We start from the raw sequence: 113,777 nt of genomic DNA, 5'->3' as shown, positions 1-113,777 counted from the left end.
ACTCGGCCAATTGATTTCACGGAACCAAACTCCAGAAGAAGCTGTTGAACAGCTGTCTGGCCAAGCAGCGCTGATGAAAAAAGTTCTTTCGCTGCCCATCCATTACCGGGAAGCGATTCTTCTCTATTATTACCAAGAGTTCACAACAAAGGAAATCAGCCAATTGCTCGGCTGTTCCGAAAACACGGTAAAAACACGGCTGCGAAGAGCAAAGAATTTACTGAAAGATAAGATGGATGCACGAGAATGGGAGGGTCTTCTGGATGAATAAGTTTAAGCGGGATATGGATAAATTTATCGGAGAAAGTCCCCGTTTTTCTGAACCAATGAAAGATAAAATCCTTTTGAAAATTAACGGCGAAAACACATCGGAAAAATCAGTGCGAAATGGTTTCAATACACTGAAAGCACCTGCTATTTTCATCATTTTATTAGCATTTATCGGATCTTTCCTTGCATTTACCCTTACACAAAATGAAAGCGAGTTGCAGCCGGCATCATCTGACCAAAGGGCTGTGCCGATTACAAACTTTTCCGATCAAACTGAGAACTGGAAAGTGACCTATACCCAAAAAGATCTGGGCGACGGAGTCCGTTCAGCGTTTATGACGGTTGAATTCATCGGAAAAGGGCTGCAGCCGGATGAAGTCAATTATGATTTCACCTATAAAAAGAATCAGGAGTCTTTCGGAGGATCATTAATCTTGAATAAGGAAGTAAATGAGACAATGGTTGATTTTGGGGAATGTTCAAGATGTATCCTTTATAAAGGGTATGATGAAATTCCAGGGGAAATCGAGTGGGATGGGCAGAAGGAATATGTGGTTTTGGAAAAAAGCACGGAGTCCAAGTGGAGTGAAAGCCCGTTATTTGAAACGAATGGCTATACGTTGATTGGGGAAGAAGGGCGCGCAGGTTTTATATACGGCGAGGAGGCTCGCTTTTCTGTAAACAGTCCGCAAAAGTACATGTGGCATTTCTGGGGAAGCGACGTTGAACTCACAGGAAACTTCAAAGTTCTCGGAAAACATGAAAACAGCAGTGAAGAAATCACGGTCGTGCCAGTAGAGAAGACACTTCCTAACCCGAATAATGGAGCGGATCACCATATTCCGACGATTATGGAATTGCCTGAAAAAGGCATGTGGCAGTTAAAAGCGATGATCAATGAAAAAGTGATTGGCATAGTTTATGTAAAAGCTCACGAAAAATAGCAAACTTATAAAGAGGAGAGCCATCAGAAAATTTCTGATGGCACTCCTTTTTTATTTTTGATACATTAAGCTGATTTGATGTGCAATGTATTCAGAACTGTAAAAAGTGCCTTCTTTGATCCACCACATGATGATTCCGAGAAGGGAGGCTGCCAACAAATCGATGGAAACAAGGTTTTCCTGATTGGTCGCCCCCCGTATGCCTCTTCTATTTTGGACGAAATCCTTCAATAGCTCATGCAGTTTGATTTTGAATTGCGGGCCTTCAAATAAAACAGCAAATAGTTTTCGATGCTGGTAAAAATAATCGAGGAAGCCAAGCAATTTTTCTTCGTCTTTCATGGATTCAATTTCAAGAAATGGAGTAAGTTTTTGCGACAAGTCGTCAAAGATTTCCAGGACTAAATGCCGCAGTAAATCGTTGATGTCCAAGTAATGCAAATAGAAAGTTGCACGGTTCAGTTCAGCTTTGTCGGCAATTTTCTGGACGGTTAATGAAGTGATATCGGGATTTTCGCCTAATAATGAAACGACCGCTCTTTTCAACTCTCTCTTTGACCGGAGTGCGCGAGGATCAGTTTTTTTAGATGGATTCATGCCAAGCTCCTTTGTCTATTATTTTCGTTTTCCGCGACAATATGACGGAAAATGTTGCTTTATTGACGAATCGAGAAAAATTGTTAATAGGAATGATTATTTAAAGTTGTTATTATGTATTTTATTGACATTGTGTCGAAAAAGCAATGGAGAAAGGAAAAGAAAATGGCTAAAAATATAAATACAAAGGTTTTATTGACCGTAATGATTTTAGGGTGCTTTCTTTCAACGCTGAATCAGACGCTTTTAAATGTAGCGCTTAGCAGCTTGATGGATGTGTTTTCTGTTGAAGCGACGACTGTGCAATGGATATCAACAGGTTTCATGCTCGTGAACGGAGTGCTGATTCCGATCACCGCTTATTTGATGAAAGGTTTTTCCACACGGCAATTGTTTATCAGTTCAATGTTATTTTTACTGATCGGATCGATTCTTTGTGCAATTGCACCGAGCTTTTCAATCCTGCTTGCAGGACGGATGATCCAGGCGGTAGGTGCAGGAATCATCATGCCGCTGATGATGAGTGTCGTTATGTTCATTTTCCCAATCGAAAAACGGGGAAGCGCCATGGGGATTATTGGACTGGCGATTATTTTCGCGCCGGCCATCGCGCCCACACTTGCCGGATTTGTAATTGAATACTTCTCTTGGCGTTGGCTATTTATCGGCTTGATCCCTTTTGTGGTCATCATTATTTTGTTGGCGCTTAAGTATTTGGTGAATGTCACAGAAACTGAAAAAGCGAAATTGGACGTGCCAAGCGTCATTTTGTCGACGATCGGGTTTGGACTCATACTTTACGGAGTCAGCGGTGCCGGAAAAAATGGATGGGAAGATCCGTTTGTCTTGAGCCAGATTGTTGCGGGTGTGGTGATTACCGTCATTTTTTGTTTGCGCCAAATCAAATCGGAAGATCCGCTCTTGAATTTGCGTGTTTTTAAAAACACGACCTTCACGATGACGTCGCTTATCAATGTGCTGGTGACCATGATGCTTTATGCAGATATGACGCTTTTGCCGATTTATCTTCAAGATGGCCGAAGTTTTACAGCGTTTGATGCAGGGCTGCTCCTTTTGCCGGGAGCTTTAGTCAATGCGTTACTTTCGCCGATTACCGGCAAGCTTTTTGATCGCTTCGGTGCAAAACCGCTGTTTATCATCGGTCTGCTTTTCATCATACCTTCGATGTGGGTGATTACGGATCTATCGGCAGATACGAGTTATCTTTTCTTGATGATTCGCACGGTGTTCTTGCGGATTGGCTTAAGTTTCATCACCATGCCGCTGAACACAGCAGGATTGAATGCATTGCCGATAGCGCTCATTACGCATGGAACAGCTGTGAATAATACGGTGCGCCAAATTGCTGGTTCCATTGGAACCGCTGTAGTGATTACCGTATTCAGTACGCAATCGGCAGGCTATGCAAGTGAACTGGCAGTGAATATGGCGGATTCGACGGCTGCCGCAATCCAAAAGATGGCTGTTGCCTACGGAACGAGTGATGCTTATTACTTTATGATGATATTGGCTGTCATCGCTTTTATCATTACGTTATTTACGCCGACGAAGAAGAAAATAGTTTAATAAGCTAAAGGCGCATAAGTTGTTGGCACTTATGCGCCTTTTCCTTTAAACTGTAAAATAGATTGATTTTTAGCACAATAACGATTTATTCGTTACTACACCAAGAAGGAAGGTCAGTAAGATGAAAGTTGCAGTGATTGTTGGAAGTGTCCGGAAAGAATCGTTCAACCGGAAATTAGCGGAATTTGTGAAAAACCGGTATGCCGACCGTTTTGAAATCGAAATCTTGGATCTTAGCGTATTGCCATTATATAACCAAGATATTGAAAACGACATGCCGCCGGAAATTATCGGATTTAAAAAGAAAGTGAAAGAAGCGGATTCCGTCTTGTGGGTGACGCCTGAATACAATGCCACCATTCCAGGCGTTCTAGGTAACGCAATCGACTGGCTATCCCGCGTGGATAAAGTCATGATCGGCAAACCTTCCTGGATCATGGGCGCATCCATGGGCAATTTAGGTACAGTGAAAGCGCAAATGCATTTGCGTGATATTTTATTTGCGGCAGGCCTTCAATCGCCGGTTTTGATCGGCAATGATGTTTACATCGGCGCGGTCCATACAAAAATGGATGCAGAAGGCAACATCACCGATGAAGCTACAGTCGCTTATTTGGATACGGTCGTTACTAATTTTGAAAAATGGATGGAAAGATTTTAAGCAGTAAAATGAATCTTGACTGAAAACCGCTGTGCCGACTAGGCCAGCGGTTTTTTATGGCAATAAAATTGGACTGTTTAGCTTTGCCGGGCAAGGGAACAAATGATAGTGGAAGCAAAAATGAAATTTACCATGGAAGGATGAGAGGAATGCAGCCATTAAAAGCGCTATTTTTAAATTGCTCGTTAAAAAGTTCAGACGAAACATCCAACACGGAAGGATTCATGAATGATGTTCAAGTGCATTACAACAGCCTTGGCGTAGAATCGGAAATCGTTCGCTTAGCCGATTATCGCATTGCATTTGGTGTACAGGAGGATATGGGCGGGGACGATCAATGGCCGGAAATTCTTAAAAAGGTCAAGGAAGCAGACATTTTAATCATCGGTACACCGATTTGGCTCGGCGAAAAAAGTTCACTGGCAACAGTTGCTATCGAACGCTTATACGGCAGCAGCAGTGTGACCAATGACAAAGGACAGGCCATTTTCTACAACAAAGTAGGAGGGGCGGTAATTACCGGAAATGAAGATGGTGCAAAGCATTCAGCCGCCTCACTTCTGTATGGATTGTCGCATATCGGTTTTTTGATCCCTCCTAACGTAGACGCGTATTGGGTAGGAGAAGCGGGTCCAGGGGCTTCCTATATTGAAGCCGGACGGGAAAATGAGTTTACGAAATCGACGATTGAACGCTTAGCTTATAATACGTACCATTTAGCAGGGCTATTGAAAAACAACCCCATCCCTGCAGAAGGAAATACTTTGGGGTGAGTCCAACTGCTAAATATATAAATGAAAAAACCAGTGAGGAAATTTATCCTTACTGGTTTTTTCGTCGTATCTAAATTTTCGCTTTTGTGTCTAGCGCCTCTGGAGATTTCCAGACAAACGTAAGTGCGATTCCAATGGCCAAAACGACAGTTGCGAAATAGAAGGGGTAATTCAAATCGATATCAAAAAGAATACCGCCGATGATCGGCCCGATAATATTGCCGATGCTCGTAAACATCGAGTTCATCCCGCCGACAAATCCTTGCTCATTCCCCGCAATCCGCGAAAGGTAAGTTGTAACTGCCGGACGCATCAAATCGAAACCGGTGAAGACCGTCATGGTCACTAAAAGGATCGCCCAATAGCTTGTGACATAAGTCAATACAAGCACGAGTATAGTAGAGACAATCAAACTATAGCGGATCAAACTGATTTCACCAATCCACCGGGTCAAACGGTCAAACAGTCCGACTTGCACGATGACACCGACAATTGCGCCTAAGGAAATGACAATGGCAATATCTTTTGCGGTAAAGGCAAATTTATGGTCAACGAATAAAGCGAATAGCGACTCAAACGAAGCAAGGCCGAAAGAAGAAATTAAGATGACCATGAACGCGATGAAATACATTGGGGCAAAGATTCTTCCAAAGCCGCTTTTTTGAATCGGCTGATCATCGTATTCGTCATTTCGAGCCGGTTCTTTTAATGTGATGAGCGATAAAATGGTCGCGAAAAGACCAAACCCAGCTGCAAAGAAGAATGGAAGGCGTGTGCTGATTTCAGCTAAAAATCCGCCGATGCCCGGTCCGATGATAAAACCGGTAGAAATGGCTGCCGACATATAGCCTAATGCTTTCGGTCGGGTGTTGCTTGTGGTGATATCTGCGATAAAAGCGGTAACTGCAGGCATGATGAATGCAGCACTAATGCCGCCGAGAATCCGTGAAGCGAACAGAACTTCAACGGTTTCACCAATCCCGAATAGAAATTCCGAAACACTGAAAATGAGCAAGCCGATAATGATCATTGGCTTCCGGCCGAATTTGTCTACCCATTTCCCGGCAATTGGCGACATGATCAATTGAGCGAGGGCAAATGCAGAAACCATATAGCCAACTACCGTCCCGGAAATATTCAATTCATTCATAATGGTCGGCGTAACAGGAATGACGAGGCCGATTCCTAAAAACGCAATAAATAAGTTTAATAATAAAGTGGCTAAAACAAGTTTGTTGGTTTTCACGTAAAATTCTCCTTTAAATGGCCATGCAAGTTAAAAAGTCCGTTTAGTAAGTTGGTCTAAAGCGCAAGTCCGCGCCAAAAGATAGGCCAGATCGCTTCAAACCGTTTTTCATATTGTTCTTGGCCGCTGTAAACCAGTTCCGTCATCGTGCCTTCAGCTATCGTCAGGAAAGCCAAAGCCGCTTTACCGTAATCATCTTCATACAGGACTTTTTGATGCCGTTCACGTTCTCTCAGCAAACGGGTGAGATGGCGATGCAAGTCATCTAAAAAAGGATCAAACAGCTGGCCAACTTCCTTTTCTAATTTCAATGGCGGGAAATAGGCGGTCCGTATGATAAATTTCATTTGAACATTTTCATCTGTCTCTTTCGCAAACCAGTGGAAGTATCCGGATAAGACTTTCTCCAATGGCTGTTGGCGGGAAAGATTAAAATAAGAAGCCATTTGTGTTTTTTGAGATTCCATTGAATAGTGCAATGCAGACATAAACAAATCGTCTTTGTTTTTATAATGGGCATAGATGGAAGGCTTTTTAATGCCGACTTCTTCAGCGATTTTGCTGAGTGAAGCCCCTTCATAGCCTTCTTCTGCAAAATGTTTCAATGCAGTTTCGAGTAAAAGAGTTGCTTTCAAAATTTCACCTTCCTAACGGTCGTTAGGAAATAATCTCATGAAATTAAGTTAATGTCAAATGCCGGGAGGATTTCCAACGGAACCGAGATGCAGAGTAATCAAAGGTCTGAATAAAAAAACGGATGAAGAAAGGGCTGCTTTCTCCATCCGTTCGATTTGTTTAATTGTTGCCGCCTCTTTATTTGCGCTGGATGTCACTCCATGTGTTGATCTCTTTCCATGGAAGGTCAGAGAAAATAGCGATTAAATCGCTGCCAGACCACTGCGCAACTGCTAGAATACTGCCAAAAAATAATAACGCGGATATTCCGACAATCAGATTCGCTTCCACAGCGATTCTGAATTCACTTTTTTCATTCATCTGATAGGCCCCTTATGCGCCTCGTTTCTTCTATTAAAAAGCAACGAGGCGACGTTGTTTTTAATAAATGGATTTTAAGGTCAGAGGGCCTTAGGCGAGATAATTGGATTGGTGGTGGATTACATTAATGAATCCGAAAAACGCAGCGTTCCTGAAAACTGGAACCTCTGGTTTTAGAAGAGAGGGTTCAGCTCGATCGTGAAAAGGAGTTGGCAAAGCGGCTATAGGCGCTTGCTTTTCCCATTTTTGGACGAGCATCACTGTTGAAGGGCTGAGGGCGTCCACTTTGGTGACTATCTTCATTGAAGAAATAATCGGTTCTTCATCGAAAGCTTGAGAAGGCAGTTGGTTTGTTTCTTGAATCGGGTTAGCGAATAGGAAAAAACACAACAAAATCATTATTTCTACGATAGCCACTTTTTTCATTTTCTCAACTCCTTTCGCTTCTTATCATATTCAATTGGGGTCCATGAAACAAGAGTGAAATTTAGAAAAAGGGCTAAGTATAAAATAGGAATATATGGTAAGCTAGTGATAACTAACTTAAAATCAATCTGCAAGGAGCCGAATGGCCTATTTTTGCCTTTCGCTCCTTGAAAGTTTCCCCTATAGAACGGAGTAATGACGATGGCAAAAGAAACGACCGGGAACTCTAAAATTTTCGAAATCACAAAAATCATTAATAAAAAACTTGAACTGAATGAAGTTTTGGATTATGTGACTTCTGCTATATCAGAAGAAATTATCCAATGCGATGCTGTTGGGATATTCCTTCCGGTAGGGGACGGCACTTTTAGAGGCAGCGCAGGCAAACCGGATTTTATGAATGGGATGTCGATTTATTCTTTGGTAATCGACCCGGAAACGGATCTTTTAGCAAAAGAATTGATACAAACTAAAAAAACCATCTATATCGAAGATGCCATGCATGATCCCCGGCCAAATCCTCAAGTATGCGAAGCGCTGCAAATTAAATCGCTTTTGGCATTGCCGATCGTCTACAAAGAGGAAATGCTCGGAATGGTCCAGTTGTTTTACTTTAATCACATCCAAATGGACGAATCCGAACTTCAAAGCGCCGAAGCGTATGTGAATATGGCCGCTATTGCCATTCAAAACGCTAAGAACTTGGAACAAAAAGAAAAAGTCGTCAGTGAGAAACAACTCTTATTGGATGCAAACCGAGAACTTTCGGCTTGTTCTTCTATTGAAGATTGTTTAACGATCAGCTTTTCCTATGTACGCAAAATTTGGGGGAGCCGAAATGCGGCTTTGCATACAAAAGACATGAGTAAAAAATCAGGAATTGCCATCAAGAAAATAAGTGAAAATGCCCTTTGGCCAATCGAGGATTGGACATCGGGCATGAATGATAAAACGGGCCAGGTCTTCGAAGAAACATTGGGTGAAGTGTTCCGCAATAAAGAAATGGCGATTATTCCGCTGGATGGAAAGCGGAGGGTCCTTCTGTTTCCGATGATTTCCAGAGGAAAAGTTTTGGGTGTCCTTACGGTTGAATCGTTTTTCGAGAAGACAATTTCCATGAACAACCCGGACATCCAATTGGTTCAATCGATACTTGACGCCACTGCCATAAATTTTGATAATTTATTGCAGATGGAGCAGTTAGAGGAATTAGTAGATGAACGGACTAAAGAGTTGGCCAATGCCAACGAACGGGTCACAGATGTAATTGAAAGCATTACCGATGGTTTTTTTGCGGTCAATAAAGAATGGAAATTTATCTATATTAACAAGCACCAGCCATTGCCAAAAGGAATGGAACCAAATGACCTCATTGGCAAATCGATTTGGGATACATTCCCAGAACTAGCCAGCACGTCAATGTTTGAACAATTCCATAAAGCCATGTTTGACAGAATACCGGTTCATTTTGAGTTGTCTTCAGATTCAGGCATTTTCTGGCAGGAAATGGTGGCATACCCATACGATGAGGGAATCTGCTGTTTGTCCAAAAATATAACAGAAAAAAAGAATTTCGAGAAAGAATTGAAGCGCTTAGCTAATTTGGAGCTAATCGGCCATATGGCTGCAGGGATCAGCCATGAAATCCGTAATCCCATGACCACTGTAAGAGGGTTTCTTCAATTATTGACGATGGAAGACTTGGGAGAGCATAAAAAATACTTCAAGTTGATGATCGATGAACTGGACCGAGCCAATTCGATCATCACAAAATTCCTTGCCATGGGGAATATCAATAAATCCGATTTGAAAAAATCCGATCTGAACGCATTGATTTACGATGTGGCACCGCTATTGGAAATCGATACGATCAACCAAAACAAATTGATCGATATCCAAACGTCTCAGATTCCTGAGCTTTTCCTGAACCAGGATGAGATCAAACAATTGCTAATCAATCTTTGCCGCAACGGCTTAGAAGCGATGGAAGCTGGCCAGACCCTTTCGATTTCCACGTATATGAAAGAAGACGGGGACGTTGTGTTGGAAGTGCGGGATCAAGGAACTGGAATTGAAAAAGACATTCTTGAAAAACTCGGTACGCCGTTCTATACGACAAAAGACAATGGCACAGGGCTAGGGCTTGGCGTATCTTATGGCATCGCAGCAAGGCACAACGCTAAAATCGAAATTGAGACCAGTCCTGAAGGAACAGTGTTCTATACCTTGTTCAAACCGATGATCTAAGTCCAGATATGAAAGAAGCTGCTATTTAAATGCAGTTTCTTTTTTATTAGGCTGTTTCTTGCAATATTGTAAGGATAGCGTCATCTAGAACAAACGCAACTTTTGAATTCCCCTCGTATACTAAAGTTAATAAAGGAGTTGCTTACAAAAGACGCGCTGAAGTTCAGCCAAGGAAAAAGTGAGCAGCATGTCCTTAATAAGAGAGGGGTAATTAGTATGAAAAAAATGGCATTGATGGGTGCATCAGCAATTCTAGCAGGAGCTTTGCTTTCCGGATGCGGATGGTTTGAAAAAGCGAACGGGCTGATCGTATATGGAGATGGGCCGAATATCGACGAAGTTTTAAAACTGGAGCAAGCGGCAGCGGATGACAAAAAAGAAGAAATCAAAATGGTCAGCGACGACCAATATCAAATTAAGTTAGCGGAAGACAACGGCGAAAAAGTCATGGTATTGAGTGAGAAAACAGCTCAAGCGCTTATTGACAAAGAGTTGTTAAGAGAAGTGATCCAAGGAGACAAGACGGAAGCAGTAGAAAGCGTGTCAGATTTGTCGAAAGGTGAAGCGGTTCTTTACGCGAAAGAAAAACAAGAAAATGTAGCCGTTGGCGGCAAAGAGTTGAAAGTGGAATATGGCGGCAACTCCATCATCGGAAACGGCAGAGCATATGTGGATAAATTCCTAATTGTTGACGATGCGGATTGGAATGAGATGGACGGAAAAGAAAAAATCATGGCGGTCCTGGAATATGATAATGATCCAAGTGTTCGAATGATGCAGTATGACGTAGAAGGCAACCAGCTCGTTCGAATTGAAGGGTGATAAAACGGGTCTTGCCCCTTTACTGGGGTGGGCCTTTTTTCGTTGTCGTTGCTTGTCGCTTCGAGTTTCCAGTAGAATGTAAGAAAGAAAGGGCGTGTATGGGGGGATGGATATGAAAGTATATATTGTAGAAGATGATCCGGCAATCTTCCAAGCGCTGCAGGAAGGATTGCAAAAATGGGGGCTTGAAGCCGTCGGGCCAGAGAATTTCCAGGAAATTTTAACAGGGTTTATCGAACAAAAACCGCATTTGGTCATCATGGACATTCAATTGCCGGTATACGATGGATTCCATTGGTGCCGTGAAATCCGCGCGGTTTCAAAAGTGCCGATCATTTTCCTTTCGTCACGCGACCATCCGATGGATATGGTCATGGCGATGCAGATGGGGGCAGATGATTATGTACAGAAGCCGTTCCATTCGGACGTCTTGATCGCCAAAATTCAAGCTACATTGCGGCGCGTCTATTCATATGGCGAAGAGGTATCCGATGTAAAAGAATGGAACGGCGCTGTCATCGATTTAAAACGCGGGCTTATCCGACGGGACGAAAAGGAAGTTGAACTGACGAAAAACGAATTCTTTATCTTGAGTGTGTTAGTAGATGCAAAAGACGAAATCGTTTCACGGGATGAATTGATCCGAAAACTGTGGGATGACGAACGTTTTGTAAACGACAATACCTTAACAGTGAATGTCACAAGACTCCGGCAAAAACTCGCGGAACTCGATTTAGGCGATGCCATCATCACGAAAAAAGGGCTCGGCTATGTGGCCGTCACTTTCTAGAAAAGAGGGGTTCGATGATCTTACGTTTTTTGCGCGACCGCTTAAGCTGGATCTTATTCATTATCCTTGCATTAAGTGCCATCGACTTGTTGTTATGGCTAGATCCGGGAGTTGATGTTGAGGCTTCCTCAGTTATTTATATGAATGCTTTATTGCTCATTTCTCTCGTTTGTTTCATCGTCTGGCGCTACTTTAAAGAAACCGCTTATCTGAAAGAACTCGCCTCGTTGGGTGAATCGAGCGGAATGGATTGGGTTGAAGGATTACCCGATGCTTCTTTTAAACAGGATGAAATCGTCAACGATCTTTTAATTGAAAAAGGCATGCTTTTTTCAACCCAGCTGCAGGAAATCCGGAAAAGCAGCATGATCCAAGGCGACTATACAGCGGCTTGGGTGCATGAAGCCAAAGCACCGCTAACAGCCATGAAATTGATCATTGATTCGAATCGAAGCTTGCCAGCTGTAAAGCGAATCGAAGCGGAATGGCTGCGCATCTATTTACTGATTGACCAGCAATTATACATAAGCCGGCTGCCCACGCTTGAAAGTGATTATTCCTTGGAAGAAGTCGAATTGAAAGAATTGGTTTCAGCTGAAATCCGGGAATTGATGTCGTGGTGCCTGGAAAAAAACTTAGCGGTGGATATGGGTGGCTTGGATAAAAAAGTGATTACGGATAAGAAATGGAGCCGTTTTGCACTGCGGCAAGTTCTGTCGAATGCAGTCAAGTACAGCCCGGACGGCGGAACGATTGCGATTTCCACACGAACTGAAGAAACAGGGCATACTGTTTTAGTGGTGGAAGACCAAGGTGCGGGAATAGCACCGCACGATTTGCCGAGGATATTCGATAAAGGATTTACAGGTTCGACTGGGCGAATTCAGAATGCAGCCACTGGCCTCGGTTTGTATTTGGCGAAATTGGTGGCAGATAAAATCGGCATCCAGCTGCACGCAGAATCTGAGTTGGCAAAAGGAACGAGGATGGAATTGGCATTTTCCATCAAAAACGAATTCGATCATATCCGTAAGTGACGGCATTGTCACATTGGGCTTCCTGTTTGTCATGTAAATCAAACGACCGGGTGCAGCGCACAAGGTACGATAGGGATATAAGAAAACAGGGAGGCAAAAACAATGTTCACAAAAATAAAAGATGCGATCAAAACCAATAAAAAAACAGATACCCAATCCGTTCTTCAAGCCCATAATGTACGAAAGTCATTCGGCTCTAAAGGAAATGTCCAGCAAGTGCTAAAAGGCATCGACTTGCGCGTAGAAAAAGGGGAGTTTGTCGGCATCATGGGACCTTCCGGTGCCGGAAAGACGACGCTTCTGAATGTGCTTGCAACGATTGACCGGGCAACTGAAGGGACGATTACAATCAGCGGATCGGACATCTCAAAAATGAAAGATGCCCAATTGTCGGCATTCCGCCGCGACCGCCTCGGATTCATATTCCAGGATTACAATCTTCTGGACACATTGACAGTGAAAGAGAATATTTTACTTCCCGTTTCACTTGGCAAAGTGAGAAAAAAATTGGCAGAAGCGGAATTCCGCTCAATCGCTGATATCCTCGGCATCACGGAACTAGCAAACAAATACCCGCATGAAATTTCCGGCGGGCAAAAGCAGCGGACGTCAGCTGCCCGGGCGCTCATCAATCAGCCGTCAATGGTCTTTGCGGATGAACCGACAGGAGCGCTCGATTCAAAAGCTGCGTCATCCTTGCTTGGTACATTGGCAGACGTCAACGAGAAGCAAGAAGTGACCATCATGATGGTTACGCATGATCCGCTCGCATCCAGCTACTGCAGCCGTGTGGTCTTCCTGAAGGACGGCAATATTTATTCCGAGTTGTACAAAGGCAATAAAACAAGACAGGCTTTTTTCCAGGAAATCTTGAACGTACAGGCTGTACTCGGGGGTGACAGCGTTGACGCTCTTTGATTTAGCCATCCGCAGCATGCGGAAAAACATCAAGCATTATTACCTTTATTTCTTTGCATTGATCTTGAGTGTGGTTTTGTATTTCGTGTTTGCCACGCTGCAATATGACCAGGCCATTGTTGAACAAGGAAACAAGATGATCAGCTCTGCCTTCTTGGCTGCCGGAATCTTGCTGATCTTCATCGCTGGAATTTTCATCGTTTATGCAAACTCGATTTTCTTGAAGAGAAGAAGCCGGGAGATCGGGCTTTATCAACTGATCGGATTGAAAAAAAGAACGGTCACCCGTCTATTGATCGTTGAAAATACATTGCTTGGAATCGGGGCTTTAATAGTAGGGATCGTAATCGGGATGCTTGTCTCGCGTGTTTTCCTGCTCCTTTTGTTAAAACTGATCGGTTTTGAAACAACGATCAGCGTGTCATTTTCAATTGAAGCGGTATTGCAGACAATTGCAGTCTTTATCGGGATCTTTGCTTTAACGACGATCCAGATGATCCGGACGGTTTACCGCAACACCTTGCTGTCGCTTTTTAACACAGAAAAAGCGGGGGAACATCCAAAAAAACCAAAAACCAGTTCTGCAGCTGTATTGGCAGTGGCCGGGATTCTTTTGATTGGATTTGGCTACTGGCTCTCTGAAAGAATGTTCGATGCCAATTTCTTCTTGAATATTTCCGGTGTTTTAATCTCGACTATTGCCGGCACTTACTTGATCTTCCGTGTCACGCTCAGCTGGCTATTATACAAAATCAGAAGCCGCAAAGAAGGGCATCTTGGATTGAACAATAGTTTATCGATCGCGCCCTTGATGCATCGCTTAAAAGGTAATGCCAATTCATTGACGATCATTACCATCTTGTCAGCTATGACGCTGTCGATGATCGCCGGCGCTTATTCTTTCTACTATTCAACTGAACAGGAAGCACAAGCAAAAATGCCTTTTGACTTCATATTTGAAAATGAGGAAGCTTTTGCTTCTGAAATAAGTGCGGAAATGAAAGAAAAAGGCATCGATTTCCAGCAAGGCATTGTGGAAATTTTGGTGACGGAAGGGCAACTTGAAGAAGGGGCTTTAGCTGTTCCAAGTGATCCGCTCTATATCGCCGTTGCAAGTGATGAGCAGCTTCAAAAAGCAGGAATTGAGATTGAAGCGCCGGGAACAAACAGTGCGAGCCTCCACTCGACATCTTCACTATCGATGTTCATGGATAATGAACGCTTGCCTGTGGATCTATACTTGCAGGATGTAAAAGAACCGATTGAAATTGAAGCTTTCGGTGAAGGGAATGTCATCAACTGGGAAACGTTTTACACCCAAGTTGTGGTGAATCCAAAGAAATATGAACAGCTGAAAACCGATTTAGCAGCAAAAGGTTCTGCCGAAATTCGTCGAATTGACGGATTCCATATTTTAAATGATGAAGATTTGGAAGAGGCATCAGCGCTTTATCACCAGCCCAAATACAACGGGAAAAATCCGCGCCAAGATTATTATTCGACGGTGAAAGAAGGGATGGAATCAAACGGATTGATGATTTTCATCGCCGGATTCCTAGGACTCGTGTTCTTGGTTTCAACCGGAAGCATCCTGTATTTCAAGCAAATGACCGAAGCGGAACAAGAAAAACAAAGCTATTCCACTCTGCGCCAGCTTGGATTTTCGGTGAATGAGATCATGCAAGGCATTATCCGCAAGCAGATTTTCGTTTTTGGCTTGCCGCTAGTGATCAGTTTGGTGCATTCATTCTTTGCGCTAAAAGCTTTATCTTACTTTTTCCAGACGAATATCATGGTTTCAGCAGCAACCGTCATGATCTTATTCGCCATCATCTACCTGTTATTTGCTTTTTTGACAGTAGGCTATTACCGCAAGACAGTAAAACTGGCTTTGAGATAATCTTATTTTGAGCGAAAGAGCATCCTTTACTGGATGTTCTTTTTATTTTTGAAAAAGGATGAAAACAATAGTTAAAAGATGCTCTTAGCTATTTTTAAACTTAATGCTTGACCATCAAAAAATGCCATGTTATGATTATCTCGAATTAAAGATAATTTAATGACATGGCAATTTTAATGCAAGGTTTTATTTTTTTAAGCATATATCTCGAATTCGAGATAATTATAATACAGAGGAGAGTTTTCATATGAACGAATTAAAAGGGATGCACCACGTTACGGCTATTACGAGCAGTGCTGAGAAAAACTATGAGTTTTTCACTTATGTACTTGGGATGCGATTGGTCAAAAAAACAGTCAATCAAGATGATATCCAAACCTACCATTTATTCTTTGCGGATGATAAAGGATCTGCCGGAACAGATATGACATTTTTCGACTTCCCGGGAATTCCAAAAGGGACGCATGGCACCAATGAAATTTACAAAACCGCTTTCCGAGTGCCGACAGATGAAGCCTTGGAATATTGGGTGAAGCGTTTCGAAAAATACGAAGTGAAGCACAAAGGCATTAAAGAAGTATTCGGCAAAAAAACTTTATCTTTCGTAGATTTTGACGACCAGCAGTACATGCTGGTATCAGACGAAGGGAATGTGGGAGTGGCTTCCGGAACGCCTTGGCAGAATGGACCTGTGCCTCTAGAGTTCGCCATTACGGGACTTGGGCCCATTCACATCCGCATTACAGAATTCGATTATTTCAAAGAAGTTCTGGAAAAAGCGATGTTGATGCGCGAAATCGCGAAAGAAGGATCGCTTCATTTATTTGAAGTTGGTGAAGGGGGCAACGGGGCACAAGTGATTGTTGAACACAATACCTTGTTGCCGCGCGGCCAGCAAGGATTCGGTACCGTACACCACGCAGCATTCCGTGTAGCGGATACAAATGTTTTGAAAGAATGGATCGACCGGATGCAGCAGCTTGGCTTTAGTACATCCGGCTATGTGGACCGCTTCTTCTTTGAATCGCTGTATGCTCGTGTTGCACAAGGCATTTTATTTGAATGGGCAACAGACGGCCCAGGATTTATGGGAGATGAACCATATGAAACGGTAGGCGAGAAATTATCCTTGCCTCCATTCTTGGAGCCGAAACGCGACGAAATCGAAGCGATGGTTCGCCCGATTGATACTGTCAGAAGCACAAAAACGATTGAAAAAGAATACCTGTAAGGAGAATCACTTATATGAGCTTTCTATCTAAACTATTTGGAAACAAACAACAGGAGGAAACGAAAATGACTAAACTAAACATCGGCATCATCCTAGGATCGACAAGAGAAGGGCGTTTAAGCCCACAAGTAGGGAACTGGGTCAAAGAATTGGCAGATCAACGCGGTGATGCAACTTATACATTGATTGATATTGCTGACTACAAATTGCCATTGCTTGGTGAAAATGGCGGAGACGCCTCTGGAGCTGCTGCATGGTCTGAAGCAGTTGGGGCACAAGACGGATTCGTCTTTATCGTACAGGAATACAACCATTCCATTAGTGCGTCCTTGAAAAACGCATTGGATTATCTGCGTCCGGAATGGAATAACAAAGCGGCTGGAATCGTTTCCTACGGTTCAGTAGGTGGTGCTCGCGCAACTGAACATCTTCGCGGCATTTTAGGCGAATTGATGGTTGCGGACGTTCGTGTCCACCCGGCTCTTTCATTGTTCACTGATTTCGTGAACGGCGCTGAGTTCAAACCGGCACCTGTACAAGCTGACTCGGTGAACCAAATGCTGGATCAAGTAATTCCTTGGTCGACAGCTTTGAAAACCATTCGTTAATAACAACAAAAGCTGTCCCGTATAGCCACATTATGTGGCTAGCGGGGCAGCTTTTTTATTTTCGAATAGGATCTATTATTTTTCCTGCCTCGTCTTGTTTCTCCGATTTAAAACGTATTGGACCATTGCTAGTTTTGCAGCGCGCAATTTGCGTTCAAACAGGTCTGTCTCAGATTCCGGTTTGGCAAGGTAATCTTCATTGTATTTGATTTCATAGTAAAGGATTTCATCCACTTCTCTTACTGCAAAGCGTTTAGATTGTTCCACTTTCGCTTCAATAATCCCCGCCTCGTATTCTGCTGGATCCCGGCTTTCTATTTCCGAAAGGAGCACATGAATTGCTTTAAGATTTGGATTCTCATATTCCTGCAACCGATCGAGTCGCGTATATAATTTCTTATTGCTGAATCTTTTAACACGGCATTTGCAATATCTCATTTTTAATAAGCTCCTCCAATTTCCAAGCAAAATTGCATGTCAATTAAACAGATCATTTGCCTCCGTATTTTCCTTCTCGGATCACTTTTCGAAACTTATCCTCATCTTGGACAGCTATGGCTTCTTCCGTGGAAATGCCAGGTATGGAATAATAACTTGTACCTTTTTCAAATTTATTGGAGAAGTTTCCAGTATAAGAGCCCTCTTGATCTGAATAAATAGCAAGCTCTCCAATCTTCTCGCCTACTTCTTCAACAGATTCATCGCTGACCTTATACATATCTTCATTCCATACAACAAAAGAATACACCCAGTCTGCAGAAGAGTTATTGGTGCAGCCTGTCTCCAAAATGAGTAGACACAAAATCATAAATACAGGTACGCTTTTCTCCATTAAACCACCTTCTCAAAGAAAATTTTGTCATCGGATTTTATAACCGCTTTGATTCTTAATAATGAAGATTGAATACATTGCAATTCAATAGTGAGTATTAAGAAAAGTTTAAGTTTTTGATTAATGTATTGGGTATAATTGGTACAATGATTATATCATTCAACCGCCAATAGAAAAGAGGGCACTGAAAATGGAAATCTCCTTGCATTTATTAAACAGAATCGACGCGGAACCATTGCTTGAATTTGAAGCAGAAAATCGGGCTTTTTTTGAAAAATCGGTACCAAGCCGGGGACATGCCTACTATACTCTTAGAGGCTTTTCAGAAAGCTTGCAAAAATTATTAGTGGAACAAGAAAAAGGCTTTTCCAGTTTTTATTTAATAAAAAATGAGGCTGGAAAAGTTCTGGGAAGAATTAACTTAGTGGATATTGATAAAGTAAATAGCATTGCAGAAATTGGATTTAGAATAGGCGAAGACTCTATCGGAAAAGGAGTCGGCCATCAAGCGTTAACCCTATTGATACAATCCGATTTGCCTGTAAAGAAAATCAGTGGAAAGACGACAACTGTCAATAAGGCGTCGATGAAACTATTAGAAAAGAATGGTTTCAAACAAACTGGTATTGGTGAAGAAGAGTTCGAGTTGAATGGTGAAAAAATGCGCTTTGTTCATTATTTATGGTGCTGATTAATACCGAAGAGAATCAATAAGTTAGGACCTAATAAAAAGAATTGCGGGAAGGATGGTTTGCATGACTTCAAATGCTCTTTTATTTGCCGGAATAGCGGGTGTTCTGTCTTTAATCTTAATCGTTTCGAACACACCGATGAGTGCACTTATTGTGACCAATGTGCTATTAGGTCTGATTGCAGGTCAGTTTACAGGCAAAACGCAACGAAAAAACTAATTCAATTAGGAACCCGAGTGGAACTGACAAGAGAAATCATGTAAGAATCCTATAGCTTGCAAGGTTTAGTTTTTCAATTTCAATTAAATACAATCGATTATTTTCAGGAGGCAGTTATGAACTATATACAAGAAATGCGGCAGTTAATCGGTTCTCGCATGCTGATGACAATAGGCTGCGGGATCATTCTCGAAGAAAATGGCCAAATTTTGCTGCAGCACCGAAAAGACAAAGACGTTTGGGGAATTCCGGGAGGAGTCATGGAACCGGGAGAAACTTTCGAGGAAACAGCGTTCCGTGAAACCTTCGAAGAAACGGGTTTGAAGGTGGAAAACTTAAAACTGTTCGGCCTTTATTCGGGTGAACAGGGTTTTGCTGAATATGGAAATGGCGATCAAATCTTTAGTGTGCAAATCATTTTTCATGCTACAGATTTTAAAGGGGAGCTAATCCAAGAAGCAGAAGAAAGCCGGGAACATCGGTTCTTTTCTCCAGATGAACTTCCGCATTTGAATGCCCATCAAGCGAGGTTTATTTTGGATTGGGTCCATCAATCAAAACTGCCCATTATAAAGTGAATGCAATAGCAAAATGCTGAACGAAGGGAATGCCGTGATGGACTTGAATGGAGCTGATTTTTAAAAAAACGACTCATACTAAAAAATTCTTAACCCCAACAGTTCTCCAATCTTGTGGGAAAGTTTGCCTTTCCAGGGAAGCACTCACAGCCAAAATCCAAAGCTAAAGAAGATAAACGCCAGAACTGGGGTTTTATCTCCTGAAATCAATAGCGAATAGCCCTTTAAATTATTTGTATAAGCCGATTGTTTCTTCTAAAAAATGAAGGTATTTCTCGACGAAAGTCTGCGGCTTGAGAATTTTCAATTTGTTTCCAAACCCTGCTAGAAACTGGTAGGCAAAATGATTTTCAGGCAATTCAATTTCCACCAGATAGCAATCAGCCGATATTTCCGTGACTAAGCTTTGCCCGTATCTTTCGATAAACTGATCGCGGATGGCTGCTTCAATTAGGAGCTCTACTTGTACTTTCTTAAGTGATTCACGTTGCATCAATGTCGTTTGTCCTCTATTTTCAAGCCTCGGCTTAAACAATCCTTCCTTTTTCATTTCAATCATTCGCGTAAGTTTAAACGTTCGATAATCGCTGCGCTCGGTGCAATATGCAGAGAGATACCAATCCATCTCATTTAAGTGAAGGCGATAAGGTTCCACTAAGCGAACCGTTCTTTTCCCAAGTTGATCGATATAATCAAATTTAATGAGCCAAGATTTTTCAATCGCTTCTTTGATAAACGAGAGATTTTCCTTAAGTTCACTTCGACCTGTCCAATTATAGAATGTCAGGTCGAGGTTTGCGGATAGATTAGCATTAGCCATCGCCTTAATTTTTTGAATGGTCACTTGAATTTCGGGATCCGTGATGAGTTGGTCATAGCCGTCCAGAGAGACAAGGATGTTCTCCAAATCCTGGCTGTTCAGCAAACGTTTGTCAAACTTGTATTCGTTCATCAATCCATAGCCGCCATCAGGCCCGTATTCAGCATAGACGGGTATATTAGCATAGCTCAAGCTTTCCATATCGCGTTGAATCGTTCGCTTAGATACATTAAATAAGCGGCTGAGTTCAGAAGCGGAGACAATTTCTTTTTGCAATAAAATCATGACGATTGAAATGAGCCGTTCAATTTTTTTCATCATTACCTACTATATACGACATATAGCTGTCGCCTATAACCAATTATACTGTGAATAGAAAAGGGAGGTAGGAAATATGGAAACAATCGCTTATTTACAATTCGAAGGCAAGGCAGAAGAAGCATTATCTTTTTACGAAAAAGCGCTGGCAGCAAAAGTGAAGAAAGTTCGGTTCAGTGCACTTGGTCCGAATCCGAATTTACCATTGACGGAAGAAGAACAAAATATGATTATGGAAGCAAGCGTCGAATTTTTCGGCAATACCTTAATGCTCTCCGATGTTCCGCCAAGTATGCAAGGTGTGACTGGTCCGCTATTGAAAGGAAACGCAATTTTAATAAGCTTAATTGACGGATCTCCGGATGAGAACCGCTCCATCTTTCAAGCGCTATCAGAAAAAGGCACTGTAATTATGCCATTGTCCACTACTCCATGGTCTGACAGTTTCGGCATGCTGGTTGACCGTTTTGGAGTGATGTGGAAATTCAACGGTGAGGCAAGCAAATTCTTAGATGGTTTTGTATAAAGGCTTTTGAAAATCAATAAAGTAAATATTCGTATAAAAGAAACGGCTTTTCTTAAGCTGTTTCTTTTTTTGTTCTAAATAGAGGAAAAACCGATTCGTAAATGAATTCAATTGGATTGCTGATAGCTACTCTAATTTTTTTGATGAGGAAATACTTAGAAAGGGCTGGATTAAATGATAATAAATGGTAAAATTAAATGGATAATTTCAAAAATTCGATTATATATTCTGGGATATTTAACCGGCATTTGAGTTTAAATGAAGTGCAATTAATTTTGAGAAGAGGAGAAACGGTATTGGGAATACTACTTGAAATCATTTTAGTGTTGCTGATTTTTTCTACTGCGATTTTTATGCATGAGATGGGACATGCCATTGCCACAATCTTGTTGAATAAAAAAGCAAAGGCAGAAATTTTTATGGGTTCATCAAGCAAAGAGAAGAAGTTAAAATTGAAGCTTGGGAGAATTACCTGTTATCTGACTGTAGCGCTAAACGGATTCTGCAGACAATCAAATTGGCAAGAACTTCCGCTTGCGTCATTTAAACAAAGGTCCTTCTTCCTTTTAGGCGGACCAGTAGCTTCACTAATAGGTTTTGTCCTACTATATATGGCTTCAACCTATTTTCCAGGTGTAGCTGGCAATATTCTTATTAATCTTGCAGGCGCTAGCTTTTTTCTGTTCGCTACGCCTTTAATTCCATTTAATTACCCCCGTTTTTTAGGCGGTGGACCGAGTGACGGATTGCAGCTCATGAACTTGATCAAAGAAAATCGGAAACAACGCAACCCCGTTTCTTAATCGATTGGATTAAATAAGCTTTACATTCAATTCCGCAGCGGAAGAGTATTGCGGCTTTCGTATCGCATTCACAAGTGAGGGGTGGCAATATGGAATTCCTGATTCAAGCAGGGTTATTTTTAAACCCAATTTTAGCTATCGTTTTTTGCCTGAATTTAGTAGCAATCATTAAAAAAGCAAAGAAAGATAAGTATGTAGATACCTCTGCGAACACGTTTTGGATGACGCTTTCGGCTGTCTATATTACATTTAGTATAACTTGGATGTTTGCATTATAATTTGCTTACAGAATAATTTTTATACAGTCTATGTGGTTTAACTTTAAAGTATTGAAAAAAATCATCCAACCGATGGAAGAACAAAAAGGAAGCTTGCGTAGAACAAGCTTCCTTTTTGAATGCTTCCAATATTTCTGTCAGAATGAAGATTATTATTTCAAGAACTCTTCGGTAGATGTTCTTTCGGCATACATCCCTTGGAGTGCGCCGATAAACGCATAGTGTACCTGTTCAGCTGGCACCACTTTATCTTGATACATCAACTCACGGGTCGCACAGGCATATTCGATCAAAGTCGTTTCGTAGCCCAGATCAACGGCAGCGCGCACCGTTGCATCGATGCACATATGCGTCATCATGCCGACAATCACAAGTTTAGTTATCCCTTTTTCTTTTAATCGGCTTTCCAAATCCGTCTGGAGGAAACTATTCGCGAAATGTTTCGTAATAATGCTTTCGTTTTCCAAAGGCTGTAAAATTTCGTGGATTTCTGCGCCTTTGGTATCTGGAAGGAAGAAGCCCATTGCGGGATTGCTTGCCAGATGCTGAACATGAAAAATATTCTCTTTTTGGTTTGTTCTAAACCATTCCAAAACTTTCGCCGCATTGGCAGCTGCGTTTTCCGCGTTGTGCAGTTCCATCTTTCCATTCGGAAAATAATCATTTTGTATATCGACAACGATCAATGCTGTGCTCATTTTTCCACCTCATTCATAATTTGGGGTACACTTGAATGATATACACGTTCCACTGAATTATCGAGTGGCTGATGAAGCACTTTTTCACTAAATCATTTCATCATGAAAGGAATTGAATATGGAGCTTAATGCGATTGATTTTCAAATCCGCCGCTTGCTATCTGAAAACTCACGTATTCAGTGGAAAGAGCTGGGGGAACAGATCCACATGACCGGCCAGGCTGTCGGGAACCGCATAAAAAAGATGGAGGACAGCGGTGTTATAAAAGCTTATTCGCTTGTGGTAGATGAATTGAAGCTTGGCCTACCCTATACCGCCTTTGTCATCATTTATATGAAAACAGTCGGCCACGGAAAGTTCATTGACTTTCTCAACGAACGGCTGGAAGTTATTGAAGCACACCGGGTTTCCGGAGAAAGCTGCTACCATTTGACGATAAAAGTACGCTCCCAAGAACAATTGAACCTATTTTTAAATGCTACGCTCAGCTACGGGAATTATGCATTGTATCTTTCCATAAATGAAGTCAAGAAACGCCAATCCGGATTGAATGCGATATAAAGCTGTTAATGGTGATAAAGCAATTTTTCTCATATGCTAGTCAGCTACTGGAAATAGTTCAACAAAGGAGTAAATGGATGAATCAAAACAATGAGATTTCAGCAGAAGAAAAAGAGAAGGTTTTAACGAATTATTTCAAAGGTGATTTCACTAACCGTATTGAAGTTTTTCCAAGCAAGGAGAAAAAGAAGCTGATTCTATTGGAGTTTATTGCTGCGCAGTTCGAGCCTAATCGAAAGTACTCGGAAAATGAAATGAATGAGATTTTAAAGAAGGTGTACCACGATTATGTATCAATCCGAAGGTATTTGATCGAATACGGATTTTTGGATCGGAACAAAGACGGCTCTTCCTACTGGCTGAAAGAATAACGCATCGATACTTCAAAATGGTGAAGTATCAGTTTCTCAGTCTTATTAAAAACAATTCTTCTTTAATAGAAAAAAAGAGGCTTAAATACGTAAAACCTTCAAGACGATATCTTTTGGATACTGTCCTGAAGGTTTTTTTAGTTAAACGCCTTTACCATTTAAGCCAATTCTTTGTTTTTATGATAGGAACGTTTCAAAGAAATATAGTTGATGAAAAACAGGAACATCCCTGCTAATAGTGGAACCGCTAAGATGTTTAGCCATTCACTGAGGCTGCTAGGGAATCCACTTAAAAACGAATAGCCGAAGATAAAGATGACGACAAAACCGGCTGTTTTAATGACAATGACTTTCCGTTCTTTCTTGTACTCCCGTTCCGTTGCGATAGCGGTGAATTCAATTCCGGACAGGACATATCTGCCTAAAACATAAACTGCGAATAATGCGATATGGAGGAATAAGATCGTTTCCGTATCAAAATTGATAAATCGACTGCAAATGAGCGAAACAATAAGGGCTAAGAAAAGAAGGATCGCTCCTTCTGCGAAAAAGTGCAAAATCTTTTTCTCCTTATATTCGTCTTCCGGCAATAAAAAGGATATCCACGTTTTCATGATCAATCGACCTCCCAAAATAATTCGTCCAGTGTTTTCCCCAGCTCTTTCGATATCGCTATGCAAAGATGAAGGCTGGGATTGTAATCCCCTTTCTCAATTAATCCAATGGTTTGCCTCGTTGCACCGACCCGCTTAGCCAGCTGCTCTTGAGTAATTGCCAATTCCATCCGTGTATACTTCACTCTGTTTTTCATCTCTTCACCTGCACTTTGCAATATATATCTTACATATGTAATTTATATATTACATTATTTTATTGAAATGTCAACTTTATCGTTGTATTTAGAGGTAAATAGGACATGATCAGTAAATCTGAGAAGGGAAGACTAAGTAGTTTTGCCAGAAAGATAGTTTAGTTGGAATATTAGATCTTGGTTTTATTTGGTATATTTAATAAGTGAAAAAACGCAATCCAGCGACTATAAGGGGGAACAAAATGGAGATAAAGAAACCGAATGATATTCTAATGGAAACGATCCTATCGCTCTCACCTCAAGCCATATACGATGGCACGATGGGAGAGGTCATGCCCACTGATGAGAAAATCCAACTGCTTGTGCAGCCGTTGTTGGATAAGGGAGGCTTTTACTTAGCGGCGGCAGAAGGAGAACAGCTTTTGGGGTGGATTCTCTTGGGGACAAGTAAGGACCCATTCACTGAAATAAGAAATGGTTTTATCTATGAATTATTTGTGTTAAAGGAATTCAGAGGGAAAGGATATTCCAAATCCTTAATGGAGGCAGCTTTCACCTATTTTCAACAAGAAGGCTATACGGAAGTGCGCCTTAGTGCGAAAGCCGATAATCCAGCGGTGAAACTATATGAAAATCTGGGATTCAAAACGAGAACTGTTTCCATGTGCTTGAAACTATAGATGAAGCTACTCACCTATTAATATAGAAACCAAGAAAGAGGAGATTATAATGGAAATTTGGGATTTAGTAGATGAGCAGAGAAAACCGATAGGTAAATTACATACAAGGGGAAAAGCACAGCAGTCAGGAGAATATCATGTGGTCGTGGAAATTTTAACTGTGAACGCGGATGGCCGAATTCTCTTGACTCAAAGGGATGCGGCAAAAACGCACCCGCTCCTTTGGGAAACGACGGGAGGCTCCGTGACCGCAGGTGAATCGAGCATACAAGGAGCTGTGCGTGAACTCGCAGAAGAGACAGGGCTTGTTGCGGAGGAAGAGGAGCTGCAGCTACTTGGGGAAATGAAATACGGTAATCATTTTTTGGATAGCTACGTATGGAAAAGAAAGGCAGCGATTCAACCTGAAGACCTAATCTTGCAGCCCGGTGAAGTTTGCGGCGCAAAACTGGTGACTTTGGCAGAGTTTGAAGAAATGGTTCAACAAGGGCTTGTCGTATCAAGGATCTGGGACCGGTTCCAGGTGAATCGGCACCAGATTATGCCATACTTGCGCCAACAGAATTCGGAAGGGGTGATTTAATGAAACTCAAAGGAAAAACAGCGATCGTGACTGGTGCGAGCCGACTCGATGGAATCGGTGCAGCCATCTGCCTGGAACTTGCCAGAAATGGCTGCGATCTGTTTTTTACTTATTGGACAGCTTATGATCAGGAAATGCCTTGGGGAATCGAAGCGAATGAGCCGCAGATGCTGCTAGAGGAACTGAAAAAAATCGGGGTAAAAGCGAAAGCGCTGGAGTTGGATCTAGCGCAGCCCGATGCGGCGGCCGTTTTAATGGAGACAATTGTTCGTGAAATGGGTTCTCCGGATATTTTAATCAACAATGCCGCTTACTCAACTACCGGCCATTTTACCGAGTTGACTGCTGAAGTATGGGACCGCCATTACGCAGTGAATATTCGGGGGACGGCACTTTTATGCAGTCAATTCGCTAAGTCTTTTAAGAAAAAAACAGGCGGGCGCATCATCAATCTTAGTTCCGGCCAGTTTCAAGGGGCAATGCCAGGTGAACTGGCCTATGCCACGACAAAAGGAGCGATAGATGCCATGACCATTACGTTGGCGGCGGAAACAGCAGCTCTTGGCATCACAGTCAATGCTATCAATCCAGGACCGACGGACACGGGCTGGATGGACGAAAACTTGAAAGAGCACTTAAAAGAGCGGTTTCCTTTTGGCAGACTCGGCAAACCTCATGATGCGGCCAAATTGGTCCAGTTTCTCGCAAGTCCCGATGCGGAATGGATTACAGGACAGATCATTCATTCGGAAGGCGGATTTATCCGGTAAACCGACACAAAACGCCTGCTGGCACTCCAGCAGGCGTTTTGTTGTTTAGCCGACATTATTCGGATAACTGTTTAAAGGATGGTCCGGCAAATCCAGCTCATCCAAAATGCGCGTGATATGCTTTTCCATCCGCTCTTTAGCAAGAACCGAATTCCGGATGGAAATGGCTTCAAATAATTCCGCATGTTCGATAAAAGTATCTTCATAGCGGTCTACATCCATAAACCGGTGAGTACGGGTCGCACGGATGGAATCTTCCATTTTTTCCGCTAAAGACTGAACGAGATTGATCAATAGCGGGTTATGGGAAGCTTCGACAATCCGCTGATGAAAATGCAAATCCGCTTTGATTCCTTTTTCTGCATCGTACAGTGAGCTCTTCATCTCATCGAGTGCTTGTTTAATTTTGGCTAAATCAGCCGGAACTGCTCGGACAGAAGCAAGCGATATGGCTTCGATTTCGAGCGCGCGCCGAAGCTCGAGCATATCCACAACGAGATGGCTTTCCGCTTCCACGATGGAGTCGGAAAGCAGCTGGCTGACTTTTTCGACTTCGCTCGTATTGATATAGCTTCCACCGCCTTGGCGAATAATGATCGCACCGGTCAATTCAAGCTGCTGCAGCGCTTCACGGACAGAAGAGCGGCTTACGCCGAACCGGCTCGCAAGTTCACGTTCTGACGGCAATTTTGAACCAGGCTGCAAGTCGCCTTTCAAAAAGAATTCTTCAATTTTTTCCGCAATAATCTGCGAAGTTTTTTTCTTTCCAGAAACCATTCGTTTCCTCCTCTTATTGAACCTTTAGTTCTTCCACCTTATCAACTTCTAAAATATTAATCAATAAATTAAAATAATCATTGAAAAATTCTGATTAATCGGTATAATAAATTTTATTGGTCGGACCAATTGCAACGAATATATTTTTACAGATAAGTAAGGGGTTGAGCGGTAATGCTAATTCAAGAAATTGAACAGGTCATGGATGCTTTACATACGAAGTTAAGAGAAGATCAAATCACCATTAATGAAACCGTCCGGGAATTGCACGGAAGGGATGAATCTTACCACCAGCAGAAATTGCCGGATATCGTTGTGTTTCCGGAAACGACTGAAGACGTCGTAAACATAATGGGAATTTCAAAAAATCTGCAAGTCCCAATCGTTCCTTTTGGACTCGGTTCAAGCTTGGAAGGGCATGTGATTCCAGATAATGGCGGCATTACAATCGATTTTTCAGGGATGAATCAGGTTTTGGAAGTACTCGAAAATGATTTTTTAGTGAAAGTTCAACCGGGGGTAACGCGTACCCAGCTAAATAAAGAATTAAAGAAATACGGATTGTTCTTCCCGGTAGATCCTGGAGCGGACGCAACACTTGGCGGAATGGCAGCAACAAATGCCAGTGGGACGACTTCCGTCAAGTACGGCGTTATGCGTGACCAAGTTCGGGATTTGGAAGTCGTTTTGGCTGATGGTACCGTCATCCATACCGGCAACAAAGCGGCTAAGTCTTCATCTGGTCTGCATTTAAACGGTTTGTTTATCGGATCGGAAGGCACGCTTGGCTGCTTTACGGAATTGACATTGAAAGTCTACGGAATTCCAGAGCATGTGTCGGCTGCTCGTGCATCTTTTCCAACGGTCAAAGACGCGGTAGAAGCAGTCGTCTCGATTTTACAGGCAGGAATTCCAATTGCGAGAGTGGAACTGGTCGATGAAGTCTCGGTTCGGCAAGTAAATCTGTTCAGTGAAACGGATTATGCCGAAAAGCCGACCTTATTCCTCGAGTTCCATGGCAATGAAGCAGGGTTAAAACAAGATATCGCGTTTATGAACGAAATTGTCGAGGGTCACCATTGCGAAAGCATCGAGTTTGAAACGGACAATGCAGGCCGCAACCGGCTATGGGAAGCACGCCATAATTTGGCTTACGCCTTTATCCACGGGAATCCAGGGAAAAAGATGATGGTGACGGATGTATGTCTTCCCATTTCGGAACTGGCAGGCGCAGTAGCCGATGCCCGCGAGAAAGTATTTGCGCTCGGGATGGTCGGCGGCATTGTCGGGCACGTCGGGGACGGGAATTTCCATGTCTTGTTGATGATGGATATGAATGATCCAGCTGAAGTGGCAAAAGCGCAATTGCTGAACGAACAAATCGTTTTGTATGCTTTAGAGCGCGGCGGCACATGCACCGGCGAACACGGGGTTGGCATCGGCAAACAAAAATACCAGCAGCAAGAACACGGGGCTGCACTGCTCGTTATGGAACGCATCAAAATTGCCTTGGACCCGGACAACCGGTTAAATCCAAATAAACTAATCAAGCAAGAAACGAGAGGAGCGGTCCAATGAAAGTTTTAGAATCCATCAGTAATTTTGCCGGGAAATATTTTGCGGTTTGGGTTATCCTAATCGCCCTGATCGCGTTTTTACTCCCAGATCCGTTTCTTCCGCTCGGGGCATACATCACCATATTGCTTGGAATTGTCATGTTCGGTATGGGGTTAACGTTGAAGCCGGTCGATTTTAAAATTGTCTTGACCCGGCCGCTTCCCGTTATCATTGGCGTTGCCGCCCAGTTCATCATTATGCCGCTCGCTGCCTTTGCGATTGCGAAAGTGTTAAACCTTCCACCCGAACTTGCGGCAGGATTAGTGCTCCTCGGCTGTGTTCCTGGTGGGACCGCTTCAAACGTAATGGTATATTTAGCAAAAGGAAATCTGGCGTTGTCCGTTGCGATGACTTCACTTTCTACTTTGCTTGCACCGATCATGACACCGCTATTGCTGCTGCTTCTAGCAGGGCAATGGCTGCCTGTTGATCCGGTTTCGATGTTCATGTCCATTATTCAAGTAATCATCATCCCGATTGCTTTAGGTTTCATGGTTCAGCGTTTCTTGCCAAAAGCAGTTGAAAAAAGCATCACCATCGTTCCACTGATTTCTGTACTGGCGATTCTAATTATCGTTTCTGCAGTGACGGCTGCCAATGCTGGGAATGTCGTCAGTTCAGGAGCCGTCGTCTTTTTTGCCGTATTCCTTCATAACGGCTTCGGATTGCTTTTAGGGTATTTGACCGCTTTGGCACTAGGGTTGAACGAAACCGACCGACGTGCCATTTCATTGGAAGTTGGTATGCAAAATTCCGGACTCGGCGTTGCTTTAGCTACAGCGCATTTCAGTCCACTTGCAGCACTTCCAAGCGTCTGGGGTGCGATTTGGCATAATATTTCCGGTCCGATTCTTGCAACCATCTGGTCGAAGAAACCGGCAGCTGCCATTGAAGCAGATCGAGTAAAGAATCTTCAAACTGCACCAAAAGCAACTCTTGAAAAATAAGATCCCTAGCGCTTATCTTGACATCTGGCCAAGCCAGAATTCAAGATAAGCTTTTTTTATGAATGCAGCCCTATATTCCGGGAAAACAAAAATAAGAATGAAAGATTTGAGCAAAAGGAGGCGGACCTTGATGAAACAGATCTTGATGCTCGACAGTTTGCCGCTTATAAATTTCGAAGGCGGTGCAGGCAATAAAAACGCTGGAAACCAAACGCTCTACAATACGCTAAAAGGCTTTAGCGACCAAGGCTACCATGTAACGGTGCTGACGTTTGCTGATGTCCCGAAACAAAGTATCCCTTTTCCAAATGTCCTGGTGAAGCGGTCACGGTATTATGCCGTATTTGAAGCCTTGAAACAGCTAAATTTAGTAAAAGACCATGCGGAAGCGGAACGGACAGAAGCGACGTTTTTTGCGAAGTTCTGGAATCGCATGGCTTACCGGGAAGGGTTGGAACTCGCAGCTGAACTGGAGCCGGATCTTATGTATGGTTATGAAATCTACAGTACCCGTGCCGCTAAAAAGCTGGCAGATCAATTAGAAGTTCCTTGCGTCACCCGTTTCCAAGGAACCGAGCTCGGACTTCTGCTGGACAGCCCGAAATTTGATGAAGCCCATGATTACGTTAAAGGAACTGCAGTTGATGCGGATTTGATCATCATGGCGAACGACGGAACGGACGGCGATAAAGTATTGGAACGATTGGGAATCGATCAAAATAAAGTCCGTTTTTGGCCGAATGGTCTGGCTGATAAAGAAAAATACTTGAACTATCAGCGGGATGAGCATTACGCAATGAACATGCATTTGCCTGAAGACGCCTTTGTCATCTGTACCGCCAATCGTTTTGTTGATTGGAAACGGCTGGACCGCATTGTAAAAATGATGGGCTATTTAGAAGAACTTAAGCCAACCGCTCATTTAATAGCGATTGGAGACGGGCCTGAAAAAAGCCGGTTAATGGAGATGGCCGACTCAAAAGGGGTGAAGAATATCCTTTTCCTGGACGCAATGGATCATGAAAAAACCATAGACCACATAGGAAATGCCGATCTCTATATCACGTTGAATGAAAGCGGGAATCTGGGAAACTCGATACTGGAATCCCTGGCTCTTGGGACGGCTGTCTGCACGTTAAAAAATGAAAGTGTCTGTAAAGTGTTGGAGGATAGTTTTAATGCGATTTTATTCAATGAAATGGATGAAAAGTTCATTGCGGAGCGTTTGGCTGAATGGATGGACCACGAAGAAATGCTTCGAGGATTAGCGGCAAATGGTCGGCGTTATGCGAAAGAAAAACTGCTTTCCTGGCCAGAACGCATGCAGCTCGAAATCCATGAAATCGAAAAGCTTTTCGATTAAACTTTTACGGCCATTGCATGTGGATACTATAATAGAAGAAAGGGGGACGATAAGATGCCTTTAGAAATTGTGAGAAATGACATCACAAAAATGCATGTAGATGCCATTGTCAATGCAGCCAATAGAGAACTTCGAATGGGCGGCGGCGTGTGCGGTGCGATATTTAACGCTGCGGGGGCTGCCCAGTTGCAAAAAGCCTGCAACAAAATCGGCTATTGCCCGGTCGGTGGAGCTGTCGGTACAGAGGCCTTCGACTTAGATGCTGCATACATCATCCACACGGTAGGGCCGGTTTGGCACGGAGGAAAGCAAAATGAAGAAGGCCATCTCCGGTCTTGCTACGCAAATTCGCTGGAACTTGCCCATTCCTTAAATTGTGAATCGATCGCTTTTCCGTTAATTTCTTCCGGCATCTACGGCTACCCAAAAGAACAGGCTCTGCAAGTCGCCATTTCGGAAATCCATCGTTTCTTAATGAAGCCGGACCATGAAATACTCGTTTTTCTTGTCGTCTTTGATCAAGCATCGTTCGGTTTCAGCGGAAAACTGTCTCAATCGATCCGCAATTACATCGACGAAAATTACGTAGAACACCAGCAGCTAAAATACGCTCGAAGCCGCCGTGTTTTAGAAGAAGTATCCTACTCAACCGAAGAACGGTCTACTGCTGTCCATCAAACAGTTGAGGGATTAGAAGAGGCCCTAAGCCGAATAAAAGAAACTTTTTCGGACAAACTTCTTCAATTCATTGACGAAAAAGGAATGACGGATGCACAAGCTTATAAAAAAGCCAATATCGATCGGCGATTATTTTCAAAGATCCGAAACTCGCCAGGGTATACACCGCTTAAGAAAACCGTTTTTGCATTTGCTATTGCCTTAGAACTGGACCTCGAGGAAACTGCAGAACTATTAGGAACGGCCGGGTACGCTTTGTCCCATAGCCATAAATTGGACGTCATCATTGAATATTTCATAATCCAAAAAATATACAACATCCATGAAATCAACGAAGCTTTATTTGCCTTTGACCAGCCTTTGCTTGGTGCATAATTGTCGCTTCAAAAGCGACCAAACGATTTCCGCAAACGGTTACTCTTTAGGTATCACCTGTGAAGAACAGGCAGACTAAGGAGGAGACCGATATGAAAAAAGGAAGTACGGAAATCGTTTTTATTCTCGATAAAAGCGGTTCAATGGCAGGGCTTGAAAAAGACACAATTGGGGGCTTTAATGCTTTAATTGAAAAGCAGAAAAAAGAAGCGGGAGACGCAAAAATAACCGCCATTCTCTTTAACCACCAGTATGAGTTGCTGCATGACCGCATTGCAATCTCGGGGATTGCCCCATTAACGGAAAAAGAGTATGAAGTCGGCGGCACGACCGCTTTACTAGATGCTGTCGGTTCAGCCATCCAAAAGCTGTTAAATGTTCAAAAACGGACAAGCCAGGAAGAACAAGCGGAAAAAGTCATGTTTGTGATCACGACAGACGGCATGGAAAATGCCAGCTGTGAATACGACTACACAAAAATAAGAAAAATGCTCTCTTTCCAAAAAGAGAAGTTCGGATGGGAATTTATCTTCCTCGGTGCCAACATCGACGCAGTCGCGACCGCCAAAAACTTCGGAATCAGTGAAGACCGAGCCGTAAATTACCACGCGGATGATAAAGGGACAGAACTGAATTACCGCGTATTGAACGAAACCGTCAGCTCGTTCCGACAAGGAAGAAAACTGGACCAAAACTGGAAGAAAGACATCGAAGCTGACTTTAGCGAGCGCAGCAAACGGTAAATTCAAGGTAAATTGTCCGTAAACGTATGTTTCACAAACTGAACGTTCGTAATGTGTTTTGACACGTTTACGAACGTTTTTTTAGTCGTTTTCAAGCATTTTTAAAGCGTTCGTAAAAGTGTACTTTTACGAACGGTTTTTTAAATTACATATAAACTTATAAAACCTCATTTTTAAATTTTCTAATTATTGGTAATATAATCATATACATATTTGTCTAAGATAGACGATGAAAGCAGTCCGTATGAAAGAAATTAAATAGAAAGTAGGCAGAATTATATGAGGGCTAAAACAATCGTGAAGAATTTTGGTTTTGAAACAGAAGATGAACCAGTTAGCATCTATCCGTTTTCGCCAGTTTACCGGATGATACGACCTGAAGGCGACTTTATAGTCAAAAAAACGCAGCACCCAATCGAGAAAGCAAATCGTCTCATGAGATATACAAAAACATTAAACGAACAAGGTGTAGATGTGGTCATTCCGTCAAAGATTCAAGCAGAAAATCCAAGGACTTTCGGTGAAGAAACCTACGTCGTTTATCCTTTTGTTCAAGGAGTGCCTTATACGGGAAAGGAGTGGGAGATCAAAGAAGCGGGAAGGTTACTTGGGCGAATTCATGCATTATCTCCAACTGATAATGAATACGAATTGGATATATACGATGTATTTGATTTCACAGGAGAGGAAGTTAAAGAGAGCTTCCAGCGCATTGAACAGAATGCAGCTCCACACGGCATTAAAATGAATCCGATATTAGAAGTCCGTCTTCTGCAAGCGGTTCGTCAACAAGAGGAACTGAAGCAAGCTGGCTTGATTTCCGTCGCAACACCGCACGATTTCAAAGCGAATAACTTAATTTATACTCCCCAGCCTTATTTGATTGATCCGGATAATGCTGGATGGATTCCCCGAATATTTGATTTGGCACTCGTCCTTTTGCTGTTTCATAATGAACTTGCCTCTGCTCCAGACCGAACGTTTACAAAACAGCAATGGCATCTGTTTCTATCTGGATATGGGGAATCCGTGGACTTATCGCTTGAGGAGAAAATAAATTGGCCGAAAGCACTGGAACATGTTTTCCTTGATGAAGTCATGTGGCTGATGGCGGATGTAGAAGAAGATTGGCAGAATCAAGCGCAACGCTCTTTATTTGATAGCCTTACTCAATTGTTCTTGAACTTCGAAGAATACAGTTTAACTTAAATGATGTGCAGTGAATCAAATCACAGGGAAGTGGGATTTGAATGTAACTTATGTGCAGTTAAGTTACATTCAAATCCGCTAAGTGATGAATAAGGGCGGGGAAGAAATGAAAAGAGAAGACAGAAACTTCGCAGAGAGAGCTTTAAAAAAACTGCTTATTGGAAGTCAACTTGATGGTTTCCAATTTGGCATTGGTCCAGGGGTAGTGCGTGTCTGTTTTTCCCATTACTCTGAGCAAGATCCAGACCAGTTATGGTTGAACATTGAAGTAAGGAAAATTGCGATTACTGCTAGTGATGAGCAATTAACCACGATTTCTAAAGAAACCTTAGAAGAACTCGACGATGAAGAGTCGTTTCAGCTGCTGTTGAGAAACCGGAGAGAAAAAGTGAAAGATATTTGGCTCGGAGGAGATTCGCCGCATTTATATATTTCGTTTGAGTCTGGAAAAGTATTGTATGTAAATGGACATGATGAAAACTATGAGTGTTGGCAAGTTGGAGATAATCATGGATATGGGGATGGTGACTGGTTGATTGTGGCTGTTCCAGGTAATGAAATCGCCATATGGAGTCCTGAAGAGTTTAAATAAGATTAGCTAAGAAGAGAAATTGAATGTAACTTATTGTGAATTAAGTTACATTCACTTTGGCAATTTCTTTAGTTGCAAAACGGAAGATCAAAAATGGAGGTGCAACGGATGGAATACAGTGGTGGCTATTTTCTTCTTTCGGCAGCGAGCGCCAATCAACCCTTTTATCTCGCCCAAGTGGAAGATGGCGGATTCCACGTTGAAAAGCTGATTTCGATGGATGAGGAAGTTGGCGGTGTTTTTCCCAATATCTTTGACATTTGGGCGGGCCGAAAGTCTAAAAGGCCGACACCCGTCTTATCCAAAACGGTGCTGGATAAGGTCTTGGTATCCATGGTATTTGGTACGTTGGAAGAAGCACTGGAAGGCTATCGGGAAGCAAGACCCCAGGATCCATTGGTGAGTCTGATCGGCATCAGCCTTGACGAGAAGCACCTTCCGGACTTTCACGACTGGCGGGACCTTATCAATGACGAAACTGGAAAAGGAGAGGAGTCGTCTACTGCTTGAAAAAAAAGCAACCTATCAGCAAAGGTGGGATATTCGCAGGATACGACATTGCAGGCTATGAGCTGGGCGGCCGGTTTCTCTCTTTCTTGGGTAATCGTCTTTTAAAGGATTATCTGGCACTGGATCCAACCCTTTCAATCAATACCGGAACGGCAAGCGGCAGAAGCTCTTGCCCGTTACACGAATGAGGTGCTTGCTGAACAGCGAATGGCGGAAGAAGACTTGATGTGGCTGCCATGGAAAATAACAATTTATGAAGGCTTCTAAACTGAATAAAATCTTTTGTTTTGAATGTAACTTATTAGCAATTAAGTTACATTCAAAACTGTAACTTTCGCATCTAATGATTTCAAAATTTTAAAAGTACATTTGAGAGCTACCTAAATTAGAAGGGTGGATATTTATTGGAAAACTGGATTCCTTTTTCTCATCAAGAGTATGACCAAATTTGGGACAGGATTTATAGAGATTTTAAATTTAAACCAAGTACGTCTATTTTCCCTTCATTTCAGGTGCCGCATCCTTTTATAACCTATGATATTTCCGATTATCTCAGGGATTCAATAGATTTAGATACTTATGATGACCTCGAAGAACAAGCGTTAGATGCATTTAAAGAGATTACGTCAGTTGACGAATATATACTAGCACTCGATTGGCAACATGAATCTTATTGGGTAAACCCACGCTTAGAATTCGAAAAAGATGAATTTGGAGAATGGACAATACCCATCTTTCCAAATGGTGATTACTACTTCTTTATTCAGAAAAATTTTAAGTGGGGCTATTTAGGGCATCCTTGGGAGAAAAGTATAACTATATTCGGGGAAGAATTAATTAACGCCTTTGATGAACACAAGCCAAGAATGTTTAGTAAGATTTTAAGACAAAGCTAATTCATGATTGAATGTAACATAAGTCTAAGTAAGTTACATTCAACACCCTTATTCTGATGAATTTCGAAGAGAAGGAGAATTTTTGAAAAAAATGATACATTCAAAAGGCTATTGTGTAAGGCTTTAGAATAGTAATTCTTAAAGGGATGCGAGTTTACATATCAAAACTTATCGGCAGAAAATCGATAAGGAGAGAAATTTATTTCTAGAAAAAGAGGAAGGCCAAAAGCGAATTGCAATCGCTGCTTGGCCTTCCTTTTTTGAGCCGGTTATTCCTCGTCCTCCAGGTCTTCTATTATTCTTTTCATCTTAGCGATTTCTTCGCGTTGCGTCTTGATAATCGCATCAGCCAGCTCTCTCACTCGTGGATCTGAAATATTGGCTCGTTCGCTAGTTAGGATAGCGATGGAATGATGAGGGATCATCGCTTTCATCCATCCGGTGTCCTCTATTAATATTTGGCTGCGGACGAGCCAAAGTGAAAGCGCGAATACTACTGCACTGCCAGCTAAAATCAACGAATTCACTTTTTTGTTCTTGTACATTGGCCACATGAATAACAGCATGACAATGGCCATGACAGAGCCCATAATCAACGCCATATAGATTCTTGTTTCACTGAATGTGATATGTTCGAATTGAAAAACGTTTAAGAACATCAACCAATACATCAAAAAGGTCGAAGTGACAATCATGATTCCAAACTTAACGTAACTGTTCATAAAACCCTCTCCTTATAGTAAAAGATTGATTTTGACAAGAATGCCTGAACGGGATCGATGCCTTTCTTATCTGTTTACCATTTAAATTCCCATATAAACTCCATAGAAAATGCATAATTTACTGTAGAAGAAAGAATTACAACGAATTTTATCGTCACTCCATGCAGTTTTCGTCTGAAATATAAAGAAGCCGGCCAATCACTCTCAGATTAGCCGGCATCCTGCATATTTTCTGGTTTTGCATGATCGTCAGCACTTGGGAATCGGAGAAGCTACAGCTTAAGTTGGGTTATTTGGCTGATAATTCAGCTTCAGTTACCCATTTATGATTGGTGACCGGTTCGCCGCCAGTCGGCGGCGTGAAATCAACCATGTAGACAGTTGTTTCCTCGGCAGTATCAATCGTAGCTGTGGCACCGTCCATTCCTTCCATGTGATCGGCAGCGATTGTCGCTTCATCACCTGGTTTCAACGGTTGGTCTCCTGGATTTTCAAGTTCTTCGTGGATGACCCATTTGTGGTTTTCCACCGGTTCGCCGCCATTGGTCGGAGTGTAAGTGACCGCATAAACAGTCGTATCGTAAGCTCCAACAATCGTAGCTTCCGCGCCTTTCATCCCTTCCATATGATCTGTTTCAATAATGGCTTGGCTTCCTACCTCATAGGTTGGACTTTCCGCTTCCTGTAAATCTGCTGGTACTTCTCCTGAACCGGAATGGTCCATATTCATATGCCCCGAATCCTCGCTCATGTTTTCTTCGGTTGCATTATTCATATCCATTGATTCTTCACTCGTCTCGCTATCTGTATTGCAGGCGCTTAACGTGACGGCGACTACAAGTGACAGTATCCCCATCATCCATTTGTTTTTTGGCATTGCGATCTCCTTCTTTCTACATTTGTCTTTAGATACTTTACCCCTTAACTTTGCATATTGTGTGCAGGAACCATGACATTTTCTTGTGCAAATGGTCTGGGCAGTGGATTATGGCAAGTTCGTGAACCACTAAGGGAAGTTCTCTATTCTATAGAAGAAACTGCACAAAAAATCGAAACTTATTTAGTAAACTGGTGGAGAAGAACATTTTCTAGAAAGAAAGAGCTGGAGGAATAGAGAAATGAAGATGAAAAGAAAAGCGATCGGTGCACTGTTGGCGGTAATTATGTTGGCCGGCTGCAGCGGAGAGGATACGGGCTCTTTTGAGGCCCCGTACGATGGAGAAATGAATCATGTCCATGGAATGGGCTATGCGGGAAATGACAAAGGCTTGTATTTTGCGTCACACATTGGATTGAAAATCTACCGGGACGGTGAGTGGTTCGAAACAACGGATAATTTCCATGATTACATGGGGTTCAATGCGACAGATGACGGTTTTATTACGTCTGGCCACCCGAGCGCAGATTCTGAGTTACCCAATCCGCTTGGAATTCAGCGCAGTGTGGACGGTGGAGAAACCCTTGAAGAAATTGCGTTCCAGGGAGAGACGGATTTTCATGCCATGGCTGTCGGTTACAATAGCCATGACCTCTTTTTGATTAATCCGGCACCCAATTCCTTGCTGGAAGCAGGCGTTTATAGAAGCACGAAAAAAGGGGAGTCGTGGCAACCTGTAAAAGCTGAAGGACTGGAAGGCGAAGTGATAGGACTGGCTCTTCACCCGACAGATTCAGCTTTTGTGGCGGCGGCTACTTCGACAGGCATTTATTTCTCGGAAGATGCAGGAGAATCGTTCCAAGCCCTTACGGCTGAAGGAGAAAGAGGGACCGCGGTGCATTTCACCGAGCAAGGGCTGTACTTCGGGAGCTTCGGGACAGCGGCGGCTTTGATGCAGTATACTGGTGAAAATGAGGCGTTGAAAAGACTGAACATACCGGCTCTTCCGGAAGATGGCATCGCTTTTATCGCCGTAAATCCGGCGAATGACCAGGAACTGGCTTTTTACACGCTGCGGGGCGATGCCTACTTCTCTGAAGACGGTACCCAAAGTTGGAAACCGCTGCTGCAAAACAGCAAAACCCAATAAAATACGTAAACTGGAAAGGGAAATATGTGAATTGAAACTAATGACTCACAGGAAGGGACAGCATGCCCCTGAACCTGATGCGTTGAGGCTGGAAGAGGGTTGCCATGTTCAATAAACTTGCTTTGAAAATCGGATTGCTGTTTTTTGTCTTTATCATCCTCATCGAGTCGGTGTTGTTTTTGATCTTGTATGTCAACTACGTAGAGGAACGGGTGGAAGAAGTCATGTCCAATCTATTGGCCCGGGGGAACACGCACAGCGAAGTGCTGGAAGACAGCTTTGAATCCAGCACGTTGAACCATGTAGCCATGATGGAATCGGCTTCCGATTTCATTGTCATCATCACGGATGCGGAAGGGAATGAGCTGACCCATTCCGATACGATTGAACCCGAAATGAGGGATGTGCTGCAGCACACTGATTTTGGTCAAGTTCCGCAAAAAGGAGAAATCGTGGAGGATCGGTGGGATGAAAAACGGTTTATTGCGACCGACAGTCCCATTACGGTAGCAGGTGAACACCGAGGGCATGTATTTATGTTTGCTGAAACCAACCACATCAAAGGGATAGTCGAACACCTTCGGAATCAATTTTTGTTCGTTGGATTGATTGCGTTCGGCCTTACCATTGCTGCAATTTTTATCTTATCGCGCTTGATCACGCTTCCACTGATTCGGATGAAGGAAGCCACAGAGCAATTGAGCGAAGGGAATAATGAAGTCAGCCTTCATCTCGACCGGAATGACGAACTGGGGGAGCTGGCGAACGCCATTAACACCTTATCGACGGATCTGAATCGCTTAAAGCAGGCACGGAACGAATTCCTGGCCAGCATTTCGCATGAATTGCGAACGCCACTGACCTACATCAAGGGCTACGCTGACATAGCCGGACGTCCGGATACGTCTGATGATGAACGGCGGGAGTACATTGATATCATCCGGGAGGAAACGACCCATTTGACGGAATTGATTCGGCAATTATTCGAATTAGCCCAGCTTGATCACAACCAGTTTTCCATCCGAAAAGAGCAGGTTTCAATCAATCGGCTGTTTCGTTCGGTTGCCGGTTTGGTCCGTCCCGCGTTCGATGAGAAACACATTTTCTTGGTCGTCCAGTGTCCTCCGGATATGACGGCATTCATCGATCCGGAACGCTTTCAGCAGGTGCTGTTGAATGTACTCGACAATGCCCGGAAATACTCGCCGGAAGGGACGGTGGTGACGCTTCTCGCTGTGCAAGAGGAGGATACGGTAGTGATTAGTGTCAGCGATGAAGGGGAAGGCATTCCAGAAGCTGCTCTTCCCTTTGTCTTTGAGCGGCTGTACCGCGTCGACAAATCCCGGTCTCGGCAGCACGGCGGCAGCGGTCTCGGTCTTGCCATCGCCAAAGAAATCGTCGAGTCGCACAGCGGCCAAATTTCGATTCAAAGTAAACAAAGCAAAGGGACGACGGTCCGTATTGAATTGACAAGGGGGGATTCGTTTGCAGAAAGTGCTGTTGGTGGACGATGAAAAACGGATGCTGGATTTGGTGGCATTGTATTTAAAGCCCCACCACTATCTTTGTACAAAAGCGCTGGGACCTTTTGAAGCTTTACGCTATTTGGACAAAGAAACCTATGACTTGATACTCCTCGATGTCATGATGCCCGAAATGGACGGCTGGGAGCTATGCCGGGAAATCCGGAAAGTCTCGGATGTGCCGATCATTATGCTGACGGCTCGTGAGCAACAGGAGGACATTATTAAGGGGCTGAAACTGGGGGCGGATGATTACGTCACGAAGCCGTTCAATGAAGGGGAACTGCTGGCTCGGATGGAAGCGCTGCTGCGCAGAAGAGCGCCTAAAAAAAGCATTGAAGTAAAGGGCCTCTTCTGGGATGAAGACCGGTTCGAACTCAGCTATCAAAACCAATCCATCAAGCTGACACCGAAAGAGTTCCTGATGCTGGGGCAGCTGTTGAAAAATCCGGACAAAGTGTTCAGCAGGGACCAGCTGATCCAATTGGTTTGGGGATTCGATTCGGAAACGGAAGGACGGACCATCGATTCGCACGTACGGAATGTTCGGGAAAAGATTCGGCAGGTCGGATTCCCCATCGATGACCATTTCCTGACTGTTTGGGGGATTGGCTACAAATGGGTGAATGAGACAGAATAACGCTCAAAGAAAAGAACTCCCCACCGGAAATACATTTTCCGGCGGGGAGTTCATGTAATTAGGCGATGTTCCGGCAAGCTTCTGCGCATCTGTGGCAAGCTTCCGCACAGCGTTTACAGTGTTCATGCATGTCTGCATGTTTGTCGCATTCATTGCCGCATGCTTCACAGATTTTCGCGCAAACAGCTGCCAGTTCAGCTACAAACGGCGAATTGCGGGTGATTGCGTGTTCCAAAAATGCGCATATGTCTGCGCACTCCCGGTCGAGTCGGATGCAGTCAGCCAGCATTTTTACGTTATCTTCCTGCAGGCAAGCGTCAAAACAGTGATTGCATTCCGCTGCGCAATCGTGCAAAGCCTGAATCAATTCCTGATGCTGTTCATGTGCCATGTGTAAAACCTCCATTTTTAGTTTTGTCTCTTGTCTACTTCTTCCCTTTGGACTCGCCACTAAACGGAATTTCTTAAACTCCATAGAAACTGCACAATTTGATGCGTTTCCTCTATGAAACTGAATTTTCTCCATAATTTCTCGATAGTTTCTTTCTATAATCAACAGAAGAAGATTGGATTTTTCGAAACCGAAAAATTGATGGAAGAGGTGAACCGCAATGGCGAAACAGGAAGAGCATCATCATCATGAACCGGCACATTCCAAGGACTACCCAAATCCTTCGGACAGGAAGCTTCAAGATGAATCCACCATCCAGCCGAAACAGACACATCCGAAACATGGGAGCCACGGGCACCAGGGGCATTCCGGACATGGCGATATGGTGGCGGATTTCAAAAAACGGTTCTTTATTTCTTTGATACTCACCATCCCGATTTTAGCGTTATCGCCAATGATTCAGCACTTTATGGGCGTTGATTGGCGTTTCAACAACGATCTTTATATCTTATTCGCATTATCCTCCATCGTCTTTTTCTACGGAGGCTGGCCATTCTTAACCGGCGGAATCCAGGAACTCAAAGAGAAGAATCCGGGCATGATGACCTTGATTGCGTTGGCCATCACCATCGCTTATGGATACAGCACCGTAGTGGTCTTCGGATGGGACGGCAACCAGCTGTTCTGGGAGCTGGCGACGCTGGTGGTCATTATGCTGCTCGGGCACTGGGTTGAGATGCGTTCCATAATGGGGGCCTCCAATGCGTTGGACCAGTTGGTGAAGCTGATGCCGAGCGAAGCGCACAAGCTCGATGAACACAATCAGGTTCAAGACATCCCGTTAGCTGATATCCAAAACAATGATCGGGTGCTGGTCAAGCCGGGCGAGAAGATCCCAGTGGATGGGTTGATATTGGAAGGCAAATCGACAATCGACGAATCGATGCTGACTGGGGAATCGGTCTCGATTGATAAAGGAACAGGGGATGGTGTCATTGGTGGTTCGGTAAACAAGGAAGGCTCACTCATCATCCAAGTGGAAAAAACGGGGGAGGCTTCCTATCTATCGCAAGTCATCAAGATGGTCAAGGAAGCACAGGAATCCAAATCCCGGACACAGGATCTGACAAACCGGGCAGCCAAATGGCTCTTTTATTTGGCGCTGGCAGCAGGGTTTATCACCCTATTCGCGTGGCTGGCGTTCGGTTATGCGTTTGATGTCGCCATTGAACGCATGGTGACGGTAATGGTCATAGCATGTCCGCATGCATTGGGCTTGGCGGCACCGCTGGTCGTAGCGGTCTCCACATCCATTTCCGCCAAGCAAGGGCTCTTGATCCGGAATCGCGCCGACTTCGAAGGGGCCCGAAACTTGGATGCCGTGGTGTTTGATAAAACCGGGACACTGACCCTAGGGAAGTTCGGTGTCACAGATGTTGTGCCGATCGAGAATTATACCGATGAAGAAGTGCTGCAACTGGCTGCGGCCATCGAACAGAATTCCGAGCATCCGATCGCCGCCGGTATCGTAAATTCGACCAAAGAAAAAGGGCTAACCATCGGAAAAGTAAGCGATTTTGAATCGATACCCGGTAAAGGGATTCAAGGAAATGTGAATGGCCAGAAAGTGAATGTGGTCAGTCCAGGCTATATGGACAGTCATGAACTTCGCTACAATCAGGAACGATTTGAACAGTTATCCGAAGAAGGGAAAACAGTCGTCTTTGTACTGGCGGAAGACCAACTAGCTGGAATGATTGCCTTGGCGGATATTGTCCGCGATAGCGCCAAGGAAGCTGTTGCTGCCTTGAAGGCGAAAGGTATCCATTCAATCATGCTGACGGGCGACAACCGGAAAGTGGCCAATTGGGTAGCGAAACAAGTGGCCATCGATGAAGTCTATGCGGAAGTACTGCCGAACGAGAAAGCCCATCAAATTCAGCAAGTCAAAGATAGCGGGCGCAGAGTGGCAATGACGGGAGACGGCGTGAACGATACGCCGGCACTGGCGACAGCTGATCTCGGGATTGCCATCGGCGCAGGGACGGATGTCGCGATGGAGACAGCCGATGTGGTCCTTGTCCGAAGCGATCCGAACGATGTGGTGTCGCTGATCGACTTGTCGAAAAAGACGTACCGGAAACTGGTGCAAAATCTATGGTGGGCGACCGGCTATAATATTTTTGCGATTCCACTCGCTGCCGGCGTCTTGGCTCCTTGGGGCATCGTAATCAGTCCGGCAATCGGCGCAGTCTTCATGAGTCTCAGCACCGTCATTGTTGCCATCAATGCCAAACTCTTAAAAGCATAGAAAGAATGATTTCTAAAAAAGTGGGCTGCATAGATAAGGCACCCAGAGTCTTTTCAACTGGAGGAGAGGGAAATGAAGATTCAAATCATTTGTGAAGAGTGTAAGGTAATTGACGAATTAACTCCATCTAAGAGAAACGGTGAAGTCGGCATCCACTCAGTCGAAAAGAATTTTCGGATAGGTGTGAGCTGGAAGAACGAGGTCATCGAGAATTTTCAGGAAGAATTTATTAACGAATTGGGCAAAGCGACAAGCAATAAAGAACGAAGAGAACTCCTGGAGGACCAGATTACCGAAAATACGTTTTCAGAAACCATTGATTTTGAATTGAGCTTCACCTGCAAAGGATGCGGAAATCGGATTACCTTGAATGACTTTCATTTGATTGACCTGATTGGATTCTAGGGGAAAAAGCCGTTCTAAAGATCCTTTTACCAGTTAAAGTGTTAAGGAAAAGGAGACGCAGCCGATATAAAGAAAGATAAACCGAAAATGCTCAAACGAAAATAACGGGAATGCCCATTGCCCGTAAGGTGTGAAAGAGGCGTGTTGAGAAAAGGAAGGTCCTTCATGGTTTTGGATAACAAAAAGAAAAGAACAGTTTAAGAAGAAAGGAGAAGGCGTGATCAATCGAATCTGACTCTTGTGCTTCTGCTGTTTTTGCTGGTTCTATGCCTCGTGCTCGGCTATTACTTTATAAAGAATGAAAATCAGAAACAAAATAGGGTGGATGTGGCATCTTCTATTGAAACAGACAAGGAGAATGTTTACTTTGAACTTTTGGAATCATCAAATGAAACCGCTGATGGACAGGCTGGTGAAGCAGCCAATTCGGAAAGACCTATATATCCGCGATTCAGAGATGAATTCCAGCCCACTATGGAAAGCCTGTTCCAGGATAGAGAACTGATTAGAGCAAACATTGAAAGATATTTTATAGACAGAAGACACCCAAAAGAAATAGATCCGATGCATACAACTGATGGAAAAGATGTACTGTACATTTATCACTCCCATAGCCGAGAAGCGTTCTTGACGTATTTAAAAACCACTGAAAAGCCGGAAGAAGCCTATCACGCGACAGCAAACGTCACGTTGATCGGAAAGATGCTCGGAGAAGCGATGGAGCGCCGTGGCATCGGGACGCAAGTAGACGCTTCAGACATTGGAAAAGAACTCGATGCCAGAGGATTGAATTATGGCAGTTCTTATCCGGTATCACGGGAACACGTCCAGGCTGCCCAAAAAGCAAACCGCAATCTGGAAGTTTTCTTAGATATTCACCGGGATTCTTTGCGAAAAGATTCCACAACAACAGAAATTAAAGGAAATGCGTTTGCGCAATTGCTGTTTGTCGTTGGAACAGGCCACGCAGAGTTTGAAAAGAACCTGTCGTTCACAGCCGGTTTACATCAAAAGATCGAAGAGAGATACCCGGGCTTGTCCAGAGGAATATTAGAAAAAGACAGCAGCCAAGGAAATGGGGTTTATAATCAAGACCTTGCGCCTCAATCGGTGATTGTTGAAGTTGGCGGAGTGGACAATACGGCGGAAGAAATTAGCCGGACGATTGAAGCATTTGCCGAAGTACTGAGTGATTATTATTGGCATGGTGAAAGGTAATCGGATTTTTCAGTTTCTGTATTACAATACTTTCGAAAAGAAAGGACTGGAGATAGAGCTTTTACTCTTCCTTTTTGTATGTATTGAAATTGCCACTAATGTTGACACAGATACAAATAAAAACAGGCAGCCCGATTTGTTCTGGCTGCCTGTTTTTACGCTTCTTTTTCAAAATCATCATTCAATTGATTGGCAACAGACACAACTGCTAAGTTTTGATGGCTACATAAAAAACAATTTCAGAGCCGCCCAGCTTATCAAAAGAAAGCCGCTTGATAGCGCTGTGACGTATCCTATAAACAGTTTACTTTCTTTGTTTTGCAACTGTTTATACTCCTTATAAGTGATTTCTCCTGCAGCATAACGTAATCCAATCTCATTTGGTTCTATTCCGAAACGTGTGCCTTCTTTATCTTCTAAAATTATTTGACTAACTAAAGGAAGGTCTTTTCCGTCTCCAATGTCTTCTAAAGCCTGATTCTTAAATTCAGTGCTTTTTCCGTTAATGAAATCAAGCCTGATCGGTTTGTAGATAGAATTCTTTCTGATTTTTTCACTCATAATATACGCTTGACGTTCAATTTCATTATGGGGAATGCACATACTTTCACCTCCTGCTTCGTATATTCCAGTGAAAGGCAAAGAAGCTCTGGCTTTAAAACTTGATTTAAAATTCTTCAACTACCCTACTATCTATGCTTCAAGTGGAATTTTTTCCATCTCGCGAAATCTAGTCAGAGGCAAGGTCTATAATTACTTTAGTTTTACCACGTTTCCTATTGCTTATCAATTTAAGTTGTTTAATGGAAGTATATATTTATTATGTGAGTGAATAGAGGAATTCCGACAGATGCTAAATTAGTTTACATATCATAATTTATCAGAGGCTATTCAAATACAGAAGGAGAGTAAAGATGCATTGACTAGCATCCACCTCTCATTTTGTCTTTAAAAGTGTAATTTTACGAATGGTTGTGCTTAATTCTCTAGGTATACCTTAAGAAAGAGAAAGGAATTATGATTTTAATATACCAAGAGAGTTATGAGAAGCAACTGAAATATGAGTTTGAATATTGGTTGAAAAAACTAAACAAAAAAGACATTCTTTGCAGAATGCCCAGCTTTTAAAAAAATATTTTTTATAGGTTTTAAAAATATTAACTTTTATGTTTTCTTGTTTTTTGAATATGATAGGAGACTCTAAGACTCAATTATGCCATCATATCGATTCTTTTAATTTCATTTAGTTTGTGAAATTGTATTAATAAGTTGGTTCAATGATTCATTGATCGGCAGTGTGCGACCAAGAATTTTCTCGAAATCGTTGCTTTCCACTTCAAGTGAACCGTTGCGGATGCTTTCTTGGATTCCTACAACAATCGGAATCACAAAATCGGGTAAACCTAAGCCTTTCATGATCTCTGCATATTTTTCGTCACTCACTTGTTGTACAGGCACTTCTTTACCCAATATATCACCAAGAGCAGATGCCAATTCTTCTTGGGTTAAAAGAGGACCTGAAAGTTCGTACACTGTATTGTCGTGGCCGTCCCCAACCAGAACCGCTGCCGCTGCATCTGCGTAATCTTGTTGCAATGCCCAGCCCACTTTGCCTTCACCGGCAGAAGTGACCCATGGAGCTCCTGCTAGGACACCTTGAATGCTTCCGATTTCGTTTTCAAAATACCAGTTGTTGCGCAAGAAAGAGTAGGGGATACCAGTCTTCATAATGGATTCTTCAGTCGCGACATGAGGCGGCGCCATAAGATTTTTGCTTTCTTTAGCATTGGCTAAGCTTGTGTAGGCAATGAATTTTACTCCTGCACGTTCCGCTGCTTGGACAGCATTAGTATGTTGGTGGATTCTCGTTTCATTGTCGCCATCCGCAGAGATGATCAATAAGCGGTCAATTCCTTCAAATGCTTTATCCAAAGTTTCTGGATGGTCAAAATCTGCTTGACGAACTTCCACTCCACGAGCACGAAGCCCTTCTGCTTTCTCGGCGTTCCGGACACTCACCGCCAGCTTACTTGCAGGCAGGGTTTTCAATAATGCTTCTACAACCTTCGAACCTAATTTTCCTGTTGCCCCTGTAACTAATATTTTCATTTTCCAATCCCCCTAGTTCGCTTTTGATGTAACAATAGTGATTACATGTATTCATGTTAGTTACTTGTAACTGTATTGTCAACAGGGATAGCGATATTTGTTTTTTGTTTGCTATTTGATACAATAAACTTGTAACTAAATTAATTACATGATATTAGATATAGAAATAGAAATTTATAAAGAGGTGAAGGTAAATGTCCATTAGCAGCCGATTTGCTGTCGGAATTCATATATTAACTCTAATTGAATTTAATAAAGATGGAATAACATCTTCTGAGTTTTTAGCTTCGAGCGTTAACACAAATCCAGCAGTGATACGGAAACTCATGGGTATGCTTAAAAAAGCTGGTTTGATCGAAGTACACCCAGGTATTGCAGGAGCAAAACTTACAATGAAACTATCTGATATTACATTGTTCGATGTCTATAAAGCGGTAAATGTTGTTCAAGATAAAGAATTATTCAGTATACACGAAAATCCACAGCTTAATTGTCCCGTTGGCCGGAATATCCAAAATACTATAGAACCAATATTTGCGACCGCACAGGGGGCAATGGAGAAAGTTTTAAAAAATGTAACATTAGAAGATGTGATGAATGATATTGTTGCTGGAGAAAATATTGGATAGATAGGATTTCTTAAAGAAATGTTCTATACTCGTTTATTTAAGTATATTTTTATTAAAATAATCGTTTATTTTATGATGTGTAAAATTATTAGTTAACATATGAGGGCTTATAGGAAGAGAAGAAGCTAATACAGCTTTTTCTCTTTCTTTGCGTTTGGGAAAGTGTACTTTTACGAACGGTTGATAAGTATGAAACCCATCCTTAAAAATTTAACTTAGGGACTTTTCCAGACCGATGCAAGCCATTGAATGCCCTTCCGAATTTCTCCAATAGTCGGAGCCCCATAACCAATGATCACTCGGTCGGTGGATTTTGTTTCTTGATACATATGGGATACGGAATCAACTTCAATGCCGAGCGAATCAGCCCTTGCAATTGCTTCTTGTTCCGTTAAGTAGGCAGGTAATTGGACAATGATATGCAGTCCAGCCTCATCTCCTTTAACAGAAAAATCTTCTCCCAAAAATTCATCTATCGCTTCAATCAAGCACTTTCTCTTTGAGCGGTAAAGGGTTCGCATTTTGGCGATGTGCTTTTCATACCCTCCTGTTTTAATGAATTCTGCAACGACTAACTGATCGATTTTGGAAACAGTGGGTTTTTGCAGTGCATTGAATGCTTCATATTCTTTCATTAAAGATAAGGGGAGGACAAGATAACTGATTCGAATAGAAGGCAGCAAGGTTTTAGAGAATGACCCAAAATAAATTACCTGATTCAAAGCGTCTAAATGAGCCAACGTTGGAATTGAGGCGCCTCGATAACGGAATTCTGAATCATAATCATCTTCTACGATGTAACTGGAAGAAGCTTTTGCCCACGATAACAATTCAAGGCGTCTGTTGATCGACATTACGGTGCCAAGTGGATATTGATGAGCTGGAGTTGTATATAGAAGTGTCACTGCCTGTTTCGGTACGGTACAGCCTTCAGAATCCAACCTTAGAGGTAAAACCGGTATGTTTAATTGGTGAAATACCGCATTTGCTCGAACAAAACCCGGTTCCTCCATTCCTATTTTAGAAGGAAGGAGGAATTGACACAGGGAACTTAATTGTTGTTGGGTACCGCTGAAAATGAAAATTTGTTTTGCCTGGCAATGTAATCCTCTGGATTGGCGCAAATAGTTTGCAATTTCGTTCCGTAATTCGGGTTCCCCTTGCCAACAACCATTTGCAACATGGGCAGGAGCCAGAAACTTTTGATACAGACGGTTCCAAACTTTGTATGGAAATTCTATTGGATCAACTTGCCCGTTTCTAAAATTCAAGGACTCTTCTTTTATCGTTGGCAGAAATTCTTCTTTTTGAAGGACATCTTCTTCTTGGAAGGGGACTTCAATCTCGCCTACAAAATAACCTCTTCGCTCTGTTGAGTACAGATAACCTTCACTCAGCAATTGGGCATATGCTTCCTGTACGGTAAATATACTGACATTCAGTTGATTGGCTAATTCGCGTTTGGAGGGCATTCTTGAATGCGCTTTTAACTGTTGTTGCAGAATGAGCTGTTTAATGTGTTCATAAATGGCCATATATTTCGTGGTTCCTTTTGGAAATGTTACTTGCAGTTCCACTTCAAGCACTCCCTGGTATGTAATAATTAATCTAAATTGGTTATGTTAAGCATACCAGAAATGAAGTGTAATGATAGAAAGGAGTGAGGGAAATGAAAACCTTAGAGAATGAAGTTGTCAAGCTTGTGCCGATGGAAAGCAGCCATATAGAAGAAATCTGGGAGGCAGCGAATAACCACAAAATTTGGGAACACATGTCGGTGGATTTGACGGACAAAAGGAATGTTGAACAATATGTAAAAGATGCTCAAAAAAAGAGAGCAGCTGGAACAGAGTTTGCTTTTGTGATTGTAGATATCGAGTCAAAGAAGATTATTGGGGCTACTTGGTTTCTCGATATTTCCATGCCACATAAAAGATTAGAAATCGGTTCAACATGGCTAAATCCCAAAAGTTGGCGAACGAATATCAACACCAATTGCAAGTTTCTATTGTTGACGTATTGTTTTGAAGAACTGGGATTGAATCGCGTCCAAATCAAGACAGGTCATGAAAATATCCGTTCACAACGCGCCATTGAAAGAATCGGAGCCATTAAAGAAGGGATTTTGAGGAACCACATGATTCGCAAAGAAGGAACAATTCGACATACCGTCATGTACAGTGTGACAAAAGAAGATTGGCCACAAGTCAAAGAACGCTTCCACAAGATATTAATAGAGTAATAATTTATAAAATATTTTTATTTTAAGACCTGTTTCAGTTTTGAGTTTTTACTCTAAGGATAGTGCGCCATATAAATAGTCGTTTACATATCATGAGGTTATCGGAAGCTGCTTATATATGAAGGGAGAGAAGGTGCGCTTTGATTAGCATCGACTCTCCCTTTTTGTCTATAAATATGTACTTTTACGAACGCTAATTAATTAGAAATGCATTTATATTCCTTAGTCAATTTATGTGTAGAAATAATTGGTGCATCAAGTAGAACTTTAAACTCCTATGAAATTATTAATTTCTATAAATGAATTCCAGGAAGATGGAACAAGCCAACTCTTTTGACAAACTTTATTTAGTAATTTACAATGATGAATGTACGCTTATTCGATAAGGAGGATTATTAAAAAATGACACACTCAATGAAACTTCGTTTCCCGACTTTGAATCAGTAATTGAATACGTTCAAAGGCTCTGTTTGTGAAATCAGAGTAAACGGGATAAGTCTGTCCTTTTTTAATAATCTTCACTCTATAAAATTAAAATAGTTAAAGAAGAGGTACAACTCTACCTTTTATAATTCTGTAGTTTTCTTTCTTCAACAAGGATTTTAAAGGAGTTTGTATGAAATCTATCTTTATTTACCTGATATTAATTGATTAGTAATATCCCTTTTACTCACAGACAAGCCGTCTGTGAGTTTTTTTATTTTCTGGAATCACCATGAGTTTGTCAAATGTGCGGCAGATCATGGAGAGAATACAAGAAAATAGAATCAAACAAATTCATTAGAATAAACAATTGGAGGAAATAAACTTGAATACACTTAAACTTAAACAATTAGCAGCGGATAGAGGATTGGATATTGTAGAAAGCAGCATCAAAATCAATGAGTCGGGTGTTGACTTTCAAGTAGTCCACGCCAAAGATCAACATGGAGATAAATGGATTTTAAGAATTCCGCGTAGACCTGAGTCAATGAGACATGCAGGCCAAGAGAAAAAAGCGTTAGATATCCTTCACCAACAAGCGAGCTTTCAAGTTCCGAATTGGTCTATCTTCTCTGAAGATTTAGTTGCTTATAAGCAACTAAAGGGCATTCCTGCAGCGACGATTGATGTGGAGCAACAGAACTATGTTTGGAGTTTTGATGAAACCAATGTTCCACCTGCGTATTATCAATCACTAGGCAAAGTCCTAGCAGATTTACACGCATTGCCTCAGGAAGAATTCAAACATATCGGGGTTGAAACCCTTCGTGCCGATGAGTTAAGAACTTCCTTGAAACAGCGAATGGAACGGGTAAAGAAACAATACGAAATCAATCCAGCTTTATGGGACCGTTGGCAAGCATGGCTTGCCGAAGACTCTTTTTGGCCCTCCCATGTAGGAGTGAAACACGGGGACATACATCCGGGTCATATCCTTATTAATAAAAACTATCAAGTAACGGGCTTAATTGACTGGACAGAAGTAGGGATTGCTGATGTATCTGTCGATTTCCTGTCCCATCACCTTCTTTTTGGGAATGATGGACTAACAAAGTTAATCAATGCTTATGAAAATGCCGGTGGAAAAACGTGGTCAAGAATGGATGAGCATATTGTAGAACTTCTTACAACCAGCGCCATCACTATAGCTGAATTTGCAGAAATCTCAGGCCTTCAAGAGATGCACGAAACAGCTGCACACATGCTCGCTAGCGAAATGTAATGAAATGGACTGGTCGTTTAGCTGTGCTTAACGATCAGTTTAACGCAAAGGGTGTAGTTGCGAATGCAGGAATTGTTGCAGAAGCAACAACTATAGCTGCTTTATTTGCTGTTACAGGATGTTCGATTGTTGTTAATGCCATCACCTGTAAATGGTAACTTGAAATTTGAATTAGGAGGGGAACGTAATGCAATTTTTATTGTTTTATTGATTGATGCGGGCTTGAAGCAGAAGCTCGTATCGATCTTGGCTATCGGTACGAAATTAAAAATTTCGGAGGTAGCAAAATGGAAAAACTTTGTTTTGAATTAAAAAATATTGAAGTGTCCTATTTAGATAAAGAAATCTTGCGAATTGAAGATATAGCTATCCACCAGTTTGACCGCATTGGCATTGTGGGGAAAAACGGTGCAGGAAAAAGCACATTACTGAAATTATTAGCGAAAGAAATTCAGCCAACAGTGGGGCAAGTGAAGAGTTACGTTGAGCCAGGATACTTTAAACAGCTGGAGACTCCTAAAAAAGAAGAGGCCGGTATTGATCCAGCATTGCTTAGGCAATTAGCGGTACCACGAAATCTAGAGTCACTGAGTGGTGGAGAACAGACGAAATTAAAGCTCGCTCAGCTAATGAGTCATTATTATGAAGCATTATTACTGGATGAGCCAACCACTCATATGGATAAGCAGGGCATTTCGTATTTGCTCGAAGAACTTCGCTATTACTATGGTGCTTTGGTGATCATCAGCCATGACCGGGCCGTGTTGGATGAACTTGTGACAAAGATCTGGGAAGTCCAGGATGGGCAAGTGCATGTGTATTCGGGAAATTATAGCGACTACATGAATCAAAAAAGGTTGGAATGGGAACAACAAAATCAAGCTCACGAACAGTTCTTAAAAGAAAAGAACCGACTGGAAAAAGCTGCAAAAGAAAAGATGAAGAAAGCAGAGAAGGTTGCCCAAGCCGGAAAATATTCGAAGAAGGAATCAAAGGCCATGGCAAATCGAATGTTTGAGACAAAATCCAAAGGCACAAGCCAGAAAGCGGTACATCGTGCGGCCAAGGCAATCGAGCAGCGAATGGAGAAGCTTGAGGAGGTGAGTGCGGTTCAAGTTGAGAAGCCGATTGTTTTTCCACATCAGAAAGCACTGGAGCTGCACAATAAATTTCCAATCATGGCCGATCGTTTCACTTTATATGCCGGAGATAATATATTATTGGAAGAAGTGAACTTCCAACTTCCACTTGGTAAAAAGATTGCGATTTCAGGTGTGAATGGGAGTGGTAAAAGTACATTGCTTCAACGAATTGCGAGAAAAGATGAGCAATTGACCATTTCTCCTAAAGCAAAGATTGGGTATTTTCAGCAAATGAGTTATCAGTTCAGCGGTGATGAGACTGTCTTCCATTACATCAAAAATCGTTCGGAACATGAGGATAGCTTTTTAAGGAGTGTCCTTCACTCGATGCAGTTTGTGGATACAGACTTGCTAAAACAGGTGAAAGATTTAAGCGGGGGAGAAGCCATCCGGCTGCAGCTTTGTTTACTCTTTCTAGGTTCTTATAATATCCTGTTATTGGACGAACCAACTAACTTTTTAGATATTAAAGCGATTGAAGCACTAGAGCAGTTCGTAAAGGCCTATCAAGGCACCATCGTATTTGTTTCCCATGATGAGTTCTTTATCCGAAATACAGCAGATATTCAGTACATCCTAAGTAATAAGAAGTTGCAATTGATATAAGGAACTTGAAATAGTCATCGATATTAGTCGATGACTATTTTTTGTTTCTTTAATTACTTGAAAGATAAATATAGGTTTTTGTGTAATTATTAAAGAGAACCCCAAACAGCTTCACTTTTTAGAAAGTGTCCTTGCTCGAGGTTTTATTTATAATAGCGTTAATTGTTTGTGAGATGTAGCTAATCTAAGTCAATTGTAATCGGGTCCATAGGGACTGTCTCAAGCCCTTCTCCCATTTCTTTGGAGTAATAAATTTCAGGTGTAATTGTCAAAGAAGTGGCGCGTTCATCCAGTGAATAGATGGTCGCTTTCGTTTCATTTGAAGCACCGTTATCATAACTGACTCCGCCATTTCCGTTTACCTCATAGACGTTGCCCAGATTATCTTTAACTTCGCTCATTTCGATGGAAACACCTGGCCATTCCTGTAAAATGGACTCTTCTACGTCAAATTCGTATTGTAGAACGGCAGCCATTTTAGAACGTTCAATTGACACCATCGTTAATTTAATTCCTTCTGCTTGTATCGTTTTACCTAACGGCAGAAGGTTTGTTGCTAGCTGAGTCAACTTAAATTCAAATTGCCAGTCTCCTTCAATTTGTTCACTCGTTTGATTATTGGTAAAGGCTTGGGGTATCCATTTAACATGTATTTCTTCCGGATTCTCTTTTTTAAAATAAGGGGTTACTTTCTCCAGGCCTACATAAGTTGTATCATTAATTTTATCAATTGAGCCTGTGCCACCCATTCCAGACGATTCTTTTATGTCTAACCATCCTTCAGCTCTTGGGTTATCTCCGAGTGCCAGGTCTGTTTGAACCGCATACGTGATCATGACATTTGTGCCGTCGTAGACAGCATTTTCAATCATTACATCGATTCCATTACTCGTCTGGACTTGGTTTACGACCGTTGCTAAATCCGCATACGTATTGGGAAGTTCTTCGTCCTCAAAATACGTTAAGACATTTTGCATGAAGGGAATTTGTCCTGCCACCGTTGGCAGTGCAAAATAACTTGCAGTGACAACGCTCAGTCCTAGTAGTGCAGCTGTAGTAAGGTGGCGCATATTGAATTTCTTCTTCTCGTATTTGTTGTTTGCTAACACATAAGTTTTGATATTCTTCTTCTTGATATCGGATAAAGGCTTCAGTTCAATTTGATCGATGTCTAAGTCTAACCAATCTTTGTATTGTTCCTTCATGTTAATCGCTCCTTTAAACGCAAATTAGTCGATAATTTTTTCTTTCCGCGATACAATCGATTTTCTATGGCCGGGATCGTGAGATTGAGCGCAGCAGCTATTTCTGGATTGGACAAGGACTGAAAATATTTCATGATGAAAATATCACGGTCAAGGTCTGGCAATGTACTCATCGCAAGTAAAAGCGTATTCTTTTCTTCTTTTTTTAAGAGATGCATCTGGATGTCTTCACTAGTAGCGTGTTGATGAAGCAATTCATCACTTGTTTCTCGCGCTCGTTGTTTTTCGAGCTGGCGGAAGCGATCAATGGCTTTGTATTTTGTTACGGTCCCAATCCACTTTTTAAAATCTTCTGGTTCCCCTTTAAACTCCTGGGCATGTTGCCAAACCGTTAGAAAAACATCATTTACGCATTCATCAACGGCATCTTTACTGATACCGGACAAAATTTTGTAGCTAATTGCATAAATAAGGGATGAGTAGTGATCAATCATATATTCGAGTGCGTCTTCTTTTTGTCTTTTTAACCGCTTAATAAAATTTGTCGCATTACTTCTCATGTAAATTCTCCTTCTTTTATTGAAAAAGCTTTCTCACTAACTATATCGAATCATTAGAGCAATAACTCTCAACTTTTTATATTTAGCGATCAGTTTACATATGAGGGCTTATCGGAAGGAATGAAGAGGAGCTTTTGTTTCTTTCCTTCCTTTTTTTCGTATAAATGTACTTTTACGAAAGGTAATAATTAATTAACAATATTTAGAATGAACTGGATAAATCACGCGAGAGGTGATACGCTTACTTTAGATATTCCGAAAACTGAATATAAAAACACTAGGGGAGTCTTTTAAGACTGAGATGGAGCAATCCGGACCCTTTGAACCTGATCTAGTTGAAACTAGCGTAGGGAAGTGGTTGCTATGTATTTTATCTATTCCTAAAATATGATCAAAACCACTCCATCGCTGGAGTGGTTTTTTTATTTGGCAGGTATTTTTTATGCACTAGGGAGGGAGTGAAGGAAAAAATACATGAAAACTAAAAAGTTGCATATTATCTCTACAGGAAGTCAAGAGCCGGAACAATTAGCAGATATCATCGGCAGGATTCATTTTGACATCGATTTCATCCATCTTCGTGAAAAAACGAAAACAGCAAAAGAAGTATATGAAATAGTGGAGTTTTTAAAAAGCAAAAAAGTTCCTCTTTCAAAAATAATAATTAATGACCGGGCGGATGTTGCCTGTGTTTCAAATGTGAAAGGAGTTCACTTAGCCTATCATTCGCTGCCTGTTGAAATTGTAAAACGAAAATTTGAGGATTTGACAGTTGGCTGTTCCGTCCATTCCCTTGAAGAAGCTCAAATTGCCGAGCAGCAAGGTGCTGATTATGTAATATTCGGTCATGTATATTCAACTCAATCAAAACCAGGACTCATTCCGAAAGGGTTAGAACAGTTGAGGTTCATTTCTGAATCAATTTCTATCCCAGTTATCGCGATTGGGGGGATAAAACCGACAAATAGTAGGGATGTTATCGAAGCGGGAGCACAAGGAGTAGCTGTAATGTCAGGGATATTGGAAGCAGAAGACCCTTTGCAGGCGGTACAGCAATATCGTTCCTATTTATCTAAATAATATTTTCTTGCAATGGTAAGGAGGGATTCAATGAATAAAACGTATGATGCCATAATAGTCGGCGGCGGAGTCAACGGCGGGTCAATAGCCTTTAATTTGGCGAAAAGAGGAATGAAGGTTTTGTTGCTGGAAAAAGACCGGCTTGCAAGTAAAGCATCTGGAGCGGCAGCTGGGATGCTGGGCGCCCAAGCCGAGTTGGATGGAGAAGGTCCGCTTTTTCAATTAGCCAGGACCAGCAGGGCGCTATTTAGCGACTTAGCAGATGAACTGAAAATGACCAGCGGAGTTGATATTGAACTTGTGAATAAGGGAATGCTAAGGCTTGCCTTAACTGATCGGGAGCAGCAGGAACACCATCGAATCAGTGAAATCCATAAACAGAACGGGGAACTAGCCGAATTGCTTACAGGTAAAGAAGCGAGAAGAAGAGAGCCGGCATTGTCCAATGAGGTAATTGGCGCCATGTATCTTGAAAAAGATGGACAAGTAGCAGCTCCACAGCTGGCTTTAGGATTTTTAAAATCTGCCTCAGCACTTGGCTGCGTGATTAAAGAATATGTAGAAGTTCATTCCTTTCATTTCTCAAATGGAAAAGTCACAGGCGTTACTACCAATGAAGGCGATTATATGAGCAGCAACGTTGTAGTAACAGGAGGGGCTTGGAGCGAGAAGCTGTTAATGAAGATAAGCTTACAGCTCAAAATGTATCCTGTGAAAGGCGAGTGTTTTTCTGTACGGACAGAGTTTCCCTTATTATCAAGCACAATTTTCACACCAGGCTGCTATCTTGTTCCGAAAAAAGACGGAAGAATCATTATAGGAGCAACCGTCATACCGAATACATTTAATCAGCAAGTCACTTTAGAGGGAATTTTTTCGTTAATGGAAAATGCAAAAAGATTGGTGCCTTCCATATTACTGGGCGAGTGGGAAAGAGCATGGACTGGAATTCGTCCGCAAACGGCTGATGGCTTGCCTTATTTAGGTGAACATCCCGATTACAGAGGGCTGTTTATAGCAACTGGCCATTTTAGAAATGGCATCTTATTGTCACCGATTACTGGGGAGGTGATGGCTGATTTGATTGAAGGAAAATCTCCTTCAATTGATATCTCCTCTTTTCGTATTGATCGGTCAACCAGAAAAAACAATCCAATAATGGGGTGAAGAAATTGATATTGACGGTAAATGGAGATCAAATAGAAGTACCCAACACAGTGAAAACGATAGCCGGACTGCTGCAGCATTTTGAATTGCACCAAAAAGTGGTCATTGTCGAAAAAAATGCTGAAATACTAGAAAAAGCAGAACATGCAGAAACCTCAATTTCCGATAAAGATAAAATTGAGTTAGTGCATTTTGTAGGAGGCGGATGAACATGTTGAAAATAGGAAATCATGAATTCTCTTCAAGATTGTTATTGGGTACGGGTAAATATCCAGATTTTGATATCCAAAAAGAAGCGGTAGATGTGTCAGGTACGGAGATTCTAACGTTCTCAGTCCGACGGATGGATATATTTGAAGCAAGCCAGCCGAATTTCCTTGAGAATCTGGATGTTTCAAAGTACACCCTACTCCCGAATACAGCCGGTGCCAAGACTGCCGAAGAAGCGGTACGGATTGCAAGACTCGCTAAGTCATCGGGGCTTTGTGACATGATTAAAGTGGAAGTGATCGGTTGCCCCAAAACCTTGCTGCCTGATCCAATTGAAACATTGAAAGCATCAGAAGAGCTATTAAAAGAAGGCTTTACCGTCTTGCCGTATACTTCAGACGATGTTCTGCTGGCAAGACGCCTCGAAGAATTAGGTTGCCACGCCATTATGCCCGGAGCCTCTCCCATAGGCTCTGGCCAAGGAATCATTAACCCATTGAATCTTTCTTTCATCATTGAACAGACAAGTGTTCCTATTATTGTCGATGCTGGAATCGGAACACCTTCTGATGCTGTTATGGCAATGGAAATGGGAGCTGCTGGAGTCTTGCTGAATACAGCTGTAGCTGGAGCGAAAGATCCGGTGAAAATGGCCAGAGCTATGAGGCTAGCCATCGAAGCAGGAAGACTTGGGTTTGAAGCAGGGCGAATTCCCAAAAAACTGTATGCCACTGCCAGCAGCCCGCTTGAAGGGATGAGTATCGGTTGAGTGGACGATACTCAAGACAGGAGCTTTTTGCGCCAATCGGGATAGAAGGACAAGAGAAATTGGGGAACAAGCATGTCTTGATAATCGGTGCTGGGGCATTGGGAACTGGAAGTGCCGAAATGTTAGTGAGGGCAGGGGTAGGCAAAATTACTATCGCAGATCGGGACTATGTGGAGTGGAGCAATCTTCAGCGCCAGCAGCTTTATACAGAAGAGGAGGCGGAACAGCGGATTCCAAAAGCAGTGGCGGCTAAAAAACGGCTATCGACTATTAATTCTGAAGTGGAAATTTGCTGTCATGTCATGGATGTCTCTGTCGAAGAAATGGAGCAATTGGTGGAAGGCGTTGATCTGATTCTTGATGCCAGCGATAATTTCGATATTCGGATGATTATCAATGATATTTCCCAAAAATATCGGATCCCTTGGATTTACAGTGCGTGTGTTGGAAGTTATGGAATCAGTTATACAATTCTTCCTGGTGAAACTCCGTGTCTGAATTGCTTGTTAGAGAAGATGCCAATGGAAGGCATTACCTGTGATACGGTCGGAATCATCAGCCCTGCTGTCCAAATGGTCCTGTCTTTCCAAATTTCAGAGGCATTAAAAATTCTAGTCGAAGATAGACTTCATTTAAGGAATAAGCTGGTCTCCTTCGATTTATGGGAAAATCAACAATCATCGATCAACGTCGATAAGATGAAAAAAGAGGATTGCCCTTCTTGTGGAGCGGAGCGTTCTTATCCGTACCTTTCTTTCTCAAACCAAACAAAAACTGCCGTTTTATGCGGTAGGGATACGGTTCAGATCCGTCCCTCTCAACCGATAGAAAGAGACTTGGAAAGCTTGGATAAAACCTTGTCCAGACAGTCAGGAAAGGTTGCACGTAATCCATTTCTACTTTCTTTCTCAACCGCAGCACATCGTCTTGTTATTTTTAGGGATGGCCGTGTTTTGATTCATGGAACGAAAAGCATTTCTGAAGCTAAAACTTTATACCACCGGTATTTAGGTTAAGGTGCTTTTATCGTACTGTTGTTTGAGGTCGTATATTTTTTATCTATCAGTTTATTATTCCAGTTTAGGAAAATTAAAAATGAGGAGTGGTTGCAATGAACAGAATCGTATTGGTCACAGGTAGCAGCAGAGGGCTGGGAGCCTCTATAGTAAAAACATTGGTAAAGCAAGGGTTTAAAGTGGTCATCAATTATTACAAGAGCAAAGATGCCGCTGAGGAGCTTGTTTTTGAGCTAGGGAAGGATAATGCGATTGCGATTTGTGCTGATGTTACAAATCGTCAGGAAGTCGAGACGATGGTAAAAAAAGCAACAGAGTATTTTGGTCAAATAGATGTTGTCGTGAACAATGCATTGGTAGATTTTAAATTTGATCCGAACAAACAAAAATCCTTTACTGACCTTCAGTGGGAGGATTATCAAAAACAGCTAGATGGCACTTTAAAGGCCGCATTTAATGTAGTACAAAGCGTTATGCCGCAATTTATGGAGCGGCGAAATGGAAGTATTATCAGTATTGGCACCAATTTATATCAAAATCCGGTCGTACCTTACCATGAATATACAACAGCTAAAGCTGGATTGATCGGTTTTACACGCAATATCGCTTCGGAACTGGGACAATACGGCATAAAAGCGAATGTCGTTTCAGGGGGCTTATTGAAAACGACTGATGCCAGTTCTGTCACAACCCCGGAAGTATTCGATTTGATTGCTCAATCAACGCCATTGAAGAAAGTGACGACGCCTGAAGATGTAGCCAATATGGTGGCTTATTTATCTTCGGAAAATGCTGACGGAATTACAGGTCAAAACCTCACAGTAGACGGCGGTTTGACGATGAACTGATAACTTCATTTGCACTAGATAGTTTTGTGAAAAAGACTTTTTACGCAGTCAATTATGATAAAGGAAGGGAAGTGACTAGTTGAAAAAGACGCAAAGGAAACAACTTCATTTAGGTGTTTTATTATATGGCTGTGGACACCATCAGGCTGCTTGGTTGATGCCAGATTCGAGTGTTGAACGCATTGGGGACATTTCATATTACCAATCTCTAGCGCAATTAGCCGAAAAAGGCTGCTTTGATGCCGTGTTCTTTGCTGACAACCATTCGTTCCTGGCCAACGATCCAAATGAAATGCCAGCCTTTTGGCTGGATCCAGTGGTCAATCTAACTGCTATTTCTCAAGTGACACATTATGTGGGATTGGTTTCAACGATCTCAAGCACCTTTTCAAATCCTTTCACTGCTTCAAGGCAATTGTTGAGCCTGGACCATATTACGAAGGGACGGGTTGGATGGAATCTCGTTACCTCGATGAGGGATGAGGAAGCGTTAAACCACAGTATGAGCGAATTGCCTCCCCATGATGAACGGTATGAAAAGGCTGACGAATTCGCCGCTGTCATGCATAAGCTATTTTTATCATGGGACAGTCACGAGGTTTTATACAATCGGGCAGATAAACAATTGATCAATCCTGTAAATATAAATCCTATTAATTTCAAGGGCACCTATTTTAAAGTGAAAGGTCCTTCCACGACACCGAAAAGCCCTCAAGGCAGGCCAGTTGCCATGCAAGCAGGAGCATCTAAACAAGGCATTGCATTGGCTGCGAAATATGCAGATGCCGTCTATTCCGTGTCATGGAACTTAAACCAAGCAAAAAAGTACCGTAAAAAGCTATATGAACAAATTAAGCAAAACGGAGCCTGTGATCGGCACATTAAGGTATTCCCCGGCTTAGTCACTTATGTAGGGCGTACTCACGAGGAAGCACTGGCCAAAAAAGCTGCGTTAGATGAAAAATTACCTGTAGAAACAGCTTTGAAACAGCTAAGTTTCTTTCTTCAGCAAGATTGTTCACATTGGGAAATTGATCTAAAAGTGCCCGCATTGCCTTCTATAGCAGAATTTAAGGGTCCGGTTGGCCGATACGAAACGATACTTGAAATCATTAAGGATACCCGGCCTACCGTAAAAGAACTATTAGGATACCTTAATGCAGGCGGTGGACATTTTACACTGATTGGCACTCCTGAAGAAATTGTTGATCAGATGGAGGTTTGGTTCGAGGCAGGTGTGGCTGATGGGTTCAATCTGATGCCTCCTACATTACCAGGCAGTTTAAAAGATTTTGTTGAACTCATTGTCCCTGAAATGCAAAAAAGAGGGATTTTCAGAAAGCAATATAAAGGGCATACCTTACGCGACCATTTAGGATTATCATAGTTAACAGAGCTTAAAAACAAATGGGAGGCCAATTATGGAAGTAATCTATTTAGCAGGTGGATGTTTATGGGGAGTTGAGGCTTTTATAAAAACTATACCTGGCGTCAAATTCACAGAAGCAGGAAGAGCCAATGGAACAAGCCACATACTCGAAGGAGCTTATGATGGCTATTCAGAATGTGTAAAAACTGAATTTGACCCGAGTATGATAACACTCAGGGGATTGATAGGTCATTTGCTTGAAATCATTGATCCCTAAAGCTTGAATAAGCAAGGGCCAGATATTGGTAAGAAATACAGAACAGGTATTTACAGCGAAACGCCACGACATTTAGAAGAGGCAAAGGTGTTTTTCAGTGAGAGAAACGATTATAGCCGCATAGTGATAGAGATCCTGCCACTTGTAAATTATGTGAGAAGTGCGGAGGAACACCAAGACAGATTAGCCAGATATCCAGGCGAATATTGTCATATTCCATTAGAAGTCTTAACTAAATATAAGTAAGGAACGTTTAGAATGAAATTCCTATTTAAAGCAATTATTTAATGACTAAAAGCTATTTAAACAAAAAGGGAGAGAAGAGGCTTATTTGAACTGCGCCCCATTTAATGGACAGTTTATAAAAAAGGTACCCTGCAGCTAGGCTGCGATTAGATGACTTCGGTATTGTGCCGGAGTCATCTTTTTTAGATTCCATTGCTTGCGCGTTCCGTTGTAATACTCCATGTACTCATCCACCAGCCCTTTCAGTTCATCCAGGCTGGTTGCTTGTTTAAAATCGACATCATCTTTAAAGTGACCAAAAAATGATTCGATGGGGGCGTTGTCGAGGCAATTGCCCCGGCGGGACATGGATTGGGTCAACTTCAGTTCCTTCACACGTTGTTGGTATTCGGGATGGGTGTAGTGAAAGCCTTGATCGGAATGAATCATCGCTTCCGGGTGAACATTGCCATCCAACGCTTCCTTCAATTTCTTCAACGTACGGTAAACAATTTCCATCGTGAGCGTCGTCGTGACTTCATAGGCGACGATTTCACGGGTGGCGACATCTTTTACGGCGGACAGATACGCCATTTACCCCGAACGGTTGGGCAGATACGTGATATCAGTGACGAATACCTTGCCGGGTTCATCTTGTTCAAACTCGCGGTTTAACAAGTTCGGACATACGGTGTGTTCTTGTGTGGCTTTGGCGATTTGCTTATAGGGATTCGCTCGCCGGATTTTGGCAAAGAGATTGAATTTGCGCATGAGACGCAGGATCTTCTTGTGGTTCATAGGCGTTTCCAACAGTTCAGTGAGTACCATATAAAAGGTGCGATACCCGATTTTCCCTCGATGCGCATCGTAGATGCTTTTGAGCAACTGGTAGTCCTGGTAGTCTTGTTCTTCGCGAATGGCGTGCTGTTCTGTTTTCTCTAGCCAGGCGTAATAGCCACTCCGGCTGACCCTCGCTGTGCGGCAAAGAGTTTCCACCAAATTCTTCAGTTGGAATTTCCGGACCACTGTGTTGATCGCTTCGAATTTTTCCGCTGGGGTCAGCTGCGTTTCTTCGCCTGCCTCTCGAGCTCCTCGAGCTTTTTTAGCAACTCATTTTCCGCTTCCAGGTATTTGATACGTGCTTCCGCTTTCTCCAGCTTCTTCTCCGCCGAGAGATCTTTGGTGGAAGGGCGGCCGGTACTGCCTTTTCCACGACGCTCTTCAAAAAAGCCTTCTTCTCCATACGTTCTAAACGTCGTCCGCCAACGGTTCAAAGAAGACGTCGCTTTTTTTGAACCGATAACCGTTAAATCAAAACCACTTTCACTAAAGATTTGGGCAGGGCCTTTGCCCGCTAAGTTCTCTTTCACGGCATGGATTTTGAATTCCGGCGTGTACTGAATCGCCCGATCGGATACGGAAGCGACATTCGGATTCGCCTCCAAGACCCGTTGTTGGTGTTCGTTGAATATAATTTTACTCATATGATCTTCTCCCGTCCAAGTTAGCTAAATCTAGTATACCGGGGTCTGAAAACAGAAAAAACCCCAAATGGGGTCACTTTTTTTAAAGTGTCTACCATTTGGGGTTCAGTTCACGATTAAGGTTTCTTCCCTTTTTATTCGTAGAGATGCACGTTTATGAATCGTTTAATCTTGTGAAAAGAAAATTGTTAAGTAATTTCCTACTAAATTGAGATAGAGAGGGTAGGTAAATAATAAAGAAGAAACGGGGGAATAGGTGTGGAAATATTTTATTTTTTAATAGGGATTCTTCTGTTAACGGCAGGAATCATTGATTTTTTATGGACCACTTTATGGGTAGATGGAGGAGCCGGTCCTATAACCGATCGGTTAGCTACTTTTACCTGGAAGAGTTTAAAACGAATGAGCAAAAAAGTTCCGAAATTTCTTAGCTTTTCCGGTCCTCTTATCATGACCTTGACTATTAATTTATGGATAGTATTGGTATGGATGGGCTGGACATTCGTTTTTGCCGGAAGTGAAAGCGCGATATCGGATTCAACCGATAACGAACCGATTTCTTGGGTGGAAAGAATTTATTACGCTGGTTATACCATTATCACGTTAGGAAACGGGGAATACAGCCCGAAAGAAGGGGGATGGCAAATTGCTTCCATTCTCGCATCTGGAACTGGCATGCTGTTGATCACGATGAGTGTCACTTATATTCTTTCCGTCATCAATTCGGTTATCCAACAACGGTCTTTTGCCGATAGTGTAACCGCTATGGGAGAAAGCAGCAAAGAAATAATCAAAAACTCATGGAATGGGAAAGACTTTCGAAACGCAGATTTATTGCTGAATACATTTGCCGCCCAATTGTCCACTTTGGCTGAACAAAAAAAGGCCTATCCGATTCTTCAATATTACTATAGCGAGAATTCGAATAAAGCGATAGCTCCAGTACTAGCTCAATTGGATGACGCAGTAACTATTTGGCAAATGGGTATTCCGGAGAAGTATGTGCCTAATCAACTCCTCCTGCAGCAAGTTCGTGCAGGGATAATTAGCTACTTAAATACATTTAAAGGGGAGGCCAGCCGATCCGCAGCTGATTCTCCACCTCGTATTGATCTAACTGAGATTCAAGCTGCAAGTATGCCGATTGTTTCTAAAGAGAGTTTTGAAGAAAGGGTTGGGGCACTCGAAGGCCATCGAAGAAAATTGCTTCAATTAGTTCAAGCGGATGCCAGAGAATGGCCAGGTAAAAAAGAACATAAATAGATACAGCAATTGAAGTAAGAATTGAAAAATAGATAAAAAGCTTTTTAGGTGTATGTTAAAGTAAAAACAAATATGGTTTCAGGAAGCCTATCCAATACTTAAAAATCTTCAGAATTTAAAAGTAGTTGAAACAGTCCATTAAAGTTACAAGTAGATAGGGGAGGAAAATATGAAGAACATCACACCATTTTTAATGTTTCAAGGCGGTAAGGCGGAAGAAGCTATGAATTACTACACATCCCTCATCGAGGATTCAGAAATTAAAAACATCACTCGATACGGAGCTGAAGGGCCAGGTAAAGAAGGAACAGTTTTCCAAGCTGTCTTCTCATTAAAAGGTCAAGAGTTCATGTGTATCGACAGCCATGTTGACCATGAGTTTACGTTTACTCCGTCTTTTTCCATCTATCTTACGTGTGATACGGAAGAGGAAATTGACAGCTTATACGATAAAATGATGAAAAATGGAAAGGCACTTATGCCTATAGATAACTATGGATTCAGTAAAAAATTCGGGTGGCTGGTAGATCAATTTGGGGTGTCGTGGCAGTTGAATTTGCCAGAATAAACTTGCTGTAAATGAAGTGCCGCATGGCTTGCCAGCGAGCGATAATCTTGTAATAAGGATTAGCGCTCTTCTGAATTTCTTATAAAATCTATTAATTGGCTGTAACTGATTAAAAATAAATAACGTTCATAATTTCAATCTCAATTGGCTTGAACAATAATGAATTGAACTTTCAAAAAAGATATATTCAAAAGCATATTAATAAGGTTTAAAGCCGGCATTTGAAAACATAGTTGATACATCAAAATTTATTGAGAGTAGGAACTTCATGTTAAGTTCTTTCTCTTTTTTATTCGTAGGGCTGTACTTTTACGAACGGTCATAAAGGGCTTTAGTTAGGAAAATTAAAAAAGAATCCATCCAGGTTCCTTTATCTTTAATTTATTGAGCTATGATACTTATCAAATAGAGCTGCCAAAGAGTCCCTGAAGCTCGATGCCTCTCTTTCCATTAAAGAATTGCACGCAAAAATTTTAAATTTCTACAGTCAAAAAGCTCAAGAACGTGTTTCTTTGTCTGTAACCGTACATTTTCACGAATGCTTAAAGGCAATGTAAATTAACGAAGGGATTTAAAATAACCAATCTTTGTTCAACCTAAAGTTGTATAGAATGGAAGAAGTGAGTTGAGTAAAATTTAAGAAAAGATAAATTTTTTATCAATAACTATCTTCAAATATACAGTTTTATGATGGAAAACTGTTGGAAAGAAGGTTCACGCATGAAGTTTAAAGAATTTACAGCGACTCAAATTAGAATTGCTAGGCCTACGGATAAATTCGAAGAGATTATAGATTTCTATGTAAATGGTTTAGGGCTTGAAGAAATAGGAAGGTTCGAAAAGCATCAAGGTTATGATGGCGTGATTATTGGCTTGCCTAATGCCGATTATCATTTAGAATTCACTCGTCATGAAGAGGGAAGTCCATGTCCCGCGCCTTCTAAAGATAATTTACTAGTATTTTACATAACCAATAAGGATGAAATATACGCTATTTACGAGCGTTTGCGAAACATGGGCTTTGAGGCAGTCGCACCTGAAAATAATTATTGGAAAGAAAAAGGGATTACGATTGAAGATCCTGATGGTTGGCGCATCGTTTTAATGAATCGTGCATACGAATAAAAGGAATGTGCAGCTCCTTTCTTTTTTGATAATAAAACATATTTTTCTATTGGATTATTTTCTTAATAAGAGTTAGAAAAATAAATGTACAGAAATCTTGATAAGAAAAAAGCTGCCGGGAGTTTCCTGGCAGCTTGGAGAATCGTTATACAGGATTTTCTTCTGTATTTTTTACTTTCACTTTTTCTTCTTTTTCTAATTCCTGGAGCAGTTTTTCTCCTTCGATATCCAAGTCTGGCAGAAGCTTATCGAGCCATTTCGGCAGCCACCAGATTTTGTCGCCGAACATCGACATGACGGTCGGCACGAAAATCATCCGAATCAGGAAGGCGTCTACTAGAATACCGAATGCCAAAGCGAAGCCAATTTGCTTGATCATAATATCATCCGTAAAAATAAAGCCGGAGAAAACCGAAACCATGATCAATGCGGCAGCGACGACAACTTTGCTTGCAGTCTTATAGCCGTTAACAATGGCGTGGTTGCCTTTTTCACCATGAATATAGGCTTCGCGCATGGAAGAGACAAGGAATACTTGATAATCCATGGCAAGGCCATACAAGATGCCTGTGACCATAATCGGGATGAAGCTCAGCAAGGGACCACCTGTATCAATGCCGAATAGGGAACCGAGCCAACCCCACTGGAACACAGCAGTTGTTGCACCGAATGTTGCCATGATGCTCAAAAGGAAGCCAGCAGTCGCTTTGATCGGAATCAGGATTGAGCGGAATACGACGAGCAGTATCAATAGAGATAGGACGACGATAATCACAATGTAGATCGGGAACACTTCGGCCAATTTCTCCGAAATGTCGATATTGATTGCGGTCATTCCGGTCACGCCAATTTCAGCGTTCGTGTTTTCGGTAGTTGCTGCATCTGTACGCAGGTTTTCTACTAACTCTTTTGTCGCTTCATCCGTCGGTCCGTTTTTTGGAATGATGGAGATGATCGCAATAGTTCCATCTTCATTAAATCCGCCTGGAGAGACTTCTGCTATGCCGTCTTGCTGTGAAATATTGGACAGCAGCTGGAAGTATTCCTGTGGATCGACTGCCGCCGCGTCTTTATCTTTTGCAACGACTAAGAGCGGTCCGTTAAAGCCCTCACCAAAACTTTCAGAAATAATATCGTAACTTTGTCTCGTAGGTGTATCTTTATTGGAGCTTGCACCAGATGGCATGCCCAGATTCATCTGTGCAACCGGAATGGCAAGCGTCCCAAGAATCGCAATGACAAGTAACACCGCGACCCATTTGGCTTTCAGAAGGCCCGTAATCCATCCTTGGGCAAAGCTTGGTTTGGAAACTGCAGCTGTAGCTGTCTGCTGTTTGTTTCTTGTTTTATTCGAAACGATTCGCTCACCGATCAACCCAAGCAATGCCGGGAGGAGTGTCAGTGCGACGAGTACGTCGATCAAAACGGTCAAGGCAGCAACAAGTGCCATACTGCTCAGGAATCCGATTCCGATGACCAGTAAACCGCTTAGCGCGATGATGACCGTTAGGCCGGCAAAAAAGACCGCGCTGCCAGCTGTACCGGTTGCGCGTGCTGCCGCTTCTTTAGCGGAAAGTTTTTTCGACATGATCAGATTGCGCTGGCGATTAACGATGAATAGCGCATAGTCGATTCCGACGGCTAATCCGATCATGAGCGCAAGTACCGGTGTCAGGCTGTTGATCTCGAACAGATTCGACAAAGCGAATGTTCCGCCAACACCTACGCCAACGCCGATTAAAGCGACAACAAGCGGCAAGCCGGCGGCGATGAGGGAACCGAGAGTGACAACCAGGATGATTCCGGCAATCGCCAGGCCGATGATTTCATGCGTGCCGCCAATTGGAATATCGACCCCTTGCAGCGTGCCTGTCGGGATAACGTTGATGGAAGATCCTTCTTCTGCGATTTCTGCTGCATCCGCGAGTTCTTCGCGTTCACCTTCACTCAGATCTTCTGCTGTTTTGGTGAGTTGAAATTGGAATAACGCGACGGTGCCATCTTCAGAAATTTGGACGCCGGGAACCGGCATGTCCTGGATGACTAAAGGACGATGAGCGACTTCAGACGTCTGCAGCTGGCTCATCATGCCCTGCAGTTCCTGCATCTGCGCCATTGCTTCAGGATCCTGCAGCATTTCCATTGGATTTACGACGTGGTTCAATCCATAAATCTCGTTTACGGCCATGGCAAGAGCTTGCGCGTTCGCAGGGTCATCAATGGTTTGCCCTTCAGCGACTTCAAAAAGATAGCTTCCTTGGCCGCCGGATGCTGCCGGGTATTCTTCTGCAAGCTCATCCAACACATCTTGGGCTGCGGTTCCATCAATTCTTGTCTCACTGCTTGTGCTTACGCCATTCGTGACGATGGCGGAAATAATAATACCTAAAATAAGCAGCCAGCCGGCAATGAAAAGCCAGGGCTTGCTGTATGCTGTTTTTCCGATGCTGTAAAAAAATCTCGACATGTGTGAAACTCCGTTCTCTGCTTGGTTTTAGTCGTTCATTTGAATCCTTTTCGTAAATGAGTGAAGACAGTATCCATATACTGATTGAACTCATTGCTTGTTTCGTTTTGCTCTTCATCTTCCGGCAAATTCACATCGAAACTTTCATCGAGAACCGGTAGGAGTGCGCCAAAAACAGCGCCTATCAGAATAGGGTAATATTCCTCCGGATAATCACTTCCGTATTCTTCGCTGATGCCGCGTGCTGCAAAATCCTGCATTTCCTTTAAGGCACCGGTTACATACAGCCGAAGTGCTGGATGCATGCGTGAAAGGGAAATAAGCTGGTTCAGCCGTTTCAGTTTATTGATGGTAAAACTGCGTCGGATGAAAATTTCAATGGTACCTAAAGGGGTGTGATCTTTCGGAGAAAATTCAAATTGATCCTCCGGTTGGAAATAATCATCCAGACCTAAGGAATTCGCAATCGCTTCTTCCTTGCATGAAAAGTAATTGGCGAATGTCCGCCGTGAATAACCGGCCTTCGTTACAATGTCTTCCACCACGAAACCATCCACTCCGCGCTCGACAGCGAGCGCAAAGGCAGCTTCGGCCAATGCTTTTCGCGTCGCGATCTTCTTTTTATCGCGCAAATTGCTTTCTGCCATTTCTTCACCTCATTCAAGATACGTTAAAGTTATAACACGAAATTGCCCAAAGGGCAAATTTACCTTTTGTGCAAGTTCGGCTTACATCTATTTTATGAATATAATGAAGAAATTATTGAATCTTGTTATTTAACTGGAACAACCATTGGTGTAGACATATGTATTTGCCAGTCGGAGAATGGAGAAGAGGAAATGCTAGGAGGAAAGAAAAAATGGAAATATAAGAGGGCTGTACCTCATTATATTGCTCATGAAATAGTAGAATGCTTAAACAACATCAAATTAAAAAACAGGAAAACATACCTCGAGTGATCAGTCTACGTTTTCTTTTTGTTCCTCGATTTTATTTTCATATAAAAAACATAACCCGCATTCAGAAGGAACAGAATGATGGCCGAAGTTAAAAAACCGAGTATTCCTGGCAGATTAGGACCTGTTAGCAAGTAGAAGATTGACCCTAAAATAAATACTGTAAAACCGGCTATGCTAAGTTTCCATTTGGAATTTTCGATTCTCGACATCCTTCTATTCCTCCTTTTTGTCTAGTCACACGTTAAGTAACTGCAAAATATCTTTTGGTTCTTCCAATACGTAGTCAGCTGATTCAAATCCTTTTTGCTGTTTTGCGCCCCATAACGCAAGCGCAAATTTTACGCCTGCCTGATTCGCGCATTGCATGTCGTAGACCGAGTCCCCAATGTAAATGGCTTCGCTTGGAGGGGCGTTCAATTTCGCTAAACAAAGCAATAACGGATCCGGATGCGGTTTGTGTTTTTGTGTGTCATCTGCGCAAACAATCTGTTCAAAATAAGAATTTAACCCAAACGGTTCGAATTCATCCGCAAGTTGCTTGTTCGTTTTCGACGTAACAATTCCTGTCCGGACCGGAATTTCCGGAAGGGATTGAATGACTTCTCGCAAATCTTCAAAGACATCCACTTCATGTGAAAATTCCAATACGGCTTGCGACCATTTTGGATGGACACGCTCAATATCGTCCACCTTCAGTTTTCTTAAGGTTTCTTTTCCGGGAATGCCCAGCGCAAACCGTAATTCTTCTAACGGATACTCACGGCCTTCTTCTCGCAGCACTTGGTCCAGCGATTTCAAAATGGCCCGTTCCGTATCCAAGATTGTTCCATCCACATCGAAAATTACGTATTTAAACAAATAAAATCCTCCTTCAAAATAATGGTGGCTTTACTTGACTTGACGTGCAGTTATTCTGTAAACGTGATATCGGTTGTCTCTTGCAATGTGGCGATATGGCTCAATAACCCATTTTGTTGATTGATGATTTGTTCGGCGCTCATATCGTCAGAATCCCAAGTGCCATGGGCATCTTTTGCCAGGATCACATCAAATCCCAAGTCGCTCGCACTTCGAGTCGTCGCAGCTATGCAATGTTCGGTCTGATTTCCGCCAATCACGAGCTGCTGAATGCCTTTATTTTTCAATGTTTCCAATAGCTCGGTTTCTTGGAAGGAATCCGCTGACCATTTTTGTACTACAGAATCTCCTTCATCTGGAGTTAGTGATGAATGGATTTGCCAAAAATCTGTGCCTTTTACAAGACCGGCATCATTATGCTGCACATAAATGACAGGGACCTTAGCTGACCGTGCTTTCTTAATGAGTGATCGGAGATTCTCGAGTAATTTTTCGCTTTGATAGACTGGATTGGAGGGATCAAACATTTCGTTTTGAGCATCAATGATTAATAAAGCGGTCTTAGACATGAGACATTCTCCTTTTCATTTTGGCTTTTCCTTTATATTACGAAGGATCTGCTCACTTGTATAGCTTGATGAATCTTAAATCTTTTTTCTATTATTTAATGAAAAAGTCGTAAAGAAAGCATTATATTCAATTAGAGTAAGTCAACACCTCCAAAGCTGCTAAAAACCTCAGCAGCTTTGGAGATGTTTTGTTTTTTATAAAAAAGAAAGGGTCACTCGATGATTCGATTCCCACTCAATCCACTAAAAATTTATTTGCCTAGAAGGATTGTTCACTTGAAATCTGTGGTATAGAATAGGAACAAGTGTTCTTTTAGGGGTGAATCAAATGACAGGTTACTCAGGAAGAAAACGGGTGATTGCCTGCATCGATATGCGCAGCTTCTATGCGAGCTGCCTGGCTGTCGAGATGGGGCAAGATCCGATGCAGGCCTGCATTGCGGTGGTGGGAAATCAGGAGCGAAAAGGCAGTGTGGTTTTGGCAGCTTCGCCGCGTATGAAAACGGAATTTGGCGTGAAGACGGGTACCCGGCTTTTTGAAATACCGGACGACCCGCGCATTCAACTGATTGAACCGAAAATGCATTTTTTCCTGAAAGTCTCAATGGCAATTACGGAGCTGTTGGGTCGTTATGTGGCGGAGGAGGACATTCATGTCTACAGCGTTGATGAAAGTTTCATCGACTTCACGGGCATCTTGAGCCAGTGGAACAGCCCAGAGGAAATTGCGGTGGATATCCAAGATGCCATTCAGCGGCAATTCGGATTGCCTTCCGCAATCGGCATCGGGCCGAACATGTTGCTGGCGAAACTAGCCCTGGACCTGGAGGCGAAAAAGAAGGGCGTGGTGCACTGGGAAATGGAAGATGTTCCGAAGAAATTATGGCCCGTCACGCCGCTCAGCAAAATGTGGGGGATCGGTTCCCGCATGGAAACCAATCTTAACCATATGGGCATTTTCTCGGTCGGTGATTTAGCTCAGACAGATCTCAAATTATTAGAAGCCAAGTTCGGCATCATGGGCCACCAATTGTACCAGCATGCCAATGGCATCGACTTTTCGGAACTCGGCGCCCCGCTTGTTGAGGGGCAGATCAGCTACGGAAAAGGACAGATCCTGTACCGGGATTATGTTGAGACGGAAGATATCCTTACGGTTATTTTGGAAATGTGCGAGGATGTGTGCAAACGGACCCGGGAAGCAGGAATGGCGGGGCGCACCATCCAGCTTGGAATCGGCTACAGCAAATCCGCTTATGGCGGCGGCTTTTCGCGTTCGCGTACAATCCATGAAGCGACCAATGACACCATGAAGGTTTACCGGGTCTGCCAGGACTTATTTCATGAATTCCATCAGAAGCTGCCTGTTCGCCAGGTTCATTTATCCATCAGCAAGTTGGAGGATGAATCTTCTGTGCAGCTGAGCCTGTTTGAAGAACGGAAATGGGAACGTAGAAAATTGGCTGCGGCCATGGACGAGATCCGGAACCGCTACGGCTATGCGGCTATTTTTCGGGCGGTTTCAAAAACCGAAGCTGGTACCGCAATTGCCCGAACCCAATTGATCGGTGGACATAAAAAATGACTCATAAAGTTTGGTTGAAGTTATGGCATCGGTATGCAAAAAGTTCACATGAATCCAAGTTTTTTAGATTGAACTCTGGATTATGATAAAGAATCCCACTTACCAATCAAGCTTCATAACTCCAAACCAGCAAATAAACATACGTCAGAGAAAATGATGTAAAAAAGAGAATGGAAGCTTTTAACCGCTAGAAAATACATATATGCCTCTTCTTCGATTAAGAAAATACTTTCTAATTTTTTTCCTATTCTTCGCATGCAGATTAAATAAGAACTTCAGCTTATATTTATCCTCACAGTATACTTTTTGTCAGTATGTGTTGTTAAAGTGCGTACTTCACAAGGATGCTTGTGTAACATACACTAAGTTTGCATCGAAATACAAAAAACGGGGAGACAGATATATGAAATTACAATTAGCATTAGATTTAGTAAATATTCCACAAGCAATCGAAGTGGTTAAAGAAGTAGAAGCGTTTATCGATATTGTTGAAATTGGAACGCCCGTAATCAATAAAGAAGGGCTTGCAGCTGTTGCAGAAATGAAAGCCGCTTTCCCTAACTTAGAAGTTCTTGCAGATGTGAAAATTATGGATGCTGCAGCGTATGAAGTATCAAATGCTTCAGCAGCAGGGGCAGACATTATTACAATTCTTGCTCAAGCAGAAGACTCGTCCATCAAAGGCGCAGTTGAAGAAGCGAAGAAACAAGGGAAAAAAATCCTGGTAGACATGATTGCTGTTAAAGACATCAAAACACGTGCAGCAGAACTTGATCAACTTGGTGCGGATTATATCTGTGTCCACACAGGCTACGATTTGCAAGCAGAAGGAAAAGATTCGTTCGAAGATCTCCGTACCATCAAAAGCGTAGTGAAAAATGCTAAAACAGCAATCGCTGGAGGCATCAAACTCGAGACATTGCCGGAAGTGATTAAAGCACAACCTGACTTGATTATTGTCGGTGGGGGAATCACTAGCAAAGAAAACAAGAGTGCAGAAGCTGAAAAAATTCAAAAGCTGATGAAAGAAAGCGTAACGGCGTAACATGAACATAACAGCCTATACCGACGAAATCCTGACTGAATTGAAGCGGACCACTTCGCTCATTGATGATGATGAAGCCGAAAAGGCAGTGGATGGCCTCATGCATGCGAAAAAAATCTTTGTTGCAGGTGGTGGCCGGTCCGGCTTTATGGCTAAAGCATTTGTAATGCGCATGATGCACTCTGGCCTGGATGCCTATGTCGTTGGAGAAACAGTAACACCTAATTTGGAGCCGGATGATCTCTTTATCGTTGGTTCTGGTTCTGGCGAGACCCAAAGCCTCGCAGCCATGACGAAGAAAGCAAAAGATATCGGCGCGACTATAGTGGCTGTTACCATCCATCCAGATTCCACAATAGGGAAACTTGCGGATATTCGAATTGAAATTCCTGCACAAGCAAAAGGGGAAGGCGCCACGGGTAAATCGATTCAACCGATGGGCTCATTATTTGAACAATCGCTTCTCTTGTTTTACGATGCATTGATTTTGAGATTCATGGATAAAAAAGGGCTCAAAGCTGATGTCATGTATGGCAGGCATGCCAATTTGGAATAGTTCGACGAACAAACCCGAGTCTGAGATTTATGCAGACTCGGGCTTGTTTTCTTTAGCCGAAGGGCAGCAAAATGATGAAAGAGCATTTCTGTTGCCATGAAGGATAAAACATAATTGCAGGGAGAGAGAGTCTATGTATAAATTGATTGCGATCGATCTTGATGGAACACTGCTCACAGATGACTTAGTGATTCCACAAGATACAGTGGCTGCCATTCAAAAAGTGGTTGCGGAGGGAATAGTCGTGACAATTGCTACGGGGCGCATGTTTGCTTCAGCGAGTCTCATTGCCCGGCAATTGAATATAAATGTACCGCTCATTACGTATCAGGGTGCACTAATCAAGGATGTAAACGGAAGAGAAGTAATGTATGAGCGCACTGTTCCTCCTGAGGTTACACAAAAGCTAATCGAAATTGCTCTTGAGAAAAAAATGCATCTACAAGTATATCAAGATGACATTCTCTTTAGTGCCGAAGAAAATGAAAAGCTAATCGCTTATTCTCAAGCAGTTAAAGTTCCTTATACGATTGAACCGGATCTTAAGAAATTATCGTCTAAAGGGATTACAAAATTACTGTTTATCGAAGAATCCGACGTCCTCGATCAGCTGCAGCAAGAATTGCAGACTTTATACGGCAAGTATGCCCACATCGCAAAATCAAAGAAAAACTACCTGGAAGTCACCCACCCAGAGGCTAACAAAGGCAGTGCCCTACTACACTTAGCAAAACAACTGGATATAGATCCTTCAGAGATAATAGGCATTGGCGACAACTACAATGACCTCGAACTCATTGATGCGGCTGGTCTAGGAATAGCGATGGGGAATGCCGTAAAGGAAGTGAAAGAAAAAGCTGATTACACTACCTTTACGAACAATGAGGAAGGGGTTCTTCATGTGTTAGAAAGATTCATTCTAGAGCCAGCGCGTGTTAAGAGGGACAAAGAAGGAAAAATGCCAGTTTAATTAGAGTCATGTAAGTAGAAAAGCAAAATGATTATTCCGTTGCAGGAAAATTTACTAACCCTATTATTTCAAGTACAATTGATAAGCTGCATTATTTACAGTACGTGCTTTTTCATCTAGTACCAGCAAAAAGTATATGATGAGGAACTAGCAAGGAAGGAAGAAAGCGCATGCCCAATTTAGGAGAGAAAGTTTTTAATTGTGAAAAAGAGCTGACGCTTTCGATTATTGGAGGAAAGTGGAAAATGTTAGTGCTATGGCATTTAGGTAAAGAAGGAACTAAGCGTTTTGGGGAATTAAAAAATCTTATGCCCGGGATCACACAACGCATGCTTGTTAATCAGTTGCGTGAACTTGAAGATCACTTGATTGTCCACCGGGAAGTTTATCCTGTGGTTCCGCCTAAAGTGGAATATTCTCTTACTGAACAAGGAAGAACCCTTATCCCTATACTTGACTCGATGTATGAATGGGGAAAAGAGTATATAGATCGTAATTTGGATAAGAAAATAGAAAATAAATAAGTAAATTAGTCAGCCAATAGGATATTTTTAAAAAAACAGGACGGATTTCAGTAAAATGAAATCCGTCCTGTTTTTTAGAAATTTCGCTCCTGTACTTCTGAATCTCTCCAATCCAGACTTTTTATAGAGCATATCATCTTCTTTTCCTTCGAGGGCTCTTAGTAATAGATTAAGTTTTTTATTTTTTTATTGATTAATAGCGGCTTCCAAGCGCTGCGTTCTTTGGCATAAGTGCATCAATGCGCTGTAAATCTTCATCTGTCAATTCAACTTGGAGAGAGGCAATATTTTCTTCCAAGTATTTGATGCGCTTCGTTCCGGGAATCGGTATAGCTCCATTGGCAATCGTCCAAGCAATGGCCAGTTGGGAAGGCGTACAATTCTTTTCCGAAGCCATCTCTTTAACTTTATCCACTAACTCTACATTTTTATCAAAGTTTTCCGGCTGGAAACGGGGGAGATTTCTGCGCCCATCATTTTCATCCAGATCTTCAAATTTGCGCAGTTCTCCGGATAAAAATCCTCGGCTTAACGGGCTGTATGCTACAAAACTAATTCCGAGTTCGTTTACCATCGGCAAAACCTCCGCTTCAACGTCCCGGCTCCAAAGCGAATATTCAGTTTGCAAAGCGGTAATCGGGTGCGTCGCATGGGCCCGGCGAATTTGGTCAGGAGATGCTTCTGACAAACCGATCGCCCGCACTTTTCCGGCCTGTACCAAATCCGCCATCGCCCCTACAGTTTCTTCGATAGGAACATCAGGATCTACCCGGTGTTGATAATACAAGTCGAGATAATCGAGGTCTAGCCGTTTTAAGCTTTTATCAATGGATTCCTTGACATAATCCGGATGGCCATTGATGCCTTGAAAATTGGGTCCGAATGCAAACTTGCTGGCGATAATCGCTTGATTGCGGCGGCCTTTTAAAGCTTTGGCCAACAACTCTTCATTATGTCCATTGCCATAGACATCCGCTGTATCAAGCAGCGTAACCCCTAATTCCAAAGCACGGTGGATGGTCTTTATCGATTCTTCGTCATTCACTTGTCCGTAAATCGGGGACATGCCCATCAACCCCAATCCAATCGCTGATACTTCTAAATCGCTTTGGCCTAATTTCTTCGTTTTCAATGCGCTCATCCTCTCTCGTATCGTCACTCGTAGTATACGTACTTAATACCTCCGTTTAACTAAAGTAAACTTTACTCATTAAGCGGTGTATTTTATAAGAAGTAAAGATTCGCCGTTTCACAAACCGCTTCAAATAAATAGTTATAATCTTATTTCAGAAACTTGAATAGGATGGAAAAAATTTCAGCTCCAAACTTAAACCCATTTGCCAATTTACATTTTGGACAATTATTTCTATCCAAGATGACTTTCCGCCTCTCTGCGAAACTTTGCTGCAAGATATCCGTATAATTAGAAAAGGAAGAGGTGCTCGCATGGAAGAAAGAGTTGAATGGATTAAAAACAAAGTTGCATTCTTTAGTTCTTTTGTGATCCTTGGAATCTGTATGTATTTGTTTTTTCCTTTTCCGAATAACGTGATGCGAGAACCGAAATTTATGTTTATGTCCTTTCCGATTCAAAATCAAGATGGATATATCCCGCTTGGAATTGTGGGGTCGATTCTCTTTATCCTCGCTTTGATTTTACTTTTCATCAGCTTGGGTAAATACCAAGGAAGAACCATCCTAATTGTTATGATCCTTTATACAATTTTGCCGAATCTTTTAATTGCGGCATATCAAGAAACCTTTGCAAGTGGCATTACAGCTGTCTCATACGATAACAACGGCCATTGCAATTTTGAGGTGATCGACCAAAAAATGATGGGTCAATGCGATTTGGTATTGCACAATCGAAGCAATGAAGACGTATCCTTTGAATTAGAATTTATCGATTCAGGTTTTATGGAGGATGACGTGCGAATGGAATCGCTTATGAATTTAGCTGGACCGTATAAGATTACGATGAAAGCGAATGAAAAAAAGCCGATTCATATGGACGAACTCCTCGATTTATCAGGAGTTTCCAATCACATTGAGGGAGGCGGGTCATTTAACATCCAATTTAAACTGACTGACAACGGAAAAACACGCACTTTATAGTCGTTTAATGGTGTGAAGGAAACATTAGCTGAATATAAAAAGGAGGATCATCTAGCTTTTGAAAGCAGTGATCTTCCTTTTAACTATTTACCGAGAATTTATTTAATCGCTAGTCTTTCCAGTGCGACGGACGATCCAAATGATCAGGCAATTGCGTTTCTTGATTGCCTTTTGCTGAGTTAATTTGCATCTGAGTCAAGAACAGGCTGGTTGATAGGTTCGCTCCATTTAGATTAGCGTCCCGTAAATCTGCCCCGATGAAATCGACTGCGCGCAAATCCGATTTTCCCAAGTCGGCTGCAATCAAATAAGCCCCTCTAAAATTCGTTCCCCTCAAATCCTTGCCCACTAATCTTTTGCCCATCCAATCAACGCCTGGTTGTTCCAGTTTCCGTTTCCCACCGCCGGTTTTGCTTCGAATTTCTTTGCTGGCTTTCATTAATAACTCTTTGACCGGATGGCGATAAGCAACCAAATCCAAGTCCAGCAATTCATCTGCACTCAGCTTCGTCAATCTTTGCAGTAAATCCAATTGATTTGTGAGTTCCTGCTGCAGCACAGCGCTGCTTTTATAAGATAATGCTTCAGCGATAAAGGCAATCATTTCAAATAATTGTTCCATGACCGGAAAAGCCTGGAACATTTTTTCGGCGTACTCAGGATGGGTCTGCCAGCTGTTTCCGCCGAAAGTGGACTGTGCAATCATTTGGCCGGCGCCCAAGCAATCAAAAACCGTACACCCTTTAAATCCTTTTTCGCGCAGTTCGCTGTGAATTTGACAACGAAAGTCCTTTTGTAAATTCGGGCAAGGCATTCCTGCAGGCTTATTAATGGCAAAATCGTTTGAAGCAATCAGGTTAAGAGCCGTGCAGCACAGTCCAAAACATTGAGAACAATCTGCTTTCAGACGGGATCTAATTTCTTTTGCTTGAAGCTGTTCAATCGGTTGGGATGGAGTCATGGCTACTCTTCCTTTTCGCTTAATATGCTGCAACTTATATAGTTAACTTCTCGAAAATAACGATAATTCCTGCTTTTAGGGATTTTCATCGGTGAATATAGTGAAAGTGCTCGTTTAAACTTAGAAAAGCCAATGAAAAGATTCCCTTAAATTGCTAGCTATCTTATGTCTCGCTTAGTATATTTGAAGGACAGAATTAAAGGGAAAGGTGAAAAAGACTCAAGTTAATGGCAAAACAAGTTATATTGATACAAGCGCCTTTACGAACAAGCGGTTTACGAACGTACATTTTTTCTTCTGAATTATATGACCTTTTTTAATACCTTTGCAGGATAAGTACAAGATACGGTAGAAAAGAGCGTTCTCACAACATTCTTTTTCGTACTAGCACTGGAGTGCCAAAATCATCTATTATTTTCCATTTTACTACGCAATTTATTTCAGAACCTTATATAATAGAAGAAATGCCGATTATTTTTTTGAAAGGAGGCATTTGCGTGAAGAAGTTAGGAAAGAGACGGAAAGTGAACCTTGCGGTAGTGTTGACTTCTCTTGTCTCCGCTTCCGTCATTTTGACATTGTTAATTTTGACAGTCTCGTATTATCAATCGAACAAGCAATCTTTGACGGAAACTTATTTAGCCCTCAACTATTCAAAGGCAGAAAAGATGAGTCATTCAGCTGACTCTTTATTTCTTTCAATGAATAAAAACTTAGAAACCACTGCGAAATTTTTAGAGGATCCTGAGGGGATCAGTGAACCGGAACTTCAAACGCAATTAGACCTACTGCATGTAAGCAGCGGCTATTTCAATTCGCTCTCTTGGATTGATGAAACGGGCACCATCCGCGCGATCAGCCCGGGCAGTATTGGGTTAAAAGGGAAAAAAATAGAAGACGGTGTTGCAAAAGAAGCATTGGATGCCCAGAAACCTGGTTTGAGTCTTCCTTATACAGGATTATCCGATCGTTTAATCGTTCTAATGAGCCACCCTATCTATGCGAAAGATGGAACTTATAAAGGCGTGATTGGCGGTACCATTTTTCTGCAAGAACAGAACGTCCTAAATCAGCTTCTTGGGAATGATGCAGTTGAAGAGAATGGTTCGTATTACTTTGTAGTTGGTCCGAAAGGGACGCTGCTGTTTCATCCGGACACCAATCAGATTGGGAAAGGTGTTTATGAAAATCCGGTAGTTCGCCAACTGACGCTAGGCAATAATGGCATGGAGTTAATTACGAACACGAGTGGATTAAAAATGCTTGCAGCATACAGCTATGTATCCGAAGCAAAATGGGGGATTGTGCAGCAAACTCCTTATTCATTTGTTCAGGACTTACTGCTTGAACAATTGCGGCAAACGCTGAAGTTTGTATTAATTCCATTTTTAATCCTGCTTCTATTTTCTATTTATATTGCGCGTAAATTAGCAGCTCCTTTCATCCAGCTAGGGAACTTGGTCAACAGATTAGCGGAGGGCAAAAAAGTCGCCCAACCTTTAAAAGAAAGCTTGATGAAGCCCCATTGGAACCGGGAAGCCGACCTATTAACTAAGAGCGCTGTCATGGCCTTTGAGATTATCGAGCGCAATAATCAACAACTTACAGAGTCCGCTGTTACAGACTCATTAACAGGCCTTCCAAATCGTCGTAAACTTGAAGAAGTATTAGCCGAGTGGGCAAGCGACAAACAGCAATTTTCGATGCTCGTCCTAGATATTGATCATTTTAAATCCATCAATGATGCATTCGGACATCAGACCGGGGATGAAACTTTAAAGAAACTAGCTGAAACCGTCCAAGCTATGCTAGGGGATAAAGATCATTGTTTCCGATATGGCGGCGAAGAATTTGTCTTGTTGCTTCCGGAACAAACCGGTCCGTCTGCTTATCAAACAGCCGAAAAAATCCGGCTAAAAATAGAGAGAACCCGTTTGATTCCGCACCAAGCAGTTACGGTTTCTATCGGGATAGCAGAGTTCCCTGCACAAACCAGCTCCTTGGAAAAGCTTTTTAGTTTGGCTGATAAAGCGCTCTACCGGTCAAAAGCTGAAGGGCGAAATCGAATTACGCTTTCAAGGGATTGAGCGTACTTGTAAGCTCTTTATATATTACGGAAGGGGAAGGTGCTTTATGAAACAATGCCTGTGGCCACAGTCAAGTGAACTTATGCAAGCATACCACGATAGAGAATGGTGCCGACCGAGCCGAGATGACCGCTATATTTTTGAAATGCTGACGTTAGAAGGAGCGCAGGCGGGCTTATCGTGGAGTATCGTTTTAAGAAAAAGAGAAGCTTACCAGGCTGCTTTTCATCATTTCGACATCGGCTATTGTGCTGGATTAAGCGATGCGGATTTGGAAAATATAAAAGAAAATCATAATGTTATCAAGCACTTAACAAAGCTTCAATCGGTTCGCACCAATGCGAAAGCAGCTTTAGAAATCCAAAATGAATTTGGAAGTTTGGCTGACTTCTTGTGGAAATTCGTTGATTTTGAGCCAGTAGTCAATGAATGGGAGAACGACACACAGATGCCTGCCGAATCTCCTTTATCCATCCAAATCAGCAAAGAACTGAAAAAACGAGGGTTCAAGTTTGTAGGCCCAGTAACAACCTATTCATTTTTGCAGGCGATTGGCATGGTGGATGATCACATTAAATCTTGTTCGTTCCATACTTTTAATAGAAGCAAATAAGTTAAGAGCAGCCGAATTTTTCTTCAGTTCATGTAGAGTGAACTTAAGAGAATGTTAAGATTTACCCTTGCATTTCCTTCATATCTTTTCGATATCCTTTTCATAAGAAGAATAGAAGGAGACTGAGATATGAAGAAATGGGGATTTTTATTATTTATCATCATTATTTTTTTCATCGGCGGACAAGTTTACTCACCCAGTTTGGACATCGAGTTAAAAAGTCAGCTCAGCTCTTATGAGCAGGTTAAGAATTCCAAAGAACTAGAAGAAGTGCAAGTAGGAGAACACCAACTTTATGAAGGCGATTTACTTTTGGTAAACCGTGAGAATACAGCTGAAAAGCATGGAATCAAAAAAGATTTGGTTGACCTTCCGTCGCACCCAGAACTTATCGAAGGTTTTTCGCTCTATGAAAATCAGCTCTTCTTGTCTAAAGATATTACAGAGAAATTTTCCAACATGATGGCAGATGCTCAAGCAGATGGAGTTTCAAATTTCATTATAACGAGCGGTTACCGGAGTTTTGAACAACAAGAGTCCTTGTATCAGGAAATGGGCTCTTCCTTTGCGTTGCCTGCAGGCCATAGCGAACACCATCTTGGGCTCTCGCTCGATATTGGAAGCACCGAAATGAAGATGGAGAAAGCGTCTGAAGGAAAATGGATTGAAGAAAACTCTTGGAAATACGGATTCATCTTGCGATACCCTAAAGACAAAACGCATATAACCGGAATCGAATATGAGCCTTGGCACATCCGTTACGTTGGATTGCCCCATAGTGTTATTATGAAAGAAAAGAATTTCGTTCTAGAAGAATACCTTGCTTATTTAAAAAACGAGAAGCGCATTTCTGTGAAAGCAAACGATAAAAACTATCTCATCAGCTACTATCCGGTTTTAGGAACAGAGAATATTCGGATACAAAAGGATAGCTCCTATGAAATTTCAGGCGATAATATGGAAGGAATCATTGTCACTGAGCACCGTGAGTGAGGTAGGGTATCGCCGTTGACTTGGAAATTTCCTTAGATGCAAATTGAAATTTTATAAAGTCGAAATCCGTAGAAGAAGGGAACTTTTATGCCCGTTATTAGTTATGAAGTTTATATTAATGCGCCAATCGAGGTTTGTTTTGATCTTACTCGGGATGTGGAGATCCACACGAAAACGACCGCTAAAACAAAAGAGCGAGCAGTTGCTGGAGTTACATCAGGACTAATGGAAGAAGGCGACCAGGTCACTTGGGAAGCGGTTCATCTTGGAATCAAGCAAAAGCTTACAGCTAAAATAGTTGAAATGGAAAGGCCTTACCGATTTACAGATGTTATGGTCAACGGTGCATTTCACTCATTTACACATACACATGAATTTATCAAAAAAGAAGATGGCACCATTATGAAAGACCGCTTTGTCTACCGCTCTCCGCTTGGGTTTCTGGGAATCTTGGCAGATAAAGTGTTTCTGCAAAGGTATATGAAACGCTTTATAATCGACCGTGCAAATGAGTTAAAGAAAATTGCTGAAAATTATTAAGCCTCTTCACTGAGGCGTTATCAAGATATGCGAGATTTTCAATAGAAGACATACGAGGTGGAAACGAATTTGAAGGCAGCATTTATCAATCAAGAAAGATCGAACATCATTCTTTTCCTGCTGACCATGTTGGTGGGATATGCATCAAGTGTTATTTTAATCGGTGGTCCTGTAACTTACTCAGCCCCAGGCGGTGCCTTGATCGGCTTCTTTGTACTTGAAGTATGGCAATACAAGAAGTTTAAAAAGGAATGGCAAATCGAAAAAATGACTACGGGTATCTAATATATCCACCTACTAAATCGATCCATTAAAGGAGTTGCATCCATGGAAACGAATAGATTGCTTCGGATGGACAATGTCGGCATTGTTGTCGAATCTTTAGATGATGCCATATCGTTTTTTGAGGAAATCGGTTTGAAACTGGAAGGGCGAATGTATGTTGAAGGGGAGTGGGCAGGCCGTGTCACTGGACTGGGTTCACAAGTTGTCGAAATTGCGATGATGGCAACACCTGATGGCCATAGCCGGCTCGAGCTTTCGCGATTTATCAGTCCTGGAGTGATTGCTGATCACCGGACGGCACCTGTGAATTCACTCGGCTATTTGCGCGTCATGTTTACGGTTAAAGAGCTGGACGAACTGGTTTTACGGGTGACCGAAAAAGGAGCACAGCTTGTAGGTGAAGTGGTTCAATACGAAGAATCGTACCGTCTTTGCTACATTCGGGGTCCTGAAGGGATTTTAGTAGGACTGGCAGAGGAACTCGGAAATTGACAATAGAAAGCAGGCGAGCAATGGACGGATTTATTCAAGAGTTAGCCGAACGGATTGGCCATTCAGAGAAGAAACTCCTGATTGGCATCTCAGGACACGGAGCAGCCGGGAAAACCGTATTTGCCAATAAACTGATAGATAGGATCGGCCGAAACAAAACGAATTACCTGAACACGGATCCTTATATCATCAATTCGAGTGTCCGTAAAAATACGGTGCTCGAATACACATACGAAAATCAACTTCATCGGTTTAAAATGACTGCCTGCCACCCAGGCGCCCATCACCTTCCATCTTTGGAGCGAGACGTCCGAATGATTCGGGACGGGTTGAGTGTAAGAACGATTGATACTCATTATATGGAGAGTGAACTCCTTTCGGCGGATAAAAAACTGTCGATTGTTGAAGGGATGAGCGTCGCTTTTTTAAATCCGGCCTTATTTGATTTAAAAATTTATCTTTACACGGATGGCCAAACAGAGTTTGAAAGAAGAGCAGGCCGAGATGTCTTAGAAAGAGGAGCAGAACTTGAATATTTGCGTCAGTCGCATGTAGAGCGGCGAATTCAATACGAAATTTTTATGCATCCTTCTAGCCAAAGCTTTGATATCATCTTAAAAACAATTGGAGAAGAAATGCATATCGAAAAAGCTTCCTCTTTAAGCAATTTAATAAATTAAAGAATTAAGCCGGTACATGAAGGGTAATTCTTTAAGTGTCAAAGTCCAAAGAACGGGTACATAATAAACGTGGTAGTAATTTTGAAATGGAGATGATTACATATGGCAACGAAATCAGCGATCATTACGGGAGCTAGCAGCGGAATTGGACAGGCTGCCGCAAAAGAGTTAGCAGGGCAAGGTTACTCGGTCATGCTGGCCGCAAGACGCGAAGACCGTCTTGTGGAATTAAAACAGGCAATTGAAGAGGCTGGAGGCACTGCGGAATACGTAGTGACGGATGTAACTTCAGCTGAACAGATGAAAGCTTTGGCGGATGCGGCCATCGAACGCTTCGGACGCATTGATGTGCTATTAAATAATGCGGGCTTAATGCCGCTTTCGTTCATGAATAAATTAAAATTGGACGAATGGGACCGGATGGTGGATGTGAACATCAAAGGCGTCCTCTATGGAATTGCGGCTGTCCTTCCGCATATGGAAAGCCAAAAAGAAGGGCATATCATCAATATTTCCTCTGTAGCCGGGCATTCGGTTACACCAGGAAGTGCAGTCTATAGCGGAACGAAATTTGCAGTACGGGCAATTTCCGAAGGGTTGCGCCAGGAAATCGATCCTTCCATGGATATCCGGGTGACGATTGTCTCACCAGGTGCAGTGGCAACGGAATTGGTCAATACGATTACCGATGACGATGTATTGGATAGCTTCAAAGATGGACCGGAAATGGAATTCCTTCAGCCGGAAGACATTGCACGGGCAATTGGCTATGCTGTCCAGCAGCCGGCGAATGTTGATGTCAATGAAATTTTGATTCGTCCAAGACAGCAGCCGTAAAAATAGAATATGAATATATACGGCCGATTTGCGTTATTCGCAAATCGGCTTTTTGCATTTAATGAAACCATTTCAAAAAAATTTCGTAAAAAGAAAGAAGAGGGGAGGGGACTTTCAAATGAAACAACCTAAAATTGATCTTCCTAAAACGCGGTTTGAACAAACATTTGATGCAATAGGCATTACCGTCTTTTTACTTTCAATCATTTATTTGGTTTCTGTATTCGGAAGTCTGCCGGATGAGGTGCCTGGACATTTTAATGGGAGCGGTGAAGCGGACCGTTGGGGAAGCAAGATGGAATTATGGATATTGCCGTTAGTTGGAGGTGGCTTATGGCTTTTGATGACAGCTGTTTCAAAATATCCGCACACGTTCAATTACCTCAATTTACGGGAAGACAATATCGAAGTGCAATATAAAAATGCACGCTTAATGATGAATGTGCTAAAAAATGAAATCATTTTATTCTTCAGTTTCATTACTTATCAGACCATCCAAATTGCTAAAGGAGCAGTAGAAGGATTGGGTGCTGCATTTTTACCGATATTCCTTGTAGTCATTTTCGGAAGTACGTTTTTCTTCATGTATCGGATGCTTAAAATGTGAGTTTGTTTATGGATAGGAATGTCTAGTCTTCGCTAAAGCGGGGGTAGGCATTTTTTTTATGCATTGCAGACGGTTTTGAGTATGAATTTACAGTAACCCACAGCTTAAGAGAGTTATCCACATTGCGATAAATTTATCATATTTTTGTTAATACATCCGTACTAAATAAAAGATTATGCATATTTTTAATTAATACAGTTGTATTAAAATATTGAATATTAATAGTATTCTGATAAAATAGGTTTATGCCAAAACTTATTGAACATACTAAACGTAAAGAAATGATTGCTGAAGCCGCATGGAAAGTAATTTTAGAGCAGGGAATGGAAGGGGCGTCAGTAAGGAATATTGCGAAGGAAGCTGGATTATCTTTAGGTTCACTACGCTATTATTTCGCTTCGCAGAGTGAATTATTAGGTTTTTCCAGAGACTTGGTCTACCAAAAAACAGCTGAAAGGATGACGAGAGTTTTTAAATTGGACATGCCGCCGAAAGAAAAAATTGTCCAAGTTCTATTGGATTTAATGCCAGCGACAGGAGAAACAAAACTGGAAGCCGAAGTAAGATTGGTGTTTAAAATCCATGCCCGCCATAAAGGGGAGGTGTTTGATGCTGAGAGAGACAGTGTCTACCTTGCGATCAAAGAAGTGATGTCTTATCTCGTCTTGCTCAATTTATTAAAGAAGGAGGCGGATCTTCATCTGGAGACAGAAAGGATGTATTCCTTACTGGATGGATTGGCGCTCGATGGGATGATCAGGCCGCATTTGATGGAAACGCACAAATTGAAGCGGATTATCGTTTATCATCTGAATTCGATTTGCAGCGAAGATTTTTGATTGTCGGAGTGAGCTAAAAGCGGTTTATGAAGAATGTGCATCTTTATGCATAATAACTTTAGATGACATAATAAAAATATTTTCTTATTTTATTCAATTTTAAACAAAGGTTTAAATCTTATTAATTAGATTATTATGAATTTTTTAACCTTCTCAACAAAAGATTATGCTACATTAAAATTAAGCGATTTTTGTGTTCAGCTATCCAAATGCTTGATCTTTAAATTCGGCTAATTTTTAATTTGGGGATTAAGTAATGGTTTAAGTAGGGTACAAACTTAATATTGGACAAAATTTCTAAAAAGAAAGGGCTTGGTGGTTATGTAAGATGAAAGCAATACCTTCATTCAACTAAATATGAAAAAGGGGGATTTAAATGGCGGAGACAAATGTTCGTGCAAAAGTTCAGCGTTTTGGGAGCTATTTAAGCGGTATGATTATGCCGAATATCGGAGCATTCATTGCTTGGGGGATTATTACAGCTTTGTTCATACCGGATGGCTGGATTCCGAATGAAACGCTGGCAAGTCTTGTCGATCCAATGATCAAGTACTTGCTTCCATTATTAATCGGTTTTACCGGTGGACGATTAGTCTATGATTTTAGAGGCGGCGTAGTTGGTGCAACGGCCACATTAGGGGTCATTGTAGGCGCCGATGTTCCGATGTTCTTAGGGGCCATGATTATGGGGCCGCTTGCGGGTTATCTAATGAAAGTGATTGATAACTTGTTTTTGGCAAAAATCAGAACCGGTTTCGAAATGCTTTACAATAACTTTTCTGCTGGTATCTTAGGGGCAATTCTCGCCGGCTTTTCCGTTTACATCATCGGGCCGGTCGTTAGTTCTTTGACTAATATCCTGGCTGATGGGGTTGAAGTGATTGTAGATATGGGCTTGTTGCCGCTCGCAAGCATTATTATCGAGCCTGCAAAAGTTCTCTTCCTAAACAATGCGATCAACCACGGAATCTTGAGCCCGCTTGGCGTCGACCAAGCGGCAGAAGCAGGAAAATCAATTCTATTCTTGCTTGAAACAAACCCGGGGCCAGGTCTTGGAATTCTCTTGGCTTTCAGTATTTTCGGCAAAGGGGTATCAAAAGCTTCGGCTCCTGGTGCAGCAATCATCCAATTTCTCGGTGGTATCCATGAAATTTACTTCCCATATATTTTGATGAAACCGATGCTGCTGTTAGCGGCTATTGGTGGAGGCATGAGCGGTGTGTTCATGTTTACACTATTTGATGCAGGCCTTCCAGCGACGCCGTCGCCAGGCAGTATCTTCGCCTTGCTGGCATTGACGCCTCAAGGAAATTATCTTGGCGTTATCTCAGGCGTTGTTGTCGCTGCCGCCGTTTCTTTCGCAATTGCTTCCGTTATCTTGAAAACAAGCAAAGTGGAAGATGAAGATTTAGCTGCAGCAGCTGGCAAAATGGAAGAAATGAAAGGCAAGAAAAGTGATGCAACGGGTTATTTGACTCCGAAACCTGCACAAGCAGCTGTGGGTGCGGCAGCAGGGGAACGAGTAGAAACGGATAATACGCAGCCTGTCGATTCAACGATGCTTGCACCGGAAAATGTCCACAAAGTGGTATTTGCTTGTGATGCGGGTATGGGATCGAGCGCTATGGGGGCTTCATTACTCCGCAATAAGTTCAAGAAAGAAAATATTGACATTCCGGTTACCAATACAGCGATCAATCAGCTGCCGGATGATGCAGATATCGTGGTGACGCACAAAGATTTAACGGATCGAGCGAAAGCGAAACTGCCTGGAGCTGAACATATTTCAGTCGAGAATTTCATGAACAGCCCGGAATACGATAAATTAGCCCAACGTTTGAAAACTGACAAGTGAGGCTAATACATCTTTAAAGGAGTGGTTGAACGAATGGCAAAAGAAGTATTGAGCAGAGATAATATCAAATTAAATGTTTCATTATCCGGAAAAGAAGAGGCTATCCGCTATACTGGAAGCATTCTGGTCGATGGTGGATATGTAGATGAAGCTTATATCGAAAAAATGTTGGAGCGGGAAGAGCTGACCTCCACATTTATGGGGAATTCACTCGCTATCCCCCATGGCACAGAAGATGCGAAAAAAAATGTACTTGAAACCGGAATTTCGGTCGTGACTGTTCCGGATGGCATCGATTTTGGCGGAGGCAATATTGCCAAAATCTTGATCGGCATTGCCGGAAAAGGAAATGAACATCTGGAAATCCTTTCAAATATCGCGATTGTTTGTTCAGAAGAAGAAAATATCGATAAAATTTTGAATGCGACGACTGAAGAAGAAATTCTGGACCTATTCAGCGAGGTGAGCTGAATGAAAGCTGTTCACTTTGGCGCCGGCAATATCGGAAGAGGGTTTATCGGCGCCTTATTATTTGAATCAAATTACGAAACGGTTTTTTTGGATGTCAATGGAACGGTTGTTGATGCCTTGAATGTGCGAAATAGCTATGACGTGACATTAATGGGTTCTGAACAGCAAACTATTCACGTTGAAAAGGTTCGCGGCATCAATACACTGAGCAACCCAGCAGAAGGCGTAGATGCCATCGTCCAGTCTGACTTAGTGACCGCGGCTGTCGGCCCGAAAGTATTGCCGATGATTTCAAGTCTTATGGCAGAAGGACTGAGAACGCGGTTTGAGAAAAATCCTCAGCCGCTGAATATCATTGCGTGCGAAAACATGATCAATGCCAGTTCCTTGTTGAAAGAACATGTTTATACGCATTTATCCGAACAGGAAAAAGAAACAGCGGACCGGCTGATTGGTTTTCCGAATGCAGCGGTCGACCGGATCGTCCCGGATCAGACAAGCGATGATGTGTTAGCTGTCGCAGTTGAACCGTACTACGAATGGGTAGTTGAAAAACCGGCATTAAAAGGTGAAGTTCCTGCTGTAGAAGGCATCACGTATGTGGACGATTTAAGCCCGTTCATTGAACGGAAATTGTTCACTGTCAATACCGGCCATACGGTTCCCGCGTATTTTGGCCGCTATAAAGGGTTCCAGACGATTTTCGATGCGATGCAGGACGAAGAGATTGAAGAGCTTCTTGGAGGAGCTTTAGGTGAAACCGGTGAAGTGATCATTCAAGAGCATGGCTTTGACCGGGCAGAACACGAAGCGTACATCCAAAAAATCATTGGCCGCTTCCAGAATCCTAATATCTCGGACCATGTGACGCGTGTCGGAAGAGGCCCGTTGCGTAAATTAGGCAAAAATGACCGGTTGATTCGCCCGGCAAGTCTTTACTGGCAATTGACGGGGAAAGAGCCCGTCCATTTAGCCACCGTCATTGCGGCTGTCTTGCTTTATGTAAATGACGAAGATCCTGAAGCCAAACAATTGCAGGAAATGATTGCAGCGCAGGGATTTGAAAAAACACTTCAAGAAGTGGCAGAATTGGAAGCGGATGATCCGCTCATTCCGATTATTATGAAACGTGTGGAAGAACTTCAAAGAAAATAAAAAGATTGCAGCCCTAAAAGCCGATGAAGAATTTTTCTTCATTGGCTTTTCTGTGTTCATAACTGGACTAATGGATGATGACGGAATTGTAAAATAATTCTATACTTGAATTAACAATAAAGCGTTCGCATCTAATGAAAGAAAGGAAGAAATTCATGCCTAAATTTATTTGTGAAACATGTGGTGTGCAATACAGCAATTCAGAAACGCCTCCCGATGAATGCATCATCTGCAATGAAGAAAGGCAATACGTCAATCCATCTGGACAAACCTGGACAACATTAGAAGAAATGCAGGCAAGCGGCTCCTATCAAAATGAAATTTCAGAGATCACCGACAATTTGTTAATGATCCAAACCAAGCCGAAGTATGCGATTGGGCAGTCCGCTTATTTGATTCAAAATAAAGGATTAAATCTTCTCTGGGACTGCATTACTTATTTGGACGAGGAAACCATCCGCCAAATTAAGGATAATGGGGGCATAGATGCGATCGCGTTGTCGCATCCGCATTATTATTCTTCCCAAGTCGAGTGGGCTGAGACATTTGATGCCCTTATTTATATTCATGAAGATGACCGCCAGTTTGTCACGAGGGAAAGTGAGCGGATCCGCTACTGGCAGGGAGATTCTCTGGCGCTTCATCCAACAGTTACACTTCACCGGATAGGCGGCCATTTTAAAGGTGCGGCAATTGCCCATTGGAATAAGGACGGCGGCAAGCTGTTTACTGGTGACGTTATTCGGGTAGCTGCAGATCGGAACTGGGCCACTTTCATGTACAGCTATCCTAATTTCATTCCGCTTTCTGCAAAGGTCGTGGGAAGAATGGCCAACCAGGTGGAGCAGCTCTCTTTCGGACAACTATATGATGCTTTCCAGCGGGTCATGGAAGCGGAAGCAAGACAAAAGGTCCTAAATTCGGCAGATCGTTATATCTCGGCTCTTAATGATGAGTTAGCTGATACATAATATCCGGCAGGAGGTGCTAAATGGAAGACGAAAAATGCAACGAGGTTAAGGATAAAAAACAGGAAGTGATTGATGGCTATACTTTAAAATATCATGCCAACGGGAAAACGGTTTGGTCAAAAGGAAAGATGATAGGAGAAAAGCCGGAAGGTTATTGGGAGTGGTACCGTACTGATGGCACAATTAAACGGTCAGGGTATTTTAAAAAAGGAGATCCGGTCGGAGAATGGGTCACTTACGACAGTAAAGGGGAAAAGTACAAAACAACCAATCGCGGATGAGTTAGGGAAAATGAAATGTAAAGCAGTCAACTAATGGCATTATTTTTATAGCAAGGAACTTCCATAGGGGTGGAAGTTCCTTTTTTATTTGCTTAGTTGGCTCAAATAGAATTTGCTATGTTTTCTGAATTGTATTAAAATTAAGAAAACTAAAAAATCCTTAATATGGCAATTACAAAGGAGGGCTCGTGTAAGGAATGCTTACAAATTTCCAACAAACTTTTCGATGAAAGAAAGGAGAATGAAAATGAAGAAGATATTTTTGGCCGTCATTCTAATGAGTGCGCTGATTTTGGCTGCATGCGGCGGCGGAGCAGACAGTGAAACCGCGGATGGCAAAACAAAAATTACCTTTATTAACGGATTTACTGGCGGTGATGGGGATTACATGAAAAAAATAACGGATGGTTTTAATGAGTCACAAGATCAGTATGTCGTCGAAGAATCCCAGGAAAAAGATCATTATACAAAGTTCAAGACTGGAAATTATGATTTGGTTGTTATCCATACGGATATGCTTGAAACGTTTAAACAGGATGGCATGATTCAGGATATCAGCTCTGCCATGGAAACTGCTGAAATCAGTATGGATGATTTCCACCCGGCAGCTCAGGAGTATGTGACATTTGATGATGGTGTTTTTGCAGTACCGCTTGACATCCATCCGTTAACGATGTTCTACAATAAGAAGCTTGCTTCTGAGCCACCGGCTACTTACGAAGACTTAATGGCATTATCGAAGAAGCTCAATGGAGACGATCCGAACCTTTTTGCTACAGGTATTCCAAGTGCTGGACTTGCTGAATGGTTCATCATGACAATCGCCGCTCAAAATAATATCGATTTGGTGGAAGATGGCCATATGAATTTAGCGCAGGAAGAATTGGCTGATGCTCTCATGATTTACCACGATATGGTCTTTAAAGACCAAATCTCTCCACCGGGACTGGGCCTTGATGGTGAATTCCAAGCGTTTATGAAACAAGTGGAAGAAGGAAACAGCGCAGTTCAGACTGCTACTTCCCTAACTGGCCCTTGGTATTACGCAGCGGTGAAAGAAGCTTATGGAGATGATTTAGGTATTGCATCCATCCCGCAGCTTGGGGACCAAAAAGGCGTCTACGGAGCTGGGCATACGCTCGCTTTGCCGTCTTCAGTAAACGATGAAGCGAAAATGGCAGGTATTGCGGAATTCCTGAACTACATGTATCAACCTGAGAATTTAGCGAACTGGGCAGAAAGCGGCCAGGCGCCGACCCACATTCCGACGATGGAGCTGGTTGAAGGCGATGTCGAGAAATATCCGTTATCCGCTCAAAACATCCAGCAATTCGATTCGTTTGTCGGAGCGCCTAAACTTTATCAATACCGTGAACAAGTCCGCTATTTGGTGGAAAACGTCTATCCTCAAATTATTTCAGAAGAAGGCATGACGAAAGAGAAATTGATGGGCGAACTAGAAAAAGCAACGGAACAATCAAAACAAGTTGCTGAAACTGCGCCTCAATAAACTGAATAACTGCTACGTAGAGGCATTTCATGTTAGTTAAGTGGAATGCCTTTTAAATGACGATAGGGGTGAGGATTGGAATATGCGGATTTCTAGAACCTGGTCAACGGTCTTGTTTCTCCCATTCTTGATTTGTTTTATGCTGTTTTTAGTCGTTCCGTTAGCTTTTGGCATTTATATCAGCTTTCATCAATGGTCCATCTTTGCCGGAAATGGCGGATTTGTCGGATTCGACAATTATATCTCCATTTTAACGCCCGGCACAGTGTTTGGAGATGCCTTTTATAACGGTTTGAAAAATACGCTTATTTTTGTTGTGATCAGTGTCATTCCGCTCGTTTTGATCAGTTTGGCATTGGCGCTGCTTGTCAACAGCATTCCTAAAAAATTCAAGGTATTTTATCGGACTGTCTTTTTCATATCCTATGCGGTATCGGTAACGGCAGTATCAGCTATTTTCAAATGGCTTTTTACCGGGAATGGCGGATACGTCAACAATGTGCTGAATAATTTCGGTATTGGATCATTCAACTGGCTGAATGACCAGCCGCTTGCCTGGATCGCTATTTTAATTGCCACCGTCTGGTGGACCATCGGCTTTAATATGATCTTGTTTATCAATGCTTTAGATGAAGTGGATGAAAATTTATATGAAGCGGCTAGCTTGGACGGAGCTGGATCGTGGCAGCAGTTCCGCCACATCACTTTTCCATCCATCAAAGGCGTTTTTGTCTTTTTAACGATCATTACAGTTATTGCATCATTCAATCTTTACGGCCAGACTTTGCTCATCACAGCAGGCGGGCCGGGGCAAAGCACCCAGTCTTTAATCATGGTGATCCAGCAAATGGTCTTCAGCCAAAATAACCTGGGCATTGCATCAGCCATGGCAATGGCGATGGGGACCGTCATGGTCGCTATCGTTGCTGCACAATACTTCTATTCGTTCAGAAAACAATAAGGAGGCAGAAAATGAAAAAATCCAAAAGCAAAAATATCCTCATCCTATTATTGGCGACATTGCTTGCATTGTTGTTTCTGCTGCCTCTGATTTTTATGGTGTTGACGTCATTCAAAGCGTTGGGAGAGGCGATGTCGACTTCTTCATTACTGCCGAAAACTTGGACTTTAGAGAATTATAAAAGCATTTTTGGCATCACTGCAGATGTACCGGTTCTCCGATGGCTTTTGAATACCGCTATCGTCACAGCAATCGGGACCTTGCTGGTGGTTTTCGTTGATGTTCTTGCGGCCTATTCGATTGCCCGTTTGAATCTGCCCGGCAAGAGATTCTTTTTCCTTGTCGTTGTGGCAGCTCTTACGGTTCCAACGATAGTCACTTTGTTTCCAATGTTCTACTTATTCCGTCAATTTAATTTGATTGATACGTATGCTCCGTTGATTTTGGTCTATTCTGCGAACACGATGGGTGTCTTTCTAATTTACAGCTTTTTAAGGGGATTCCCGAAAGACTTAGAAGAAGCGGCGATCATCGATGGTGCTTCGTTATGGCAAGTCTTGCGGTTTGTCATCTTCCCCGCGATCCGCCCAGTCGTTGCCACATTATCCGTTTTGACCTTTCTGACCATCTACAATGATTTTCTTTGGCCATCTGTTGTGACCAGTGCAGATGAAATGAAAACGGTCACAGTCGGAGTTGCAAACCTCGTCCAAGGCTCTAACTTCGTCAATCCCGGGAGGATGATGGCGGCAACGGTCGTGGCTACTTTGCCGGCATTGATCCTATTTGTCGCTGCAAACCGTTATTTTGTCCGAAGCGTCATCAGTTCAGGCATTAAGTGAAGCAAAGCTTTTTCGTTTCTAATAAAGCATGTGGTTATAAGATTGCTTCTGTCTTTGTCTCAGCGCCGCTGCGCTAGCTTTGTCGAAAAAGGGGTTGTCCCAAATTACTTTTGGGACAACCCCTTTTATTGTGTCCGGTCAGACTTCTTGTCGAACATTCAACTGGGATTTAGGTTATGATAGAAGCATGGAAGTTTACATAAACGGATTTGCATCGCTAAAATGAAATGCCGATCCGGCTGAGCAATTAGGAGGAAAAGTTTTGAACGCATATATCGTCATGCAGGGTGAAACATATCATGAAGAAAAGAATGCCGGTTTGATCTGGGCTCCGGAAACGGACAAAGCGGGAATGGTCCCGCATTCCTATCAGCGGTTGATGGAAGTGAAAAAAGGAGACCGGATTTTCCATTACGTCAAAGGGGCGATCGTGGCCATCAGTATAGCAAAAGATGCCTTCAAAAAAGAACGGAAGCCTTTTGGAGAAGGGAGTCCTGAAAAAGAATCAGCGATCGGCTATTTGGTGCCGGTTGAATATCGGGAGTTGGAGAATCCGTTATCGATCAAGGAATGTTTGGACGATATTTCGAGTCTTCTGCCAGTGAAATATGCGGCTTTTAAAGAAGACGGCACAGGCAATCCTGGATACCTTTATCCTTGCAACGAAGAGCTCGCCATCGAATTGCTGGAAGGCATTAGCCGCTTGAATGTGTATGTACCGGAAGCGGAGCAATTGGAACTCGCAATGGAAGTGGTCCGAATGACGGAACACAATCCGTTGATCACGCTGATTGCAGAAACCATCATGGAAATGAAAACGAAAATCCAGCGCGGCCAGCTGCAATTCAGGAAATCGCTTTTGCCCTTGTGGCATAAAGAATGCCCGCTATGCGGCATGGACATCGATGCCGCATTAAAAGCAGGCTATGCAAAACCGTGGAAAGACAGTACGGATGCAGAAAAAATCAATCCTTATAACGGCTTATTGCTCTGCAATAATCACGAAGCTATGTTCACTGCCGGATTGATCAGTTTCACAGCCGGCGGAAAGCTGCATATCGCACAACAAATTCCAGGAGAGCGCTATGCCGAATACGGATTGAAAAAAGGGAAGAAAATCTCGGTTTACCCTGAAAACGGCGAATTCTTCAGATGGCATAAAAGAGAGATTTTTGTTGATAAAAGAAAAACAACCAATTCAGATCCTATTGAAGAAACCATTGAAGGCGAATAATCGCCTTCAATGGTTTTTTTATTATTCCTTGATAGTTTCTGTCTAAAGCAAGGCGTTTTATGGGTATACAGTAAGAGATTATAAAAATGATTGGAGGTCATTTATGGACATTTTAATGACAATCCTTCTTTTGCTTTTAGCATTGCTCATCTCAAATGTTATCAGCCATTACACACCATTTATCCCGACGGCATTGATCCAAATCGCCTTAGGGGTTCTATTGGTGCTGTTTTTTGAGGATATATCGTTTGATATCGATACCGAATGGTTCTTGCTGCTGTTTATTGCGCCTTTGTTATATAATGACGGCCGCCATTTTCCAAGGGAAGAGCTGTGGCGCATGCGCGGCCCGATACTCGGAAACGCCATTATTCTGGTTCTTCTCACTACAATTCTTGGTGGCTATTTTATTCATTGGATGATTGCTGCCATACCGCTCTATGCAGCATTTGCACTCGCGGCGATCCTGTCACCTACAGATCCGGTTGCAGTAAACGGTATTGCCAAACGGATTCATATTCCCGATAAAGTGCTGAATTTAGTTAGAGGCGAGTCCTTGATCAACGATGCATCCGGACTTGTTGCATTCAATTATGCGGTGGCTGCAGTCGTCACCGGTTATTTCTCGCTTCAAGAAGCGATTTTTGACTTTTCCTATAAATTTGTAGCGGGCGGAGTGCTTGGCATTGTACTTGGACTACTCGTCATCTGGATCCGCCATATCCTTCGGAAGCAAGGGATCAACGATGTGACATTCCAATCTTTGCTGCATATCATGACGCCGTTTTTCATTTTTATCATAACAGAAGAATTGCTGCATGCTTCGGGTGTCATTTCTGTGGTAGTAGCCGGAATCATCCATTCACTTGTCAGGGAACGAACAGAAACTTTAGTTGCTGAAGAACAGATGTTAGCTGAAAATATTTGGACGATTATTTTATTCGTTTTAAACGGCATCGTTTTCTTATTGCTCGGATTAAATATCCCTTCATCCATGAGCGGGGTTCTGGAAAATCCGGATATTGGCTACTTACTGTTGTTCTCTTACGTGATCGGCCTCGGGGTTTTCATCTTAGGGGTCCGGTTTATCTGGTCCTATCTTTTTGCAAGTTTCGAATCCCGGTTTAATAAAACCGATGAAGTGGAAAAACCAAGTTTTAAACAAACTTTGTTTACCAGTCTGACCGGTGTTAGAGGTACGGTTACGATGGTCGGGGTGTTGTCAATTCCGTATGCCTTGGAATCTGGCGAAGACTTTCCGAATCGCTCGCTTATCGTTTTTTTAGCAGCAGGCACAATTCTCTTCACTTTGCTTGCAGCCACAATCCTATTGCCGCTATTGAGCCGGGGGGAGACAATTGAAGGGCAAAGCGTAGGGAAGATCGATACGGAAGAAGCGAGAAAAAGGCTCTTGCTTGCTTCTATCAAGAAATTGAAAGCTGAAGCAACTGAAGAAAATGAAACCGTCGCTTATGAATTGATCGAAGAATACAAATTGCGGTTAGAACAAATTTTACCGGAGGAAGAATTGAGGTCGGATGAAAATAAGCAGCGCCGAAAAAACTTGAAGAAAATCCGGCTGCAGGCGTTAAGTATCGAAAAATCGCATGTAGAAATGCGGCTGAAAGAGAAAAACTACGATGATGAAAAGATTCGGAAAGCTTTCGAGAAATCTTTCAGAAGAAGAGAAGCAGCTATCGAAAAAAATGTGCATTCTTTGAATGTCTATATTCAAAGCAAACTGATTCGAGCTTGGCGACGCTTTAAAGGCGAGTATTTAAAAGATGACGAAACACGGTTGGTTAATATTCAAGTAGGCAAAGATATACAATTGGAAGCATTGGAAAAAGCGATGGATTATCTGTTGGATGCTTCAAAAGAAGGCAAGGAAAAAATGGCGAGTTCCGTCATACACGACTACAGACGGATGATTAAAGGGCTGAAAACGCCTGAATCGCATTTCAATGAACAATATGAAATGCAAAAAGAAGAATTGCGCTTGATCATCATGGACATGGGCCGTTCTAAAATTTATAAAATGTATGAAGAAGGTGAAATTTCAAGGGAACAAGCAAAAGAGCTGAGACGCTACTTAAACCATATTGAAAGCATTACGCTATATGAATACAGTGATTAACTTGAAAAAGCCCGAGTGGATGCTCAGGCTTTTTCCAATTCTGTTTCTGCTTGGCATTCTTTTGAAATCCTATGGTACATTATTAGTATGAATTGTCCTATCCAACAAAATACAAGCAGATGGAATCATGGCTGGTAAAGAAAGTTAGGTGAATGAATTGGTATCTTCCAAAGATGTAGCGAGACATGCTGGCGTATCTCAAACGACCGTATCCCGGGTTTTAAACACGCCGGAGCGAGTGAAAAAACCCACATTGAAAAAAGTGATGGATGCAATCGATGAATTGAATTATATCCCGGATGGCAATGCACGGTCGTTAGTGCAGCGGAAAACTCGGACGATTGCATTGATTTCCGGACCCTTGCATAATCCGTTTTTCTCAGAAACAACAACAGCCATCATCAATTATGCGAATGCCGAAGGATTCCGGACCAATGTGCATTTCATCAATGATGCCAATAGCGAAGAAGTCTATAATTCCGTATTTGAAAATAAAGTGGACGGCATCATTTTATCTTCGATTTATCTCGACGATCCCATTTTCAATAAATTGGAGAAGTCTGGCATTCCATTTATATTATTCAACCGCAAGCATCAAAGTGAGAAAAATTATGTGGAAATTGACAATCGGCAGGCGGGCTATTTAGCGGCAGCGCATCTATTGGACAAAGGGCATAAAAACATCGTCTGGATTGGCGGCCCTCTTACGGTCAGTACTTTCAAGGGGCGGATGGAAGGTTTTATCCAGGCACTTGAAGACCATCAAATCTCTATTCCAAAAGAACGGATCGTCATTACCGACACAAAAAGGGAAGAACTCTATGATACTTTTCTTGCATTGCAAAAATCAGCTGAAAAGCCGACTGCCATTTGTGCAGCAACAGATGCCATTGCGATTCGCCTCATGGATTTTTATATTTCTGCGGGGGTTCGCATCCCGGAAGACCTCAGCATTATCGGCATTGATAACGTGGAATTAAGCCGACATGCCTCTTTGAATTTAACAACGATCGGCATGGAAGATGAGCGGGGATTAGGATTTTTAGCGGTGGAGAAGTTATTTGAAATGATTTATCAGAAAAATAAGTCTTGCATCCAAATCCAAAAGTCTGTTAGACTATTCGAAAGAAATACAACCATGGATTATAAATTCATATAATAATTTATATGAATTTATTTTTCCGTAAGAATGGTTACGTATTCATTTTTTAAAAGCTTTTATGTATGCGGTTTCATTAAAAGGGGGAGAGCGCTCATTCATACTAGTTTCAAAACCATCTTGCAAACAGAAAAGGGGAAGAAAAATGAAATGGAGAGACCGTAAGTTCGGGGAAGAGTCGCCATACATACCAGCTGGTCCGTTTAAAATCAGATTGCCATTTATCCATTATCGATTTGAATGGCCTGATTATGTTCAAGGATTATTGATGTGTGCAGTTGATTTATCTGCTATTCCTTTATTGATTGAATTACTAGGCATGCCTTTTGAAGTGGCATTGGCGATCGTTGTTTTGAATGGTGTTTTCTATTTGTTGCACCATCTGCTTGGCGATCCGGCAGTTCCTGGCTGGATTACACCAGCTATTCCTTTGATCATGCTTTACTGCATGCAATTCCCGGAAGGGCCGGAAAGAGTGCACGCACTCATTGCGTTTCAAATGACTTTGGGGATCTTATCGCTTTTCCTGGGAGCTACAGGATTGGCGTCGAAAGTTGTGCAATTGGTTCCTTCTGCGATTAAATCAGGTGTAATTCTCGGTGCCGGTTTTGCTGCCGTCATTTCTGTTTTTGAAGTGGGCGGCCGTTTTGAAACTTTCCCTTGGACGATTTCAATCGCCATCGGTATTGGATTTTATCTCCTGTTCTCTAAACATTTCAGCAAGCTGCGAAACAAAAATGTATTTTGGAACACAGTCGGAAAATTAGGGGTCTTTCCGATTATCGTTTTAGCTATTATTTTAGCGCCGCTTTTCGGTGAAGCTTCATGGCCGAAAATTGAATGGGGCATCAGTTCACCAGACTTTGTAGGACTGTGGACTAATTATACGCTGTTTGGGCTTGGCTTCCCGCCGTTAATGCTGTTCTTAACAGGGTTCCCGACAGTATTAGCTACCTACATCGTTCTTTTTGGGGATGTACTCCAAACCAGTGCATTGGTTAAAGAGGGAGGCAAAGCACGGCCTGACGAAAAATTGGATTACAATCCGAGCCGCGCCCACTTGATCTTTGGTACAAGAAACTCCGTGATGAGCGTTATCGGACCGGACGTTACTATGGCGGGACCTTTATGGTCAGCGATGCAAGTAGTCGTTGTTGAACGATTTAAAGAAGGACGCAAAGCGATGGATTCGTTCTTTGGAGGAGCGGGATCTTTCCGCTGGGGAACGAATACGGGATTATTCCTGCTGCCGATTGTCACTTTAGTAGAACCGATTCTCGGAGTTGCGCTCGCCTTGACTTTATTGATCCAAGGATATGTCAGCGTCAAAGTTGGAATACTGGAGGCGAAAAGCCAGCGTGACCTTGGAATTGCTGGAATCATGGGCGCTGTGTTATGTGTGAAGGGCGCGGCTTGGGCTTTTGCCATCGGAATTGGCCTATGCTTATTGATTTACGGCAAAGACTTCTTCAAAGGAGAAACCGACCAGACTTTTACAAAAGATGTAGAAGGTCTGCAAGATAAATTAGAGTTGGAGGCTGAAAAACGTGAGAAAAAAGTTGTATAAAAACGGAGAATGGGTGGAAACTGAAGAATACTCGGATTTACTGTCGCCTTATTCAAATGAGAAACTTGCTGAAATACCTAAAGCAAGTTTGGAAGATGTCAAACAAGCCATCGATTCAGCAGAAGGTGCTAAGAAAGCGATGGCTGGTCTGACTGCCTATGAACGCGCTCAGATTTTAGAGCAGCTGACTTCACTCTTCATCGAACATAAACAGAAAGCCGCTGAAACCATTTCATTGGAATCGGCAAAGCCGCTGAAATATGCCTTAGCCGAAATTGACCGGACGATTGAAACCTATAAATTCGCAGCAGAAGAAGCAAAAAGATTGACGGGTGAAATGATTCCGCTGGATGCCGCAAAAGGCGGAGCAAATCGGATTGGCTATACGATGCGAGAGCCGATCGGTGTTGTGGCAGCGATTACGCCATTCAACTTCCCACAAAATTTAGTGGCCCATAAGGTCGGTCCAGCTATCGCAGCGGGAAATACGATCGTCTTAAAACCGGCTTCCCAAACACCGCTTTCTGCTCTTTTCTTGGCGGAGCTTCTCGATCAGACGAATTTGCCGAAAGGTGCTTTTAATGTGGTGACTGGAAGCGGCAAAACGGTTGGCGACGCTTTAGTTGAAAGCGAGTCAGTGAGGATGATCACGTTCACGGGCAGCCCAGAAGTCGGAAAAGGCATCCGCGACAAAGCTGGATTGAAGAAAGTATCACTTGAACTCGGTTCAAATGCGGGTGTGATCATCGATAAAGGGATAAATATGAAAGCAGTGGTCGAAAAAGCGGTTACAGGGGCTTTCTCTAATCAGGGACAAGTCTGTATTTCCCTTCAGCGTATTTACATTGTAAAAGAACAGATGGAAGAATTTCTTGCACAGTTTAAAGCGGCTACGGAACGCATTGTGATCGGCAATCCGCTTGATCACAAGACGGACCTCTCTGCCATGATTTCGCAAAAAGAACAAGCGCGTGCGGAATCTTGGGTACAGGAAGCGGTTTCGGAAGGGGCAGCGTTAATCACCGGAGGGGCGATTAAAGACGGTATTTTCCAGCCGACAATTTTGGCCAATGTCCAAAGAAATTCAAAAGTTTCCTGCATGGAAGTGTTTGCACCGCTTGTCATCGTCAATCCGATTGACACGATTGAAGACGGAATAAGGGAAATCAACGATTCTGATTTCGGCTTGCAGGCAGGAATATTCACGAATGATATCAGCACTGCATTTAGCGCTTCAAGGAGCCTGGAAGTAGGAGGCGTCATCATCAATGATATTCCGACATTCCGTGTTGACCAAATGCCATATGGCGGCGTAAAAGAAAGCGGGAACAGCAAAGAAGGGCTAAAATACGCGATTGAAGAAATGACGGAAATGAAATTGGTTGTGTGGAACCACAATCCGCTGCAATAAACCGATGAAGGAGTGGAAAACGATGTCGCATAAAATTACTTTTACTCCGCTCAGCTATACCGGCTGGGGAGCGCTCGACCATTTGACAGACGAAGTGAAAAAATTGAACGCCAGCAATATCTTAATCGTCACAGATCCTTTTTTAGTGGATCTTGGAATTGCGGATAAGATCGAAGCACCTTTAAAAGAACAGGGCTGGAAAACGAGCATTTATACAGAAGTGGTTCCAGAACCGCCGCTTGCGGTTGGCGAAAAACTGGTCGCTTATACAAAAGAGCATCAATTCGATTTGGTGATCGGGCTTGGCGGCGGCAGCGCCTTGGACCTTGCTAAATTAGCGGCAGTATTAGCTACACACGAAGGGGAAGCTGCAGATTACTTGAATCTGACTGGGACGCGTGAAATTTCAAATAAAGGCATTCCGAAAATCCTGATTCCAACAACTTCCGGAACAGGATCTGAAGTAACCGATATCGCTGTCTTATCTCTTGAAACAACGAAAGATGTGGTGACTCATAACTTCTTATTGGCGGATGTGGCGATTGTGGACCCCGCATTAACCGTTTCATTGCCGCCAAAAGTAACAGCAGCGACTGGCATTGATGCATTGACGCATGCGATAGAATCGTATGTTTCCGTAAATGCCAATCCCGTAACTGATGCTTTGGCGCTGCAGGCGATACGGTTGATCAGCGGCTCTATTCGCACAGCGGTAAATGAAGGAGATCATAAACAAGCGCGTTCAGACATGAGCTATGGCAGCTATTTAGCAGGACTTGCATTTTTCAATGCCGGTGTAGCAGGCGTACATGCACTCGCTTATCCGCTAGGCGGCCAGTTCCATCTATCACACGGCGAATCGAATGCGGTATTGCTTCCGTATGTCATGGGTTATATCCGTTCAAGCTGCGAAAAGCGCATGAAGGATATACTGGAGGCGATGGGAGCCAGCTCAAATCAATTGTCGCAGCAAGAAGCTTCATACAAATGCGTGGAAGAGCTTAAGCGTTTAGTGGCGGATGTCAACATCCCATTGAACCTGCAAGGTTTTGGCATCACACATGAGGCCCTCGATTCACTAGCGGATGATGCCATCAAACAACAGCGGATTCTTGCGAGAAGTCCGATGCCTCTGGAGCGTGATGATATTTTCACGATTTACCAATCGGCTTATTACGGAGAAATCAAAGAAAAGTAAACGGCAGCTCGAAGAAAAAGAACCGGAAACCAAGGGAGTATACCCTAGTTTCCGGTTCTTTTCTACTTGTAGATGAATGTTTTTAAGTGGTTGTCTCAACTGCTTCTTCCGCATCCAAGAGGATCCCAAACTCTTCTTTTAAAAGCTTCGACTTTTCTTCTGCAGACAATTCTTTTTTCGTTTTCTCGCCATTTTCTGAAATGGTCAGTTGCATGCCGGATAAAGTGATGCGGCCGTTCGGCGTTGCTTTGGTGACCAAATCGTCATGTGTGAATGGCGATTCTCTTGAGACTTGATTGAAAATACAGCCTTCGTGGAACTCTGCAAGCATTCGTTCGTCAGTAGTGAATCGGTAGAGAATCTGCTGATTTCCATCATTTTCACGGACTAAATCATAGGAAAGCCCATCACGTTCAATCACTGAATAAGTTCCGCTATTGTCTGTATGGCGTTCGCCGCCAAGCGGAATCGGACTGACTGTTGAGTCTCCGAACCCTGCATCCACTAAATAAGGTGTATCCAGATTGACGAGAATCGCAGCATGGGTATCGGCTTTTGTCCAAGTGCCATCCGGCTTCATAACGGTTGCAGAAATCAATTTCGCATCGAATCCGAGCTCTTTCAATAGCCAATGGAATAGGCCATTAATTTCATAGCAATAGCCTCCGCGCCGGTGGGTGACGATCTTTTCATAAATGTTTTCAAGGTTTAAATAAATCGGTACTGAACGGATGACATCCAAGTTTTCAAATGGCACATTTTGCATATGCAGCGACTGGAGCCGGGCCAGATCCTGCAAATAAAGCTCTTCAACCGGATAAGCTTTAAAACGTTTCAAATAAGCAGTCGTATCCATAACATCAGCATCCTTTTCCGTTTAATAACATGCCATTATCATAGCACGGACGCAACTGTAGGCCGAAACCATTTGCTTCTGGAAAATCCGAAATTAGGGATGCAAGTTTGCTGGCAGTTAAAATGCACCGGATCCGCCGCCACCGCCGCCAACTCCGCCGCCCGATGAAACACTCGAGCTTCCGCTGCTTGCAGAAGCAGTTGTATTGGAACTTGCTGCTACGAACACACCAGACAATAGAATCGGATTGAAATACAAGGCAGAATCCGTTTCTTCTGCATATTGTCCTGCTACGGAAAAGCTTCTTGATTTCTTATCGAGCTGTTGGCCGTCTACTGCGAGAAGATAGGCGTAAGCGCGGAGTTTGTCATCCGCAGCTAATTTCTGCCATGCACTGGCTGGCAAGTTTTCCATTGCGCTCCGCATCTTTTTCCATTGGGCTTTTACTTTATGGCCTTCTGCTGTCAATGGCGAATAGAAGAGGGCAAAGTTTACCGCGATTAAAGAAACTAAAATAGAAAGCGCCATAATCGGGTAAATTTCATAGATCCCCGTGTAGATTGCAAGCCCTGCGGCGGCTGCACTGATCGTGCCAGAAAATAACCGGATGCCAGAAACTTTTTCTTTAAAATGATGGGCTTTCACTTCATCCGCCACTTCACGATTCCACTTCGCTATCGCATCATTATAAGCGGAGTGATTCAATTCTTCCTTTGAATAAGCTTCCACTTCGGATAAGTTAAAAGTCTGGCCATCGCCGATTTTATGAAATAATAAATCGATCAAGGTCTGTTCATGCGGCCACTGGGCTTCTTTGCCAGTTAACTCAAATTGATCCTCAGAAAGTTGTCTTACATTCTTTTTCCGAACAAGCTCCAGTAAAGCGGCAGCCATCGCATCCGGCGTTAAATAAGGGGAATGGGTGAAATGGACGGCGGCAGGAAGACTGAGTTTTTCATCAGGCACATAAAACCCCGCTTGTTTATCTTCAATTGCCGCTTTGTTCTTTCTGGCATTCCAATAAGCAAAAAGGAGCAGCAATGCAAGCATTAATCCGAGAGCTGGCAACGCGAATTTCCCGATTGCCGAGGCCGTGTTTTGGTTAGCTGCAAAAGCCGCGGCTTCCTCTTCCTGCTGTTTACGGTCTTCTAATAGCAGATCTTTCACTGTTCCACCTGATTGAGCGAGGCCGGAGAATAATTCCCCTTCATAGATAACCCGGATATCTCCATTGGTTCCTTCAGGCACTTTCCCTAACTTAAAGACCACCGAACCTTCGTCGCTAGCGATCCCTTTTTCAAACGCTTCATCGTATCCGAGAAATAAAACTTCGTCAGTTGAAGAGGGAGGATGGATTGCTATCGTCATTTGTCCGTAATCACTTTCGTTTCGGTCATCGAAAAACGGCCAATAAAATTCAGCGCCATCTTCGAACTTTTCGATAGCTCCTTCAATTACATAATTGAGCGTAATTGAGATCGTTTCATCGTCGCCACTACGATAAATTTTATAAACACTTTCTTCTTTGTCGACTTTTAATTTCTTCTTTTTATCATGTGCTGTAAATCCAGTGATTTCAGTGCCGGATTTTGGTTTGAGTTCCCTTGTAATTCCTTCAAAATCTCCGTCGAATTCATAAGTGAACTCTTCTTCAACCGCAACATCGCCATTTTCCAGCAATTGCGCGTCGATGGTTGCTTCATTGATTTCAAAATCCACTGCAAAAACCGTGACAGGCAGGAGAAAGAGAAACATTACGAGCAGGGGCATTAATTTTTTAATCTGCATTTGTCATCACCTCTGTCTAGTTTACGGTTTGTGATGTCGTAAGTTTCAAAAACATTCATCTTGCAGCAGTGGAATTTTTCTTATAGTAAGTTTCATTCGTTAAAAGTTTCATGACAGTGGGCATAAAATGATTTTACTTGGGGTATAAGAGAAAGAATGGAATTTACAATCCGGATGCCGGAGCGTCAGTTGAAATCTGTGGATGAACGATGCAGTGCACGCACGGCAATCAATAGAAAACAGGCAATTAGACTTGGACTGGAGGCAGTGGCTTATGGAAACCAAAGCGATTGAAAATATGAACAGGGGAATTGTGACAGCCTTATCAGCAATTGGCATTGCGCAAGGTCTGAAAATTTTGACCCATAAGAAAGTAACAGGCAATTGGGATTGGAAGCAGGCATTTACGACAGGAGGCATGCCGAGTTCCCACTCAGCAGGTGTTTCTGCTTTAGCTTCCTATGTGGCAGCAAACAAAGGAACAGGCCATACAGAAACGGCGCTTGCCGTCGTTTTTGGCACAATCGTTATGTACGATGCGCAAGGAATCAGACGCCATACGGGGGAAATTGCCCAATTGGTCAATGATCTGGAAGATAGCTTTGTTTCATTGACAGGAGATTTTCCGAGTCTAAAGTTTGAAAAAAGGGAGAAAGAATTAAAAGAGCTTCTCGGCCATCAACCGATTGAAGTTCTCGGTGGAGCATTATTCGGTGTTGTCCTCGGAATGATTTCAGCGAAAATTGAAAATGAAGAAAGAGGCAAGCATAGAAGAGCACGTAGACGCTCCGACCGAAACTTGCGAATAAATCGAAAATAAAAAATAAATTATGAAGAAAAAGCGCTTTGATCCTCAGTCAAAGCGCTTTTTTCTATTCCATTGACAGAAATTTTGTAAAAAATTTCATTATTAATAAAAAATATTCCATTTATTATGATAAGATAGTCCTTGTATCTAGATATATAAAATAGGGTCATAAGGTTTAGTTTTACGGATAAAGCTTATGCATAAATTAGATGCAGTTTTATGACAAAACTGTCCCATGCAAAGAGAACCTGGCTATAAATTTATTCTATTCATTTTAATCACAATTTGGAGGTCGAAAATCATGAAAGAGCTCCCGCTTGCATACAACTATCCGATTGTGATCATTTCAGTTGTAATCGCGATGTTCGCTTGCTCCACTTCTTTTGAATTGCTTAAACGGTCATTTATGAAGAATTCAAAAAGCCATTTATGGTTGATTTGCAGCGCTGTGATTATGGGTCTGGGAATTTGGTCCATGCATTTTACAGGGATGCTTGCTTATAAAGTGGATATAGGGGTTTCGTACGACGGGTTGTTGACAATTCTGTCTATGGTCTTGGCCATCGTTTCCGCTCTTTTTTCTTTTTGGGTTTTGCGATTTGGTAAAGAAAAACAGAGAACATTAGTGTTGGCGGCATTGTTGATGGCTGCCGGAATTTGTTCCATGCATTTTGTCGGAATGCACGGGATGATTTTATCTGCGAATATGGTCCATGATCTGCCTTTAGTCGCTTTAGCCGGCATATTTGCATTTGGAGTATCTTATTTTTCATTTCTTGCATTTTCAAGTGTAAAGAATCATCACTATTCTTTATTTCATCTTCCAGTCGCCCTTTTGATGGCAGCGGGTGTTTGTGCAACCCATTATACGGCGATGGCTTCTGTCACATTCGTGCGTACTCCAAGTGAAAATCTGCACATTCATGCTTCAATTCCGCATTTTACGTTAAATACCGACTATATGTTGTTGGGTATTGTAATTGCAACGCTTATTTTTATCGCCATCATGCATAGCTTACTAATGAAGGATAAGAGAAAAACAGAAGAAAATATCAATTTTTTAGCTTTTCATGACAACTTGACCGGATTAGCAAATCGCTTACAATTGACCAAGCATATAGAAATGGCTGTAACGTCTCCAAAGCAACAGGAGTTAGCGGTAATCTATGTAGACCTTGACCGATTTAAAATCGTCAACGATACGATGGGACATGATTATGGAGATGAATTGCTGATTCAAGCAAGCAATCGATTGCGTGAATGTGTTCGTAAATCTGATCTTGTGGCTCGCCAAGGCGGGGATGAATTCATTGTTCTCGCAAAAGAAGTAGATCGTAAGGATGCTGCAGTCATCGCGAAAAAAATTATCCACTGTTTTTCGAAGCCGTTCTATTTAAAAGGCGAAGAATTCTTTATGTCAGCAAGCATTGGCATCAGCACCTACCCGAAAGATGGCAGTCAAGTGAGTGAATTGATTAAATTCGCTGATAAAGCCATGTATGAAGTGAAAAAGCATGGAAAAAATAATTATCAGTTTTATCTTCATGAAGAAAAAACAGAAGTTGAAAAGAAGTTGAAATTGGAGCAGGGATTAAAACGTGCACTGGAAAACGAAGAGTTTGAACTTTTTTACCAGCCGAAAGTAGAGCTGGATACCCAAAAGGTATATGGGGTAGAGGCATTGATCAGATGGAATCATCCTGATCTTGGAATGGTGCCGCCGTTGGATTTTATCCCGATTGCAGAGCAAACGGGTATGATTTTGCCGATTGGCGATTGGGTGTTAAATGAAGCCATCCGCCAAAACAAGGAATGGTTGAAAGACGGCAAAAAAATTCAGATGGCGATCAATGTTTCGAACCTCCAATTTGAAGATCATTTATTCATTGAGAAAGTAAAGAAAGGGCTTGAGATCCATCAACTTCCTGCTGAATGCCTGGAACTAGAGATAACCGAAAGCGTCATGCAAAATATTAGCCACTCCGCTGCAATTATTAATGAGTTAAAGGAAATCGGTGTGTTGATTTCTATAGATGATTTCGGAACCGGTTATTCTTCGCTTAGCTTGTTGAATAGTTTGCCGATCGATATCGTGAAAATTGACCGTTCCTTTATCAAGGATATGTTATCGAGCAGAAATGCTTCGGTCTTGGTTAAAACCATTATAGAAATGGGAGACAATTTAAACTTCCGGTTAGTCGCTGAAGGAATCGAAGATGAGAACCAGTTAAGTTTACTCATTGATAAAGGCTGCCATTACGGACAAGGCTATTTGTTCAGCCCGCCGCTGGCTGTAGCTAAGTTCGAGGGGTGGCTACAAGCTAAAGGAATTGAGAGATCCGCTTAAAAAAAAGCCGAACGCATTTCGCGTTCGGCTTTTTTCTATTGGTTTTTTAGATGATTAGGAGTATTTGTTATTGCTGGCATTGAGATGATGCTTGTTGTAGCGGTCGATGGCCGCAAATAAGATAGCGAGTATGACAAACATCAAAAGGCTGACATACCAGGGCATTTCCGTTATCGCTTGGCCGAATGCCGTGTAAAGTATGGCAGGCATGATAAGCCCCAAAGTTGAAAAGTACATATACTCCCGCAAGTTTTTGGTCATCTCCATTAAGTAGAGGGACAATAAATGGAAATGAATAAAAGGCATGATGCGTAATATCATTACTTGCCCGACTGACAGCGTCCGGTCCGAGAACATTTTGTCTTTAAGCCTGGACATTTTATCGCGGAAATTCGGGAATTTATTGACCAATACATAAGAGACGAAGCTCATGAGAGACAAGCCGATAAAAGAAAGCAGCGCTCCTTCAAAAAATCCGAAAACCACGCCGCCCACGATACAGACGACAATCACAGGGAGGAATAAGATCGGTCTGATTAAATGCAAAATCACAAAAAGAATAGGAGCTAGCCACCCAAAGCTTTCAATGAACGTTTCAAGGGTTTGATCGAAATGATCCATAACTATTTCTCCTGTCTGTAAAGATTATCCTATTGTTGAAGATAAGCCAAGCCGTATTTAAATGCAAGAGATTGAAACTGAAGCGAACGTAAAGAGCGTCCTATATAAATGAGCATTCCAATAAGTTTAAAAGACTGATTCCGATTTTAAGGAATTGAAGCAACCACATAAATTTAATATGGTAAAACCGCTATGTACAAGCGTTTTGATCGAAATTTTCCGCTTTTTATGTTAAAATAATGTTATCTACTTTGAAAGGGATGTGCTTCAATTTGGCCGATGCGAAAATCTCAAAGTCCCTTATTAAAGGGGCAAAAACAACTGAAAATTATAACGGAGCTATTGAAATAAAACATATTGTCATTTTAGGCGATTCGGTCGCTTACGGTTATGGAACAAGAGGCGGTATTGCGAAATACCTGAAAGAAACGTTCCACAACAGCACAGTAACAAATCTAGGGATCAATGGCTTAACGAGCAACGGGTTAGTCGAACGCCTTCGAACCGGCAACTGGGACAAGACCTTAGCATCTGCAGATATGGTGCTTCTGAATATCGGCGGCAATGATCTGCTCCGAGGTTTTAAAGGAAGCGGTGCAAAAGGGCTGGTCAAACAGTTTTCGAATTTGAAGAAAATTTACCGTAACAACTTACTGGAAATTTATCAGCATCTGCGGGGCCTCAATGAAAAACTGTTGATTGTCCAAAATAACCTGTATAATTCCATGAAAAAAGAAGTGCAATATTTCGGTTTCACCAATTTGCTATTCCGGATGTGGAATTCAGCGATCGGAGAAGAAGGAATCATCATCTCACGTACGGAACCGATGGGGAAAAATCCTTCCATTTGGCTGGATGCCATCCATCCGAATGAAGAAGGCTATAAAATGATGCACGAGCTTCTCTTAAAAACCTTAGCTTCTACAGACATCTCCATTCCAACCAGAGAAGCTGCCACTTCTACAAAACATTCCTAACTTTGAAACTGCCATGTTTGCCATGGCAGTTTTTTTGCGATTTTTTTAGAGAAATAATATTTCGGTATATTGACTTAAGAAAATTCTAATAATATAATTAGAGGCATTCGTAATAATTATCACTACTTGAGGAGAGTGAATACGTAATCAAATAAAAAGAAATCATTTTTAAAACTTGAATTACATAGTAATTACTATTTTATGAAAGCGTTTACTAAACAGAGTGAAAGAGGTGCTACATGATTACATTTTTTGTATCGATTATTATTCTTATCATTGCTTATTTTACATACGGAAAATTCATTGAAAAAATGTTTGCACCTGCAGAGTCCCGGAAGACGCCGGCTTATGCAAACGGAGACGGAGTAGACTTCGTTCCGATGAACAAACATAAAAATGCAATGATCCAACTTTTGAATATCGCCGGAACGGGTCCGATTTTTGGTCCGATTATGGGAGCTTTATATGGTCCTGTCGCTTTCCTATGGATTGTCATCGGTTCGATTTTCGCTGGAGCTGTCCACGATTATCTTACAGGAATGATTTCCATCCGCAATAAAGGGGCGCATATTCCAGAACTGGCTGGGAAATTCCTCGGAAGCGTTTCAAAACATATCGTAAACGTGTTCGCGTTATTGCTTCTTTTATTGGTCGGTACGGTATTCGTTACGACACCGGCATCGCTGTTATCCATTTTATTGGACGGGAAAGTGGCTGTAGCCGTACTAATTGGCGTTATCTTTTTGTATTATTTCTTGTCGACCATCTTGCCAATCGACAAAATTATCGGACGCCTGTATCCGTATTTCGGAGCGGTTTTGCTGATTGGTACACTCGGCGTCGGTATTGCACTTGTCTTCTCGGATTATAAGATTCCTGAATTGTCATTGACGAATTTGCATCCGGATAATTTACCGATCTTCCCAATGCTGTTCTTTACAATTACATGCGGAGCTTTATCCGGATTCCATGCAACACAATCACCAATCATTTCACGGACTGTACAAAAAGAATCACAGGGCCGCTACATCTTTTACGGGATGATGATTGCTGAAGCGATCATCGCGATGATCTGGGCTGCTGCATCAATGAGTATTTTCGATGGGCAGACATTAAGTTCGATGATCAACTCAGGTACACCATCAGCTGTCGTAAATGAAGTTTCGATGACATTGCTTGGTGCTGTGGGGGGAACCATCGCCGTTCTCGGTGCTATTGTTCTGCCAATCACTTCAGGGGACACGGCTTTCCGTGCCGCCAGATCGATTATTGCCGACTACATCAAATTGGACCAGCAGAAAATAATGAAGCGTTTGATCATTGCTATCCCATTATTTGCAGTGTCTATCATGCTCACTCAAATTGACTTTAACCTCTTATGGAGATATTTCTCCTGGGCAAATCAGGCAACTGCTGCCATCGCTTTATGGATCGGTACGATGTATCTCTACATCCAAGGCAAGAATTACTTGGTTGCGATGGCACCGGCCATTTTCATCACATATATGGTGTTCGTTTATATACTAAATCAAAAAATCGGTTTCAATCTCGATTTGAATATTTCCTTTATTGTCGGCTTGATCTTAACAATTGTCATCGTGGCTATGTTCTATGCGAAAGCAAGAAAGAACCGCATCGACAATGTGGAAACCGCCGTAGCCGTAGAGTGATAAAAAAACTGGCCGAACTCATTGGAGTTCGGCCAGTTTTTATTTTCCAGTTTTTGAGGGAGCTTCCAAGATGAACACCATATAACCTAAATCTTTTTCGAAATTCCAATCAACAAATGTCTCGATGACTTTTCTTTCAACAATAGCTTCTATGCTGCTGATATCCAACATTTTCCGCTCTAAGGGCCGTTTGGCCATTTTTAATTCTTCTATAACGCCGATGCGGATCAGTTCTTTCT

The 113,777-nt window shown here is 42.4% G+C and carries 121 protein-coding genes, 2 pseudogenes and 1 riboswitch (2 of these 124 running past the window's edge); of the genes and pseudogenes, 92 read left to right on the top strand and 31 right to left on the bottom strand.

Annotated features, from left to right (window positions below; all coding sequences use genetic code 11):
- Positions 1-271, top strand: partial view of a sigma-70 family RNA polymerase sigma factor gene (locus NFU07_RS01460; protein ID WP_251473620.1) — the final stretch only. 275 nt of this gene lie to the left of the window's left edge; only the last 271 of its 546 coding nucleotides appear in the window; the start codon falls outside the window, past its left edge; the stop codon is at positions 269-271.
- Complete coding sequence (locus tag NFU07_RS01455; protein ID WP_251473618.1) at positions 264-1,214, top strand: DUF4871 domain-containing protein; 951 nt, start codon at positions 264-266, stop codon at positions 1,212-1,214. The genes NFU07_RS01460 and NFU07_RS01455 overlap by 8 nt, the downstream gene beginning before the upstream one ends.
- A gap of 51 nt (positions 1,215-1,265) precedes the next feature.
- Here NFU07_RS01455 and NFU07_RS01450 read toward each other — a convergent pair whose 3' ends face one another.
- Entirely contained in the window at positions 1,266-1,811 is a 546-nt protein-coding gene (locus NFU07_RS01450) for a TetR/AcrR family transcriptional regulator (RefSeq protein ID WP_251473615.1), read from the bottom strand.
- A gap of 165 nt (positions 1,812-1,976) precedes the next feature.
- Between NFU07_RS01450 and NFU07_RS01445 the strand changes: the two genes are divergently transcribed.
- The 3 genes from NFU07_RS01445 (at position 1,977) to NFU07_RS01435 (ending at position 4,832) form a co-directional block, all read left to right on the top strand.
- On the top strand, positions 1,977-3,398 hold the full coding sequence (locus NFU07_RS01445; protein ID WP_251473612.1) for a DHA2 family efflux MFS transporter permease subunit: 1,422 nt from the start codon (positions 1,977-1,979) through the stop codon (positions 3,396-3,398).
- A gap of 121 nt (positions 3,399-3,519) precedes the next feature.
- The gene (locus tag NFU07_RS01440) at positions 3,520-4,059 is read left to right on the top strand and encodes an NADPH-dependent FMN reductase (RefSeq protein WP_251473596.1); all 540 of its coding nucleotides are present in this window, start codon (positions 3,520-3,522) and stop codon (positions 4,057-4,059) included.
- 149 nt (positions 4,060-4,208) lie between these two features.
- On the top strand, positions 4,209-4,832 hold the full coding sequence (locus NFU07_RS01435; RefSeq protein ID WP_251473584.1) for a flavodoxin family protein: 624 nt from the start codon (positions 4,209-4,211) through the stop codon (positions 4,830-4,832).
- A gap of 70 nt (positions 4,833-4,902) precedes the next feature.
- Here the strand turns inward: NFU07_RS01435 and NFU07_RS01430 are convergent, their stop codons facing one another.
- The 4 genes from NFU07_RS01430 to NFU07_RS01415 all read right to left on the bottom strand — a co-directional run bounded on the left by NFU07_RS01430 (position 4,903) and on the right by NFU07_RS01415 (position 7,500).
- Complete coding sequence (locus tag NFU07_RS01430; protein WP_251473582.1) at positions 4,903-6,078, bottom strand: MFS transporter; 1,176 nt, start codon at positions 6,076-6,078, stop codon at positions 4,903-4,905.
- A 56-nt stretch (positions 6,079-6,134) separates the two neighbouring features.
- A complete protein-coding gene (locus NFU07_RS01425) occupies positions 6,135-6,713 on the bottom strand; it encodes a TetR/AcrR family transcriptional regulator (protein WP_251473580.1) in 579 nt (192 codons plus the stop codon).
- A gap of 178 nt (positions 6,714-6,891) precedes the next feature.
- Positions 6,892-7,074 (bottom strand): hypothetical protein, encoded by a 183-nt coding sequence (locus tag NFU07_RS01420; RefSeq protein WP_251473578.1) that lies wholly within the window; start codon positions 7,072-7,074, stop codon positions 6,892-6,894.
- Positions 7,075-7,164: 90 nt separating this feature from the next.
- Positions 7,165-7,500, bottom strand: coding sequence for a hypothetical protein (locus NFU07_RS01415; RefSeq protein ID WP_251473576.1), 336 nt, complete (start codon positions 7,498-7,500; stop codon positions 7,165-7,167).
- A gap of 201 nt (positions 7,501-7,701) precedes the next feature.
- Between NFU07_RS01415 and NFU07_RS01410 the strand changes: the two genes are divergently transcribed.
- From NFU07_RS01410 to NFU07_RS01375, 8 genes are all read left to right on the top strand, one after another.
- The gene (locus NFU07_RS01410; protein ID WP_251473574.1) at positions 7,702-9,747 is read left to right on the top strand and encodes a GAF domain-containing sensor histidine kinase; all 2,046 of its coding nucleotides are present in this window, start codon (positions 7,702-7,704) and stop codon (positions 9,745-9,747) included.
- Between the two features lie 216 nt (positions 9,748-9,963).
- Positions 9,964-10,569: a lipoprotein BA_5634 family protein gene (locus tag NFU07_RS01405; protein WP_251473572.1), complete on the top strand. Its 606-nt coding sequence runs from the start codon at positions 9,964-9,966 to the stop codon at positions 10,567-10,569.
- 106 nt (positions 10,570-10,675) lie between these two features.
- Positions 10,676-11,359 carry a response regulator transcription factor gene (locus tag NFU07_RS01400; protein WP_285835916.1) on the top strand — a complete coding sequence of 228 codons (684 nt, stop codon included), beginning with the start codon at positions 10,676-10,678 and terminating at the stop codon, positions 11,357-11,359.
- Between the two features lie 14 nt (positions 11,360-11,373).
- Positions 11,374-12,396, top strand: coding sequence for a sensor histidine kinase (locus tag NFU07_RS01395; RefSeq protein ID WP_251473568.1), 1,023 nt, complete (start codon positions 11,374-11,376; stop codon positions 12,394-12,396).
- 102 nt (positions 12,397-12,498) lie between these two features.
- Positions 12,499-13,314: an ABC transporter ATP-binding protein gene (locus tag NFU07_RS01390; protein ID WP_251473566.1), complete on the top strand. Its 816-nt coding sequence runs from the start codon at positions 12,499-12,501 to the stop codon at positions 13,312-13,314.
- Positions 13,292-15,214 (top strand): ABC transporter permease, encoded by a 1,923-nt coding sequence (locus NFU07_RS01385; protein ID WP_251473563.1) that lies wholly within the window; start codon positions 13,292-13,294, stop codon positions 15,212-15,214. Before NFU07_RS01390 ends, NFU07_RS01385 begins: the two co-directional genes overlap by 23 nt.
- 247 nt (positions 15,215-15,461) lie before the next feature.
- A complete protein-coding gene (locus tag NFU07_RS01380; RefSeq protein WP_251473562.1) occupies positions 15,462-16,445 on the top strand; it encodes a ring-cleaving dioxygenase in 984 nt (327 codons plus the stop codon).
- Between the two features lie 14 nt (positions 16,446-16,459).
- Positions 16,460-17,053, top strand: a complete 594-nt coding sequence (locus NFU07_RS01375; protein ID WP_235196300.1) for an NADPH-dependent FMN reductase — start codon at positions 16,460-16,462, stop codon at positions 17,051-17,053.
- 75 nt (positions 17,054-17,128) lie between these two features.
- Here the strand turns inward: NFU07_RS01375 and NFU07_RS01370 are convergent, their stop codons facing one another.
- Together NFU07_RS01370 and NFU07_RS01365 are read right to left on the bottom strand one after the other, a co-directional pair.
- Complete coding sequence (locus tag NFU07_RS01370; RefSeq protein WP_251473560.1) at positions 17,129-17,491, bottom strand: hypothetical protein; 363 nt, start codon at positions 17,489-17,491, stop codon at positions 17,129-17,131.
- A gap of 52 nt (positions 17,492-17,543) precedes the next feature.
- Positions 17,544-17,885, bottom strand: a complete 342-nt coding sequence (locus NFU07_RS01365) for a hypothetical protein (RefSeq protein ID WP_251473558.1) — start codon at positions 17,883-17,885, stop codon at positions 17,544-17,546.
- A gap of 190 nt (positions 17,886-18,075) precedes the next feature.
- Here NFU07_RS01365 and NFU07_RS01360 point away from each other — a divergent pair, with 190 nt between their 5' ends.
- From NFU07_RS01360 to NFU07_RS01350, 3 genes are all read left to right on the top strand, one after another.
- Positions 18,076-18,576, top strand: a complete 501-nt coding sequence (locus NFU07_RS01360; RefSeq protein ID WP_251473556.1) for a GNAT family N-acetyltransferase — start codon at positions 18,076-18,078, stop codon at positions 18,574-18,576.
- A 64-nt stretch (positions 18,577-18,640) separates the two neighbouring features.
- Entirely contained in the window at positions 18,641-18,796 is a 156-nt protein-coding gene (locus tag NFU07_RS01355; RefSeq protein WP_251473554.1) for a hypothetical protein, read from the top strand.
- 116 nt (positions 18,797-18,912) lie between these two features.
- The gene (locus NFU07_RS01350; protein WP_251473553.1) at positions 18,913-19,374 is read left to right on the top strand and encodes an NUDIX hydrolase; all 462 of its coding nucleotides are present in this window, start codon (positions 18,913-18,915) and stop codon (positions 19,372-19,374) included.
- Between the two features lie 229 nt (positions 19,375-19,603).
- Here NFU07_RS01350 and NFU07_RS01345 read toward each other — a convergent pair whose 3' ends face one another.
- On the bottom strand, positions 19,604-20,512 hold the full coding sequence (locus tag NFU07_RS01345) for a helix-turn-helix transcriptional regulator (RefSeq protein ID WP_251473551.1): 909 nt from the start codon (positions 20,510-20,512) through the stop codon (positions 19,604-19,606).
- A 76-nt stretch (positions 20,513-20,588) separates the two neighbouring features.
- Here NFU07_RS01345 and NFU07_RS01340 point away from each other — a divergent pair, with 76 nt between their 5' ends.
- From NFU07_RS01340 to NFU07_RS01330, 3 genes are all read left to right on the top strand, one after another.
- On the top strand, positions 20,589-21,038 hold the full coding sequence (locus NFU07_RS01340) for a VOC family protein (protein WP_251473549.1): 450 nt from the start codon (positions 20,589-20,591) through the stop codon (positions 21,036-21,038).
- Between the two features lie 197 nt (positions 21,039-21,235).
- On the top strand, positions 21,236-21,841 hold the full coding sequence (locus NFU07_RS01335) for a hypothetical protein (RefSeq protein ID WP_251473541.1): 606 nt from the start codon (positions 21,236-21,238) through the stop codon (positions 21,839-21,841).
- An 89-nt stretch (positions 21,842-21,930) separates the two neighbouring features.
- Entirely contained in the window at positions 21,931-22,119 is a 189-nt protein-coding gene (locus NFU07_RS01330) for a hypothetical protein (RefSeq protein WP_251473539.1), read from the top strand.
- 152 nt (positions 22,120-22,271) lie between these two features.
- Here the strand turns inward: NFU07_RS01330 and NFU07_RS01325 are convergent, their stop codons facing one another.
- Positions 22,272-22,817: a cysteine hydrolase family protein gene (locus tag NFU07_RS01325; RefSeq protein WP_251473537.1), complete on the bottom strand. Its 546-nt coding sequence runs from the start codon at positions 22,815-22,817 to the stop codon at positions 22,272-22,274.
- 118 nt (positions 22,818-22,935) lie between these two features.
- Here NFU07_RS01325 and NFU07_RS01320 point away from each other — a divergent pair, with 118 nt between their 5' ends.
- Positions 22,936-23,379 carry an Lrp/AsnC family transcriptional regulator gene (locus NFU07_RS01320; RefSeq protein ID WP_251473524.1) on the top strand — a complete coding sequence of 148 codons (444 nt, stop codon included), beginning with the start codon at positions 22,936-22,938 and terminating at the stop codon, positions 23,377-23,379.
- A 77-nt stretch (positions 23,380-23,456) separates the two neighbouring features.
- Positions 23,457-23,750 carry a DUF2087 domain-containing protein gene (locus NFU07_RS01315; protein ID WP_251473522.1) on the top strand — a complete coding sequence of 98 codons (294 nt, stop codon included), beginning with the start codon at positions 23,457-23,459 and terminating at the stop codon, positions 23,748-23,750.
- Positions 23,751-23,908: 158 nt separating this feature from the next.
- On the opposite strand, the gene NFU07_RS01310 is transcribed toward NFU07_RS01315, so the two are convergent.
- Entirely contained in the window at positions 23,909-24,364 is a 456-nt protein-coding gene (locus NFU07_RS01310; RefSeq protein WP_251473520.1) for a DUF3278 domain-containing protein, read from the bottom strand.
- A 2-nt stretch (positions 24,365-24,366) separates the two neighbouring features.
- Positions 24,367-24,561 carry a helix-turn-helix transcriptional regulator gene (locus NFU07_RS01305; protein ID WP_251473518.1) on the bottom strand — a complete coding sequence of 65 codons (195 nt, stop codon included), beginning with the start codon at positions 24,559-24,561 and terminating at the stop codon, positions 24,367-24,369.
- Between the two features lie 242 nt (positions 24,562-24,803).
- Between NFU07_RS01305 and NFU07_RS01300 the strand changes: the two genes are divergently transcribed.
- Genes NFU07_RS01300 through NFU07_RS01290 form a run of 3 tightly spaced genes read left to right on the top strand, consistent with a single transcriptional unit; the run spans position 24,804 to position 26,594 of the window.
- Entirely contained in the window at positions 24,804-25,241 is a 438-nt protein-coding gene (locus NFU07_RS01300) for a GNAT family N-acetyltransferase (RefSeq protein ID WP_251473516.1), read from the top strand.
- Positions 25,242-25,290: 49 nt separating this feature from the next.
- Positions 25,291-25,824: an NUDIX hydrolase gene (locus NFU07_RS01295; protein ID WP_251473514.1), complete on the top strand. Its 534-nt coding sequence runs from the start codon at positions 25,291-25,293 to the stop codon at positions 25,822-25,824.
- Entirely contained in the window at positions 25,824-26,594 is a 771-nt protein-coding gene (locus tag NFU07_RS01290) for an SDR family oxidoreductase (RefSeq protein WP_251473511.1), read from the top strand. Before NFU07_RS01295 ends, NFU07_RS01290 begins: the two co-directional genes overlap by 1 nt.
- A 45-nt stretch (positions 26,595-26,639) precedes the next feature.
- Here the strand turns inward: NFU07_RS01290 and NFU07_RS01285 are convergent, their stop codons facing one another.
- On the bottom strand, positions 26,640-27,371 hold the full coding sequence (locus NFU07_RS01285) for a FadR/GntR family transcriptional regulator (protein WP_251473508.1): 732 nt from the start codon (positions 27,369-27,371) through the stop codon (positions 26,640-26,642).
- 174 nt (positions 27,372-27,545) lie between these two features.
- Here NFU07_RS01285 and NFU07_RS01280 point away from each other — a divergent pair, with 174 nt between their 5' ends.
- The 10 genes from NFU07_RS01280 (at position 27,546) to NFU07_RS01235 (ending at position 36,301) form a co-directional block, all read left to right on the top strand.
- Positions 27,546-28,949: an FAD-binding oxidoreductase gene (locus NFU07_RS01280; protein ID WP_251473496.1), complete on the top strand. Its 1,404-nt coding sequence runs from the start codon at positions 27,546-27,548 to the stop codon at positions 28,947-28,949.
- Positions 28,946-29,935, top strand: coding sequence for a bile acid:sodium symporter family protein (locus NFU07_RS01275; RefSeq protein WP_251473493.1), 990 nt, complete (start codon positions 28,946-28,948; stop codon positions 29,933-29,935). The genes NFU07_RS01280 and NFU07_RS01275 overlap by 4 nt, the downstream gene beginning before the upstream one ends.
- 130 nt (positions 29,936-30,065) lie before the next feature.
- A complete protein-coding gene (locus NFU07_RS01270) occupies positions 30,066-31,298 on the top strand; it encodes a glycosyltransferase family 4 protein (protein WP_251473480.1) in 1,233 nt (410 codons plus the stop codon).
- A 54-nt stretch (positions 31,299-31,352) separates the two neighbouring features.
- Positions 31,353-32,351 (top strand): macro domain-containing protein, encoded by a 999-nt coding sequence (locus NFU07_RS01265; protein ID WP_251473477.1) that lies wholly within the window; start codon positions 31,353-31,355, stop codon positions 32,349-32,351.
- A gap of 92 nt (positions 32,352-32,443) precedes the next feature.
- Complete coding sequence (locus NFU07_RS01260) at positions 32,444-33,094, top strand: vWA domain-containing protein (RefSeq protein WP_251473474.1); 651 nt, start codon at positions 32,444-32,446, stop codon at positions 33,092-33,094.
- A gap of 279 nt (positions 33,095-33,373) precedes the next feature.
- Entirely contained in the window at positions 33,374-34,303 is a 930-nt protein-coding gene (locus tag NFU07_RS01255) for a phosphotransferase (RefSeq protein ID WP_251473472.1), read from the top strand.
- 106 nt (positions 34,304-34,409) lie between these two features.
- Positions 34,410-34,895 (top strand): hypothetical protein, encoded by a 486-nt coding sequence (locus NFU07_RS01250; protein ID WP_036811054.1) that lies wholly within the window; start codon positions 34,410-34,412, stop codon positions 34,893-34,895.
- Positions 34,896-35,003: 108 nt separating this feature from the next.
- Positions 35,004-35,405 (top strand): hypothetical protein, encoded by a 402-nt coding sequence (locus tag NFU07_RS01245; protein ID WP_251473470.1) that lies wholly within the window; start codon positions 35,004-35,006, stop codon positions 35,403-35,405.
- Entirely contained in the window at positions 35,402-35,593 is a 192-nt protein-coding gene (locus NFU07_RS01240; RefSeq protein ID WP_251473468.1) for a hypothetical protein, read from the top strand. The genes NFU07_RS01245 and NFU07_RS01240 overlap by 4 nt, the downstream gene beginning before the upstream one ends.
- Before the next feature lie 216 nt (positions 35,594-35,809).
- Positions 35,810-36,301: a DUF2716 domain-containing protein gene (locus tag NFU07_RS01235; RefSeq protein ID WP_251473465.1), complete on the top strand. Its 492-nt coding sequence runs from the start codon at positions 35,810-35,812 to the stop codon at positions 36,299-36,301.
- Positions 36,302-36,570: 269 nt separating this feature from the next.
- Here NFU07_RS01235 and NFU07_RS01230 read toward each other — a convergent pair whose 3' ends face one another.
- Together NFU07_RS01230 and NFU07_RS01225 are read right to left on the bottom strand one after the other, a co-directional pair.
- Complete coding sequence (locus tag NFU07_RS01230; RefSeq protein WP_052651604.1) at positions 36,571-37,023, bottom strand: DUF305 domain-containing protein; 453 nt, start codon at positions 37,021-37,023, stop codon at positions 36,571-36,573.
- 289 nt (positions 37,024-37,312) lie between these two features.
- Positions 37,313-37,900, bottom strand: a complete 588-nt coding sequence (locus NFU07_RS01225; protein ID WP_251473462.1) for a YdhK family protein — start codon at positions 37,898-37,900, stop codon at positions 37,313-37,315.
- A 241-nt stretch (positions 37,901-38,141) separates the two neighbouring features.
- Here NFU07_RS01225 and NFU07_RS01220 point away from each other — a divergent pair, with 241 nt between their 5' ends.
- The 3 genes from NFU07_RS01220 (at position 38,142) to NFU07_RS01210 (ending at position 41,213) form a co-directional block, all read left to right on the top strand.
- On the top strand, positions 38,142-39,050 hold the full coding sequence (locus NFU07_RS01220) for a F510_1955 family glycosylhydrolase (protein ID WP_309296765.1): 909 nt from the start codon (positions 38,142-38,144) through the stop codon (positions 39,048-39,050).
- A gap of 104 nt (positions 39,051-39,154) precedes the next feature.
- Positions 39,155-40,564 (top strand): sensor histidine kinase, encoded by a 1,410-nt coding sequence (locus NFU07_RS01215; protein WP_052651607.1) that lies wholly within the window; start codon positions 39,155-39,157, stop codon positions 40,562-40,564.
- Complete coding sequence (locus tag NFU07_RS01210; RefSeq protein WP_052651608.1) at positions 40,536-41,213, top strand: response regulator transcription factor; 678 nt, start codon at positions 40,536-40,538, stop codon at positions 41,211-41,213. The genes NFU07_RS01215 and NFU07_RS01210 overlap by 29 nt, the downstream gene beginning before the upstream one ends.
- A 58-nt stretch (positions 41,214-41,271) precedes the next feature.
- Here the strand turns inward: NFU07_RS01210 and NFU07_RS01205 are convergent, their stop codons facing one another.
- Positions 41,272-41,604: a four-helix bundle copper-binding protein gene (locus NFU07_RS01205; protein WP_052651609.1), complete on the bottom strand. Its 333-nt coding sequence runs from the start codon at positions 41,602-41,604 to the stop codon at positions 41,272-41,274.
- Positions 41,605-41,824: 220 nt separating this feature from the next.
- On the opposite strand from NFU07_RS01205, the gene NFU07_RS01200 reads away from it, so the two are divergent.
- The 3 genes from NFU07_RS01200 (at position 41,825) to spoIIP (ending at position 45,538) form a co-directional block, all read left to right on the top strand.
- A complete protein-coding gene (locus NFU07_RS01200; RefSeq protein WP_251473460.1) occupies positions 41,825-43,915 on the top strand; it encodes a heavy metal translocating P-type ATPase in 2,091 nt (696 codons plus the stop codon).
- 72 nt (positions 43,916-43,987) lie between these two features.
- Positions 43,988-44,320, top strand: coding sequence for a hypothetical protein (locus tag NFU07_RS01195; protein WP_251473457.1), 333 nt, complete (start codon positions 43,988-43,990; stop codon positions 44,318-44,320).
- Positions 44,321-44,560: 240 nt separating this feature from the next.
- On the top strand, positions 44,561-45,538 hold the full coding sequence (gene spoIIP, locus NFU07_RS01190) for a stage II sporulation protein P (protein ID WP_309296764.1): 978 nt from the start codon (positions 44,561-44,563) through the stop codon (positions 45,536-45,538).
- Positions 45,539-45,760: 222 nt separating this feature from the next.
- On the opposite strand, the gene NFU07_RS01185 is transcribed toward spoIIP, so the two are convergent.
- Together NFU07_RS01185 and NFU07_RS01180 are read right to left on the bottom strand one after the other, a co-directional pair.
- The gene (locus NFU07_RS01185) at positions 45,761-46,219 is read right to left on the bottom strand and encodes a hypothetical protein (protein ID WP_199876600.1); all 459 of its coding nucleotides are present in this window, start codon (positions 46,217-46,219) and stop codon (positions 45,761-45,763) included.
- A 558-nt stretch (positions 46,220-46,777) separates the two neighbouring features.
- Positions 46,778-47,647 (bottom strand): SDR family oxidoreductase, encoded by an 870-nt coding sequence (locus tag NFU07_RS01180; RefSeq protein ID WP_251473453.1) that lies wholly within the window; start codon positions 47,645-47,647, stop codon positions 46,778-46,780.
- Between the two features lie 194 nt (positions 47,648-47,841).
- Between NFU07_RS01180 and NFU07_RS01175 the strand changes: the two genes are divergently transcribed.
- A complete protein-coding gene (locus NFU07_RS01175; protein ID WP_101802319.1) occupies positions 47,842-48,276 on the top strand; it encodes an Rrf2 family transcriptional regulator in 435 nt (144 codons plus the stop codon).
- A gap of 215 nt (positions 48,277-48,491) precedes the next feature.
- Here NFU07_RS01175 and pdxR read toward each other — a convergent pair whose 3' ends face one another.
- A complete protein-coding gene (gene pdxR / locus NFU07_RS01170; RefSeq protein WP_251473451.1) occupies positions 48,492-49,853 on the bottom strand; it encodes a MocR-like pyridoxine biosynthesis transcription factor PdxR in 1,362 nt (453 codons plus the stop codon).
- A 92-nt stretch (positions 49,854-49,945) separates the two neighbouring features.
- On the opposite strand from pdxR, the gene NFU07_RS01165 reads away from it, so the two are divergent.
- The 5 genes from NFU07_RS01165 (at position 49,946) to NFU07_RS01150 (ending at position 53,971) form a co-directional block, all read left to right on the top strand.
- Complete coding sequence (locus NFU07_RS01165; protein WP_251473449.1) at positions 49,946-50,518, top strand: GNAT family N-acetyltransferase; 573 nt, start codon at positions 49,946-49,948, stop codon at positions 50,516-50,518.
- A gap of 402 nt (positions 50,519-50,920) precedes the next feature.
- Entirely contained in the window at positions 50,921-50,965 is a 45-nt protein-coding gene (locus tag NFU07_RS17760; RefSeq protein ID WP_203334236.1) for an erythromycin resistance leader peptide, read from the top strand.
- A 361-nt stretch (positions 50,966-51,326) separates the two neighbouring features.
- Positions 51,327-52,223, top strand: coding sequence for a macrolide 2'-phosphotransferase (locus tag NFU07_RS01160; RefSeq protein WP_112233739.1), 897 nt, complete (start codon positions 51,327-51,329; stop codon positions 52,221-52,223).
- 129 nt (positions 52,224-52,352) lie between these two features.
- Entirely contained in the window at positions 52,353-52,535 is a 183-nt protein-coding gene (locus NFU07_RS01155; RefSeq protein WP_203340144.1) for a hypothetical protein, read from the top strand.
- The gene (locus NFU07_RS01150; RefSeq protein ID WP_251473448.1) at positions 52,511-53,971 is read left to right on the top strand and encodes an Msr family ABC-F type ribosomal protection protein; all 1,461 of its coding nucleotides are present in this window, start codon (positions 52,511-52,513) and stop codon (positions 53,969-53,971) included. The genes NFU07_RS01155 and NFU07_RS01150 overlap by 25 nt, the downstream gene beginning before the upstream one ends.
- Positions 53,972-54,150: 179 nt before the next feature.
- On the opposite strand, the gene NFU07_RS01145 is transcribed toward NFU07_RS01150, so the two are convergent.
- Positions 54,151-55,176: a DUF4179 domain-containing protein gene (locus NFU07_RS01145; RefSeq protein ID WP_251473435.1), complete on the bottom strand. Its 1,026-nt coding sequence runs from the start codon at positions 55,174-55,176 to the stop codon at positions 54,151-54,153.
- Entirely contained in the window at positions 55,173-55,736 is a 564-nt protein-coding gene (locus NFU07_RS01140; RefSeq protein WP_251473433.1) for a sigma-70 family RNA polymerase sigma factor, read from the bottom strand. Before NFU07_RS01140 ends, NFU07_RS01145 begins: the two co-directional genes overlap by 4 nt.
- Before the next feature lie 269 nt (positions 55,737-56,005).
- Positions 56,006-56,106, top strand: a riboswitch (TPP riboswitch).
- Between the two features lie 104 nt (positions 56,107-56,210).
- Here NFU07_RS01140 and tenI point away from each other — a divergent pair.
- The 8 genes and pseudogenes from tenI to NFU07_RS01100 all read left to right on the top strand — a co-directional run bounded on the left by tenI (position 56,211) and on the right by NFU07_RS01100 (position 62,718).
- Positions 56,211-56,816 (top strand): thiazole tautomerase TenI, encoded by a 606-nt coding sequence (tenI, locus tag NFU07_RS01135; RefSeq protein ID WP_251473430.1) that lies wholly within the window; start codon positions 56,211-56,213, stop codon positions 56,814-56,816.
- 30 nt (positions 56,817-56,846) lie between these two features.
- Positions 56,847-57,983, top strand: coding sequence for a glycine oxidase ThiO (gene thiO / locus NFU07_RS01130; protein WP_251473429.1), 1,137 nt, complete (start codon positions 56,847-56,849; stop codon positions 57,981-57,983).
- 5 nt (positions 57,984-57,988) lie between these two features.
- Complete coding sequence (gene thiS, locus NFU07_RS01125) at positions 57,989-58,192, top strand: sulfur carrier protein ThiS (RefSeq protein ID WP_203339615.1); 204 nt, start codon at positions 57,989-57,991, stop codon at positions 58,190-58,192.
- 2 nt (positions 58,193-58,194) lie between these two features.
- Entirely contained in the window at positions 58,195-58,962 is a 768-nt protein-coding gene (locus tag NFU07_RS01120) for a thiazole synthase (protein WP_251473427.1), read from the top strand.
- Positions 58,959-59,978 carry a thiazole biosynthesis adenylyltransferase ThiF gene (locus tag NFU07_RS01115; RefSeq protein WP_251473425.1) on the top strand — a complete coding sequence of 340 codons (1,020 nt, stop codon included), beginning with the start codon at positions 58,959-58,961 and terminating at the stop codon, positions 59,976-59,978. The genes NFU07_RS01120 and NFU07_RS01115 overlap by 4 nt, the downstream gene beginning before the upstream one ends.
- A gap of 95 nt (positions 59,979-60,073) precedes the next feature.
- Positions 60,074-60,826, top strand: a complete 753-nt coding sequence (locus NFU07_RS01110; protein ID WP_251473420.1) for a 3-oxoacyl-ACP reductase — start codon at positions 60,074-60,076, stop codon at positions 60,824-60,826.
- A gap of 79 nt (positions 60,827-60,905) precedes the next feature.
- Positions 60,906-62,213: an LLM class flavin-dependent oxidoreductase gene (locus tag NFU07_RS01105; protein WP_251473419.1), complete on the top strand. Its 1,308-nt coding sequence runs from the start codon at positions 60,906-60,908 to the stop codon at positions 62,211-62,213.
- Positions 62,214-62,247: 34 nt separating this feature from the next.
- Positions 62,248-62,718: pseudogene (locus NFU07_RS01100) on the top strand (peptide-methionine (S)-S-oxide reductase).
- Between the two features lie 135 nt (positions 62,719-62,853).
- Here the strand turns inward: NFU07_RS01100 and NFU07_RS01095 are convergent.
- Positions 62,854-64,181, bottom strand: a pseudogene (locus tag NFU07_RS01095) (IS3 family transposase).
- Between the two features lie 402 nt (positions 64,182-64,583).
- Between NFU07_RS01095 and NFU07_RS01090 the strand changes: the two are divergent.
- The 3 genes from NFU07_RS01090 to NFU07_RS01080 all read left to right on the top strand — a co-directional run bounded on the left by NFU07_RS01090 (position 64,584) and on the right by NFU07_RS01080 (position 67,137).
- Entirely contained in the window at positions 64,584-65,444 is an 861-nt protein-coding gene (locus tag NFU07_RS01090; protein ID WP_251473414.1) for a potassium channel family protein, read from the top strand.
- 169 nt (positions 65,445-65,613) lie between these two features.
- Positions 65,614-66,012: a VOC family protein gene (locus NFU07_RS01085; protein ID WP_235199218.1), complete on the top strand. Its 399-nt coding sequence runs from the start codon at positions 65,614-65,616 to the stop codon at positions 66,010-66,012.
- A gap of 720 nt (positions 66,013-66,732) precedes the next feature.
- Positions 66,733-67,137, top strand: coding sequence for a VOC family protein (locus NFU07_RS01080; RefSeq protein ID WP_251473412.1), 405 nt, complete (start codon positions 66,733-66,735; stop codon positions 67,135-67,137).
- Positions 67,138-67,282: 145 nt separating this feature from the next.
- Here NFU07_RS01080 and NFU07_RS01075 read toward each other — a convergent pair whose 3' ends face one another.
- From NFU07_RS01075 to NFU07_RS01060, 4 genes are all read right to left on the bottom strand, one after another.
- A complete protein-coding gene (locus tag NFU07_RS01075; protein WP_251473410.1) occupies positions 67,283-69,604 on the bottom strand; it encodes an MMPL family transporter in 2,322 nt (773 codons plus the stop codon).
- A 35-nt stretch (positions 69,605-69,639) separates the two neighbouring features.
- The gene (locus NFU07_RS01070; RefSeq protein WP_251473409.1) at positions 69,640-70,251 is read right to left on the bottom strand and encodes a TetR/AcrR family transcriptional regulator; all 612 of its coding nucleotides are present in this window, start codon (positions 70,249-70,251) and stop codon (positions 69,640-69,642) included.
- A 546-nt stretch (positions 70,252-70,797) separates the two neighbouring features.
- The gene (locus tag NFU07_RS01065) at positions 70,798-71,421 is read right to left on the bottom strand and encodes an HAD family hydrolase (protein ID WP_251473406.1); all 624 of its coding nucleotides are present in this window, start codon (positions 71,419-71,421) and stop codon (positions 70,798-70,800) included.
- A 50-nt stretch (positions 71,422-71,471) separates the two neighbouring features.
- Entirely contained in the window at positions 71,472-71,990 is a 519-nt protein-coding gene (locus NFU07_RS01060) for a cysteine hydrolase family protein (RefSeq protein ID WP_251473394.1), read from the bottom strand.
- A gap of 328 nt (positions 71,991-72,318) precedes the next feature.
- On the opposite strand from NFU07_RS01060, the gene NFU07_RS01055 reads away from it, so the two are divergent.
- The 5 genes from NFU07_RS01055 (at position 72,319) to hxlR (ending at position 76,670) form a co-directional block, all read left to right on the top strand.
- Positions 72,319-73,575, top strand: a complete 1,257-nt coding sequence (locus NFU07_RS01055; RefSeq protein WP_251473392.1) for a Y-family DNA polymerase — start codon at positions 72,319-72,321, stop codon at positions 73,573-73,575.
- Between the two features lie 403 nt (positions 73,576-73,978).
- Positions 73,979-74,620 (top strand): 3-hexulose-6-phosphate synthase, encoded by a 642-nt coding sequence (hxlA, locus tag NFU07_RS01050; protein WP_251473390.1) that lies wholly within the window; start codon positions 73,979-73,981, stop codon positions 74,618-74,620.
- A 1-nt stretch (position 74,621) separates the two neighbouring features.
- The gene (gene hxlB / locus NFU07_RS01045; protein ID WP_235199200.1) at positions 74,622-75,176 is read left to right on the top strand and encodes a 6-phospho-3-hexuloisomerase; all 555 of its coding nucleotides are present in this window, start codon (positions 74,622-74,624) and stop codon (positions 75,174-75,176) included.
- A gap of 133 nt (positions 75,177-75,309) precedes the next feature.
- Positions 75,310-76,146, top strand: coding sequence for a Cof-type HAD-IIB family hydrolase (locus NFU07_RS01040; RefSeq protein ID WP_251473383.1), 837 nt, complete (start codon positions 75,310-75,312; stop codon positions 76,144-76,146).
- A gap of 170 nt (positions 76,147-76,316) precedes the next feature.
- On the top strand, positions 76,317-76,670 hold the full coding sequence (gene hxlR, locus NFU07_RS01035; protein WP_235199199.1) for a transcriptional activator HxlR: 354 nt from the start codon (positions 76,317-76,319) through the stop codon (positions 76,668-76,670).
- 193 nt (positions 76,671-76,863) lie between these two features.
- On the opposite strand, the gene NFU07_RS01030 is transcribed toward hxlR, so the two are convergent.
- A complete protein-coding gene (locus NFU07_RS01030; RefSeq protein ID WP_251473382.1) occupies positions 76,864-77,802 on the bottom strand; it encodes an aldo/keto reductase in 939 nt (312 codons plus the stop codon).
- A gap of 314 nt (positions 77,803-78,116) precedes the next feature.
- Between NFU07_RS01030 and NFU07_RS01025 the strand changes: the two genes are divergently transcribed.
- A complete protein-coding gene (locus tag NFU07_RS01025; RefSeq protein ID WP_251473381.1) occupies positions 78,117-78,785 on the top strand; it encodes a hypothetical protein in 669 nt (222 codons plus the stop codon).
- A 109-nt stretch (positions 78,786-78,894) separates the two neighbouring features.
- Here the strand turns inward: NFU07_RS01025 and NFU07_RS01020 are convergent, their stop codons facing one another.
- A complete protein-coding gene (locus NFU07_RS01020) occupies positions 78,895-79,746 on the bottom strand; it encodes a pentapeptide repeat-containing protein (protein WP_251473379.1) in 852 nt (283 codons plus the stop codon).
- 497 nt (positions 79,747-80,243) lie between these two features.
- Here NFU07_RS01020 and NFU07_RS01015 point away from each other — a divergent pair, with 497 nt between their 5' ends.
- The 24 genes from NFU07_RS01015 to NFU07_RS00900 all read left to right on the top strand — a co-directional run bounded on the left by NFU07_RS01015 (position 80,244) and on the right by NFU07_RS00900 (position 104,471).
- Complete coding sequence (locus tag NFU07_RS01015) at positions 80,244-81,833, top strand: sensor domain-containing diguanylate cyclase (protein WP_251473377.1); 1,590 nt, start codon at positions 80,244-80,246, stop codon at positions 81,831-81,833.
- Positions 81,834-81,879: 46 nt separating this feature from the next.
- Positions 81,880-82,446 (top strand): DNA-3-methyladenine glycosylase I, encoded by a 567-nt coding sequence (locus tag NFU07_RS01010; protein ID WP_251473375.1) that lies wholly within the window; start codon positions 81,880-81,882, stop codon positions 82,444-82,446.
- Positions 82,447-82,575: 129 nt separating this feature from the next.
- Positions 82,576-83,439: a M15 family metallopeptidase gene (locus NFU07_RS01005; protein ID WP_251473374.1), complete on the top strand. Its 864-nt coding sequence runs from the start codon at positions 82,576-82,578 to the stop codon at positions 83,437-83,439.
- An 87-nt stretch (positions 83,440-83,526) separates the two neighbouring features.
- Entirely contained in the window at positions 83,527-83,979 is a 453-nt protein-coding gene (locus NFU07_RS01000) for an SRPBCC family protein (protein WP_251473373.1), read from the top strand.
- A gap of 69 nt (positions 83,980-84,048) precedes the next feature.
- Positions 84,049-84,264 (top strand): hypothetical protein, encoded by a 216-nt coding sequence (locus tag NFU07_RS00995; RefSeq protein ID WP_251473372.1) that lies wholly within the window; start codon positions 84,049-84,051, stop codon positions 84,262-84,264.
- A 42-nt stretch (positions 84,265-84,306) separates the two neighbouring features.
- Positions 84,307-84,756 (top strand): VOC family protein, encoded by a 450-nt coding sequence (locus tag NFU07_RS00990; RefSeq protein WP_251473371.1) that lies wholly within the window; start codon positions 84,307-84,309, stop codon positions 84,754-84,756.
- Between the two features lie 20 nt (positions 84,757-84,776).
- The gene (locus tag NFU07_RS00985) at positions 84,777-85,436 is read left to right on the top strand and encodes a uridine kinase family protein (protein ID WP_251473370.1); all 660 of its coding nucleotides are present in this window, start codon (positions 84,777-84,779) and stop codon (positions 85,434-85,436) included.
- Positions 85,437-85,538: 102 nt separating this feature from the next.
- Positions 85,539-86,273, top strand: a complete 735-nt coding sequence (locus NFU07_RS00980) for an SDR family oxidoreductase (protein WP_251473368.1) — start codon at positions 85,539-85,541, stop codon at positions 86,271-86,273.
- A gap of 118 nt (positions 86,274-86,391) precedes the next feature.
- The gene (locus NFU07_RS00975) at positions 86,392-86,880 is read left to right on the top strand and encodes a DUF1648 domain-containing protein (RefSeq protein ID WP_251473367.1); all 489 of its coding nucleotides are present in this window, start codon (positions 86,392-86,394) and stop codon (positions 86,878-86,880) included.
- Positions 86,881-87,125: 245 nt separating this feature from the next.
- Positions 87,126-87,719 carry a TetR/AcrR family transcriptional regulator gene (locus NFU07_RS00970; protein WP_251473364.1) on the top strand — a complete coding sequence of 198 codons (594 nt, stop codon included), beginning with the start codon at positions 87,126-87,128 and terminating at the stop codon, positions 87,717-87,719.
- Between the two features lie 376 nt (positions 87,720-88,095).
- Positions 88,096-89,574, top strand: a complete 1,479-nt coding sequence (locus NFU07_RS00965; protein WP_251473362.1) for a PTS mannitol transporter subunit IIBC — start codon at positions 88,096-88,098, stop codon at positions 89,572-89,574.
- A gap of 33 nt (positions 89,575-89,607) precedes the next feature.
- Positions 89,608-90,045, top strand: coding sequence for a PTS mannitol transporter subunit IIA (locus tag NFU07_RS00960; RefSeq protein WP_251473354.1), 438 nt, complete (start codon positions 89,608-89,610; stop codon positions 90,043-90,045).
- Positions 90,046-91,200 carry a mannitol-1-phosphate 5-dehydrogenase gene (locus tag NFU07_RS00955; protein ID WP_251473351.1) on the top strand — a complete coding sequence of 385 codons (1,155 nt, stop codon included), beginning with the start codon at positions 90,046-90,048 and terminating at the stop codon, positions 91,198-91,200. It abuts the gene before it with no gap.
- 155 nt (positions 91,201-91,355) lie between these two features.
- Entirely contained in the window at positions 91,356-92,171 is an 816-nt protein-coding gene (locus tag NFU07_RS00950; protein WP_251473348.1) for an MBL fold metallo-hydrolase, read from the top strand.
- 20 nt (positions 92,172-92,191) lie between these two features.
- Positions 92,192-92,452, top strand: a complete 261-nt coding sequence (locus NFU07_RS00945) for a toxin-antitoxin system YwqK family antitoxin (protein ID WP_251473346.1) — start codon at positions 92,192-92,194, stop codon at positions 92,450-92,452.
- 247 nt (positions 92,453-92,699) lie between these two features.
- Positions 92,700-93,962, top strand: a complete 1,263-nt coding sequence (locus tag NFU07_RS00940) for an ABC transporter substrate-binding protein (protein ID WP_251473343.1) — start codon at positions 92,700-92,702, stop codon at positions 93,960-93,962.
- 82 nt (positions 93,963-94,044) lie between these two features.
- On the top strand, positions 94,045-94,923 hold the full coding sequence (locus tag NFU07_RS00935; RefSeq protein WP_251473342.1) for a carbohydrate ABC transporter permease: 879 nt from the start codon (positions 94,045-94,047) through the stop codon (positions 94,921-94,923).
- Between the two features lie 11 nt (positions 94,924-94,934).
- Entirely contained in the window at positions 94,935-95,765 is an 831-nt protein-coding gene (locus NFU07_RS00930; RefSeq protein ID WP_251473340.1) for a carbohydrate ABC transporter permease, read from the top strand.
- 262 nt (positions 95,766-96,027) lie between these two features.
- Complete coding sequence (locus tag NFU07_RS00925) at positions 96,028-96,999, top strand: HNH endonuclease (RefSeq protein ID WP_251473338.1); 972 nt, start codon at positions 96,028-96,030, stop codon at positions 96,997-96,999.
- Positions 97,000-97,102: 103 nt separating this feature from the next.
- Entirely contained in the window at positions 97,103-99,136 is a 2,034-nt protein-coding gene (locus tag NFU07_RS00920; RefSeq protein WP_251473337.1) for a Na+/H+ antiporter, read from the top strand.
- Between the two features lie 148 nt (positions 99,137-99,284).
- Positions 99,285-100,295, top strand: coding sequence for a LacI family DNA-binding transcriptional regulator (locus NFU07_RS00915; RefSeq protein WP_251473335.1), 1,011 nt, complete (start codon positions 99,285-99,287; stop codon positions 100,293-100,295).
- 145 nt (positions 100,296-100,440) lie between these two features.
- Positions 100,441-101,862: a DUF3360 domain-containing protein gene (locus NFU07_RS00910; protein ID WP_251473333.1), complete on the top strand. Its 1,422-nt coding sequence runs from the start codon at positions 100,441-100,443 to the stop codon at positions 101,860-101,862.
- Positions 101,843-103,273, top strand: a complete 1,431-nt coding sequence (locus tag NFU07_RS00905; protein WP_251473330.1) for an aldehyde dehydrogenase family protein — start codon at positions 101,843-101,845, stop codon at positions 103,271-103,273. Before NFU07_RS00910 ends, NFU07_RS00905 begins: the two co-directional genes overlap by 20 nt.
- A gap of 22 nt (positions 103,274-103,295) precedes the next feature.
- Complete coding sequence (locus NFU07_RS00900; RefSeq protein ID WP_251473327.1) at positions 103,296-104,471, top strand: iron-containing alcohol dehydrogenase; 1,176 nt, start codon at positions 103,296-103,298, stop codon at positions 104,469-104,471.
- An 82-nt stretch (positions 104,472-104,553) separates the two neighbouring features.
- Here NFU07_RS00900 and NFU07_RS00895 read toward each other — a convergent pair whose 3' ends face one another.
- A complete protein-coding gene (locus NFU07_RS00895; protein ID WP_251473325.1) occupies positions 104,554-105,327 on the bottom strand; it encodes an arylamine N-acetyltransferase family protein in 774 nt (257 codons plus the stop codon).
- 117 nt (positions 105,328-105,444) lie between these two features.
- On the bottom strand, positions 105,445-107,115 hold the full coding sequence (locus NFU07_RS00890; protein ID WP_251473323.1) for a DUF2207 domain-containing protein: 1,671 nt from the start codon (positions 107,113-107,115) through the stop codon (positions 105,445-105,447).
- A gap of 156 nt (positions 107,116-107,271) precedes the next feature.
- Here NFU07_RS00890 and NFU07_RS00885 point away from each other — a divergent pair, with 156 nt between their 5' ends.
- The 3 genes from NFU07_RS00885 (at position 107,272) to NFU07_RS00875 (ending at position 110,270) form a co-directional block, all read left to right on the top strand.
- On the top strand, positions 107,272-107,409 hold the full coding sequence (locus NFU07_RS00885; RefSeq protein ID WP_251473321.1) for a hypothetical protein: 138 nt from the start codon (positions 107,272-107,274) through the stop codon (positions 107,407-107,409).
- Complete coding sequence (locus tag NFU07_RS00880; RefSeq protein ID WP_251477013.1) at positions 107,405-107,935, top strand: divergent PAP2 family protein; 531 nt, start codon at positions 107,405-107,407, stop codon at positions 107,933-107,935. Before NFU07_RS00885 ends, NFU07_RS00880 begins: the two co-directional genes overlap by 5 nt.
- Positions 107,936-108,224: 289 nt before the next feature.
- Positions 108,225-110,270, top strand: a complete 2,046-nt coding sequence (locus NFU07_RS00875; RefSeq protein ID WP_251473319.1) for a bifunctional diguanylate cyclase/phosphodiesterase — start codon at positions 108,225-108,227, stop codon at positions 110,268-110,270.
- 54 nt (positions 110,271-110,324) lie between these two features.
- Here NFU07_RS00875 and NFU07_RS00870 read toward each other — a convergent pair whose 3' ends face one another.
- Positions 110,325-110,891, bottom strand: coding sequence for a TVP38/TMEM64 family protein (locus NFU07_RS00870; protein ID WP_251473310.1), 567 nt, complete (start codon positions 110,889-110,891; stop codon positions 110,325-110,327).
- Positions 110,892-111,163: 272 nt separating this feature from the next.
- On the opposite strand from NFU07_RS00870, the gene NFU07_RS00865 reads away from it, so the two are divergent.
- Complete coding sequence (locus tag NFU07_RS00865; RefSeq protein WP_251473306.1) at positions 111,164-111,868, top strand: GDSL-type esterase/lipase family protein; 705 nt, start codon at positions 111,164-111,166, stop codon at positions 111,866-111,868.
- Positions 111,869-112,107: 239 nt separating this feature from the next.
- Positions 112,108-113,538: a carbon starvation CstA family protein gene (locus NFU07_RS00860; protein WP_235199174.1), complete on the top strand. Its 1,431-nt coding sequence runs from the start codon at positions 112,108-112,110 to the stop codon at positions 113,536-113,538.
- Between the two features lie 39 nt (positions 113,539-113,577).
- Here NFU07_RS00860 and NFU07_RS00855 read toward each other — a convergent pair whose 3' ends face one another.
- Positions 113,578-113,777, bottom strand: the final stretch of a protein-coding gene (locus NFU07_RS00855; RefSeq protein ID WP_246808908.1) for a Na-translocating system protein MpsC family protein. It continues 508 nt past the right edge of the window; 200 of the gene's 708 nt are visible here — the last part of the coding sequence; the start codon falls outside the window, past its right edge — the gene reads right to left on this strand; its stop codon occupies positions 113,578-113,580.

The sequence above is a fragment of the Planococcus sp. NCCP-2050 genome (assembly GCF_023708025.1).
Classification (GTDB): Bacteria; Bacillota; Bacilli; order Bacillales_A; family Planococcaceae; genus Planococcus.
This window is presented reverse-complemented; position numbering and strand designations above follow the sequence as displayed.

Excerpts from the sequence above, each read along its gene's own strand:
- NFU07_RS00960 (WP_251473354.1), top strand. The coding sequence starts at position 89,608 with ATGGCAAAAGAAGTATTGAGCAGAGATAATATCAAATTAAATGTTTCA.
- NFU07_RS01090 (WP_251473414.1), top strand. The coding sequence starts at position 64,584 with ATGAGCAAAAAAGTTCCGAAATTTCTTAGCTTTTCCGGTCCTCTTATC.
- NFU07_RS00900 (WP_251473327.1), top strand. The coding sequence starts at position 103,296 with ATGTCGCATAAAATTACTTTTACTCCGCTCAGCTATACCGGCTGGGGA.
- NFU07_RS01255 (WP_251473472.1), top strand. The coding sequence starts at position 33,374 with ATGAGGGCTAAAACAATCGTGAAGAATTTTGGTTTTGAAACAGAAGAT.
- NFU07_RS00990 (WP_251473371.1), top strand. The coding sequence starts at position 84,307 with ATGGAAACGAATAGATTGCTTCGGATGGACAATGTCGGCATTGTTGTC.
- NFU07_RS01285 (WP_251473508.1), bottom strand. The coding sequence starts at position 27,371 with ATGGTTTCTGGAAAGAAAAAAACTTCGCAGATTATTGCGGAAAAAATT.
- NFU07_RS01150 (WP_251473448.1), top strand. The coding sequence starts at position 52,511 with ATGGAAAAACTTTGTTTTGAATTAAAAAATATTGAAGTGTCCTATTTA.
- NFU07_RS00975 (WP_251473367.1), top strand. The coding sequence starts at position 86,392 with ATGAAACAACCTAAAATTGATCTTCCTAAAACGCGGTTTGAACAAACA.
- NFU07_RS00920 (WP_251473337.1), top strand. The coding sequence starts at position 97,103 with ATGGACATTTTAATGACAATCCTTCTTTTGCTTTTAGCATTGCTCATC.
- NFU07_RS01200 (WP_251473460.1), top strand. The coding sequence starts at position 41,825 with ATGGCGAAACAGGAAGAGCATCATCATCATGAACCGGCACATTCCAAG.
- NFU07_RS00970 (WP_251473364.1), top strand. The coding sequence starts at position 87,126 with ATGCCAAAACTTATTGAACATACTAAACGTAAAGAAATGATTGCTGAA.
- NFU07_RS01445 (WP_251473612.1), top strand. The coding sequence starts at position 1,977 with ATGGCTAAAAATATAAATACAAAGGTTTTATTGACCGTAATGATTTTA.
- NFU07_RS01225 (WP_251473462.1), bottom strand. The coding sequence starts at position 37,900 with ATGCCAAAAAACAAATGGATGATGGGGATACTGTCACTTGTAGTCGCC.
- NFU07_RS01195 (WP_251473457.1), top strand. The coding sequence starts at position 43,988 with ATGAAGATTCAAATCATTTGTGAAGAGTGTAAGGTAATTGACGAATTA.
- NFU07_RS01380 (WP_251473562.1), top strand. The coding sequence starts at position 15,462 with ATGAACGAATTAAAAGGGATGCACCACGTTACGGCTATTACGAGCAGT.
- NFU07_RS01275 (WP_251473493.1), top strand. The coding sequence starts at position 28,946 with ATGAAAGTTTTAGAATCCATCAGTAATTTTGCCGGGAAATATTTTGCG.
- NFU07_RS01000 (WP_251473373.1), top strand. The coding sequence starts at position 83,527 with ATGCCCGTTATTAGTTATGAAGTTTATATTAATGCGCCAATCGAGGTT.
- NFU07_RS01055 (WP_251473392.1), top strand. The coding sequence starts at position 72,319 with ATGACAGGTTACTCAGGAAGAAAACGGGTGATTGCCTGCATCGATATG.
- hxlR (WP_235199199.1), top strand. The coding sequence starts at position 76,317 with ATGCCCAATTTAGGAGAGAAAGTTTTTAATTGTGAAAAAGAGCTGACG.
- NFU07_RS01215 (WP_052651607.1), top strand. The coding sequence starts at position 39,155 with ATGTTCAATAAACTTGCTTTGAAAATCGGATTGCTGTTTTTTGTCTTT.
- NFU07_RS01080 (WP_251473412.1), top strand. The coding sequence starts at position 66,733 with ATGAAGTTTAAAGAATTTACAGCGACTCAAATTAGAATTGCTAGGCCT.
- NFU07_RS00945 (WP_251473346.1), top strand. The coding sequence starts at position 92,192 with ATGGAAGACGAAAAATGCAACGAGGTTAAGGATAAAAAACAGGAAGTG.
- NFU07_RS01440 (WP_251473596.1), top strand. The coding sequence starts at position 3,520 with ATGAAAGTTGCAGTGATTGTTGGAAGTGTCCGGAAAGAATCGTTCAAC.
- NFU07_RS01205 (WP_052651609.1), bottom strand. The coding sequence starts at position 41,604 with ATGGCACATGAACAGCATCAGGAATTGATTCAGGCTTTGCACGATTGC.
- NFU07_RS01330 (WP_251473539.1), top strand. The coding sequence starts at position 21,931 with ATGGAATTCCTGATTCAAGCAGGGTTATTTTTAAACCCAATTTTAGCT.
- NFU07_RS01365 (WP_251473558.1), bottom strand. The coding sequence starts at position 17,885 with ATGGAGAAAAGCGTACCTGTATTTATGATTTTGTGTCTACTCATTTTG.
- NFU07_RS01280 (WP_251473496.1), top strand. The coding sequence starts at position 27,546 with ATGCTAATTCAAGAAATTGAACAGGTCATGGATGCTTTACATACGAAG.
- NFU07_RS01085 (WP_235199218.1), top strand. The coding sequence starts at position 65,614 with ATGAAGAACATCACACCATTTTTAATGTTTCAAGGCGGTAAGGCGGAA.
- NFU07_RS01370 (WP_251473560.1), bottom strand. The coding sequence starts at position 17,491 with ATGAGATATTGCAAATGCCGTGTTAAAAGATTCAGCAATAAGAAATTA.
- NFU07_RS00860 (WP_235199174.1), top strand. The coding sequence starts at position 112,108 with ATGATTACATTTTTTGTATCGATTATTATTCTTATCATTGCTTATTTT.
- NFU07_RS01455 (WP_251473618.1), top strand. The coding sequence starts at position 264 with ATGAATAAGTTTAAGCGGGATATGGATAAATTTATCGGAGAAAGTCCC.
- NFU07_RS01345 (WP_251473551.1), bottom strand. The coding sequence starts at position 20,512 with ATGAAAAAAATTGAACGGCTCATTTCAATCGTCATGATTTTATTGCAA.
- NFU07_RS01120 (WP_251473427.1), top strand. The coding sequence starts at position 58,195 with ATGTTGAAAATAGGAAATCATGAATTCTCTTCAAGATTGTTATTGGGT.
- NFU07_RS01040 (WP_251473383.1), top strand. The coding sequence starts at position 75,310 with ATGTATAAATTGATTGCGATCGATCTTGATGGAACACTGCTCACAGAT.
- NFU07_RS01435 (WP_251473584.1), top strand. The coding sequence starts at position 4,209 with ATGCAGCCATTAAAAGCGCTATTTTTAAATTGCTCGTTAAAAAGTTCA.
- NFU07_RS01070 (WP_251473409.1), bottom strand. The coding sequence starts at position 70,251 with ATGGCAGAAAGCAATTTGCGCGATAAAAAGAAGATCGCGACGCGAAAA.
- NFU07_RS01220 (WP_309296765.1), top strand. The coding sequence starts at position 38,142 with ATGAAGATGAAAAGAAAAGCGATCGGTGCACTGTTGGCGGTAATTATG.
- NFU07_RS01420 (WP_251473578.1), bottom strand. The coding sequence starts at position 7,074 with ATGAATGAAAAAAGTGAATTCAGAATCGCTGTGGAAGCGAATCTGATT.
- NFU07_RS01410 (WP_251473574.1), top strand. The coding sequence starts at position 7,702 with ATGGCAAAAGAAACGACCGGGAACTCTAAAATTTTCGAAATCACAAAA.
- NFU07_RS00870 (WP_251473310.1), bottom strand. The coding sequence starts at position 110,891 with ATGGATCATTTCGATCAAACCCTTGAAACGTTCATTGAAAGCTTTGGG.
- NFU07_RS01315 (WP_251473522.1), top strand. The coding sequence starts at position 23,457 with ATGAATCAAAACAATGAGATTTCAGCAGAAGAAAAAGAGAAGGTTTTA.
- NFU07_RS01320 (WP_251473524.1), top strand. The coding sequence starts at position 22,936 with ATGGAGCTTAATGCGATTGATTTTCAAATCCGCCGCTTGCTATCTGAA.
- NFU07_RS01290 (WP_251473511.1), top strand. The coding sequence starts at position 25,824 with ATGAAACTCAAAGGAAAAACAGCGATCGTGACTGGTGCGAGCCGACTC.
- NFU07_RS01005 (WP_251473374.1), top strand. The coding sequence starts at position 82,576 with ATGAAGAAATGGGGATTTTTATTATTTATCATCATTATTTTTTTCATC.
- NFU07_RS01415 (WP_251473576.1), bottom strand. The coding sequence starts at position 7,500 with ATGAAAAAAGTGGCTATCGTAGAAATAATGATTTTGTTGTGTTTTTTC.
- NFU07_RS01265 (WP_251473477.1), top strand. The coding sequence starts at position 31,353 with ATGCCTTTAGAAATTGTGAGAAATGACATCACAAAAATGCATGTAGAT.
- hxlA (WP_251473390.1), top strand. The coding sequence starts at position 73,979 with ATGAAATTACAATTAGCATTAGATTTAGTAAATATTCCACAAGCAATC.
- NFU07_RS00955 (WP_251473351.1), top strand. The coding sequence starts at position 90,046 with ATGAAAGCTGTTCACTTTGGCGCCGGCAATATCGGAAGAGGGTTTATC.
- NFU07_RS01405 (WP_251473572.1), top strand. The coding sequence starts at position 9,964 with ATGAAAAAAATGGCATTGATGGGTGCATCAGCAATTCTAGCAGGAGCT.
- NFU07_RS01260 (WP_251473474.1), top strand. The coding sequence starts at position 32,444 with ATGAAAAAAGGAAGTACGGAAATCGTTTTTATTCTCGATAAAAGCGGT.
- NFU07_RS01325 (WP_251473537.1), bottom strand. The coding sequence starts at position 22,817 with ATGAGCACAGCATTGATCGTTGTCGATATACAAAATGATTATTTTCCG.
- NFU07_RS00950 (WP_251473348.1), top strand. The coding sequence starts at position 91,356 with ATGCCTAAATTTATTTGTGAAACATGTGGTGTGCAATACAGCAATTCA.
- NFU07_RS01165 (WP_251473449.1), top strand. The coding sequence starts at position 49,946 with ATGAAAACCTTAGAGAATGAAGTTGTCAAGCTTGTGCCGATGGAAAGC.
- NFU07_RS01350 (WP_251473553.1), top strand. The coding sequence starts at position 18,913 with ATGAACTATATACAAGAAATGCGGCAGTTAATCGGTTCTCGCATGCTG.
- NFU07_RS01245 (WP_251473470.1), top strand. The coding sequence starts at position 35,004 with ATGGAATACAGTGGTGGCTATTTTCTTCTTTCGGCAGCGAGCGCCAAT.
- NFU07_RS01305 (WP_251473518.1), bottom strand. The coding sequence starts at position 24,561 with ATGAAAAACAGAGTGAAGTATACACGGATGGAATTGGCAATTACTCAA.
- thiO (WP_251473429.1), top strand. The coding sequence starts at position 56,847 with ATGAATAAAACGTATGATGCCATAATAGTCGGCGGCGGAGTCAACGGC.
- NFU07_RS01300 (WP_251473516.1), top strand. The coding sequence starts at position 24,804 with ATGGAGATAAAGAAACCGAATGATATTCTAATGGAAACGATCCTATCG.
- NFU07_RS01020 (WP_251473379.1), bottom strand. The coding sequence starts at position 79,746 with ATGACTCCATCCCAACCGATTGAACAGCTTCAAGCAAAAGAAATTAGA.
- NFU07_RS00890 (WP_251473323.1), bottom strand. The coding sequence starts at position 107,115 with ATGCAGATTAAAAAATTAATGCCCCTGCTCGTAATGTTTCTCTTTCTC.
- NFU07_RS00895 (WP_251473325.1), bottom strand. The coding sequence starts at position 105,327 with ATGGATACGACTGCTTATTTGAAACGTTTTAAAGCTTATCCGGTTGAA.
- NFU07_RS01375 (WP_235196300.1), top strand. The coding sequence starts at position 16,460 with ATGAGCTTTCTATCTAAACTATTTGGAAACAAACAACAGGAGGAAACG.
- NFU07_RS00935 (WP_251473342.1), top strand. The coding sequence starts at position 94,045 with ATGCGGATTTCTAGAACCTGGTCAACGGTCTTGTTTCTCCCATTCTTG.
- NFU07_RS01140 (WP_251473433.1), bottom strand. The coding sequence starts at position 55,736 with ATGAGAAGTAATGCGACAAATTTTATTAAGCGGTTAAAAAGACAAAAA.
- NFU07_RS01335 (WP_251473541.1), top strand. The coding sequence starts at position 21,236 with ATGGATAATTTCAAAAATTCGATTATATATTCTGGGATATTTAACCGG.
- NFU07_RS01250 (WP_036811054.1), top strand. The coding sequence starts at position 34,410 with ATGAAAAGAGAAGACAGAAACTTCGCAGAGAGAGCTTTAAAAAAACTG.
- NFU07_RS00940 (WP_251473343.1), top strand. The coding sequence starts at position 92,700 with ATGAAGAAGATATTTTTGGCCGTCATTCTAATGAGTGCGCTGATTTTG.
- NFU07_RS01180 (WP_251473453.1), bottom strand. The coding sequence starts at position 47,647 with ATGAAAATATTAGTTACAGGGGCAACAGGAAAATTAGGTTCGAAGGTT.
- NFU07_RS01310 (WP_251473520.1), bottom strand. The coding sequence starts at position 24,364 with ATGAAAACGTGGATATCCTTTTTATTGCCGGAAGACGAATATAAGGAG.
- NFU07_RS00875 (WP_251473319.1), top strand. The coding sequence starts at position 108,225 with ATGAAAGAGCTCCCGCTTGCATACAACTATCCGATTGTGATCATTTCA.
- NFU07_RS01010 (WP_251473375.1), top strand. The coding sequence starts at position 81,880 with ATGAAACAATGCCTGTGGCCACAGTCAAGTGAACTTATGCAAGCATAC.
- NFU07_RS00985 (WP_251473370.1), top strand. The coding sequence starts at position 84,777 with ATGGACGGATTTATTCAAGAGTTAGCCGAACGGATTGGCCATTCAGAG.
- NFU07_RS00980 (WP_251473368.1), top strand. The coding sequence starts at position 85,539 with ATGGCAACGAAATCAGCGATCATTACGGGAGCTAGCAGCGGAATTGGA.
- NFU07_RS01270 (WP_251473480.1), top strand. The coding sequence starts at position 30,066 with ATGAAACAGATCTTGATGCTCGACAGTTTGCCGCTTATAAATTTCGAA.
- NFU07_RS01145 (WP_251473435.1), bottom strand. The coding sequence starts at position 55,176 with ATGAAGGAACAATACAAAGATTGGTTAGACTTAGACATCGATCAAATT.
- NFU07_RS01175 (WP_101802319.1), top strand. The coding sequence starts at position 47,842 with ATGTCCATTAGCAGCCGATTTGCTGTCGGAATTCATATATTAACTCTA.
- NFU07_RS01395 (WP_251473568.1), top strand. The coding sequence starts at position 11,374 with ATGATCTTACGTTTTTTGCGCGACCGCTTAAGCTGGATCTTATTCATT.
- NFU07_RS01110 (WP_251473420.1), top strand. The coding sequence starts at position 60,074 with ATGAACAGAATCGTATTGGTCACAGGTAGCAGCAGAGGGCTGGGAGCC.
- NFU07_RS00910 (WP_251473333.1), top strand. The coding sequence starts at position 100,441 with ATGAAATGGAGAGACCGTAAGTTCGGGGAAGAGTCGCCATACATACCA.
- NFU07_RS01450 (WP_251473615.1), bottom strand. The coding sequence starts at position 1,811 with ATGAATCCATCTAAAAAAACTGATCCTCGCGCACTCCGGTCAAAGAGA.
- NFU07_RS01360 (WP_251473556.1), top strand. The coding sequence starts at position 18,076 with ATGGAAATCTCCTTGCATTTATTAAACAGAATCGACGCGGAACCATTG.
- NFU07_RS01355 (WP_251473554.1), top strand. The coding sequence starts at position 18,641 with ATGACTTCAAATGCTCTTTTATTTGCCGGAATAGCGGGTGTTCTGTCT.
- NFU07_RS01060 (WP_251473394.1), bottom strand. The coding sequence starts at position 71,990 with ATGTCTAAGACCGCTTTATTAATCATTGATGCTCAAAACGAAATGTTT.
- NFU07_RS01295 (WP_251473514.1), top strand. The coding sequence starts at position 25,291 with ATGGAAATTTGGGATTTAGTAGATGAGCAGAGAAAACCGATAGGTAAA.
- NFU07_RS00965 (WP_251473362.1), top strand. The coding sequence starts at position 88,096 with ATGGCGGAGACAAATGTTCGTGCAAAAGTTCAGCGTTTTGGGAGCTAT.
- NFU07_RS01390 (WP_251473566.1), top strand. The coding sequence starts at position 12,499 with ATGTTCACAAAAATAAAAGATGCGATCAAAACCAATAAAAAAACAGAT.
- NFU07_RS01230 (WP_052651604.1), bottom strand. The coding sequence starts at position 37,023 with ATGAACAGTTACGTTAAGTTTGGAATCATGATTGTCACTTCGACCTTT.
- NFU07_RS01075 (WP_251473410.1), bottom strand. The coding sequence starts at position 69,604 with ATGTCGAGATTTTTTTACAGCATCGGAAAAACAGCATACAGCAAGCCC.
- hxlB (WP_235199200.1), top strand. The coding sequence starts at position 74,622 with ATGAACATAACAGCCTATACCGACGAAATCCTGACTGAATTGAAGCGG.
- NFU07_RS00885 (WP_251473321.1), top strand. The coding sequence starts at position 107,272 with ATGGAATTTACAATCCGGATGCCGGAGCGTCAGTTGAAATCTGTGGAT.
- tenI (WP_251473430.1), top strand. The coding sequence starts at position 56,211 with ATGAAAACTAAAAAGTTGCATATTATCTCTACAGGAAGTCAAGAGCCG.
- NFU07_RS00930 (WP_251473340.1), top strand. The coding sequence starts at position 94,935 with ATGAAAAAATCCAAAAGCAAAAATATCCTCATCCTATTATTGGCGACA.
- NFU07_RS01025 (WP_251473381.1), top strand. The coding sequence starts at position 78,117 with ATGGAAGAAAGAGTTGAATGGATTAAAAACAAAGTTGCATTCTTTAGT.
- NFU07_RS01340 (WP_251473549.1), top strand. The coding sequence starts at position 20,589 with ATGGAAACAATCGCTTATTTACAATTCGAAGGCAAGGCAGAAGAAGCA.
- NFU07_RS01400 (WP_285835916.1), top strand. The coding sequence starts at position 10,676 with ATGGATATGAAAGTATATATTGTAGAAGATGATCCGGCAATCTTCCAA.